This window comes from Sideroxydans sp. CL21, from assembly GCF_902459525.1.
Lineage (GTDB): Bacteria > Pseudomonadota > Gammaproteobacteria > Burkholderiales > Gallionellaceae > Sideroxyarcus.
This window is the reverse complement of the sequence record NZ_LR699166.1, coordinates 287,501-402,843: the sequence shown is the minus strand read 5'-3', so window position 1 is coordinate 402,843 and position 115,343 is coordinate 287,501. Positions and strand designations below refer to the sequence as shown.

The following is a 115,343-nucleotide window of genomic DNA, read 5'->3' as shown; positions in this document are numbered from 1 at the left end:
TGGCAATGACTACCGATTGATAAGTTGTACTACCTTTGCTCTTGAGGGCTACGAACGGTTCGATCTCGCTGCGCTGGCGTGCCAGCACATAGGAGAGAGGTCCGAAATAGGCTAGATCGATACGGCCATGACGCATCGCTTCGATCATCGAAGAGTAGTCGGTAGTTACGATGAGTTCTATCTTTTTTCCCAGAGTAACCTCGAGGTAGTCCTTGAGTGGCTGGTTGTTCTTGATGATAGTGCTGGCATTTTCATCCGGTAGCAGTGCCACCTTGAGCGTATCGGGGTCCAGGTCCGGTGCCGCTTGAACGCCGATGGCAATGGCAAACAGGAAAAGCAGTGTCATCAGTTTCTTCAGTAGTTTCATGGCTTACTCCTTATCAATGGCTAGGTCAAAATGGGGGGACATCAGGGGTGTAGAAGTGACCACTTCCCGGACGTTGCCCGGAGCCTGGTCGTAGATCGTTTGCAGCAATACGTCGGTTAATTCTTCGGGCGCGCCGTCAAACACGATGCGGCCATGCGCCAGAGCAACAACCCGGTCCGCATATTCCCGCGCCAGATCCACTTGGTGCAGGCTGACCACAGTCGTGATGCCATCTTCGCGGCAGATACTCTTGAGCTGGGTCAACACGCGCCGCGAAGTCGATGGATCAAGACTGGCCACCGGTTCATCTGCCAGCATCAGGCGGGGCTTCTGTGCCAGTGCACGGGCGATACCGACGCGCTGCAATTGGCCTCCACTTAGTCGGTCCACTCGTTCAGTAGACTTGTGCAGCAATCCGACACGATCCAGACACTCCAGCGCGATTTGCTGCTCCGCACGCGGGAGCGGAAACAGTGTTCGCCATGTTGAGTGAAAGCCGATGCGACCCAGTAGAACATTGGCGAGTGCCGTCTGGCGGCCGATCAACTGGTGCTGCTGGAATATCATGCCAGTGCGGCTGCGATGCAGCCTGAGTTTGGCGTTTGTGTCGATGCAACCAATATCCTCTGCCTGAAGCGAACCTGTCGTTGGTGTGTTGAGCAGATTGAGACAACGCAATAGGCTGGACTTCCCGGCTCCGGAAGCACCCAGCAACACATTGAATTCCCCGCGTCTGAAACGCAGCGTAGTCGGGTGCAGCGCTACCACCTCTTTGGGGTATTTGACTGAAACATTCGTGAGTTCTATCACTACCACCCCTTTTATCCATGCCGATTCAAAACTCTAATCAAACACTGTAGGCAATCAATAATTTCTAAACAGGAGGCAGGGTAGTTTTCGAAGATGACAATGTGATGTCAGCGAGATGAATGTTTTTTGAATTAACTATATGTCCACATTTGAGTGAGGCGTTAACTATTGATCTGCATGGAGGAAGTAAGAAGAATAGTCTGGATGAACAAAAAATATACATCGCAAATGTCTCAAGCGAGTATGGGATCACAACCTAACCAGATTGAAGCGTCAGTTGATGGATGACGGCAATGGGTCGAGAAGAGAAGGTCAGCTTTGAAAATGGACTGCCCGATAGCAGCCGCTCGTCACAGACGGCAATGGGTTAGGAAGAGTCCTTCGCCAGCCATCAAAACACTGCCTGGCAACGACCGCTTCTGTACGTATTCCGTTGAAAAACTCACCGTAGTGTTCGATTGTAGATGGTAAGATTCTTACTGTTGAATGAGCGGAGAACCTTGATATGATGGGCTTTCAGACAGACAACCAAGAACGGCTTTTCTACTCTTTCAACCTTGAAGACCAAGTTCCCCAGAATCATCTCCTACGCGGCATCAATCAGTATCTCGATTTAAGCGAACTCCGCAAACATCTCTCTGAGCACTACAGCAATACAGGCAGGCCCTCTATTGACCCTGAGTTAATTATTCGTATGCTGATCATCGGCTACAGCTTTGGTATTCGGTCCGAGCGTCGCCTGTGCGAAGAAGTCCATTTGAATCTTGCCTACCGCTGGTTCTGTCGTTTGGGGCTAGAAGATAAGGTTCCGGATCATTCCTCTTTCTCCAAGAACCGGCATGGACGGTTTCGTGAGAGTGATGCATTCCGTCATTTGTTTGAGAGCGTGCTGCAACGTTGTATGTCCGAAGGACTGGTTCGCGGTGAAGGTTTTGCTACCGATGCCAGTATCATTAAAGCGGATGCACAGCGTCAGCGCGGCCTATCAGGCGATCAAGCAATTGACTGGTGCAAACGCGAGGAAGCAACCCGCCCGGTACGCGAGTACCTGACGGCACTCGAAGAAACAAACGATACGCCAGCACCATCGAAGTACGTATCACTCACTGATCCATCTGCAACCTGGACTGGCGCAGCAGGTGGTCCAGCCTTCTTTGCATACTCGACTAACTACCTGATTGATCTGGACGCAGGCATCATCGTGGATGTCGAAGCCTCTACAGTGAGTCGGAACGCTGAAGTTGAAGCCACGAAGACGATGATTGATCGTGTCGAGGAGAAGTTCGACCTAAAGCCAGCGCGACTGGTTGGCGACACCAACTATGGAACGGCACCTATACTTGGGTGGCTGGTTGATGAGAAACATATCGCTCCGCACGTTCCCGTGTGGGACAAGTCTGAACGTGATGACGGGAGCTTCGGCCGTTCTGCCTTTACCTTTGATGCCGAGAACAATTGCTATGTCTGCCCGGCAGGTAAGTTTCTGAAGACTGCATGGCGAAGTAAAAAGAAGGATCCATTTCGTTATCGTGCCAGCCAACATGACTGCCAATCCTGCCCGTTCAAACCGCAGTGCTGCCCCAATGTGAAAAATCGTAAAATTGATCGCAGTCCACAAGAACCCGCTCGCGATGTCGCAAGAGCGATTGGTAAAACGGATGCATTCCAGGAATCGAGCAGACAACGGAAGAAAGTTGAGATGCTATTTGCTCACCTGAAACGCATACTCAGATTGGACAAGCTTAGGCTAAGGGGATTCAGTGGCGCACAGGATGAGTTTCTATTGGCGGCGACTGCTCAAAATCTGCGACGAATGGCGAAATGGCTTACCCCTGTAGCATCGGAAGTTAATGCAGTACCGGCTTAATAGCAGATAGAGGCAGTTGAACCACTGAAATCTGATGCGACACTCTGCCAAAAAGACAAAACTGAACTGAAAATTAATTTAGCCAAGTGGCAGATCAAAATTAAAAACGAGTTTTTCAACGGAATAGTACGGATAACGGACATCCACTGGCCTGCGCAGGCTGCCTTTTCAGCAATCCACCAGAGTCCGCAAAGGCAGAACACCAGGCACTACCCGAGTTGTGCGAAACTACATGGAAGGGCACGACGCGGAACTTCATGTTAACCAAATCAATTTCGGGAAGCGGGAGTTCAAGATGCAAATAGTTGCGATTCCGTTTCCAGTTTTGTCTGGAACTGCTGATCCAGTAAAACTCGGAAAGCAAGTGGCGCCTTTATACAATTTTCACCGGCTGGTTTGAAGCAAAGGTTGGCTGGTTTGCGATCATTACGGGTGGTGGTATTCACTAGAATACATAATCGCACTCGATGCGACCGGTCATCTCTGTTGGCGCATGGCCGTCACGAGTTAACGAAGACCACCACACCTAGAAGAAGTATTGCCGGCTGCGGTCGTATCTCCAAAATACTGCGAGGGAAACTCCAAACGAGGAGATCAGCGCGATGATTGGCGAGCGAGTATCCGATGCCAAGTATCCCGTTCGACGCAGGTCGATATCAACGAACTGCGCGATTGGCACATCTAAGCCGAATTCGTGCACAAGTAATGTGAGCTTCAAGTTGAAAGTGCAATTTGGGTAAACCAAGCAAGAGGCAAATACGCAAAAAAAAAGGGCTCGAAACTTACCCTTGACGTAACTACACCGGCCGCATAATAGTCGAAAAAAAGAGGTGTCGACCATTCGGCTTGCCTCCCCTTGTCGAAAGCCAATCGCGGACGAAAAAACGCATTTCAGCGAAAGTCTGAACAAGCAATAAGGGCGAAGTTGCCATGACGAGAAATGCTATTGTGGAAAGAAATGCTACCTGCCGGATGATGGGCCATCGGCTTGGGCAACACCCCTTGGATGCACAATTTCCCGTTGAAATGAACACTCCCCCAATGGCGAAAGCCTTACTCTAATTGTGGCAACATAAGTTGCTATAATTAGGAGGGAGAAGACAATTTAAAACATTGGGTGTATGGTTAATCAACGGAAATCGAGAATTAGCCAAGGGGTAAAAATGCGTCCAGATGAGAAAGAAATGTTTGCCGAGCCGGTAAAAAGAATCCATGCGGCAATAACAGCCGAGTGGAAGATGTCCGCGCAAATTTCCGACTCCACCCGGCTAAATTACCAGAACGCGATGGTTCAGCTCAACAAGCAAAGAGAGAAAGCAATAATCAATGGCGTGACGTTTGTCCTCGACTATGCGAATAAAAATACCCGCGCCGTATTCGCATCTGCGATTCGGCGGGATGCGATGCAGCGACTACTCCAAGTTCCCGATGTGGATTCAATTGAGGGTGCAACGAAACTACTGAGTGACGTGCAGGTCGACCTGTTGCAGGTTGAAGCGATGATTGCTCGTCACAAAATCACGCCAAAGTCGAAAAAATCATCATTGAGTGAATGGACAATTAATCTCGCTGCATTAGAAAAAATACGCCCCCGTTGGCGTGATGAGTTGCAACTGAAAATGGCTAAATCAAAATACGCAGCATTGTTAGCGATTCAGCGTGCCAGTGGTTGCCGAACGGAAGAATTGGTGCGAGGTGTGACTGTCACTAAAGCCGGTGAAGGAGAATATCTGATCACGATTGATACGGCAAAACAAAGGGTCGCAAATGGGGACAATCGCGTTCGCGTCATCAAGTCTTTTGACAAGAGACTTGAACCATTTATTGGTCTGGTTAAGTTGGAAGTAAATACTAAAGAAACCGACCCGCCCGAGGTTCGAGCCAACGCAATAAAGCTGGCTAAAAACAACTATAAGCAAACGATAATGAATGTGTCCAAACGTTCATTTGGAATGGCAATATCACCTAAAGCGTTTCGGGCCAGCATGGCGTCAGATCTGCGGGCTGGTGGTGCCACAACAATCGGCGTGGCGGAGGTTCTGGGACATGGTTCAACCGATTGTGCAAACAAATATTCACGCGGACTGAACGTGCGCGGCAAAGGGCGATCTGCCCCAGTTGTACTTGAAACCGCACGGGTGAAGGTTCAGTCGAAACCCATTTCTGCGTCGCTCGCAGATTCAAAAAAACGGGCCCTTGTTCCTAGCGGGAAGTAGCGTAAAACTACTGAGTCATTTTACTGCGGATGTCAGCTGATTAGGAGACGTAGAATCGGCGCTAGCCAGAATGAGTTGAAGGTCGCTGACGCGTGAAAATCGTGAGTTCGAAAAACTCAGTACGGACATTCCGGCAACCTGAACTTACAATTATTACAGGAAATCGTCAGCGTCCGCAAAGGCCCAGAATGCGACGGGCAGAAAATCCGAAAAAAACCGACATTGTCAATTTTATTAAATTGGTATTTGTTCAACTTGCGTCAACATCCGCTTACTGTTTTTTCGAAATATTACTATCAAGCCAACGCGGCCTGTTATGCCGTGATCCAACCAATAGCAGCATTTACGCGACAAATGGATAAAGCCAGCCTTGAACCGAATACGTGGCGACGAAGCAAAACATTTTATCCAATTTTGGCATGTATAATCTCGGTTCTTAAAGGAATCATCAAACTTCATGGAATCTGAATTGCGCAAGCGCCAATCCGCCCAACAAGCGCGGGAAGATTCCAGGATCGACATCGACTGGCAACACCAGATTCGCAGCTACTTGCTCGACCAATCGCGCATCAAAGATTTGTGCACCAACTTCGAAGTCGGCAACACACGGGCCGTGTTGGATGGCGACATGGCTGATTTTATTTTGGCCAGATTGAAGCAAGGAATTTAGTCATGTCTGAGCGTGAAGAAAATTCGCTGAATGAATTTTTCGCGCCTGGCATTGAGCCTCAAGATGTTCAACAACTATTCCCCTTGCTCAACGCGCGCACGTTTATCGACGCGCTCATCGCCATGTTTCGTGGCGGTAACGATGAGGTATTGGTACGCCTGATGGTACTTCGAGAGATTGGTCTGCGCGCCGATACGCCAGAATGGTCGCCTCAGGAACTGAACTCCCACTTTTCCTTTATCACTCAGTCTAAGTTCAGTACCGTTCTGAATCGCCTACGCGAGCATGAACTACTGCTTTGGGATGCAGAACGGCGCCTCTATCAGCTTTCTACCGCTGGACGCATGGTGTTGTCTGCGCTCTCCAGTCTGCTGAATTTCAGCACCGAACAAGACGGTGAATTAGGCTTTTTTGCCGCACAAATTGCAGCAGGATCCTCAGTTGGCAAACTCTCGTCTGAAGCCTTGTCGCATCTGCTGGCGCGGTTGGCAGAGCTTGAAGGAGAGTTCTCGCAGGCTGTAACTTCAGGTTCCGAATTTCGCCTGCGTGCCGCTCAAAGTAAGCTGGAATCCGTCCAGAAATGGATGGACAAATCCAACGAAGTGATGCGGAATCTTTCTGCCGATGGTCTCGACGAAACAACTTGGCGGCTTGCGCAGCAGATTGGTCAGCGCCAGTCAAAGTTGATGCGTATGTCTTCAGTATTTCAGCGCGAATTAGCGGCCATTGCGCGCCAGCAAGTTCATTTATCGCAAGGAGGATTAACTTCATCTGAACTTGCCGCTTGGCTTAAACAACGAGATGTCGACGAACTGAATGAACTGGCGGCTGAACAATTAGCCTGCACACCGGAAGAGACTTTTATTCTTCCGGACGTGATGCTTGACAATACTGAGGACTTCATCGCACGCGAACAGCCAAACCGCCACATTTCGACCATGCCGGTACCCGCCGAGGTCGAGTATGTTAATGACCTACCGTATGAACCGCCTCCGCAATTATCGGAACTTACCCGGCTGCTCAATGGGTTGGATGCTTCATTATCCGTATCGGATGCCGTGGTCGGCGGCAGTTTTAGCTCAGCCTCGTACCGTCTCTCGCTGCTGACTTTCCTCGGAGAACAAAACGTCGAACCCGAACTGGCTCCGCTCGCGGAGTTACCGGTAACACTAAGATGGCATGAACACAACGAATTGCACACGATCAACCGCGATGAAGTCGCTTTCATCAGCAACGGAGAACTCCTGCCGAAGGAAACGCAAACATGAACCATGATTCCGCGGCGCGCCTGATTGCCCGCCTTCTGGCCTTGCGCTATCTGCCGCGCGAAGATGCAGAAATACGTCGTTTGCTGATCGATAGCAGTTTCCGCGATGAAGTGGAACAGCGCCTTGCCGGCAGCGGCCTGCGCCTATTGGCTCACCCCTTTGCCGCACACGTCAGCATCGCACTCACTCGCGAGTGCGAAAGTTCCGTATTTGAGCAAAATGACGCGTGGCAGGCCAGCAACATCGGATTGGCCAAGGATGCAGTAGCACTGCTGGTGATCCTATGGGCGCTTATTATCCTGCCCAAGCGCGAACGCCAGTTGGCTGGTGAGGCCGCGCAGCAGGAAACGCAGAGCGAACTGTTTGAGAACGTTAAACTCACGCCTCTAGCCCATGAAGCATCTCGCGGTATTCCGCAAAATGTATTGCTGGAGGACTATGGCAAATTGTTGGGCGGTAAAACGCGTATCAGTTTTAGTTTGCCGCAGTTAGCACGTCTCGGTTTCATTGAACTTAAAAACAAAGTTATTCATGAAGGTCCGCTGCTCGACCTTGCTTTTGACTACGCCGAAATGGCACCTCGCATTCTCAACGGCGCGCTGGCCGATTTGCTGAAACAGCGCGGTTTATTGAGCGAAACGACTGATCAGGAGGCGCACTGATGTTTCGCCTGCTTGAACTGGAAACCGTACACTGGGATTACTGGCGCAATTTCAAACTTCCGCTGAATGCGCCCATCATCACCATCTCCGGCCCCAACGGATCGGGCAAAACTACCCTACTTGATGCCTTGCGTACTCTGCTCGCGTTAGAGTGTTCCAAGAAACGCGATTACAAGCGCTATGTGCGGCGCAATGGCGAAGATTTCTGCTGGCTGCGCGGTGTGATCGACAACCAGCGCCCTCCCGGTAGTAGCAAGCGCCCATTTGGCTTGCCCTACCAACGGGATCGCATCACGCTGGCCTGTCGCATCGACAAGAAAGGCGGTGACTGGAATCGAAAATACTGGATCGCAGACGGCGAAGTGAACCTACAGGAGATCGAGAAAGCCGGCGAGGAATTTGGTGTACGTGACTACCAGCGCATACTCCACAGTGCCGGGCTGTCGCCCGCCATCGCACGGGTACTTTCGCTGGAACAGGGGCAGACCGACAAGTTGTGCGAACTGTCGGCCAAAGAGCTATTGAACTTGGTGTTCGATGTATTTGGCGACAAGGAAGTGCTTGAGCGCTATCAGGAAGCGCGCCACTATCAGGAACAAACGGCACGCGAACTCGATGCCGTACAGAACCAGTTGGAGGCTTTGGGCAACAGCCTGGAAAAACATGAACAGAAAGTAAATCGTTATCGCGAATGGCAAGGACTCAATCAGGAGAAAATTGAGTTATTTTCGGAAAAGCGCCCGCGTCTGGATTACTACCTGCTGAAACGCGAGGCCGAAAATGCTGGACGCACGTTGCAAGCCCAGCGGCGCGAATGGCGAGCTAAACGCGCAGAACTTCAGAAGAAACAACTTGAATTACAAGTTGAGCAGCAAGCGCTTGAAGCTGCGCAATTGCGCAGGCAAGCGGCACAGGAAAGCGAACAGAATCAGCAACGCGCATTGAACGAACTAAATCGCGAACTGGGCAACTGGGAAGCCATCGTCAAGCAGCACGAGCGCCTCTTACATCAGGCCGATACTGCTGGGGGACAGACAGCCGACGCGCGTGCGCTCGAACGACTGGAAGGGGAGCGGGCCAACTTGCTGGTGCGCATCGCCGAGCTTACCCGACAGCAAAGCCAACTCGACGAGATTCTAGAAAATCTCGCTGCAGGACGCCGCTCCGACCCTGCCGACGTAGTGGCGTTCCGTCAGGCGTTAAATCAGGCTGGTATTGCTTACGATCTACTCAGCGATGTCATTGAGATTGCAGATGCGTCATGGCAAGCTGCGGTGGAAGCCGTGTTAGCTCCATTTGCACACCTTGTATTGCTGGCGAAAAGCAAGGATGCAGAGCATGCGATGACACTGGGCGAGAAGCTTCGCTATCGCCATTTCATCGTGCCCGAGAGCATACAACCAGGTCTGCCGCCGCAAGGTTCATTGCTGGAAGTTGTTCGTTTTACCAAGCCTGTACCGGAATGGTTGCTACGGACTCTGGAAAGAACTCGCCGCGTCGAGGATGCCACCGCAGGAGCAAAGTTGTCGCGTGGCGAAGACTGGATCACACGTCAAGGTTATTTGCGCGAACGGCGCGGAGGACGTTACGCTGCACCAGAGCAGGCGCGTTTTGGCAAAGCTCGCCTCGAAGTATTGCGTCAGCAACGATCCGAACTAGAGAAAGCCCTTGAGCCGTTGTACGAACAGCGCAATGGCCTGACTGATCACATCCGGAACCTGCAAGCACAATTGGCAGGAGAGGATGCAGTCGCACAACTGGCGAAACGTGCTGCCGAGTTTGCCGAGGCTCGTCAGGAATACGATTCACTCGTGTTACGCCGACGCGATAATGGTGTATATCAGGCACAGCAAGAACGCGAACAATCCGACGAAGCCGTCAAAACGGCGCACGATTCATTGCAGAATATGAAATTCAGTCTGCAAACGCTACAGAATGAAATTACAGCCAAGACAAATCGTGGCGGGCGTGAAGATCAAATCAAACGCCTGCAAGCGATACGCCATAACCGGAAGCATTTTCCTCCAAGCTGGTGTGACGACGCGGAAAATCAAATGATCTTCGACAAATATCGGGACACCACCAATATTGATCTGCGCATTGAAGAAATCGAACGGCGTTTCAACAACGAATCCTGGGAAACGGATGCCACCGTAGTCGCGCTGCGTGACAAAATCAAAGCTGACTATCAGCTGATGAAAAACGATCTTGAACATCGCCGCCACGACAACGAGACGGCACGTAGCCAGACAGATGCTGCGCGAGAGCAATACATCAATGTGTTGCGACACACTGTCACGCGCTATGTTAAGAACATTCGCACACTTGGCGAACTCGCCGGAATTAAAATTGAACACGAACCGGTATTACTCGGCAATGACGATCTCGCACTGGCGCAAGCCGGGTTGGCAGTGCGCTTCGATTTCGACGAGAAGGGCTTCATGGGCATGAACGACGGAGACGCCTCCGGCGGTCAACAGGTAATGAAATCGCTTATTCTGTTGGTTGGGCTGATGATGGAAGAATCTCATCCAGGCGGTTTCGTGTTTATCGACGAACCGTTCGCCCATCTCGACATTGTCAATATCGAGCGGGTATCCACCTTTCTCAAGGCTACGCGAGCACAATACCTGCTCACCACGCCCGTTACACACAACGTCAGCATTTATGACCCGTCAATGCTTACACTAGTGACATTCAAAAAGCGCCCCAATGAATCCTGGGCTCCGGGCGTCAAGGTACTGGTCCGCGATACCCATGCCTGAGGACATCCGTATTGAATCCTTGGATCAGCGCAAAGTCTGCCAGCGACGGAAGCGTTATTGCGAGCATCTGCCGCAACAGCTTGGAGCGATACCCGGAGAGTGGCGCGAACTGCTGACCCGCTGGGTACGCCGAGGCGGCAACAGTCGCTGGGAAACGTTGCGTAATGATGCTGGCGTGACGGGCATTCAAATGGCTCAGTCGCTGCTGGATTGGCTACTGCAAGAAGGCTGGGCCGTTGTGGTGGAACAACGCCAGCTTGGCGACTGGTGGCCACTCTCATTGGAATTGCGCAATCTGTCTCAACTGCGGAGCGCACTTGGCATCAGTGACAAGGAGCAAGAATTACAGCGGTGGCATGCGGCGCGTGAAGAACTGAAAAGCTGCTGTAATGAGAACCTTGCCTCAGCCCTGCTAGCGCTGGATGATCTTCCCGTACACCGCGCTTTAGCACGCTACGATCTGATCGCGGCCTTACAGCGCTGGGAGAATATGCAGAAAAGCGGTACACGTCGCGACTTTGCCTTGGCCGCGCGAGACGACACCAAAGGTGTTAGCGGAGCCGAATGGAACTGGCTGGAGCAAACACTAGATTTAGCCGAGTTCCGCATTGAGCGCCATACGCCGTTACTACTGCTCTCCGCCTCGCTTACATTGACGCTACCGCACGGTCAACTCGACCTGTCCTGTTATTCCGACTTTGCCGCAATAACTCCCGCAACACTGCAAAACATCTCCGCAGCCTCAGGTTCAATCAGGCGCTGGCAACTGGTGGAGAACCGCACGAGTTTCGAGCGTGTCGCACGTCAGCGGGAAAATGACATAGGAGTAATCTGGTTACCGGGTTTTCCACCAAGCTGGTGGTGTACTTCGGTGGGCCATCTGCTCGACCTTGTGCCCGCACCTGCGCAGTTTGCTTGCGACCCCGACCCAGCGGGCATTGCCATTGCTCTCAAAGCCGCTGAACTGTGGAAGGAACGCAATCTTACTTGGCAACCATGGAAAATGTCGGGAACCGATCTCGCGGGTTTGCATGTGCGTAAACGCTTGTCCGATGCAGATAGGATTCAGATTAAAACTCTTCAGCAAGAGTCTATGCTTCCCCCTCCTTTTTTAGAGCTGATTGAGTGGATGCTCGAACATGGCGAGAAGGGTGAACAAGAAGGGTATCTTTGAAAGAACTTAGTTACCTAGGTCCAGACTGGAGTGACTGTCCACATTTTCTGACCGTCGCATTCTCGGCCAATGCTGCCGGTGGCATCCAGACTGTCCTATGACCGGTATGTGGTAAAGCTGCCATACAAGTTTCGTCAGCTTTGAAAAATCGACCGATCACTTCGTGCCATTTCCAGACGGTCACCCACAACTCGGGGCGTGTCCGGTTTTCGGCCAATGAAACGCTGGCGATTTTCTGAAAAGGCCCTCGGTTGAGCCTGCTGGTAGGTCTGCTATTCAATATTATGAAATCACACTTCTTCCCAAAATAACGAACAGCAAGTAATGCTTGCGAGATACTTTCATTAGCAGGCTTCCTTTAGTTCCAAGACGAGCCTTGTCCGAAGGTGTGAACTTTCGGCGTTAGGGAGCCATTTCATTTCCGGCATTAAGGAGCCAGTAGATTGTCGGCATAAAGGCGCCACTTTATTTCCGGCGTAATGGCGCCACAGGATTTCCGGCGTTAAGGCGCCACTTTGAACCCTGATCAGGGGCTCGAACTTTCATTAAGCAACTAGACTTCCGGCATTTTGCCGGGAGAGGTTGTGACTAAACGGAGGTTCGAGATGTATCAGTACCGAAATGTTTTGGTGCGCATGCGCCAAGGCGATTCTGATCGGGATATTGCCCGGTCCAAAACGATGGGACGCAAAAAACTCGCACAGGTTCGCGAGATCGCCAGCGAACGTGGCTGGCTTGCCCCCGAGTTTCCTTTGCCCGATGACGGAGTGCTGTCCACGCTGTTTGAGCGCAGGGAGGCATTGCCTGTCAGCTGTATTTCAACGCTGGAACCCTGGCGTGATCAGATCACCAAGTGGCATGCGGCCGGTATTCAGGGCACCACCATCCACGCCACGCTGGTGCGCAATCACGGTTTTACCGGCAGTTATTCCTCGATGTATCGCTTTCTGGGGCAACTCGTTTCCCTGCAGCAGCCGGATGTTCCGCTACGCCTGACGTTCAAGCCTGGCGAAGCGGTTCAGGTTGATTTCGGTGCTGGTCCGCTCATCACCGATGTGTACACCGGCGAGATCTTCAAGACCTGGTTCTTCGTGATGACCTTGTGCTGGTCGCGTCACCAGTATGCCGAGTTTGTCCGCGACCAGACCGTGGCGACATGGCTGGGCTGCCATCGGCGTGCGTTTGAGTCGTTCTCGGGCGTACCCTCACGCGTCATCATCGACAATGCCAAGTGCGCCATCACCAAAGCCTGCGTCTATGAGCCGGATGTGCAACGGGCGTATGCCGAATGTGCGGAAGGATATGCGTTCAAAATCGATCCTTGTCCTCCACGGGATCCACAAAAAAAAGGAATCGTTGAGGCAGGCGTCAAATATATCAAGGGCAGTTTCCTGCCGCTGCGCGAATTCCGCGATCTGGATGACGCCAACCGCCAGTTGCAGGCGTGGGTGATGAACGAGGCGGGCAACCGCATTCACGGCACGACCCGCGAAGCCCCTCTCAAACGCTTCGCCGAGGTGGAGAAAAGCCTGCTCAATGCTTTGCCCAGCGTTCCACCTGAGTTGGCCAGCTGGGCCAAGGTCAAAGTCCACCGTGACGCGCACGTCCAATACGAGACCAACCACTATTCGGTGCCGTTCCGGCTGATCGGATGCGACCTGTGGTTGAAGGCGACCGGCACCATGGTGACGCTGTACCGCGAACACGAAGCGGTTGCCAGCCATGTGCGACTGACGGGGAAAGGGCTGCGCGACACCGTGACCGACCATATGCCGCCCGAAGCGCAGGCGTGGCAAATGCAGGACACACAGTGGTGTTTGAAATCGGCCTTGCAGATTGGTCCGGCCTGCCATGCCATGGTGCATGCCATGTTCGGCGACCATGTCTTGATCAAGATGCGTGCTGTACAGGGCGTGCTGCGGCTCAAACAGAAATACGGCGCAGCCAGATTGGAAGCGGCCTGCCAGCGCGCCAACCATTACGGCACGCCGGGCTACAAGGTGGTCAAGATCATTCTTGAGAAGGGACTGGATCAGCTCGCGCCGCTGGCAGCCTTCGACGCACTGGCCACCACATACACCCAAGGCGGCCGATTCTGCCGCGATACCCAAACCATTCTTCAATGAGGACTACCATCATGCATCCAATTCCCGAACTGACACCCCTGCTCAAACAACTGCGCCTGTCCGGCATTCTGGACTCACTCGAGGCCCGCAACCGCGAAGCCATCGACCGCAAGCTGGCCTACACCGATTTCCTCAGCTTGCTGATTCATGACGAAGTCGCCCGGCGGGAGCAAAAGAAACTGGATATGCGACTACGACGTGCAAGCTTCCGTAACCAAAAAACACTGGAAGGATTCGATTTCGACCGACTTCCCAATCTGAACCGCTCGGCAGTCCATGATCTGGCGACTTGCCGTTTCATTGAAGAGAAAGTCGCCGTATTGATTGTGGGTCCGTGCGGCACCGGCAAAAGTCACCTGGCGCAGTCGCTGGGTCATGCGGCTGCACGCCAGGGCTATGACGTGCTGTTCATCACGCAAACCCAGCTCCTGAGCAGCTTGCGCGCAGCTCAGGCGACTGGCAATTATGCGCGGCGATTTAAATCCCTGGTCAAAGTGCCCCTGCTGATCATTGACGATTTCGGACTCAAACCCTTGCGTTCGCCTGAAGATGAAGACTTCCATGACTTGATCGCCGAACGCTACGAGCGTGCCGCCACCATTCTGACCAGCAATCTCGACTTTGATGAATGGGGTGAAGCATTCGCCGCAAATAAAATGATCGGCGCAGCGACGCTGGACCGATTGCGCCACGGTGCGTATCGCGTGGTGCTGGATGGAGAGAGTTACCGCGACCCGAAGCCAATGCCGGAAAGGTCAAAAACGCCGACAGGGAAAGGAGGCAAACCTACTCAAGCCTGAAACAGCTACACCAGCAGCAAAACAGAGTGAAAATGCGATTGCAAAAACAGCTCATTTCACGCATTCTTTACCCCCAGTTTGAGCCCCTGATTTGGCACTTCAAAGTGGCGCCATTACGGCGGAAATCAGTGGCGCCTTAATGCCGAAAAGTGACAGAAGGAGACTATAACAGAGCAGTTGGCTCCTCTTTTTTAGCGTTTCGTCGCATATCGCTTCCCTGTTCCAAAGCTGCTGCTTATGGTGCCGCTCTGCAATTGGCCGATTGCTGCTTACACACAAACTCGCCGAAGTAGTTTCTTCTATTGGGAACTCGACAGGGGAGCGGCGTGGGAGAGACTGTTACCTAAATATTGGAGTGATTCAATTGGCGTATATCAAGATGGCTTTTGATTGGCGCAAATAGTGAAAGGTGGTTGATTCATGAAAATCGTTAAATGCATAATTAGTTGCTCATTTTTATTATTTCAAACATCTATATGTTTCGCAGGAGACTCAGTCAACCTATCTGTTGCTCCTGATCCGGCAACAGGTTGTAATCAATTTAGAATTGATGTCGCCCTGACTGAACATAGCACTTTAGGCGTAATGCCAGCGCACTGTACAGATCGACCTTCTCGTCCATCTCGTTTTTTTGGAGGGGACATGAAAATGAATAGCCAAGTGACGAATAAGTTTAATCGGATTCTTATCCCATGGAGATATTCTCCGTATGGTGTATTTAGCAATGGATTCTTTGTGGAGGCGTTAATTGGAGTGGAAAAAAGTGAATTAAAGTCGGCATCTGGATCTAGTGCAAATGTCACTTTCATTGATACCGGCGTTTGGCTAGGTTACCAATGGATTTGGCATACTGGATTGAATATTGCCGCCGTCGCTGGGATTAATCATTTGACACAAAATAGTATCGACAAAAACATTTCTCCCGCAGAGAGTAGCAATGTTAGCGATTATCTAAATCAACAAACTAGTACAAATACTCATGTGGGAGGCGGAGTCTTTTTGGGATGGGCTTTCTGAGGGAGCTAAAAGAATTTGCTGTTTAAGGATTATGGTAGTGTCGACTTATCATTGAAGGAACATTATGGGTACGCATCGTGGGTTGTTTTTGGTTGCCTCGGCAGCGGCTTTTTTGATCACTGGTTGTACGGCGATACCGCAGCAACATGCTGTGAAGGAAGTCCATATCTGTGACACTGAGGATTGCAATTCGACAATTCACAAGTACACCGCTGGCCAGTTACTCACCGGATTCCAAAAGCTCCTTAAGGCGAATGAGGACAAACAGGTGAAAATTTGCGAGTCGGACCCTAAGACCCACGCTTGCAAAAGCGTTGGAATATGTCAGTTTGTTTTAGGAGGACTTATTCCCGGTAGTGGCTGTGCGGAACATATTGTATTTAGTGAGACCGCGATCGGCAACCAAACAGGGAAAATTAGTTTGAAGGCGAACATGCCACTTACTTTTCTTTGGACACCAGTGTCTTGTGAGACTACGACCGTGATACTTTCGGTTCACACTCCTGATGAAATTTACATGGATTTCAAGCCACGGTACTGTAACTGGATGATGGTGGGCAATATGAGCGCTACTTTCAACTTCGCGGTGGAGTCCTTAGATCTGGGCCGCGGGCAGATTGGTGGATACTGGAGTCACGCGGTAACGGGAAGTGGTAACGGTAGAGGTTCGGGTTACGCAGTACTAAGTTTTCCAAAAACTATGCCTGATGGCGATAACTGGCTGGTTGAACGACCAGAGCTTCCGGTACCGCGATCCAAATTGTCTGGTACGCAGGTCGAAAAGGAATCCGCGCCGTTAGCTCGCTCCGTCACAGAAGTACGAAGCAATTAACAGAAGGGGATTCTTGTTATGTACATGATCAGTCGCGCGATCTCCACATTCATTGATTCGGACAGATCTCCGGCGAAGGCTGCGCAAGAAGCAGGCAGCAGTCTCGGAGCGCAAGTGCCGACGTGGGTTTGGCTAATGCTTGGCATCGTGTTGACCGGGCTTGCGGGTAATCGCTGGAATATTGCCCTGCTCGGCTGGGTCGCTCCTGTTCCTTTTCTGGTCGCCGTGCAGCGGCTATACGGCTGGCGCGGAGCTGTGCTTCTATTCCTGACATTGAATGTGGCGTGTGCGCTGCAAGTGCTCAAAATTATTACTGCGCCGTTGTCCGCTCCCATGGCGCTCATGTTCAGCATCCCAGCGGCGGTATCCTTGTGGCTTCTGCTAATGATGTGGGTCTGGATATGCCGGCGCTTGGGTAAAGTCTGGGGCTTGTACAGTTACGTTGCGCTCATGACAATCGGTGACTGGTTCGCCTTTGCGTTTAGCTATTCTGGAGCATGGCCAACGTCGGCGAATTCGCAGCTCGACAATTTGCCATTGTTACAACTGGCATCGCTAGGCGGGCTTTCACTGATTGGTGCATTGATGGCGTTGGTGGCCGGCAACATTTTTCTGGTAGTCGATTCGCCGACACCTAAAGCGTATTGGAGCCATTACGCCTTTATGTCAGTCGTTTTGATTGCCGCGCTTGGATGGGGCTCCGTTCGCTTGGACAATCTGGATCTTGGTCCGACTATCCGGGTGGGCGGAGTCATCACTCATCTAGGTCTCGGCCAAGGCACGCCGAGCTCTGAGAGACTCTCAGCCAACACCGACGATTTGTTCGCACGGAGCGAGGTTGCGGCGCTACGCGGAGCACAGATCGTTGCATGGAATGAAGTGGCTACTTTGGTCAAGCCAGATGGGGAAGCCAAACTGATAGAGCGCGGTAAGGAACTTGCACGCCACAGTGGAATTGATTTCGTCATGGCATACGGCGTTCTGCTGCAAGAGTCACCGCTACTCATCGACGACAAATATGAATGGTTCGGTCCTGACGGTGAAATTGTTGAGGTATACCGAAAACATCACCCGGTGCCTACCGAGCCTACATTGAAGGGGGATGCGCCGATCCGTGTACTGCAACGCCCCTGGGGCCGCGCTGCGGGAGCGATCTGCTACGACTATGATTTTCCTGCCCTTGCGCGCGCACATGCGCAAGGTGGCGCGGGCGTGGTGATGGTTCCTGGAGGTGATTGGCGCGGCATCGATCCCTACCATACCCTTATGGTTCGTGCGCGCGCCATTGAAGGGGGCATGGCGGTGGTGCGCGTAGTTCGCGATGGCACGTCCATGATGTTTGATCAGTATGGCAGGGTACGTGCCAGCCTGGGAGCCTGGGAGGGCAATGAGGGTATCCTGATCGGCACGGTGCCCACACAGCACGTCAAGACGCTTTACACTTTTTTGGGAGACTGGCCCGCAGTGGTTGCCTCCGGATTTCTGTTGGTTGCTTTGGCGGCTATAGCGCGCCGCCGCTCGTGAATAACTGTCCTTTTCAGTGTCATGATTCGAGGGCTGCGGTGCATTAAGATTGGGGTGCACAATGAATTTGAATATTGCCGAGCCGTGAATACCCGCAGATAATTGCTCGATGAAAAATGCTCTGATCTACTTGGCCTCCATTTTCACATTCAACACCGCGATTGCCGGGGTGCTGAGTATGTACCTTGGGCCATTCTGGTTCGAGTTCATCTATTCGCAATGCATTGGACTATCAGTCCTATCAAGTATCGCCTTGACCATTTTTGTCGTGCGGCCCGGCCTTATGCGCTGGGTAGCGCTATGCATCACGATGCCGGCTGCGGTTGCGCTCGGCATGACACTGTCATTTGCGACCAGCGGTGTCGGCAGCTGGCACAACCAGAACGCATGGAACACCATGGTAATAGGCTTATTCTTCGGGCTTATTGGCGCAATCACGCTGCTGCTCGGGGAGCGAATCGGATTCGAGATCGAACAGCGCAAGCACTTCAAAGCGGAAAGTGAGAAGCGTGAGATCGAGGCTCATCTTAAGTTGCTTCAGGCACAGATAGAACCGCACTTCCTGTTCAATACTCTGGCGAATGTTAGCAGTCTGATCGATAGCGATCCAACAGTCGCCAAGAAATTGCTTGAGCGCCTTAACGAATGGCTGCGAGTTGCATTGGCCCGGGCCAGGAGCGATGTCGCAACCTTGGGCGACGAGCTGGACATGCTAGAAAACTATCTGCAAATACTAAAAGTCCGCTTCGGTGACCGCCTGATATGGAGAATAGACGTGACTGAAGATGCCCGAGAGACGGCCTTTCCACCGATGCTGCTACAGCCGTTGGTGGAAAATGCCGTGCGTCACGGGATCGAACCCAAGATTGGTGGCGGTGAAATTGGCATCCATGCGCGGATTCAAGACGCTTCGTTGCATATTAAAGTTAGCGATACCGGTGTGGGCTTTACAAACAACCATGCAAGTGGGGCGGGCCTGTCAAACGTCAGCGCGAGGCTGGAAGCGCTGTTTGGTGATGCCGGTAAGCTGAGGCTGGAAACCAGAAGTGGATACGGGGTGACCGCAACCCTGGAGTTTCCCGCATGAAAGCCGTTATAGCAGACGACGAACCACACCTTGCAGAGGACCTACGTCGCCGATTGGCATCCCTATGGCCAGACTTGCAGATCGTCGCCGTGGTGCATGACGGCGTTGCCGCTGCCGAGATCCTGAAAGAATCCAAACCCGACATGGCGTTTCTCGACATTCGAATGCCAGGACAGAGCGGCTTGGATGTTGCGCGCTCGGCAAATTCGAATTGCAGACTAGTATTTGTCACGGCGTTTGATGACCATGCCGTGCAAGCCTTCGAGCATGCTGCGGTTGACTATCTATTGAAACCAGTCTCAGATGAGCGGCTGGCTCGCTGTGTCGATCGCCTGAAGCAACGTAGCGAGATTGAACCTGACGCTGTGCTGGCTCGGTTGCAACACCTATTGGCGACGCCAACCAAATCAGAATATTTGCGTTGGCTGCGGATACAGGTGGGGCAAACGGTCCGTATGGTCCCCTTGGAAGAGGTGTGCTATTTCCAGTCTGCCGACAAATACACGAGTGTCCTGACACGCGATGCCGAGCTTTTACTGCGTACGCCGCTCAAGGAGTTGCTGGTACAGCTGGACACAGATCAATTTTGGCAGGTTCACCGCGGCACAGTGGTGAACGCACGCCAAGTCGTCCTTGCTCATCATGATTTGACGGGTAAGGTTAAACTTAGCTTGCGTGACAGACCGGAAAAGGTAGCGGTTAGCAGAAGTTATGCGCACCTGTTTAGGCAGATGTGACCCATTCAAGGACCTGCTCAAAGTTGGTCTCGTAACAATAGCGCTGAATTTTAGATGCTCAAGCGGCCGCTTCCTGGCGAGCATTATGGCAACATTGAGTACTGCTGCGTGCCAGTAGGAGACATTCGTTCCTGCCCGTACTATTATGCATATGAGGAACAAAAATTTCGATGGGCTTAAATGAATCAATTGGTTATCGAAAATATGCTTTCCACACTAATTTCAATAGTACAGACCGGTGGGTCTGGTGAATAACTGTTATGTTTTCAGGAGCCACCGTTGAACGCAGCCGAATTTTTTAAGTGGTTTACACCGATAATTGTTGGCCTGATATCGGCTTATGTTGCTTCATCGCTTGCGCTGAAAAAGTTTAAGAAAGAGAAGGTTTGGGATGAGCGAAGGGCCGCCTATAAAGAAGTCATCGAATCAATAGAAGAAATTATTCACTGGTCAGAACAGTTGCGCGCATCACACTGCTGCGAGCCCACCATTGGCCGTGAAGGTGACGTGGATGCTTCGCTGAGAAATTTAGCAAAATACAGTGCGACAGGTGCTCTGATTTTTTCAGAGAGCTTTCATGACATATTGAAAGACGCCAACGGTAGAATCCACAGGATTATGTTCCAAATCGACGATGAGAGTAAGCCGGACTTAAACTCTGAAAAAGAAATGGCTGAATGGCGCTTTGTGCACGCAAGTGAAATGAGGAAGGTACTGGAGGAATGCCTGCCAAAACTAATTTCTGTTGCAAAGAGCGAGCAGCCTTGAAGCATAACCAGGCAGTCAACGGGACTGTTTTTCCGCGCCGCCTTTGGCTCCGCTCAAAAGCGGCCCGTTAGCTTGGCGTTATGCTTGCCCATCGCTCATCTCAACACTTGGAGACTCCTAATGACTGCTCATTCTGATCCTGTACACGTCATTGACTTTCGGAACACCTCAAATTGCACAAGGATCGAGTACGCAAAGCCTGGCGAAGAGCTCAACATCCTCGTGCGATCGGAACGACCTACTGATTCCCCATCCATTCGAGCCAAGGGTAAGCGAAGTGAAGATGGTTCGACATTTGAGGTTACCGTGGCAACGGAACACGGAATCGAATCCCACTCGTGGACTTGGGCGTTCCTTCAGGATGCTTTGCGAGTACACCGAGGAACTCCCGGGTAAACCGTAGTGAAAAGCATGCATTGCCCTACGCTCAAGTTCGCTCCCTTCGGTCGCTGGGACGCGCCTGCGGCGCGTCCCTCAATTTGAACGTTATATATTCTGAGATCACCTATGGATTTCTCCAAAGCATTTAAACAGATATGGTGGTTGATTCTTATCGTCACTATCGGGGTGTTCTTGCATGATCGCTATTCATTATTGATTGATGGAAAGGCGGTAGCCAGCAGGGGGCGGTGATGAGTGATGATTATCTATACTTCAAGTTTAAGCCAGTCAACAAGTACCTGATTGAGTCACTGGTCAAGCCGAGCTTATATTTTCCAACACCAGACAAAGTAAATGACCCGTTCGACTGCCGCTTGGACATACGCAAGAGCTTCCAACGTGCCGCAGAAGTAGCTACAGGAATGCGTCGAAACAGTCTTCTGGCAGCTTTGAATTCCGGGATCCTACTGGAAATGTTTTCAGGGCAGTTCCACGAAATCGGAGTCTGCTCATTCTCTTTGTTGGAAGGAAGCTTTGACGAGCCGCTACTGTGGTCGCATTATGCCGATTCGCACAAGGGGGTGTGCTTGCTGTACCGATTTCCTGAGGCTTTCCTTGACGACCCGAAGAAAATAATCGGAGTGGATAGGGTGCAATATGGAACAAATGTCTTGACAGACTGGCTGGTGAACTCTGACGTTCAGCCGAGTGAAGGTGATGACTTTGTAACTGGACTGATAAGAACATACCTTACTTCCAAGAACAAGCCTTGGGAATATGAAAAGGAGGCTCGAATCATTCGGCCTACACATGGTGCATTGGACATCCCTCATGGATTCCTTGAGCAGGTTTGCTTTGGCTTGCAGACACCTAAAGAGGATATAGACCTTGTTACAAAGCTTGCAAGGGAACACAGCGGATGTAAGAGGTTTGTCAGAGCAGTTCCCGGCGATACTGATTTTGGCATTACCGTAATGGAATTGTAGGTGCATGATGGTCACAACAAATGAGCCAAGAAATCACCACTACGTTCAAGCTGCTTATCTACGAGGCTTTGCTGACCAAAGTGGCGTTCTTCACGTCTATCTCAAGAGCCATAATCGTTGGTTCAGGAATATACCTAAAAATATTATGTGGAAGGACGGTTACTATCGTCAAGGTTGGCTGCCCGAGGGAGAGGACAAGAATATCCTCGAAAAATCCTTTGGGTCTAGCATTGAGCCAAAAGGGTTGAGTGCTCTCCAAAAGCTGATTGATTCACCGGATGCACTCGATAGCGGTGATATGGAGGACATCATCGCCTACATTGACCTGCAAAGATTGCGGGTTCCTCGACAAGCGGATTTGCTGAATTCCTATTCAAAGAAAACCTTCACGAGCGAAGAGCTTATTGCATCTGGACTTGAGGATGAAAACTATTTTCGTCTCGACTTCTTGAAGTGGATGCACGGCCAGTCTAGCCCATACCTGTCTAGAATGAGGTGGCACCTAATCAGAGTGGACGAGGGGTCATCCTTCATCACCAGTGACTCTCCGATTACTCTCATTAATCAAGGCTTCAAGCCTCCCGCTGAACCGGGCCTTGGTCTATATGGGACAATCGTGCTCTTTCCAATTAACAAGTATTATCTCCTATATCTTGGTCATCCAGAATTCGCACGTAAGGAGAAAGGCGCGACTGAAAGGCTTCCAGATGATCTAGAGATGCAGGATACATGCGTTCAGATTCGACGTGGCACATGGCCCAAAGAGATGGTTGAGGCTGCAAATTGCATAATCTGCGACCTCTCACACAACGCAGTTGTGGCAGACAGCAAAGAGGTGCTGGAAGCCGCAGTATTCAACTCGAAGGCTTGATACAAATATGAAATTTCGGCGCGAATCTCTCATCAAGTTCTATGATGAACCAAAGTCATGGACACCTGAGATTATCGGACGTGGTTCGCATGTATCGGCTATAACGGGTCTCATTGGCGAAGACCTCATCATTGCGTTGCTTCGCCATTACTGGAAAGCCCAAAACATTGACAGCAATATCTGCAGCTATCAATGCAACCAAGGCAAGAAAAAAGGCAAAAGGCTTGATGCGTGGCTATTTAGCAATTCGACTCTTTTTCAGGTTGAGGTCAAGAACTGGTCTGGGCATTCTTTAAGCGGGTACAACCTTGCCTCAAATGCGCTCGCTAATGAGCTCAAAGCTTTCGCTACGAAGCGATGGAAACACTACTTCGAAGAAACTGCCGGGTTGCCCTTGGAAATTGCGAAAGTATTAATTCCGATGTTAAAGCCAGAAGAGTATTCCTCCAAAGAAGTAAAGAAACTAATTTGCTTCTGGGCGTACATTGTCGATGAAGAAGGCGAACCATATAGCGTAAAACAACTTGATGGCGATGAGATACACGTGTTTTCAGCCTCAGCATACCTGCGAAGCCTTAGGGATGAAGTAATTGAATTAGAAATGCCGAGAGCAAAGGCAAGGCTTTCGCTATTAGAGGCGCTTTTCGCAGAATGACCACGCCTAACCGTTAGTCAAGAGAGTCTGCTTTGGGGAGTCTCGACTGACTGGAACGGGTCGGTAGTGCTACTTGGCTAACGACCGCTATACGGCGAGCTGTTTAACTGAATCGCCACTGTTGGCTTTAGGGCGGTGAGTATGGAGTGGTGAAAGGCTGGTCGGTGCCATCAACAGACGGTCACGCACAACTCGGGGAGTGCCCGGTTTTCGGCCTTATCGGGACTGTGACAGTTTGCTAAAAAGGCGATCGGCTCAGCCTGCGGAAAGGTCCGCTTTCAAAATTTACAAACTACCACTTTTAACGGCGGTCTCAACCGGTCATTCGCTTTCGCGGATATGCGAGGAGGACCTCCTGGCGGCAATACAATAGTTAGCGATTTATATCCAAATTTTGTCTCATTTTTCGACCACCGACAGGAACGAGGCCATTATTCTGATAAAAACTTATTGTCCGATCAAACTCAGGCAGTGGTGGTGTACATAATTCGATACACGACCAAGCACGCTTTTGTCCATAACTTCGAACCTGCTCTATCAGCACTGCCCCGACACCTGAAGAGCGAAACTCAGGAATAACATAAAACTCCTGTATTACTCCAATCTTTCCGCCGGCATATAGAGCGTAAGTCTCAGCGATTGTCGAAACAGCAACGGGGATATTATCTGCCCAGCCAATAATAGCCGCATAGTGGCCTGCCGATAACAATTCTTCACACCTCTGAACTGTACTTTCCAAATCAATATCGAAATGTTTTGCATTAGTACGCTCACAGATTTCCTGTGTAAGCTGGACGACCATTGAACCGATAATTTTTGCTTTGTCAGGCGTTGCTTGCGTAAATTCTAATTTCATTCGAGTTCTCACTGGAGATGGCTAACGCTTGAAATATCCGGCCGCTGAAGCGCACAGCACGGAGATAACCCAACTGCGCAGCTATAGGGCTGGGTGATAGATGGGTTATGTCGTATGGGCTCACCCCTCGGGGAAGAACACGAAGATTACGCAGCCCTGCTCTGACTGAGGAATGTGCGCTGAGCCAACAGGATTATGAATGAAAGTACCTGCCGGATAATCGTGGACACCGTCGTTAAACACGCCAGATACCACGTAGACTTCTTCAGGGCCAGGAGAGTGGGTATCGAGCGTCGTGAACTTGGATCCCGGGTCGATTTCGAGAATTTGGGCTTTGGCGCCGTTCGTGCCCTGCCAGAGGATGCGCTTACGAATCCCCGGCAAGATTTCCTTCGCGGGAAGGTTTTGCCAATTCGCCGAAACTACGCCTTCAAGGTCAATTACCATCGCTCTCCTTTGACTAATGCAACATAACGACTCTAAAATCTAATTATAAGGAAACACAATATTTTATGTTGGTTCTATGTTGCTACGCGCTACCTAACTATTTCAACTTGAAGCTTTTACGAAGCCCACCAAATCAATTAAGTTTTTCCCTACTGAATCAGGGACAGAGCCAAGCTTTTTTTCGGGCATATTAAGACGATTGACCCAGAAAGTGGGGTAGCCGAATGACTTTGCGCCAGACGCATCCCATCCAGCAAAAGCAACGAAGAGAATTTCCTCACGTTTCAGATTAAACGCATCTATCGCCATCTGGTAAGCACGCGGATCAGGTTTATATGTTTTTATCTTGTCGGTACTAAGCACATGCTCAAAGACGCCCTCAAATTGGGAGTTCTTGATACCAGCGTCGAGTATCTTCGTTGTTGCGTTGGACAGGATCGCTAGTCGGACACCGTCATTTTTTAGTGACTGAAGGGCTGGGGTGACATCTGGCCACGCCTTGAGCGCAAGATATGAACCCATCAGCTGTTTTCGTTTATCTGGTGTCAGATCAATCTTCAATATTTCGCATGAATATTCTAAAGCTTCTTCCGTTGCCTGCCAGAAATCAGCATAGTGGCCGGATAAGGCATGTAACCACTGGTACTCGAATTGCCTAGTACGCCATGCGTTGCTGAGTTCAGTGCCCCTACCCGGAAAGAGCTGCTCCGCAAGTACAAAGACCGGTCGTGGATCAAAAATCGGAAAGGCATCGAAAGCAATAGCTTTGATTTTTGAGTTTGTGGTGGCATGAGCTAAAGATGTTGAAGCCATAAGCCCTGTTACAACACCTGCGGTTACCAATCCGAGAAATTCACGACGATCTAATAACATGACGACCCCTTTCTGTAAGTTATTTGAAGGAAACTATTTTGTTCTGCTACATTATTGTGAGTTAAGCGCTTAGATGCTATTCATGTGTTGCGCATTTATCGACCTGGCCAAATGAACTCTATTCGGATACCACTAGGCTCATAACACATCATGTGTCGCGTAGGCCCGTTTCCCATCATCTCCGGTGAAAACTCGATTTTTACGCCACCCTTTACTAGTCGGTTATAAACGCCGCTTAAGTCACATTCATTTTCAACCTGAAATGCAACATGGTGCAGTCCGACATTTTTATCTTTATCGAATTGGATTGACGGTTCTTCTTTGGTTGCCCACAGAGTAACCATCATCTTGCCATCGCTGACATAGATGGCCGGATAGTCCTCATTTCTGCGTACTATTTTCCAGCCTAGCAAGGAAACAAAAAAATCTGCACTTTCTTCCAGTCTTGAAACTGTTAGACCGATGTGATGCGCCCCTTTGGTGATTGGTCTGAAATAGTCTTTGCGCAACAGTTCCATCTTCAGGAAATCAGTCAGCTTATTGTTGATAAGCATTTGGCATTCACCACAGTGGGAGAAATTTAGCCGCTGGTACAACCCAATCGCTCTCGGGTTGTTTTTGCGAACGATGAGATGAACACGTTGCAGTCCGATTTCATCGAACCCTATCGACAAAGTCCTGGCGATGATGGTTCGGCCCAATCCCTGACCAGTTTTGTCCTCACGCAAAGCAACGCGAAATTCAGCCTCGCCTTGTGCGGTCGGGGAAAGGATAGTGAATGCGATCAATTCACCTGACTGCTCTGCGACATAAATCTGTGTATTCGGCTGGTCACGGAACTCACCGAGCCAGCCATCTTGCCGCAACGCATAGTCCAGATCGGCAAACTCCGCTGGATAGGCCGGCCAGTTTTCGATGGTGATCTCATCTTGCTCCGCGAAAGCACGCAATTGAATCTTGTCATTCGCTTTGAATTGATTCATACAGCTACTGCCAGGCCGCGAGCGCGGCGGTTAGACCGGTAGATCGAATCCCGTTCCGGCTTGGTACCCTGTTGCAACATCTCGACCCATTCGGCAGTTGACATGACCGCCGCAAAGCGCGATTGCAGCACCACGCTCATCACCCGATGTATTTCCTCCGCCGTTGCCCGACCGGCACGATTCTCATACGGCACCGAACCGGAGGCATCGCTTATGAATTCCACCTCGAAACCACTATGGAAGGCATGCAGCATGGTCGATAGATCGCAGTTGTGGGTCATGTAGCCGATCACCGTGACGGTATCGATGGTGTGCTGGCGTAGCCATGCTTCCAGGTTAGTCCCCGCAAAAGCACTGGGGAGTTTCTTAGAAACATAATGGTCATAAGGACGCGAAGCAACGATCTCATGCAACGCTACTCCTGCAGAGCCTTCGGCCATGAATGGAGCATTGGGGGGCAGGGTATTCTGCACGACCACCACCGGCATCGCAGCAGCGCGAGCCGCATCCATTACTGTCTCGATATTGCGCAATGAATCTTGCACCTCGGGAAATTCAATCGGCAGCTCTCCGCCAGCGTAATCATTCTGGACATCGATAACAATCAAAGCACGGCGTGGCATAGCGGTCTCCTTACGGGTTGATCAAAACGAAGTGGGCGAAGTATTTCCGGCTTTGCCTTTTGACATAAGTGGCCTGAATGCCATTTTCAGATACAATCGGGCCATTATGAAAAAACCTGCAAGAAATTCGGATTCGTACGCTGTCATCGCTTTCAATGGCATCAGTCCATTTCACTTGTCAGTGCCGTGCATCATTTTTCGCCCTGACGCCAATAACAGTAAGGTGCCCGATTTTAAGCTTAAGGTGTGCGCGGCTGATCACTCTCCCATACAGACCAACGCCGGTTACGCGATCCATGCCACACACAGTTTCGCAGCTCTCAAAGACGCAGGAACGGTCATCGTACCGAGCTGGCACGACACCGCTGAGTTACCGCCAAAAGCGTTGATCGATGCGTTGCGCAAAGCTCATCAGCACGGCGCCAAAATCGTCAGCTTTTGTCTCGGCTCATTTGTGCTGGCTGCGGCAGGACTGCTGGACGGTCGCAAGGCAACCACCCATTGGAAATGTGCGGCTGAATTGGCAGAGCGTTATCCGCTCATCGATGTAAAGCCTGATGTTTTGTATGTGGATGAGGGGGACATCGTTACTTCTGCCGGATGTGCCACAGCCATAGACTGCTGTCTGCATTTGCTGCGTACGGAGCACGGCGCCGAAGTCGCAAATCACATTGCACGACGCATGGTCGTTTCCCCATTTCGGCAGGGAGGGCAGGCTCAATTCATCGAACAACCCATATTCAGCTCGGTTACGCCGGATCGTCTTTCTCTACTGATGGATTGGATGTCGCAAAATCTGGATGCTGCGCATACCTTGGACGATCTAGCAGAACGGGCATTGATGAGCCGCCGAACTTTTACGCGCCGGTTTCGCCAGATGACAGGAACAACCGTTGGGGAATGGTTGCTGAACCAGCGTTTGGCCTTTTCGCAACGCATGCTTGAAACGACCGACACGTCAATCGAGATAATTGCAGAAACGGCTGGGTTTGCTTCGCCAGCGATATTCCGCCGTTGTTTCGGGCAAGCATTCAGCATTAAACCTTCAGCCTATCGCAAAGAGTTTCGCGGCGCGTAGAGAAGTACTTGGGGGAGATAACGTCCTCTATCGGAAAAAATTCCGAATAATCATTCCTCGGCGAACTATGGTGGATTGCTGAAAAGGCTATCTGTTCAGGCCACAGGGATGTCCACACCCGATAGCGGACTTAATGCTTACGTGAATTCAAGATGGTTGTGGACCTTCATATCCTTCAAGGATAACAAGATCCATAGCAGCCGCATCTAGGCGAAGTTTTATGGCCTCTTGATATTCAGGAGAGTGCCAACAATCGACTGCGGCTTTGTACGAAGGAAATTCGACTATAGTATTGCGAGACCGAGTATTACCTTCTGGATTCTCGAAATTACCCGCTCTCGCCAAGAATTTTGCTCCGTATTTCTTTAGCGCTGAACCGTTGGCTTCTGCATAAGCTTTAAATCGTTCAGGCTTAGTTACATCTACACGAATTACCCAATATCCCTTTGTCATAGATTTCCCATGTAGATTTAATTGATATTCACTTCCGGGGAGCTCAGATTACGAATGTATGTCTCTAACGTATAGCAGACATGGATCAATGAGGGGATACACTCAACCAGGTAAAGCATTCACAATTCCAAGTCACTCAATCCAGGATGATCTTCTGGGCGGCGACCAAGAGGCCAGAAATATTTGCGCTCTGACTCCTTGATTGCAAGATCATTGATGCTGGCGTAGCGACGCATCATGAAACCTTGGTCGTTGAATTCCCAGTTTTCGTTGCCATAGGCACGAAACCACTGACCGGTGTTGTCGTGATACTCATAGGCAAATCGTACGGCGATTCGATTACCGGAACAGGCCCACAACTCTTTGATTAAACGATAGTCCAGTTCCTTCGCCCACTTGCGCACGAGAAACTGACGAACTTGTTCGCGTCCGACAGGAAATTCTGCACGATTACGCCAGCGTGTGTCGTCAGTGTAGACAAGCACAACACGATCCGGATCGCGGGTGTTCCAGGCATCTTCGGCCAAACGTACTTTTTGGGCGGCGGTTTCTTGTGTAAATGGTGGGAGGGGTGGCTTGGCTTCCATAATTAGCTCCGCAGTAATTGTTATGTAGACAAGTCTGTCCACATCGACAAGTCTATACATTGTAGACAGACTTGTCTACAATCAACTCATGCAAGCTATCAATATCCCTAATTTACAGATTCCCAGCGCTCGTGAACGCATCCTGCTGACGGCGCACGATCTCTTCTATCGAGAAGGAATCCGTGCGACCGGAATTGACCGTGTCATTGCAGAATCAGGTGTCGCAAAAGTCACCTTCTATCGCCATTTTCCGAGCAAAAATATCCTCATTCTTGAGTTCTTGGAGTATCGACACTTGTGCTGGATGGCATGGTTCATCGATGCACTGCAACGTTACGGTGGTGGAATTAAGGCGCTCTCTCCTGCCTTGGCCGAGTGGTTTACTGATCAGAGCTTTCGCGGTTGCGCCTTCATCAACAGCGTTGGGGAGTTGGGCACGATCCTACCTGAAGTCGCAGAGATCACGCGACGTCATAAGGAAGAAATGACAAATGTCATTGCAAATTTACTGCCAAATTCTCGGCACCGAAAGCAGGATGCGCAGGCTTTGGCCTTAGCGGTAGACGGAGCAATTATCCGAGCGCAGTACGATCAGACGCCGGATGCAGCTCTGTCGGCGTTGGAAGTAATCCAGAAGTCACTCCTGACCATCAAGAAATGACATGGACGAGGTAGATCAGCGTCCTCCCCCATCCTTCAGAGCCGTCATTCAGGTGTGTCTTCCAATCAGGCTACGCGACGATAGGCACTCGGATTATCTGACCGGGTTATGATATCGGTATTCCTGTGTCTCTCCACCATATCCGTATGACGTTGCACGTACATCTTCGACATAGATGTAACTCACTTCATGAAGGTCGCCAAGCAACCTACTGAATGCATCGAACGACTCGCGTATATATTGTCACTTTTCGGCATTAAGGCGCCACTGATTTCCGCCGTAATGGCGCCACTTTGAAGTGCCAAATCAGGGGCTCAAACTGGGGGTAAAGAATGCGTGAAATGAGCTGTTTTTGCAATCGCATTTTCACTCTGTTTTGCTGCTGGTGTAGCTGTTTCAGGCTTGAGTAGGTTTGCCTCCTTTCCCTGTCGGCGTTTTTGACCTTTCCGGCATTGGCTTCGGGTCGCGGTAACTCTCTCCATCCAGCACCACGCGATACGCACCGTGGCGCAATCGGTCCAGCGTCGCTGCGCCGATCATTTTATTTGCGGCGAATGCTTCACCCCATTCATCAAAGTCGAGATTGCTGGTCAGAATGGTGGCGGCACGCTCGTAGCGTTCGGCGATCAAGTCATGGAAGTCTTCATCTTCAGGCGAACGCAAGGGTTTGAGTCCGAAATCGTCAATGATCAGCAGGGGCACTTTGACCAGGGATTTAAATCGCCGCGCATAATTGCCAGTCGCCTGAGCTGCGCGCAAGCTGCTCAGGAGCTGGGTTTGCGTGATGAACAGCACGTCATAGCCCTGGCGTGCAGCCGCATGACCCAGCGACTGCGCCAGGTGACTTTTGCCGGTGCCGCACGGACCCACAATCAATACGGCGACTTTCTCTTCAATGAAACGGCAAGTCGCCAGATCATGGACTGCCGAGCGGTTCAGATTGGGAAGTCGGTCGAAATCGAATCCTTCCAGTGTTTTTTGGTTACGGAAGCTTGCACGTCGTAGTCGCATATCCAGTTTCTTTTGCTCCCGCCGGGCGACTTCGTCATGAATCAGCAAGCTGAGGAAATCGGTGTAGGCCAGCTTGCGGTCGATGGCTTCGCGGTTGCGGGCCTCGAGTGAGTCCAGAATGCCGGACAGGCGCAGTTGTTTGAGCAGGGGTGTCAGTTCGGGAATTGGATGCATGATGGTAGTCCTCATTGAAGAATGGTTTGGGTATCGCGGCAGAATCGGCCGCCTTGGGTGTATGTGGTGGCCAGTGCGTCGAAGGCTGCCAGCGGCGCGAGCTGATCCAGTCCCTTCTCAAGAATGATCTTGACCACCTTGTAGCCCGGCGTGCCGTAATGGTTGGCGCGCTGGCAGGCCGCTTCCAATCTGGCTGCGCCGTATTTCTGTTTGAGCCGCAGCACGCCCTGTACAGCACGCATCTTGATCAAGACATGGTCGCCGAACATGGCATGCACCATGGCATGGCAGGCCGGACCAATCTGCAAGGCCGATTTCAAACACCACTGTGTGTCCTGCATTTGCCACGCCTGCGCTTCGGGCGGCATATGGTCGGTCACGGTGTCGCGCAGCCCTTTCCCCGTCAGTCGCACATGGCTGGCAACCGCTTCGTGTTCGCGGTACAGCGTCACCATGGTGCCGGTCGCCTTCAACCACAGGTCGCATCCGATCAGCCGGAACGGCACCGAATAGTGGTTGGTCTCGTATTGGACGTGCGCGTCACGGTGGACTTTGACCTTGGCCCAGCTGGCCAACTCAGGTGGAACGCTGGGCAAAGCATTGAGCAGGCTTTTCTCCACCTCGGCGAAGCGTTTGAGAGGGGCTTCGCGGGTCGTGCCGTGAATGCGGTTGCCCGCCTCGTTCATCACCCACGCCTGCAACTGGCGGTTGGCGTCATCCAGATCGCGGAATTCGCGCAGCGGCAGGAAACTGCCCTTGATATATTTGACGCCTGCCTCAACGATTCCTTTTTTTTGTGGATCCCGTGGAGGACAAGGATCGATTTTGAACGCATATCCTTCCGCACATTCGGCATACGCCCGTTGCACATCCGGCTCATAGACGCAGGCTTTGGTGATGGCGCACTTGGCATTGTCGATGATGACGCGTGAGGGTACGCCCGAGAACGACTCAAACGCACGCCGATGGCAGCCCAGCCATGTCGCCACGGTCTGGTCGCGGACAAACTCGGCATACTGGTGACGCGACCAGCACAAGGTCATCACGAAGAACCAGGTCTTGAAGATCTCGCCGGTGTACACATCGGTGATGAGCGGACCAGCACCGAAATCAACCTGAACCGCTTCGCCAGGCTTGAACGTCAGGCGTAGCGGAACATCCGGCTGCTGCAGGGAAACGAGTTGCCCCAGAAAGCGATACATCGAGGAATAACTGCCGGTAAAACCGTGATTGCGCACCAGCGTGGCGTGGATGGTGGTGCCCTGAATACCGGCCGCATGCCACTTGGTGATCTGATCACGCCAGGGTTCCAGCGTTGAAATACAGCTGACAGGCAATGCCTCCCTGCGCTCAAACAGCGTGGACAGCACTCCGTCATCGGGCAAAGGAAACTCGGGGGCAAGCCAGCCACGTTCGCTGGCGATCTCGCGAACCTGTGCGAGTTTTTTGCGTCCCATCGTTTTGGACCGGGCAATATCCCGATCAGAATCGCCTTGGCGCATGCGCACCAAAACATTTCGGTACTGATACATCTCGAACCTCCGTTTAGTCACAACCTCTCCCGGCAAAATGCCGGAAGTCTAGTTGCTTAATGAAAGTTCGAGCCCCTGATCAGGGTTCAAAGTGGCGCCTTAACGCCGGAAATCCTGTGGCGCCATTACGCCGGAAATAAAGTGGCGCCTTTATGCCGACAATCTACTGGCTCCTTAATGCCGGAAATGAAATGGCTCCCTAACGCCGAAAGTTCACATATATTGAGCCTTTTCCGCTTTGGTATTGGTCTCGTCAGTGATCTTGATATCGAAATAGATGCTATGTTTGCCTAGTTCAGACAGCGACTTTCCACCAATAATCCAGTCATCCGGGTCGACGTATTCAATAGCGATGGATGTAACTTCCGGCTTTTTGTGCAAGATCCGCGCCGTTAATTCCGACAGGATGCCGGAGATGGACTGGGTAAGATCCGTTGTTTTCTTCGCACTGACTTTGACGTTCAGGATAGGCATATTATTTCCTTTCTAGTTAATTAGCTATGCAACCATATGGGCCGAAAAAGGCGGGAAAACCAAACAAATCGATTTCCTTCATGGATTGTCTTCGGTTCCTCACTGACCAGGAGGGCTGACCCGGATGGCATACCTTGTATGAGAGTCAGTCCATTGCTGAGGATGCGTAGCCGTTCTCCCTTGGCTAACAAGAAGTCATCTGCCAGTCCTTCGACTGTGAGCCAGATTCTGCCTTCTGTACATTCCAGATGGACATCGCGCGCGCCTCTAAAAGCGATCTTCCTTCCTTCTGCTAGCTCAATCACCACATTTCCTACTGCAATCTGCATGATTTTTACTCCTGTAGTTAGCTATGCAACCATATGCAGCAAAAAAATACTCACTTAAGGGCGGAGCGCACATCCCGAATCTTGGTTACTGTGTCAGCAAAAACGTCCGGTCCCAACAATTTCTTAAGCCGCTTACTGACTTGAACGCTCGCTTCATTCAGTGACGCATGCATGGCGATTGCAGGTGCCGTTGGATAGATGGCCTGTTCACGCCCGTCACGTTCGGTGCTTCGGCGTTCGATCAATCCCTTTTCCTTAAGACCGTCCAGTGCCCGGGTCGCTGTCGGCCTGGAAATTGTCATTGCATCGGCAAATTCGCATTGCGTTAAACCAGGCCGATCCAATACAGCTCGGAGCAAAAATGCCTGAGGTGGCGTCAAGTCGAAAGGTTTAAACGCCTGGGCCCACTCACTTTCGAGCTGGCGGGCTAGTGACGCAGTATTAAAGTACAGGCAATGATCAAACATGGAGGCAATGTATATCATAGTAATTAGCAATGCAACTATTATCACTAGCATGCTGTGGTCTAGATACAGGTCTATATATTCTTTGTAGTTGCCGGGTCTATCGATTTAAAGCAGTATGCCGGACTGACTCCGGGCGTGAAGCGGACAATGCAGAGAACATCTATCAATAGAATTCCAATGAGGTCATCTCGCGAATGCTCAGCTGACTGACAACTCAGTAGCCAAATTTGAAGCGCTGGCTGGTTACGTCTATTGAAGGACAGAGAGAACTGAATATCAAAAATGGACCGAAAGCTTAGAGTAGTCATTGATAAAACAACTTGGCCTGGACCCGGCGTACGTCCACTGTTCCCCAAATCTTTCACGAGTGGTCAAAGCTCTTACGACTTGAATATACCGGCGATGTTGATGATGATCGGATACTTAACAACTCCGACGTCGTCAACGGGCGTCTCGTTGAGCGAATTTTGGGCATGGGTAAGATATCTTGCTGCTATTTCGCATGAGGATAATTTGAGCCTCACCCATAGTTTTGCGGAACTCGATGCCCATCAAAAAACCATTCTAAGTGACGACTTTGGCATGGGTGTGCCTGTCCTTTGGTTATGCGGAAAGCTCTCGCTGGAGCATATTGTCGATGGAAGGTACTTCATGCAAAAGATTGCGGCCTCAGTTGGCGCAACTCAACGGCGAACCGCGAAACGCGGACCGAACAAGACGCCCGATTTCGTGGCACGAGATACGGCAGGACGGTGGCACGTTATCGAATGCAAAGGTACTCAATCGGGTTCGGAGTTTGGCGAGAAGCAGCTTGGCATTAAGGGGCCACCGCCCACGGGTGGGGTTGCTCAAAAATGCGCGATCAGCTTCCCACCCGGCCATACTGGGCAACGATTAGTATGTGGCCTGAGCATTGACGTTGAAGGCGGAACAGGAAGCGTTCTCAAGATCGTCGATCCCGAGCCGGAGGATCCATTTGAAATTAGTGCCAATCAACTTATGTACGCTGACGATGCAATCAATCGCGGAGTAATGTCCAAAGCTCTCCGAATGGCGGGTTTTGAAGTGACTGCCGAGACAGTTGCTTCTCCGTTCGGACGCCGACCTGATGAGAAGCGTGAAACATCGCGTAGGGCAGAGAGTGCACGCAAACAAATGGTGGAGGAGCGGGACAAGAGATCACGGAGCGAACTTCGCGACGACGTCGAACACAGTAATTTGTTCGACGGAAAGTTCCGAGGCCGGGAGATCGCGATTGAACTTCCACGTGGGATCATGGTGAACGGAAGTCCAGTTAAGATGGTCATCATTAGACAAGGAGTCAACCGCGACGCATTGGAGGAACTTGAGCGAAGGCCGACCATTGAGGAACTTGCCGACGAAGAACACGCGTCGTGGACACGGCTTATTGGTAGGAGTGTGGTGGAGTCAGACGGACCATTTGCGACAATGCGCGTCGGCGAGGTCTTCCGCTCTGAAATCATTCTGAAGAGTCACGATGGATAGCAGCTTGACCCGGTAGCTGCTAGCGGATCGCATCACGTTGGAATCCTTGTCAACCGGTTCAGTTAGCAGAGCTTTTGCAAAGCTACTGTAGTCTGTCGAAACTTCCGGTAAGCGAACACTCGAAGCTCACCGAATCAGATTACCTGCGACCGTCCGCAATGGCTGAGAAGTGTGCCTTCATTGAAATTCTCTTGACGGTCCGCAAGGGGTCGGTTGCCGACTGATGAGGACGGTAGTAATTTTCAATCTCGACTGACCGCTTCGCACACACATACCAGTCATAGGTCAGTCTGAACGCCACCGGCAGCAATGGCCGAGGAGGAGACGGTCGGGGTGCCCAGCCCGAGCTTCCGCTTAGGTTGACTGCCTACACACCGACTCAACTAAAGCAAGCGTCTGCAGTTTAGATTACACCCGACAGTGGCCATCACAACTCGTAGTGTACAAAACGCCATTCTGCAATCGGGTTTTAAATCGATTCTTGGATGCTACAGCCCAATTGAAAAATAATATGGGCGTTAAACGGGGTTTTGCGAGTGTTGAAGCTTTAAAGACAAACTGATTTTGATTCTTTTCCTATAATTGGTGCTCTTGGAAGAGATTCAAACGTGTACCCCGTTATGTAGCTAATCGAAACTAGGTTAACGTAACTTACTACTTCCTGTAGCTCCCTATTAAACAGTGCTGGTGTTGTAAGGTGCTGATTATATTAAATGCAGGTCAAATGCTCTCACCCCGACGGTGTTGGTTTTCGGAACATTCATGCTTCGACAAGCTCAGCACGAACGGCTCTAAAATCAGCGGGCTTCGCCCATCCTTCGATACGGCTGCGCCTACTCAGGACGAACGGTCACTGAGACTCACCACGGACAACCTTATTCAACATCGCCCTCACCGGCGTAGGAATCGCCGCCCTCAGTGCCTCCTCCACATCCAGCCAAACTCTCCCCACCTGCTCCACCCGCAACGGCTTGCGTGCAAGCTGAACCTTCAACGGCGTGATATGCAGCCTGAAATGCGTAAAGGTATGCGTGAACTCTTCCAACTTCTCTCCTTCACTCGCCTCCATGCCATTGCGCAAGAACCAATTTCTCGCCGTATCCTCGTCATCAAACTGCGGAGGACACCAGAGCCCGCCCCAGATGCCGCTGCCCGGACGTTTCTCCAGCAGGATATCGTTGCCGTGCGTCAGCAACAGGAAGACCGCATGCCGCTCCGGCACTGCTTTGCGCGGACGCGGTGAAGGAAGTTCGGCTATGCGCTCGGTCCGCAACGCGACGCAATCCGCCTGCACCGGACACAACACACATTTGGGTTTGCTAAGTGTACAAATGGTGGCCCCCATATCCATCAGGGCTTGGGTATAGGTGGCGACTTCGCCTTCCGGCAGCAGCGCTTCAGCCTGTTGCCACAACTTCTCTTCCACTTTCTTCTCGCCCGCCCAACCCTCGATACCACAATAGCGCGCCAGCACGCGCTTGACGTTGCCATCGAGGATCGCACGGCGTTGGTGCCAGGCCAGCGCGCACACGGCGGCGGCAGTCGAGCGCCCGATGCCGGGCAGTTCGACGATCTGCTCGAACTCGCGCGGAAATTCTCCGCCATGTTGGTCCACGATGATCTGTGCGGCTTTATGCAGGTTGCGTCCGCGGGCGTAGTAGCCGAGACCGCTCCAGTGGGCGAGCACCTCGTCTTCTGTCGCTGCCGCGAGTGCGGCGATGTCGGGGAAGGATGCAACGAAGCGCTGGTAATAAGGGATGACGGTAGCGACCTGGGTCTGTTGCAGCATGATCTCGGACAGCCAGACGCGGTAGGCATCCTGCGCCTGCCAGGGCAGGTTGTGGCGGCCGTGGGTGCGTTGCCAAGCGATGAGGCGTGAGGCGAAGGTATTCAAGCTCGGTGCTCAGTGATGATCAAAGGTAGAGCCCGGACAGCGTAAAAATTCCCGGATGACCTGCCTCGCAAGGGGCGTCGGACGGCAATCTGCAGGGCATGCCGTCGCTGGCGACGCCAACAGGGGACTTGCAACGCGTCATCCCGAAGATGACCGTGTTTATTGGCTTGCAGATAGACGGCATGATTACTTGAACAGGTCCTTCAAACTATTTTTCAATTCTTCCCTGGCCCTGGCTTTCAGTTCTTCTTTTTTCTCGTCGAGTTTTTGTTTGGCGACATCGGCGAGCAGCGCGCTGTAATCAACCTTGTATTTGAGGTCGTCGAAGGTGCCGCTGATGTTCACCGGCAAGGTGGCGGTCTTGCCCTGTTCCGTCTTGGCGAAAATGGCCTTGGCGTTGTAATCCATGTTGCCGTGCCCGATGTCAATATCGCCCTTGCCGGTCACGCGCAACACGGTGGATTTCACCGCAAGGTCGTCGTTGTGCGCAACACCGTTGTGCACCTTGAAGCTGGCCTTGAATTCGCTGAATGGCGTCTTCTCGCTCTTGTCCACGCCCAGCGTCTGAATATTGGATTCCTTGCCCAGGTTCTGCACGCCCTGTACGAGTTTTTCCAGGTTGACGCCCTTGATCGTCCCGTTCGCCAGATCCACCGAGGCTTTTCCGTTCAGCGCTTTCTTCAGGCCGCCGATGGTGTTGCCTTGCGCGGTGAGGTCAAGCACGATGTTGCCACGTCCTTCGGCCAGGTCCAGATTGGCCGTATCCTTCAGCAGCGGTGCGATGTCGATGCCGGTGAATTTTTCATTGAGGGCAAAGCTGTTGGTCTCTGCGTTCACCGATGCCCTGCCGTCGATATTGCCCTGATACAGCCTGGCGGAAAGCGGTGCGATATTGACCATGCCGTTCTTCGCTTTCACATCCACGCGCAGTTGCGCGACCTTGATGTTGGCCACCTTGAGCGAACCGATGCGCAGGCTGCCTTCCAGATTCAGCGTCTTCAATGCGGAAAGATCGAACGGTTGCTCCGGAGCTGCTGTTGATATGCCCGTGCCTTGCCCTGCTGCCGAGCCTTGTGCCTTGCTTTGTTCCGCGTTCGCCGCGGTCTTTTTCGGCATATAGGGATCGGCATCGAATTGGTCGACCTCCAGATCGTAACGTATCATCGGCACGCTGAAATTATTGACCGCCAGCTTGGCCTTGATCTGGCTTTGCAACAGCCCGCCTGCCAATTTTCCCTGAATGCTTTGTCTGCCAAGGTCTGCCTGGATACTGCCTTTCAATTCGCTGCTGATGCTCTTGCCGGGCAATTTGTCGCCGGTGGCGTTAAGCGCCAGTCTCAGGTCTGACAGGTTGAATTGCTGCCCATCCAGGCTGCCGGCAACCGGAGAGGTGAGTTTCAGCTTGAAAGCCTGCTCTGCCTGTTTCACATCGACGTCCAGCGCCATCGAGCTTACCTTGAAGGAGCTTGCATTGCCTTCTATGCCGGGTAGCGCCAGCGTCGCGATGATATTGCCGAGCGCCCCGTCCAGCTTGGCGTTCAGGGCAATGCCGTCAGCTGTGAATTTATCCCTGGTCAGGTTCAGGTCCGGTGCATCCAGCCTGGCCTCGAATTTATTCTTTTCCTTCATCCCACTCGCGCTGAGCGCGAATTGTTTCATCGAAAATGCCTGTGTTGTCGGCTGTACACTGGCATCGCCGCTGGCTTTCACGACCAAGTCCGTAAAATCCAGTGCATTGCCGTTTGCCTGCAAATCCAACCCCTGCACCTGGAACAGGTTTTTTTCCAGATCAAACGTGAGCGTCGTCTTGATCTGCGCTGCGATATCCAACTTGGGCTTGCCGGACTGGATATGCGCGGCAAAATCGACTTTGCTGGGTACACCGTTGGCAACGCGCCCGGTCTTGAGGCTCAAGTCCTGCACGCTGTAGCTCGTACCGGCAGCCTCATCGCGATAGCTCAGTTCGGTTTTGTCCAGTTGCACGGATGCGATGTCGAACATCATGGGTGCGCTGGCCTCGGGGGCTGGGACAGGCGCGGGAATGGGCGCAGGCGCAGGTGCTGCCTCTTTGCCCATCAGATCGTCGAGGTTGGTCTTGCCGTTCTTGTATTTGACGAATTGCGCTTTGACGCCGCTCACCGCGACCTCGTCCACCACGAGTTGCCTGACGAGCAAGGGCAGCAGTTTGAGCGAGACACTGGCATTGTCGACGGAGACGAACTCCTGTTCACTCTGGAATTCCGAAAGCGACACTTTGCTCAGGCTGACGCCGATGCTGGGAAAAAAGTGCAGCTTGATGTCGCCGTCCAGTTTGAGGGTGCGCTGCTTGCTTTCTTTTACCGCCTGGATGATCCTGGGTTTGTATGCGTTGGGATCAAAGGTCAGCGCAATGTATGCAACAACGGCCGCAACCAGCGCCGTCACTGCCAAAACCGACCACAGACCATATTTCAGATATTTGTTCATATCTTCACCTGCCGGGAAATATTGTACGGATTATAAACAAGAGCGCCGCCCTCGGAAGGGTCGGTTATACCGCTGCTTCAGAATGGCAAGCGTCTTTATGCTGAACGACGGAAGCGCCAAATGTCGCCGAGTTGCGGTCGAAGTCGGAATTGCCAACAAGCAAGAAGGGAGCTTGCATCACCCGACCCGAAGTAGCGCCTGACAGGAAGCAGGTGACTCAAGCCTCGGGCAAGGCGATCTTGTTGTCGGTGCTGTATTGGTAGTCTTTGAAGATATGTTCGGCGGAAAGGATCTGGTAGCTGCCGTCCGCATTTTTGCGCGAGGTGTCCTTGAGGCGGTAGGTGTAATGCCCGCAGGTCCAGCACTTGAAGTTGCGCATGTGGGTGCACAGGCAGGTCTTGTCGAAGACCTGAATCTTCTTGGCATCCGGATGCAGTGCCACTTCGCGGTTGTAGGCGTCGATATAGTCGCAGTGCCCGTTGGCATCCAGCAGATAGCCGTAGGATTCGCAACCGGGACGGATGCCAGAGCCGATGGACGGGCTGTTTTTCAGCATGCGCATCGGGTAGCCGGTGGGCGAAGTGGTATTGACTTCGATGTCGCTCTCGCTGGCCTTGAAATATTCCTGCTGCACATCTTCCGGCAGGCCGCATTCCTTCGACACGGTAAAGCGTGTCGCAACTTGTACCGCGGCAGCACCTTCCTCAAGGAAACTCACCGCATTGCTGCCGGTAAAAATTCCGCCTGCGGGGATCACCGGAATGTCGAGCTTTTCGTCACGCAGGTATTGATGGACCTCATTGGTGATTGTGCGCAGGTCGTACTTCATCCAGTCGTCCAACCCGAACCCAAGGTGGCCTCCGGCCAGGGGACCTTCCACCACAATGTAGTCGGGCAAGCGGTTGGTGCGTGCGTTCTTGCGCAGGAACAATTGCAGCGCACGCAGCGAGGAAACGATGATGCCGAGTTTTGCATCGCGAAAACGCGGGTGGTCTTCCATCAGTGCAAACGAACCCAGATGCAGCCCGGCTGCCAGGGTGATCCCGTCGATTCCGGCAGACAGCGCACCCTGCAGACGCACCCGCAGTGTCTCTTTGGGGGCGTTCATGGTGAGCTTTTCCATGCAGTTGATAAAGATCATGCCGGTGCCGCGCTTGGCTTCCATGGTCTTGCTCACGTGCAGGCGGGTTGATTCGGCAATGTGGCCCAGATCGAACTTGATATCCGTTTTGTCGGAGTTGTCGATGTTGTACTTGTATTGCAGGAGCTTGGTCTTGACGAAGTCGGTTTCGTAACGGCGATCCGAGACGGTAGGCAGCATGGCATCGGAAATATGGCCCACACCACCCAGACGGGCAGCCTCCAGTGCCAGCACCGCGGTGGAGATATCCACGCCCATACCCCCGACCATGATCGGGACCAGCTCTCGTTTGCCGAACTTCAGGCGGAAATCATCAACTTGTTTCATTATTTCTCTCGCTCCTAAACGAGGCTCATTTTACCCCAAAGTATCAAGCCGCCCCCGCAAAAGTGCCTGCGGCGGCGCCTCACTGACGTTAGCCAGTGCTACCTAGATGACTTTGGAATAGCGCGTGTGTTCTTGTTTTGTGCGCAGATATTTGTCAAAAACCATGCAAATATTGCGGATCAACATACGCCCTTTGGGGGTGACGGTGATCCATTGCGGCGAGAGCTTGAGCAGCCCTTCTTTTTCGTATTCGGCGAGTTCTTTCAGTTCGGTGGCAAAGTATTGGTCGAAATCGATCAGGTAGGAGATGCTGAACGACTCCTTCGATAGCTCGAAATGGCACATCAGCGCCTGGATAATTGCGCGTCGCACCAGATCGTCGGCATTCAGCTCCATGCCGCGCATGATGGGCAGGATGTTGTTGTCGAGCGCATCGTAGTAAGGTTCCAGCTCGCGGAAGTTCTGGCTGTAGGTCGGGCCGACCTTGCCGATGGAGCTGACGCCGACAGCGATCAGGTCGCAGTCCGAATGTGTCGAATAACCCTGGAAATTGCGGTGCAGGCGCCCCTGGCGCTGCGCCACGGCCAGTTCATCATCGGGCTTGGCGAAGTGATCCATGCCGATGTAGACGTAGCCCGCATCGGTAAGGGTATTCACCGCCAGTTTCAGAATATCCAGCTTGGTTTGCGGTGAAGGCAGATCTTCTTCATGGATGCGCCGCTGCGGCATGAACAACTTGGGCATGTGCGCATAGTTGTAGATGGAAAGACGGTCCGGATCGGCCGCGATAACTTTATCCAGCGTGGTTTTAATTCCTTCCAGAGTCTGCTTGGGCAGTCCGTAGATAAGGTCGATACTGACCGACTTGAAGCCGTTGGCGCGCGCGGCTCGGATCACTTGCAGCGTCTCTGCTTCGCTCTGGATGCGATTCACCGCTTTCTGCACTTCGGGATCGAAATCCTGCACACCGATGCTGATGCGGTTGAAACCCAGTTCGCCGAGCAGGGCGACCGTCGCATCGCTGACTTTGCGCGGGTCGATCTCAATGGAATATTCGCCGTCTTCCACCAGCTGGAAATTCTTTCGGATGGCACCCATCACCGTGCGCAATTCGTCGTCGCTCAGGAAGGTTGGCGTCCCGCCCCCGAAGTGCAGTTGCTCGACGCGGCGGTCATTGCCCAGCAGAGCGGCCTGCATCTCGATTTCCTTGACGAGGTAGCGCACGTATTGGTCCGCTTTGCTGAAATCCTTGGTCACCACCTTGTTGCAGGCACAGTAAAAGCACAGGGTGTTGCAGAACGGAATGTGGACATACAGCGACAGCGGCCGGCTGATGCCACCAACTTCGCGTTTACCCACCCATTGAGCGTACAATTCGGCATTGAACGCCTCAACGAACCGGTCCGCCGTGGGATAGGAGGTGTAACGCGGGCCGTTCTTGTCCAGGCGGCGTATGAGGTCCAGATCGACTTCCAACTGGGGACTTATTTCTTTATTGGCGAGCATGAGGTATTCGACAAATTATTCGGATTCCGGAATGTGCCAGCATACCGCAAAATACGTTTGATATAGGTCAAAAACCATGTCATATTTCTACTCTCTAAAGCGCAATACCCCTATATAAACAAGTGCAAAACGCCGTTTCAAATTCAGCATTACGCATCGCCTGCTCAAGCTGCAACCTGCGTGAACTGTGCCTTCCTGTCAGCCTGGAGGGCGCGGAGATGCAGCAGCTCGACGCGCTGACCAGCCTGAAACGCACCTTCCGTCGCGGCGAATACCTTTACCGTTGCGGGGAACATTTTCAATCCCTGTTTGCTATCCGCACCGGCTTCTTCAAAACCCAGGTGCTGCATGAAGACGGGCGCGAGCAAGTGACCGGATTCCAGATGCCCGGGGAAATCATCGGGCTGGATGCGATCAGCTCGGATGTGCATACCTGCGATGCTGTGGCGCTGGAAGACAGCGAGATCTGCGAAATTCCGTTTGACCGGCTGGAGACGCTTAGCCGCGAGCTGCCCAGTCTGCAGCGCCATCTGCACAAGATCATGAGCCGCGAGATCGTGCGCGACCAGGGCATCATGATGCTGCTGGGTTCGATGCGCGCCGAGGAACGTCTGGCCGCCTTTTTGCTAAATCTCTCGCAGCGTTTCAGTGCGCGCGGCTATTCGCCGACTTCCTTTTATCTGCGCATGACGCGGCAGGAAATCGGCAGCTATCTCGGTTTGAAGCTGGAAACGGTCAGCCGCACATTCTCGCACTTTCAGGAAAACGGCCTGCTCAATGTGAGGGTGCGCGAAGTCGAGATCATGGACTTGCTCCGCCTGCGCAGTTTCGTCAGCCATACCTGATGCGTCATTATTGCCGCGTTCTATAAATCCACCAAAACTGGTATCCTGCGCTGTTAATGGCGGACTTCAGTTTTTTGACAATTCGAGGGAGAGCAACATGCACCAGCATTTCACCATATCGCCCGAAGAAATGGTCCGTGCCAAGTGGCCGCACGAGATTTTTCTGATCAATCTGGTTTTCAACCATATTCTGGTGTTCGCATCCACTTTCGGCGTGTTCAGCACCTTTCCGCTGATGGTATTGATCGTACCGATCACTTCCTTCGTGATTACCGGCTACATCGTCATCAAGGCAAAACAGATTGCCAAGAGCGATGAAACCTGGTTCGTCAAGTCGCACTGGATCATTGCCGACAAGCGTAACAGCCATTTCATGAAGCTCCTGACTATCACCTGCGCGGTCATCGGCATCGGCCTTTTTCTCTCGAAAATGATGGGATGGTCGAAGATCACGACCATTGCCCTGCTGGGCGGAGTCGGCATGTTGCCGTTCATGGTTTCGCTGCTGGTGCTGATTGTGCTGGGCAATGATTCGATGTATCAGGCCCGCCACGGCAAATTGCCCAAACGCTTTGTCGAACAAAATCCGGATCAGTCAAATTCCGTCACTTCCGTTTAACCCGAACCAGGCCCGCCATGTCAGCTGAAAGCAAGATCTATTGGGGAGTCGGCATCGCGTCCGTACTTTTTATCGCAGGTTCCTTGCTAATTCCGGGAGAACCCAAGCGCAGTGATGACCTGCCATGGCACATCGAGCACCCGACGCGGGATTCGGTGCGCGTCTTCGGCTTGACTCTCGGTGAATCCGTTGCCAATGAGGCTGAGCTCAGGTTCAAGGAAGAGGCCATACCGAGTCTGTTCAAATCGCCCGATGGCAAGCTGATCGCCGAAGTGTTCTTCGAACAGGTCAATCTGGCCGGACTGCCCTCCAAGGTCGTGTTGACCATAGACGTTCCCGAAAAAGAATTGCAGGATATGTATGAACGCGGCTTGCGCATGGCGACAACCGGGAGCGGCAAAAAAATCACCCTGACCCCGGAAGACATTGCGCATTTGCGTACTTGGCCGATAAGCAGCCTGACTTACCTGCCCAGCCTGCGCGTGGATGAGGCGGTATTCCTCAAACGCTTCGGACAACCTGCGCAACGCGTCCAGGAAACCAAGAGTGGCCTGATTCACTGGCTATATCCGCAGGACGGCCTGGATATCACACTGGGTAACGGTGAGAAGCCTCTGTTGCAGTATGTCCCTCCCAGGAATTTTGATTTGCTGGTTCGACCCTTGATGGCGAACGGGGAAATCCTGAAATAATTCCGGCGTGAACGCCTACTTCTTGTCGGCGTTCGTTTCCTTGGGCTTGTCTGAGCGCAGCATATCGTCATCGTCATCCAGCAGGATACGATTGGCGTTGCCTTCCATATCCTCGTATTGCCCTTTCTTTACCGCCCACACCAGCACAATAACGAGCAACACACCGAAGAACATCATGCCGGGTATCAAACTGTAGATCACATCCATAAATTCACCTCAATGCCTGTTGAATAGTGTGCGTATGCGCGCTGCATTGCCGATCACGATCAGCGAGCTTATCGGCATGCTGATGGCGGCCACCAGCGGGTTTACTCTCGCCATCATCGCCAGCGGCACCATGATGGCGTTATACACGAAAGATAGCCCGATATTCTGCTTGATGGTAAGCAGGGTGCGCCGCGACAACTGTGTGGCCTGTCTGACCTTGTCCAATTCGTTGTACATCAGCACGATGTCTGCGCTCTCCACCGAAACATCGGTGCCGGAACCAAGTGCAATGCCGACATCGGCCCGAATCAGTGCCGGAGCGTCGTTAATACCGTCGCCCACCATGGCCACCACCGCACCACTCTGTTGCAAACGACGGATCACCTGATCCTTGTCTTGCGGCAACACTTCTGCGATGACTTCCATGCCGCCAAGCTGGCGCGCAACGGCCTCGGCAACCGGCCTGCGGTCTCCGGTCAGCAGCATCAGCGTGATGCCTGCCGCACGGAGTTCGCTTATCATCTGTTGCGCGTCGCCGCGCAGCTTGTCGGCCAGTGCGATGATCGCCACATGCTTGCCTTCACGCGCCATGTAAACACAACTCATTGCCTGTGTTTCCAGTTCGTGCGCCCCGGTCTGCAATTCCTCATCCAGCTCTATGCCGTGCCGTATCAACCATTCTGCGCTGCCAAGCAGCACAGAATGTCCGGCGACTCTGGCCTCAACGCCCAGCCCCGCCGTTGCCTGAAATGCGTCCGCTCCAAGATCGCGAAACATCAGTTGCCTTAACTCTGTTTCTTCAACGATGGCCTTGGCGACACTATGTTCGCTGTAACGCTCCACTGCAGCGGCAAACTGTAACAATTCCTGTTCGTTGCAGCCTGCCGCGACTTGTACCTGTGCCACACTCATTTTGCCTTCGGTCAAGGTGCCGGTCTTGTCGAACACGAAGTGCGTGACCTTGGACAAAGTCTCGAGCACCAGACCATTTTTGACCAGAATACCGTGCTTGGCTCCCAGACCCGAGGCCACGGCAATGGACATCGGCGTGGCCATGCCCAGCGCGCAGGGACAGGTGATAATAAGCACCGAGGTCGCGGCCATCAGGGCGATCTCGAAATCGTGGCTGTTCCAGATGAAGAAGGTGATCGTTGCGCAGATGAGCGTGACCAGCACAAACCACGGTACGATGGCGTCGGCAAGGCGTTGTATGGGCGCTTTCGAGGACTGCGCTTCTTCGACCAGTCTGATGATCCTGGACAAGGTTGTGTCCCGCAATTGCGCACGCACTTCCACCAGCAGCGCTCCATTTGTGTTTGCCGTGCCCGCAAAAACCTGGGACCCTGCTGTTTTGCTTACCGGAACGGATTCACCGCTCAGCATGGCCTCGTCCACTGCGCTACGACCTTCAAGCACTACACCATCCACCGGCACTTTATAGCCCGGTTTGATGAGCACGTGATCTCCCAGTTTCACGCCGCGTATCGGTGTCATCTGTTCCTCGCCGTCACGCATTACAATGGCGACGCGCGGCTGCAATTCCATCAGGCGTTTGGTGGCTGAAACCGCCTGGTGCCTGAACATCCCTTCCAGATAGCGCCCGATCAGAATCACAAAAATCAGATTGGTAACGGTGTCGAAATACACCTCACCGATGGTGCTGTGCGTTACGGTCACATACAACGAGTAGGCATAAGTCACGCTCAGGCCTATGGCAATAGGCATGTCCATCGTAAGATGACCGCCGCGCAAGCCGCCCAATGCGCCGCGGTAAAATGGATATCCAGAATACAGCAAAGTCGGTGTGGCTAGCGCCAGTCCGACCCAGTGGAAAAATTGCCTGAACTCGTCGTGGTCCGCACCGCTATACAGCGCAATGGATATCCAAAGCATGTTCATCATGGCAAAGCCGGCGAAGAACAGGCGGTAGAGCATGGCCCGGTTTGATTTCTGGATTACGCCTTCTGCGCTTTCCGGATCGTAGGGTACGGCGGCATAGCCGATCTTTGCCAGCGCGCGAATCAGGTCGGATAATTTGCTGCGCGAGTTGTCCCAGCGCAGGTGCAGTCGCTTCGCCGCCAGATTGACGTCGGCCGACTGCACTCCGGGCGTGCGCTGCAATCCGCGCTCGATGAGCCACACGCAGGCGGCGCAATGTATACCCTCTACCAATAGATGTATGTCTCGGATATCGCCCGAGGAAGTGGCGAATTCCTGCTGTACTTCGTCAAAGTCGTAAATCTCGATGTCTTTGGGAAGTTCGGGGGGAGGTGCGAGTAACACGCCTTCCGGCGTGCGCTGATAGTAACCCTGCAATCCGGCTTCATAGATCGCGCTGCACACCGACTGGCAGCCGAAGCAGCAGAAATCCCGCTCTGCATCATCCAGTCGTGCATGGAAGGCCGCCTCAAGCGGGATGGGCAGTCCGCAGTGAAAGCAGCCGCCTGCGTCGGAATGGCTACGCGGCGTCATGCAGTTTTACTGACAACTACGACGCCGCAGCGACCATGAACTTGTCTGTCGCCACGTTAAAGATATCCTCACCGCGCTGTATACGGATATGCAACTCCCAATACCCCTTGAGTGGAAAACTGATGTACCCCTGGTAGCGGCCGGGAGCAACTTCCTTGAATGTGGTAGAAAAGTCCTTGCTGGCATCGGATGCCCGATAGGCGACCACTTCCAGAATGCCACTTACCGGCTGGTCCGCTCTGTCCGTCACTCCAATCTCATAGGCAGTCGGCGTACCCATCACAACGGATACCGGCTTTTTGACCTCCGTCTGCCAGGATAAGGCATGTTGTGCCCTAAGTTCGCTCAACTCCTCCTCGTTCGATTTGCGATCCTTGGTCTGGTAATCGCGATCGACCAGTGTTGATCGAGTCCCTTTGGTAGCGTACCAGACGAAGGTTGCATTCACTGCCAGCACCACCGTGATCAACGCTAACATGCCCCATACCCAGGGATTGCGCAAACCGGTTTTATTGTTTTGTGAAATCATTTCATCGCTCCTTTAATTTTTTGGGCCGTTGAATTTGCTGTTGTATTCAGCGGAAACCGTCGGATCTTCGACCCCTTCCACCCTGAATTCAATCGGAGTTATCTCTTCCTTGACGCTTGCCCCCGGCGCTTTGACGAAGATGGTGAAAGAAGTTCCGCGGCCATGATGGGTCAACAGCGGCTCCTCGGCCCCGATAATAACCTGTCCGGCTACACCACCCTCTGCCGCCACCCTCACATGAATATCTTTATCCGTCTTGTTAACCACCTTGAATTCGTACTTGTTCTGGATCGAACCGTCGCTCATCGTTACAAACAGCGGCTGACGATCTGGAATCACTCGCAAGGTCATTGCCCCCAGATGCGTCAATCCGTACACGATGCCGGAAAGAGCAACAAGAATGATACCAACATAGACCAGCGTTCGGGGATGCTGGTACAGCTTATGCGTTGGCTTACCCGATAGTTCATCCAGCGAGGCATAGCGAATCAGGCCACGCGGCTTGCCGATCTTGTCCATGATTGCATCGCAAGCATCCAGGCACAGTCCGCATGTGATGCAGCCCAACTGGCTTCCATGGCGGATGTCTACACCGGTAGGGCAGACCTGCACACACTGGAAGCAGTCGATACAGTCGCCTTGCGGCGCAACACTTTCTCCGCCGCGGCGCAGTTTTCCGCGCGGCTCACCGCGCTTTACATCATATGCGGGCATGATGGTCTGCGAATCGCTCATGACGCCCTGTATGCGCGCGTACGGGCAGAGCCAGAAGCAGGCCTGCTCGCGCAAAAACCCGGCAAGGATATAGGTACCAAAAAAGAACATGGTAAGCACAACCCAACCCACCTTGGGCAAATTCAGGTGGATCAGGTTACTCCAGTAGTCACGTGCATCAACAAACCAGACGGAGAAACTGATACCAGTGAGCAAAGCGATCAGCATCCAGAGTGCATGTTTAAGCACTCTTTTCTTGATCTTATCCAAACTCCAAGGTGCGTCGTCCAGTTTTCGACGTGCGGATGGGTTGCCATCAATCTTGTCCTCCAACCATGTGAACCAGTCGGTCCATGCCGTCTGAAAGCAGAAATAACCGCACCACACGCGCGAGGCCACTGATGTCACTGCGAATAGTGTCATCGCCGCCATTAACAATACCAGTGACAACATCCAGATATCTTGTGGCAGTACCGTCAGGCTGAAAAAGTGAAATTGGCGATTCTGGATATCGAACAGGATGGCCTGCTTGCCATTCCAGCGCAGGTAAGGCCCCAAGAAAAAAGGGAGCCACAAAGCCAGTTGCGTATAGTTTTTTACGGTTCGAAAAAATCCCGGCATGCGCTTGGCATGAATCGTTTTTTCTCCCAGATTGGCATTCCATGATTCGAACTCGTGATAGATGGTCGTAACGGCGCCCATCTCCTTGTTTTCTATTTCATTATTCACACTACTCTCCTAGAAATTTTTTCGTCAATTTATGAATTGACTGCGATCAAGATATTTCCGAATCGGCTCGTATATTTCAACAAATTGATTCGCAAACACCTTGGTCAATGAGAAAAAGGGAGGAGAGTATCGCTCTCCTCCCTTTTTCAATTACCGATAGCCTATTTATTATCCTTGCTCTTCATCGCGTTACGGAATGCCAAATAAAGTAGCCAAACTGCTGTAAGGGCGGAGCCTGCAACAGCAATGATCACTGCCCAGAAAACTGCATCATGATTCATCTCAATTTACTCCTTTATTAGTAAGCGTCTGCACGGGCTAGCCCGTGCAGACCGAGACAGACTTATTTAGCTAATGGGGCGTCGGCCTGACCGCCACCAAATTTGTACACATACACAGCCAACTTCTTAATTTCGGCATCACTCAATTTGCCAGCCGCTTTGAAGGATGGCATCACTGCAATGCGAGCATCAGGACCGGCATTCACACCATACGCAACTGTCTTCTTGATGCCTTCCAATGACCCGTCAAAGCGCCATACCTTGTCTGTCAAGTTAGCTGAGCCCATAGCCTGTATGCCCTTGGCATCAGCACCGTGACACGCTGTACAGTCACTTTCCATGAACACCTTCTTGCCAGCTGCAACTGCTGAGTCGGCATCTGCTTTGTCCTTGCCTTCTTCGCTCATTGCCTTGACATACTGGGCCACGTCGTCGATCTGCTGATCGGACAACACGCCCTTGTGAGGAGTCATTACCCCTTGGCGGCCTCCAACAATGGATGTGTGGATGTCATCGATCTTGCCGCCGTACAGCCAGTCATCATCACGCAGAATGGGAGCAAACAAGCCTTGCTTGTCTACCGTACCCACACCGTTAGTACCATGACAGGCTGCACAGTTATCGCCGAACAGCACCTTGCCGGAACGGGTCACGTATTCGGTCAATTCGCTATCAGCCAATATTGCGGCAGGCGTCATGTCCTTAAGCTTGGTTTCATACTTGCCGCGCACATCGTCAACCACGCTTTTATCCGCTTCCATCTCGTTAATCGCGGTCCATCCACCGATTCCCTTGAAAAAACCATGTGCGTTGGAAATAGGAACGGACGGATAGAACAGGCAGTACACCACACACCAAATTGCACTGGCTGTCAGGCCCAGCATCCACCACTTCGGAGGTTGATTGGTAAAGTCCCCCAGATCGTCGTCCCAAACGTGACCGGTTGTCGGCACGCCGCTTGCATCGTGTTTATCACTCATCTTTTTTCTCCCATATTGATAGGGTCTTCGTCATCCAGCGCCATACTGCGCTGGGACTCAAACGTGGCCTTGTTAGCCGGACGGAACACCATGACATATACCGCCACCATTCCAAACGCAGCAACCAGGACAAAAAAGACGCCCAGCCAATCGTTTGTGGTCATGGCAGCGACATCCATGCCAAGATATCCCATTAGCTTAGTCACGATAGTTAACACCCTCTTCGAACTTGACGTGGTTGCCCAATCCCTGCAGGAAAGCAATCAGGGCATCCATGTCGGTCTTGCCTTCCAACTGCGCAGCAGCGCCGTCAATATAGGCAGGTGTGTAAATAGACTTGGGTACCGGATTGAACGGCATGATGGTCATGACCTTCATCGCTTGCACGGTCTCCGTCACATTCACAGGCATCTTTTCCAACCAGAAAAAGTTCGGCATGACGGATTCCGGCACCACTTCGCGCGGATAGCTCAGGTGACGGCGGTGCCATTCATCCGAGTACTTGCCGCCGACACGAGCTAAATCAGGACCGGTACGTTTGGAACCCCATTGGAAGGTGTGGTCGTACATTGACTCTTCCGCGATTGAATAGTGACCGTAGCGGTCCTTTTCGTCGCGGAATGGACGTATCTGTTGTGAGTGACACAGATAGCAACCTTCACGAATATAAACAGCGCGTCCAGCCAACTCCAGAGGCTTGTAGGGACGAACACCGTCGCCGGGCTGCCAGTCTTCCAGAGTCTTGTGGGCGGATGTTGCGGGATTCCAGACGATTTTATCCATCGGAACAACGTTACCCTCTTTATCCTTGTGGGCCGTGCCGTTGAAAGTACCGTTCCCACCGCTCATCGCGGTATTGGGAAGATAAAATAACGGGACGATTTCCACAATACCGCCGACCGCCACAGCGATCGCAATCATCACAAACATCAGAACTGTGTGACGCTCAATATTGTCCTGAAATTTGGTCGAATAGATTTTGTCGTGATCAGACATGTCTCACTCCTTATGCTTTAGCGGGAACGGCGCCGGATGAGCGCAAAGCGCTCGCCTGACGCACGGTCATCACGATGTTGAACAGGGCAATCCAACTACCAATGTTGAAGATCAGGCCACCTGCTGCACGCATCGCGTAATACGGATGCATCGCAGAGACAGACTCAACAAAGGTATAGGTCAATGTGCCGTACTCATCGTAATCGCGCCACATCAGACCCTGCATGATGCCAGAGACCCACATCGCAACGACATACACCACAGTACCGATGGTCGCCAGCCAGAAGTGGACGTTCACCAGACTGTCGGAGTACATCTTTTCTACACCCCACAGTTTCTTCACCATGTGGTACATCGCGCCGTAAGCAACCATTGCCATCCAGCCCAAAGCACCGGAGTGTACGTGACCAACGGTCCAGTCTGTGTAGTGAGACAGCGCGTTAACGGTCTTGATGGACATGACCGGACCTTCGAACGTTGACATCGCGTAGAACGCAAGGGAAACAACCAGGAATCGCAAAATATAGTCGGTACGCAACTTATCCCAAGCACCGGACAAGGTCATCATGCCGTTCATCGCCCCCCCCAGGACGGGATGATCATTGCCAGAGAGACGGCGGCACCCAAAGAGCCGGTCCAGTCAGGCAATGCGGTGTATTGCAAGTGGTGCGCGCCCAGCCACACGTATCCAAAGGTCAGTGCCCAGAAGTGCAACACAGACAAGCGATAGGAGAACACTGGACGACCCGACTGCTTGGGAACGAAATAATACATGATGCCGAGGAAGCCGCCGGTCAGGTAGAAACCCACAGCATTGTGGCCCCACCACCATTGCACCATGGCATCCTGCACGCCGGAGAAAATTGAATAGGAATTCGTCAAGCTGACAGGAATAGCCAAGCTGTTGACCACATGCAGATAGGTGATCATCACAATCATGGCCATGGTGAACCAGTTGGAGACATAAATATGCGAAGTCTTGCGGATCGCCACGGTCATGATATGGTTCAGACCGAAGGACAACCACACGACCGCAATCATGATATCCACGATCCATGGCAATTCAGCGTATTCCTTGCCTTCCGACCACCCCATCGGCAGACTGATCACAGCACACACAATGATCAGGTTCCAGCCCCAGAAGGTGAACCATGCTAGGCCGTTGCTCCACAATTTTGTGGCTCCGGTTCTTTGCACCATGTAGAAGCCGGTTGCCATCAACACGCAACCACCGAATGCGAAAATAACCGCATTGGTGTGTAGCGGACGCAAGCGTCCAAACGTGATGTATGGGATATCAAAGTTCAAAAACGGGAACGCCAATTCCGATGCGATATACACACCGACTAACGTCCCAACGACTGCATAAATGGCAGCCGCGATGGTGAACCATCGGACGACTTCCATATCGTACTTTACTGGTGTCGCTTGCGTAGCTTCCACAGTAGTCTCCTCCTCGAGCAAGTTAACAATAAATGCGCAGAACACACCTTTTAGCCGCGATGTGTCTTGCGCACCTTTCCCTTACAGCATACTTACGGCTTTCATAAACTTTCTAATTAACAGCGGTATAGCCACCGGCAACGATCCAAATCAAAAGTCAGCTTTGAATCAAAATTACCCGAGTGGTTTCATCGGGTTAGCGCTCCAAATGCAGACCAGTCGGCATCCTCTCAGTTAAAACCGCCTGCGTCAAGCTTGCGTTAAATATGCATCAAACATCTGTTAATTTATGTACAGCCATTCCGAATTTTTCAAAAAATGAAACCGGCAAAATTTTAAGCCGATGAATCCAAGAAAACTGATCGGGGAGAAATTGTTATAGCCTTGCTTCGGCAACTTACATAAATGTACGTAGTTATGCGTATATTTCAGCCTTGTAAAAAATGTAGTTTCGAATCGTCTCAGCCCATCTGGATCAATAAATTAGGAAGGGCTGCGAAGTTTAGTGCCGCTCGGTACCAGCTAAGAAGACATTAGCGCCACAAAGGAATCCCTGCTGCGGTTACTGAAACATGGATTCGATACCTTTTCCTCTGCTATGGTGGATACAGTGCGTCCATTTACATCCAGCCCCGGATAAACCAGCGTTTCCGGCGGCATCGTAAACAGTCGAGTCGTCACACTGTCGAACAGGCTTCCCGGATCTTCGCAAGGCATATTGGTGTTGCCACAATTTCCAATGAGCAAGGTATCACCGGAAAACAACCTGTCCCTCCAACGGTAGCACACGCTACTTCGCGTGTTACCGGGGGTACCAATGACATGCACGACCTCATCACCGAACGTCATGTGTGCGCCATGAGCCACTTGCAAATCAGCTTCCAAGTGTTTGCAGCCCGAACCGGCGACAATGATTCCACCAGTTCGGTTACGCAGCGAGACTGCGCTCTGGCCTGTAGTCGAATGCGCACGGGTCAGCAAAATTAAATGTAAATCCAGTCCAGAATCGCCAATCAGCGCGAGCAGCACATCCTGGCTTTCTGCAACCGGATCCACGACTATGCAGACCGGATTGTTGCGATCACCCAGGATATAACTGTAAGCACCGGTTGGAGCATTTCTGATTTGCCGGAACACCACGATTGGATTCTTTACCTTTAAAAGCAGACAGGTAATCTCCAACGCAAGATTCGAGCCACAGCACCAGAAAACAAGGCTCATAAAATACAATGGGTTGCAAAAATTACTTCGCTGTCATCGCTTGCATAGTAGTGTCAGCACTGCCATCATAGCAGTGTTTGTCACTCAAGTGGAATTGCCGCATTATGAAATCTCCTCTACTCCCCGAACTTGTATCCTTCATAGAAACACTCCCGGAGCCACATATTCTGTGCGATCGCCAATACAGGGTACTGGCAGCAAACAATGCCTACCGGCGCAGCTTCGGCGTAAACCAGGTTTATGCGGGTCGCACCTGTTTCGATATTTCCCATCATTTCAGCGTCCCCTGCGATCAGGCAGGCGAAACCTGCCCGCTTCAGCAAAGCCTCCGTTCAGGGCAACGGGAACGTGTACTTCACCTGCACCAAACTCCGCAGGGAGAGGCTTATGTCAACATCGAGTTATCGCCCATACGCGACGCCAAGGGCGATATCGCTTACTTCATCGAGAAAATGGAGCCCCTTGCCGTTGCCCGTGGACTTTCCGATGCACAGGGACTGGTCGGGCGAGCGCCAGCCTTTCAACACATGCTGGAAATGGTTGCGCGAGTTGCGCCTTCGGAGGCCACCGTGCTGCTCCTGGGAGAGTCAGGCACCGGCAAGGAACTCGTAGCCAGGGCGATACACGACGCAAGCCGCAGGGCTGGCAAACCTTTCGTTGCACTTGATTGCTCGGGGCTGACCGAAACGTTGTTCGAAAGCGAACTGTTCGGTCACGAACGCGGTGCATTTACAGGCGCCAACACCAGAAGCGTAGGGTTGATCGAGGCTGCCAGCGGCGGAACACTGTTCCTCGATGAAGTGGGTGACATTCCTCTGGTCATGCAAGTCAAGCTCTTGCGCCTGCTTGAAACCGGCACATATCGGCGCGTTGGCTCTGCCGAACCTCACAAAGCAGATATCCGTCTGGTTTCGGCGACACACCGCAACCTGCGCGAAATGGTGACCAGCAGCAGTTTTCGGCAAGATCTTTACTTCCGGCTCAATACATTTCCGGTTGAACTGCCTGCCTTGCGCGAACGATCCTCCGATATTCCCCTGCTGGCGATGTCTCTTTTGTCACGCGTTGCGGCCGACCGAAATCTGGTAATTTCCGAGGAGGCCATTGATTTGTTGCTCCACTACGACTACCCCGGCAATGTGCGCGAATTGCGGAATATCATCGAGCGCGCCAGCCTGTTATGCGATGGCGAAGCCATACAGCCAATACATTTGCCCGAGGAAGTGCGCTCCGGTCACGCGTTGCGTGCAAACAATACCGGCAAATACGCAAGTCTGGAAGAACTGGAACGCCAGACCTTGGAGACTCGGCTCGCACATCATCGCGGCAGCCGCAAAAAACTGGCGGCTGAACTCGGTATCAGCGAAAGAACGCTATACCGGAAACTGAAGCGACTTGGAGAGTAGTCCACTCTGCCATGATGGCGGATATCCCTGCCACCATGGCAGAATTATCTGGCTTATTTCCATCGCACGCATGCGACATTTCGCCGCAAGCAGATCTGAAAACAGCAACGAACTTAGGCTGTTAGATTTTTTCTGACAAACGTGGCACACGCCTTGCATTGCAGAGCGCATGGAAGCGGCGTAGCCTTTGCTGCCAGAAACAGTCCGAGGGCACTCCTCTCGCAAACAGTACTTGCCCGCTGCTTCGACGCCCGTCGCTTCCTCCCAACTAACAGTCAGGAGAATCTCATGCGTATAGCAGTTACCAGCCAGAATTACCGCACCGTCACTGGCCACGCCGGACGTGCGCGTCGCTTCATTGTCTTCGAAGCCAACGGACAGGAACCTTCCCGCGAAGTTGAACGACTCGATTTTGATGCCGACATGGCGATCCATGGCTTCGATCATCGCGCCGCACACCCCCTCGACAGCATGAATGTGCTGATCACCGGCGGTGCCGGAGCAGGCTTTATCCAGCACCTGGCTGCACGCGGCGTGCTGGTGGTCGCTACTGAAGAAAGCGATCCCGGCATGGCAGTGGAGGCATTCCTCGCAGGTCGAGTGAAACCAGCCAGCGAAGGTTGCAACCACGACCATGGCGATCCGGACGGCGATGAGCACGTTCACGCAAGCGGACAAGGTCACACATGCAACTGCCACGGCTGAAACGCAACACCGGTGGCGCGAGAAAGACGCTACGCCGCGAGATCGCCGTTGCTCTGGCGATCAAATTCCTGGTGCTCTACGGTCTCTGGTATGCCTTCTTCAGCCATCCGTCGATACACGGCATGACCGAGGGTATGAATCCGGACCGCGTTGCCGCCGCCCTGATCGCGCCGCTGCCAGCAAACACAACTGAACCTCACGAGGAGAGTCACAAATGATTACCCAAGAAGTCGTCGACCTGTCGCGGCTGCAATTCGCCGCCACGGCCTTCTACCATTTCCTGTTCGTCCCCCTGACGCTCGGCCTTTCGTTCCTGCTGGCCATCATGGAGACGGTGTACGTCATGACCGGCAAGGAGATCTACCGGGACATGACCAAATTCTGGGGCAAGCTGTTCGGCATCAATTTCGCACTCGGCGTCACCACCGGCATCACCATGGAATTCCAGTTCGGCACCAACTGGGCCTATTACTCGCACTACGTCGGCGACATCTTCGGCGCGCCGCTGGCCATCGAAGGCCTGATGGCATTCTTCCTCGAATCCACTTTCATCGGCCTCTTCTTCTTCGGCTGGAACAAGCTTTCCAAACGCAGGCACCTGCTGATCACCTATCTCACGGCGATCGGCTCCAACCTGTCGGCGGTATGGATCCTCATCGCTAACGGCTGGATGCAGAACCCGGTCGGCTCGCAATTCAGCTACGTGACCATGCGCATGGAAATGACGTCGTTCAAGGAACTGGTGTTCAACCCGGCAGCGCAGGCCAAATTCGTGCACACCGTGTCGGCCGGTTACGTCACCGGCTCCATGTTCGTGCTTGGCATCAGCGCCTGGTACATGCTGAAAGGCAGGGATATCGAATTCGCCAAGCGCTCGTTCCGCATCGCGGCCGCGTTCGGCTTTGCATCGGCCATGTCCGTGATCGTGTTGGGCGACGAATCCGGCTATGCCGTCACCGAACACCAGCAGACTAAACTAGCTGCGCTGGAAGGCATGTGGAAGACCGAGCCAGCCCCGGCGTCCTTTACGCTGTTTGCAATTCCAGACGATGAGAAACGCGAGAACAGGGCCGAGATCAAGATCCCCTACGCCCTCGGCCTGATCGCCACCCGCTCCGCGAACACACAGATTCCCGGCATAGACCAGCTCGAAGCACGCGCCGTCGAGCGCATCCAGAGCGGCACCATCGCCGTCAAGGCGCTCGAACAGTTGCGCGCCAAGACCGCCGACGATGCGACTAAAGCGCGCTTCGAAGAACACAAGGCCGATTTGGGCTACGGATTGCTGCTGAAGAAATACACCGCCGATGTCTCTCTGGCGACGCCGGAAATGATCGCGCAGGCAGCGCGCAACTCCATCCCCAGGGTCGCTCCCATGTTCTGGACCTTCCGCATCATGGTGGCACTGGGTTTCTCCTTCTTTGCCCTGTTTGCGTTGTCGTTCTGGTATTCGGCCAAGAACACCTTCCAGCAAAAACGCTGGTTGCTGCGCTGGGCCTTGTGGTTCATCCCACTGCCCTGGATCGCCTCTGAGATGGGCTGGTTCGTGGCGGAATATGGCCGCCAGCCGTGGACCATCTTCGGCATCCTGCCGACCAATCTTTCCACTTCGACCATTTCGGTCAACAGCCTGTACGGTTCGCTTGCCGGCTTCATGTTTTTCTATACCGGCCTGCTGGTGGTGGAGCTGTACCTGATGTTCAAGTACGCACGCCTCGGCCCATCCAGCCTGGGCACCGGCCGTTATGCGGGAGAAGCTGCGCCCGCCCTTAAATCCGCACAGTGAGGAAAACATCATGCTCGATTATGAAACCCTGAAAATCATCTGGTGGCTGCTGGTCGGCGTGCTGCTGCTCGGCTTTGCAGTCATGGACGGCCACGACATGGGCGTGGGCACGCTGCTGCCTTTCGTCGGCAAAAGCGACGTGGAACGCCGCGTCGTCATCAACACCGTCGGCCCGCATTGGGACGGCAACCAGGTCTGGTTCATCACTGCCGGCGGCGCCATATTCGCCGCCTGGCCGCTCGTCTATGCGACTGCCTTCTCGGGCTTCTACTGGGCCATGCTGATAGTCTTGTGGGCGCTGTTCTTCCGTCCCGTCGGCTTCGACTACCGTTCCAAGGTGGCCGATCCGCGCTGGCGTAGCGCCTGGGACTGGGGCCTGTTCGTCGGCGGCAGCGTACCCGCGCTGATCTTCGGTGTCGCGTTCGGCAACCTGCTGCAAGGCGTCCCCTTTCACTTCGAAGACAACCTGATGCCGGTCTACACAGGCACGTTCTGGGGGCTGCTCAATCCGTTCGCCCTGTTGGCTGGCGTCGTAAGCCTGTCCATGCTCACTTTCCACGGCGCGAACTATCTGATGATACGCACCGAGGGTGATGTTTACGCACGCGCCAGAAAAGCTTCGCTGATCTTTGGCACCGTGATGCTGGCTGCCTTCACCATTGCCGGTATCTGGGTTGCTTCGGATATGCCGGGCTATGTCATCACCTCGGTGGTTGATCCCGGCGCATTGCCCAACCCGCTGGACAAGACAGTCGAAATTCAGACGGGCGCATGGCTGGACAATTTTGCAAGGCATCCTGCACTCTGGGCAGTACCGGGCGCTGCCTTCGTCGGCGGCCTGCTGGCCCTGCTGTTTGCCTGGGCGAAAAAGCCGGTGCTGGCCTTCATCGCCAGCGGTGTCGCTGAACTTGGCGTCATCGGCACTGCCGGTGTCGCCATGTTTCCCTTCATCATGCCTTCGTCCAGCGATCCGCGCTCCAGCCTGACGGTATGGGACAGCGTCTCCAGCCACCTGACCCTGGAAGTGATGTTCTGGGCCGCGCTGATCTTCACACCCATCGTCATCACATACACCGGTTGGGCATACAAGATGATGGCGGGCAAGGTCACCAACGCCTACATCGAGACTAACGATCATTCCGCTTATTAAATTCAAGGAGATTCGCATGTGGTATTTCACCTGGATGTTGGGCCTTGCAATGGCCATACTGTTCGCCGTAGTCAACGCGCTCTGGCACGAGTTTCACGAATGAAAGCAGACTGTCTGCGCCCTCTGTGGCTCGCTGGCTTGCTGCTGGCGGGCCCGTTAATGGCTGAAGACCAACGCCAACTGGCCACCCTGCCGCCGCCAGCGCAGGAGACGCTACGACAAGAGATGCTCGCCAATCTGGTGGCGCTTAACGAGATTCTCGGACTGGTCGCAACAGACAAGTTCAAGGAAGCCGGTGCAGTCGCCGAACAACAACTCGGTCTTTCCGTCCAAGGCCGGAACAGGGACAAGCCTTTCGATGCACGCCCGGGGCCGCATATGCCACAAGCCATGCGTGCGCTGGGCATGGAAGGCCACCGCGCCGCCAGCGAATTTGCCAAGGCGGCACAGGCGGGAGAACGCGACCGCGCACTGGCTCTGTTGCCCAACCTGACCAGTGCTTGCGTAAGCTGCCATGCTTCCTGGCGTATCCGCTGAGCATAACTGGGACCTGTCATCATCGCGCCTGCTTCATTGGGCGATGTGTTCTTTCGAACAGTACTATCTACGTGAATTTCGCTGATCGAGCATGCGCGCAAGGAATAATGGAGCGTCACATCTGAATGGGAATCGGGTTTCTTGACGAGGCCATGCGAATGGAGCGGGTGAAGGGGATCGAACCCTCGTATGCAGCTTGGGAAGCTGCCGTTCTACCATTGAACTACACCCGCGATACTTGATGATTTTACGCAGGTTACAGACAATACTCAAATCAACAGTGTCCTTACAGTGTGAAACAGTGCGGACTCCACCGTGGAGAATACTGTTCAAGGGTTGAGTTTGTGTGAGTTGCGAAAAACAGTTGCCTGTTTTTCCAATTCCGCCAGTAACGTTTCCATATCTGCTAATGCAAAGAGCTCAGCAGCTACACGGATTTCTATCTCGACCGAAAAATCAAGCAACCTGGCAAGCTCATCATCTGGATAACTAGATTCGATTCCGACTTCTGTGATTCTTCTGATGACTTGAGATGCACCACCATGTGTGAGCTGGTTAAATTGTGGCGAGTTTGTTTCCTTGTTAACCTTAAGCCATGCTCCTCCTGTTTCCGGAGCATTACCAATTTTCTTAATCATCTGTTCTAATTTAGGGCAGGTCCCTTTCATGAAGTTCTGCAATTCGGTGTCTGTTGCGAAATTCAATAGCCAAAGGCCATGAGCATACGCTTCAAGCTGTACCCTTATGAGAGCAAAGGCTGAACCGTAAAGCAGTTTGTCAATTAACGTGATGATTGCATCGTGGTGTTCTTGTGCAAGATGGAGGGCAGCAGCACCGATGCGTATGCGTTCAGAATTTGGCAAAATGAGTTCATTGGTTTGCTCATGAATCCACACGCGGAGTTCCTTCGACCTCAGAAGACTAGCTTCGACTAACAACTTGCTTCCTCGGTATCCACCTATCACTCCCTAAATACTGCGGTAACTCCATGCAATTTCTTTGAACGTTTATATTTCTAAATTACCCTCAATATATCGATATTAGTGACAAATATTTTGCCAACGACCGTTTACTTGCAAGTATTCGCACTTTGAAGTTCCAATAGGTGGAAGTTCTAAGGATGGCAATGGCTTTAGTTCCGTTGAAGGTAAAGGTTGGATTAGTGGTAATTTTGTTGAAGGAATGTCTAGTGTGTTATCGCAAATGTCTTTAACTCGACAGTTATTTCCATAGTTATCGCAGACATTAGAACTTCTGCATTGAGCAAATACTGTTATTGAATATGATGAGGAAAGAAGCATTGCAATCAGTAAATACTTTTTCATTTGAACCTCACATTGATACCGGAGTATTGAAATTTAATTGGATATGAAATTTGGCAACCTCACAACCGAATGTTTTTTTATTGCTTTGGAATGCTCTTAGTGGATTACTTTTTCCAAGGTCTCCAACCTGTATTTAATTTAACCAAATAATCAAATCGCGGGCGGTCATATTTGTCTAAAACATTATCCAAAATGCACATATAAATTATACTAAATTGTTCTTTGCTCATTTTTTGTTCATACATTTTCTGCATTCTTATGTAGTTGCACTTTGATATTGCGACTTCTTCTACATCTGGGGGGTACTCGCCAATATCTTCTAAATCTTTGCTGTTAAGCCAATATACATCATTTGACGGGTGTGTCATCATCGTGTCAATCAAATGTTCGGAGACACCCTCTTCTTCCAAATATGACTTAACCTTATGCATCAGTAGTATTTGGTTATGTTCGGATTCAATGTTTCCTGATGGGTCTTTAAAATATGGGCGATGTATTCCTACACCCCCGTAGTATCTATCACGCTTTTCCTGAGGCAATAAAGTTCCATCATCATTTGTAATATTTTGAGCATTGCGTTCTATGCCCGCAAGGTATACAAAAAAGCAGGAACTCGCACACACTTTGCCCTTCGATACAAAGACATGAAGGCGCGTTCCTTTGATAAGAGAAACCAATTTCATGGCCTCATTAATATCGCCTCCATTTGAACTAACCCACAAAGAATTTGGAATAAGTTCTGTCTTTACCATCTCTATTAATGTAGCGGCAAAACGTTCAGCATCGCCTTTTCTAATTTCACCTTCCAAATAAATTTTATGGCCATCTGAAAATACATCAGCCGCTTTCGCTGTTATGCAAAATGCGACCAGAAGTATTAATAAAACGAATTGGAATATACGCATTGTTTTTCCCTAAGAAACCTGACCATCAATGGGTGTCCGCTCCACCCGATAGCAGTTATCCAGAAATTGGATCGTGCCAGACAAATTCGGTATCCACAACATGAAAGAATGTATAGACCGTCACCACAATCACTGCAATCGCCCCGAAATTCGTACCACCGTAGAAACAAACTCAACCCTTGAACAGTATTCTCCACGGTGGAGTCCGCACTGTTTCACACTGTAAGGACACTGTTGATTTGAGTATTGTCTGTAACCTGCGTAAAATCATCGAGTATCGCGGGTGTAGTTCAATGGTAGAACGGCAGCTTCCCAAGCTGCATACGAGGGTTCGATCCCTACATCAACTTCATTGCATCTTAAAATTGAGCGCCAAATTAAAAGTGATCACCGTCAGCATCAATGGCGAACCGCGCCAGTTTCCAGAGAACACAACCGTTGCCGCCCTCATTGATGAGATGGGGCTTACCGGCAAACGCATCGCGCTGGAGCGCAATGGCGAGATCGTGCCGCGTAGCACCTTCGCCACCCGGCAGTTGGCGGCGAGTGACAAACTCGAGATCGTCGTCGCCGTTGGCGGTGGATAAACAACGGCTGAATTGGCACTGTCTGACGATTTGCTCAGACTGTCATGCAGAGCTAAGCAATCATCTGGAAAACATAAATGAACGATAAATTAGTCATCGCCGGTAAAAATTATTCTTCCCGCTTGCTGGTCGGCACCGGCAAATACAAGGACTTTGCCGAGACCAAAGCGGCAATCGAAGCCAGCGGTGCTGAGATCATCACGATCGCAATACGCCGCAGCAACATCGGCCAGAATCCGAACGAACCCAGCCTGCTGGAGATCTTGCCGCCGTCGAAATACACTCTGCTGCCCAACACTGCAGGCTGCTACACCGCCGACGATGCGGTGCGCACCCTGCGCCTGGCGCGCGAACTGCTGGACGGGCACAGTCTGGTCAAGCTCGAAGTGCTGGGCGACCCGCAATCGCTGTACCCGAATGTGATCGAAACCATCGCCGCGGCAAAGACGCTGGTGGCGGAAGGTTTTCAGGTGATGGTTTACACCTCGGACGACCCCATCGTAGCCAAGCAACTGGAAGACATCGGCTGCGTCGCCATCATGCCGCTGGCCTCGCTGATCGGCTCCGGCATGGGCATTCTCAACCCGTGGAACCTGCAGCTCGTCATGGAGCGCGTAAAGGTGCCGGTGATCGTGGATGCGGGCGTGGGCACGGCTTCCGATGCCGCCATCGCGATGGAACTGGGTTGCCACGGTGTATTGATGAACACCGCCATCGCCGGAGCGAAAGACCCCGTGCTGATGGCCTCGGCCATGAAAAAGGGCGTGGAAGCAGGACGCGAGGCATTCCTCGCCGGACGCATGCCTAAGAAGCTGTATAGCGCCAGCCCGAGTTCGCCAACGGCGGGCATCATCTCTTCGACACGCAGCTAACCCTTTATCCGCAGATTTTGCAAATTCACGCAGATTAGAATTCATGAAATCTGTGAAATTTGCAAAATCTGCGGACGGCCTTTTTCCCCATGACTGACCATACTGATCTTAAAAATCGCCACATCCGCAGCTATGTACTGCGTCAGGGCCGCGTTTCCGTCGCGCAACAGCGCGCCATTGACAACCTGCAGCCGCGTTACGGAATCCCTTACGTTGCTCGTCCGCTCGACCTCGTACAAACCTTCCGTCGCACTGCTCCGGTCATTTTGGAGATCGGCTTCGGCATGGGCGACAGTACGGCGACCATCGCACAGGCGCATCCCGAGAACGACTATCTGGCGTTGGAAGTACATACTCCCGGCGTGGGCAACCTGCTCAAACTGATCGATGCCGGGCAACTCAGGAATATCCGCATCATGCAGCACGATGCAGTGGAAGTGCTGCGCGACATGATTGGCGACGATACTTTGGACGGCGTCCATATCTTCTTCCCCGACCCCTGGCACAAGGCGCGCCACAACAAACGCCGCCTGATCCAGTCTCCGTTCATCGCACAACTGGTCAGGAAGCTCAAGCCCGGCGGCTATATCCACGTCGCCACCGACTGGCAGGATTACGCCGAGCAGGTGCTGGCAGTATTGAGCGCCGAGCCGTTGCTGCAAAATACCGCGTCAGATTACGCCCCGCGCCCTTCATATCGGCCCCTCACCAAGTTTGAATTGCGCGGACTCAAACTGGGACATGGCGTTTGGGACCTTGTTTTCCGCAAAAAACCCATTAATAGCCATTAGGTCTATACTGTTAAAAATGCGTTAAATTGCTTCATTGCTTCAGTGACGATTTCGTTGCGCCGTTAATTGTCTTTTTATAATTTCAATTCAAGGAGCTGACATGAAAAACCTCATTGCACTAACCTGCTTGTTGCTTGCCTCTTTCGCTACTCCGTCCTTTGCACATGAATCGACCAACGATTGCGATAAACAAGCCGCCACGATCACGGACACAGCCAAACGCGCAGAATTCATGAAGTCCTGTTTGAAAAAAGTAGATGAAGAAAAATCCTACGAGCAAGACCTGCATGACAAAAGACAGCATTGCGATACCAATGCCGAAAACATGAAGCTTGAAGGCAAGAAAAAAGAAGAATATTTGAATCACTGCTATAAGGAAAACGACTTTGACAAGTCAAATCCGCATCCGAAGATGTAATTCAGCACCATCCCCTTGTTTTCAGACAAGGGGAGGGTACGGATACCCCAAAGTGGCCTTGGAGAACAAATGTAAATTTTGTGTAAAATTTATGTAAATTTTACGTTAATTCCATTAGAATAACATTTGTAGTTGTAGTGTTAATTTTCTTTCTACAAATCTCTCTCTAAGGAGTCAACATGAAATACTTCATCGCACTAATGAGTTTGTTGCTTGTCACAATTGCATCTCCCGCTTTTGCACATCAAGGCAACGATTGCGCAAACACAGCCGCTAAGTTCACCAATTTCAAAGAACGCCAAGCTTACACAACATCTTGTTTGAAAAAGGTGGCTACCCGCCAGAACTCCGAGTTAATCGGACAAAGGGAAAAAGAAGCAACTTGCAATCAAAATGCAAAGAACCTGAAGTTCGATGGCAATATGAAAGCTGCCTATTTGCGGCACTGTTATCAAGAGAACGACTTCAATCCCAATGAAATACCCGATCCAAGGGGCAGGGGAATTTAATTCAATTTCTTTCCCGCAGAAATACCTGCAGCAAGTCGTTCAAAAACCGTCGCCCCGATTCTGTCGGGGCGATTTTTTTGTGGTCCTGGAATAACAATCCCCGCCGCTCTGCCTCGGCCAGCTCATGGCGTATCGAGAACAACGGCAGACTGGTGCGTTCGGTGAACAGGGCAATGTCGAACCCTTCGTTCAGACGCAGCGCATTCATCATGAACTCGAATGCGATATCGTTATGCGACACCTCATGCGCTTCCTGCACCGGCTGGCCGCTTGCTACCGCCTCCATGTAGGCTTGCGGCTGCTTGTAACGCGCCTGGCGCAATATCTTGTCGTGGAAACTCAGCTTGCTGTGGGCACCCGCACCGATGCCCAGATAATCGCCAAACTGCCAGTAGTTCAGGTTGTGCCGCGAGCGTCGTCCGGGCTGCGCGAACGCCGAAGTCTCATAGTGTTCGTAACCGTGTGCGGCAAGCAGCGCTTCGATGGATTGCTGCATGTCGCTGCTCGCATCGTCGTCCGGCAACGGTGGCGGATGGTGCGCGAAAAGTGTGTTCGGTTCCAGCGTCAGGTGATAGCAGGACAGATGTTGCGGCTTGAATTGCAGCGCGGCCTGCACGTCCTGCAATGCCTGTTCTTGAGTCTGGTTCGGCAGCGCATACATCAGGTCGAGGTTGATGTTGTCGAAATGCTGCTGCGCAATCCCGATCGCGCGTCTGGCTTCATCGGCGGAATGGATGCGACCCAGCGCCTGCAGATGGGCGTCGTTGAAGCTCTGGATACCAAGCGACAGCCGGTTCACACCCGCCTCGAGGAACGCGGCAAACTTGTCCGCCTCCACCGTGCCGGGATTGGCTTCCAGCGTGATCTCGGCGTTGATATCGAGCGGCAGCAACATGCGTACCTGGCGCAGAATCTCCGTCACGCTTTCCCCGCTCAGCAGACTGGGCGTGCCGCCGCCGAAGAACACGGTATATACCTTGCGCCCCCAAATCAGCGGCAGTGCCATTTCCAGGTCGCGCACCAGCGCCGCGACATATTCACGCTCCGGCATTCGGCCGCGCGCCTCGTGCGAATTGAAATCGCAATACGGGCATTTGCGCACGCACCAAGGAATGTGGATATACAGCGACAGCGGCGGCAGCGCCCTGAAATTTACCGGCTGCGATTTGATGCCGAACGGTTGCAGCGGCTGCTCGCTCATGCGCGCGGGAAGCGCTGCATCAGCACCTGCAGCGCCTTGGCGCGATGGCTGATCTGCGCCTTCTCGTCGTGCGTCAGTTCCGCCGCCGTCTTGCCGAACTGCGGCAGCCAGAACATCGGATCGTAGCCGAAGCCGCCCTCACCGCGCTCCTCATGGAATATTTCGCCCTGCCATTCGCCTTCGGCGATCAGCGGTTGCGGATCGTCGGCATGGCGCACCAGCACTAGCACGCAGTAATAATGCGCGCGGCGGTCGGCCACGCCCTGCATCTCGCGCAGCAGTTTCTCGTTGTTGCGCACATCGGATTGCCGCCTCGCCAGTTCGCGCAAAGCTTCAGGGGTCAGTGATGAGGCGTCTTTGCGACTGCTCCCGCAGGCGGCTGGCTCCGCCAGTAACGTGTCGCAGTCGCGCTTGTCTCCCGCATAGCGCGCGGAGATCACGCCGGGTGCTCCGCCCAGCGCTTCGACGCAGATGCCGGAATCGTCAGCCAGTGCCGGCAGGCCGCTTTCACGGCTGACGTGGCGCGCCTTCGCCAGCGCGTTTTCGACGAACGTACAGTGCGGCTCTTCGGCTTCGGAGATGCCGAGTTGCGCCTGCGTCAACACTTCGATGCCGAGCGGAGCCAGCATGTGTTGGAATTCGCGCAACTTGCCGGGATTGTTCGATGCGATGACCAGTTTTTTCATTGCCTAATATCCAATACCATGCTGCCCGCTAGCCAAATGACGACGGCAATCTTCAGGCGGGGGGCCCCTGAATCGCCGATTGACGGGCATCTCCACGGGGAATGCCCGCAGATCGCCTTGCGACGGCTCTCGCAAGGCGCATGCATTCCCTTCACGTCAGCCTTGCAACGCTTTTTGCTGCATCTCGACCAGCTGACCGATGCCGTGTTTCGCCAGTTCCAGCAGCGTATCCATCTCCTCGCGCGAGAAGGGATGACCTTCCGCCGTGCCCTGCACTTCGACAAAGTGGCCGCTGCCCAGCATCACCACGTTCATGTCGGTGTCGCAGGCCGAGTCTTCGACATAGTCGAGGTCAAGCACCGGGGTGCCCTGGTAGATACCGACCGAAATGGCCGCAATGAAATCCTTCAGCGGTGTTTCTTTGACCAGGCCTTTGCTCATCAGGCCGCTCACCGCGTCGTGCAGCGCGACGAACGCGCCCGAGATGCTGGCGGTACGCGTGCCGCCGTCGGCCTGGATCACGTCGCAGTCGATCTGTATGGTGCGTTCACCGAGCTTTTTCAGATCCACGACGGCGCGCAGGCTGCGTCCGATCAAGCGCTGGATCTCCTGCGTGCGCCCGGATTGCTTGCCCTTCGCGGCTTCGCGCTGCATGCGCTCGCCGGTGGAACGCGGCAGCATGCCGTATTCCGCCGTCACCCAGCCTTCGCCGCTGCCCTTCTTGTGCGGCGGCACGCGCTCTTCGACGCTGGCGGTGCAAATGACCTTGGTGTCGCCGCACTCGATGAGTACAGAGCCTTCGGCATGTTTGGTGTAATGGCGGGTGATGCGGATAGCACGCAGCTGATCCGGCTTACGCTGGCTGGGACGCATGACTGGGACCTCGAAAAATTAGGGAACAGCGCGGATTATAACGGACTTGCTCAGAAGTTCCCCGGCAAGTCCCGTTCGTTCAGCATGATGCATACGGGCACGTCGGTGGCATGCTCCTCCTCGCCATCGCCCAAACGTGCCACTACCGCGGTGGTATTGTCGGCACGCGCGCCTTCGCGGTACACCGCCGAAACTACCAGCTCGTCCAGCCTTTCCGACAACGTTTGAACCGACGAGAGTTGCACCATTTCCTCGTCGGTCAACGGGCTCCAGAAGCCGTCGCTGCACAACAGCAGGGTGTCGCCGGGCTCTGTCGCAGTCGGCTTGGAGACATCGACATAGAACATGTCTTCCACCCCGCCCAGGCAGTTGGTGATCTTGTTGCGGTCGGGATGCGTCTTCATCTCAGCAGCGCTGATGATGCCCCAGTCCGCCCACTGCTGTACCACGGAATGATCGTGCGTCACACTCGTCACCGCATTGTCGCGCAAGAGATAGAAACGCGAATCGCCCGCATGCGCCCACCAGATCTGCCCATCCTGCACCAGCGCGGCAACACAGGTGGTGCCGGGATTGCCGTCGAGCTTTTCGGCGCGGACGTAGTCGAATATGGCGTCGTGACCGGCGCGCATGGTGGCGCGCAGGAACACTTCCGGCTCCTTTACGCGCGGCTGCTCAAGGCGGGCGAATGCGCGCATGAAGGAATGGACGGCGATCTGCGCGGCGATTTCGCCATGCAGATGCCCGCCCATGCCGTCTGCCAGCACCAGCAACAGCGCTTCATTGGTATAGGCATATCCCACACGGTCCTGGTTGTACTTGCGACCGCCGATGTGGTTGGCCTGGTGAACAGCGAACTTCATCTTCTCCCTGTGTTTTTGTGCACCCAATGTTCTTTGGGAGTCTGTGACTAGGTGCAATCGTAATATAATGCGCGCCGTTCAGCCCGTGTTTTTTCCACTTCGCCGGAGACTTCAATGATTTACAGCATGACCGGTTTTGCCTCCGTCGCCGCCGAACTGGATTCCGGTTCGCTTTCCCTTGAGTTGCGCTCGGTCAACCACCGCTATCTCGACCTGCAATTGCGCATGCCGGACGAGTTGCGCGCACAGGAACCCGTTTTGCGCGAGTCCATCGCGGCGCAAATGAGCCGCGGCAAGGTGGAATGCCGCATCAACCTCGCCGTGCGCCAGTCCGCACAGGAGCCGGCCCGCCTGAATCAGGTCATGGTGCAGCAACTATCGGTGTGGAGCAGCCAAATCCGCGAAAGACTACCGGATGCGCATGAACTTTCCGTGAATGATGTGCTGCGCTGGAACGGAGTGCTGGAAAGCCCAGCCCTCTCGGCCGAAACCCTGCACGCAGCGCTGCAAACATTGCTACTGAAAGCGTTGAAAGAATTCGCTGCCGCGCGGCAACGCGAAGGAGAGAAACTGAAAACCTTCCTGCTGGAACGCGTATCCCAGATCGAGGCCCTGCGCGCAGCCGTCGCCCCGCGCGTTCCCGCCGCCATCGTTGCTTATGAGTCCAGGTTGCGCGCGCGCCTGCTCGAAGCGCTGGGCAGCGAGGACGACGAACGCGTGCGGCAGGAGATCACGCTCTACGCCAGCAAGATCGATGTCGACGAAGAACTCTCGCGCCTGCAGACCCACCTCGCCGAGGTGCAGCGCGTGCTGGAAAAAGGCGGTGCGGTCGGCAAACGCCTGGATTTCCTGATGCAGGAACTGCACCGGGAAGCCAACACGCTCGGCTCGAAATCCGTGGATGCGGAAGTATCGCGCAGCGCGATGGAGATCAAGATCCTGATTGAGCAGATGCGCGAACAGGTACAGAACATCGAATAACGGAACAGGAGAACAGCATGTCCGGCAATCTTTTCATCGTCAGCGCACCCTCGGGGGCGGGCAAGACCAGCCTGGTCAGCGCCTTGCTCAAAAGCAACAGGCATATCGCCCTGTCGGTCTCCTACACCACGCGCGCGCCGCGCACCGGCGAAATCGATGGCAAGGACTACCACTTCGTGAGCCGCGAACGGTTCCTGGAGATGGCGCAGCATGGCGACTTTCTGGAAAGTGCCGAGGTTTACGGCAATCTGTACGGCACGTCGCAATCGTGGATAGAGAAAGAACTTGCCTCGGAACGAGACATTCTGCTGGAGATTGACTGGCAGGGCGCGGAACAGGTGCGCAGACTGATGCCCCATGTCATCTCCATCTTCATTCTGCCGCCATCCCTGTCCGCCCTGGAGACCCGCCTGCAGGGCCGCGGACAGGACAGTGCCGAAGTGATCGCCCGCCGCATGCAGGCGGCGCGGGACGACATCTCGCATGTCGCCGAGTTCGACTATGTTATTATCAACGACAAGCTGGACGAGGCCTTGAAACAACTCGATGCAGTGGTCATCGCTTCCGGGCTGCACCGCGACAGTCAACTCACTCGTCACGCAACACTCATCAATCAATTGCACAAATAGGAGCACACCATGGCACGCATCACCGTCGAAGACTGCATGAAGTACATCCCCAACCGTTTCGAGCTGACACTGGCTGCCGCCTATCGCGCGCGCCAACTGGCGAACGGCGCCGGTTACCTGGTGGAGAACAGCAAGGACAAAGCCACTGTTGTCGCCCTGCGCGAGATCAGTGAAGGCAAGGTCGGGATCGAGATACTGAATCGCGGCATGGCCTGATCGCACGCCGCCGGGTTTTCTTCCGGCGGCTTCTTTGTCACATGACTCATGCCACAGACAGATGCTGAAATTCTTCTCCAAGAGGTCTCTGCCTACCTGAAGCCTAAGGATGTGGCGCAGATCGAGTCTGCGCTCGCCTTCAGCCGTGATGCACACCAGGGCCAGTTGCGCCAGTCGGGCGACCCCTACGTCACCCATCCCATCGCCGTCGCGCGTATCCTGACGCCGCTGCATCTGGACGCGCAGGCCATCACCGCGGCCTTGCTGCACGACGTGGCGGAAGACACCAACATCAGCATCGAACAGATCGCCGAGCAGTTCGGCAAGCCCGTGGCCGAACTGGTCGACGGCCTGAGCAAACTGGACAAACTCAAGTTCGACACGGTGGCGGATGCCCAGGCGGAAAATTTCCGCAAGATGCTGATGGCAATGGCGCGCGATGTGCGAGTCATCCTCATCAAGCTCGCCGATCGTCTGCACAATATGCGTACGCTGGGTGCTGTTTCCAAAGAGAAAAGCATGCGTATCGCGCGCGAGACGATGGATATCTATGCGCCCATTGCGAACCGTCTGGGCCTGAATAATTTGTACCAGGAGCTGGAAGACCTCAGTTTCAAATATCTGTACCCGAACCGCTATGCGGTGCTGTCGAAAGCCCTCAAGGTGGCGCGCGGCAACCGGCGCGAGGTGGTCAGCAAGATACTGGAAGCGATCCGCCAGCGCCTGGACGAGAACCATATCAAGGCCGAGGTGCGCGGGCGCGAGAAGCATCTGTACGGTATCTACCAGAAGATGCAATCCAAATCTCTGGCCTTCGCGCAGGTGCTGGACATCTACGGCTTCCGGGTCCTGGTCGAGGATATCCCTTCGTGCTATCTCGCGCTCGGCGTGCTGCATAGCCTGTACAAGCCCTTCCCCGGAAGGTTCAAGGACTACATCGCCATCCCCAAGGGGAACGGCTATCAATCGCTGCATACCGCGCTATTCGGCCCGTTCGGCACGCCCATCGAGGTACAGATACGCACGCACGAGATGAACAAGCTGGCCGAAAGCGGCGTGGCTTCGCACTGGCTGTACAAATCTTCTGAAGCGCAAATCAACGACCTGCACCAGAAGACCCACCAGTGGCTGCAAAGCCTGCTGGAAAGCCTCGCACAGAGCGGCGATTCGGTCGAGTTCCTGGAACACCTGAAGGTCGACCTGTTCCCGGACGAGGTGTATGTGTTCTCTCCCAAAGGCAAGATCTACGCGCTGCCGCGGGGCGCGACCGCGGTCGATTTCGCCTATAGCGTGCACACCGACATCGGCAACCGCTGTGTTGCGGCCAAGGTGAATTCCGAGCTCGTTCCGCTGCGCACCGAGTTGCGCAACGGCGACCGCGTCGAGATCGTCACCGCCACACTCGCGCACCCGAACCCGGCCTGGCTGAGTTATGTCGTTACCAGCAAGGCGCGCGGCGAGATACGTCACGCATTAAAGACCATGCACCTCGGCGAATCGGCCAAGCTCGGCGAACGCCTGCTCGGCCAGGCGCTCAATTCGCTCGGACTCAAGCTGCAAGACATCGATGATGTGTGCTGGGAACGCGTGCTGAAAGAAAGCAGCGCCAAATCAAGACAGGAAATATTTGCCGATATCGGTCTGGGACGCCGCCTGAACATGGTCATCGCGCGCCAACTGGCGAGGATGAACGAAGGTGAGGGAAATCGGGTGGAAGTCGGTTCCGGCAGCGGCATCATCACTCTGCTTGGCAACGAAGGCATGGCGGTTCAATACGCCAAGTGTTGCCGCCCCATTCCCGGCGACCCCATCATTGGCGTCATCAAGAGCGGACAGGGGCTCATCGTGCACACCCACGACTGCCCGACCTTGCGCAAGGGACGCAGCGGCAGCGAGGAATGGATGGATGTCGTATGGGACAAGAACATCAACAAACTGTTCGAGGTCAGCATCAAGCTCATCGTCGCCAACCAGCGCGGCGTGCTGGCCAAGGTCGCCGCCGCCATCGCCGATGCCGAATCCAACATCGAGAACGTCCACTTCACCAACGAGGGCGAATACACGGCGCTCTACTTCACCCTGCAGGTGAACAGCCGCCAGCATCTTGCCAGCGTCATGCGCGGCCTGCGCAGGATCCAGGAAGTGATACGCATCACCCGGGAGAAGAGTATCCCGGCATAAATTCTGCCAGGAGAGATATAATGAAAAATACCCTGAAGCCCGGGCTCAAATACGAGCACAAGTTCCTCGTACCGTCCTCAAAAACTGTTCCGGCGCTTTATCCGGAAGCGGAAGAGTTCCTCGCGATGCCGGAAGTGTTCGCTACCGGCTTCATGGTCGGCTTTCTGGAATGGGCCTGCATCAAATGTCTCAATCCCCATATCGACTGGCCGGTCGAGCAGACTGTCGGCACACACATCAATGTCAGCCACCAGGCGGCCACTCCGCCGGGCCTCGAAGTGACGGCGACCGTTGAATTGATCGAAGTGGACGGCAGGCGACTCGTGTTCCAGGTCGAGGCTCACGACGGCGTGGAGGTGATCTCCAAAGGCCGACATGAACGCTTCATCATCAACAGGGAAAAATTCGATGCCAAGCTCGGGGAAAAGCGGAAACCCTGCGGCGCATGACGTGCCCGACCACCATCGCATGAAGGACAGCTCATTTTGAAACGCATTTTGGTAGTTGATGATTCACCCAGCGTTCGATACGTCATTAAAACGATGATTTACGATCTGGGTGCTTATGAGGTGACCGATGTCCCGAACGGAGAGACTGCACTCAGGAAATTGAAACTGCTGCGCTACGATCTGGTTATTTCCGACTGGAATATGCCCCGGATGTCCGGCATCCAGCTTTTGGCTGAGATGCGAAAAGATGATGCGCTCAAGCACATCCCCGTCATCATGGTGACGGCGGAAGCAACCAGGGACAACGTTGAAACAGCCGCAGCCCTCGGCATCAACGGCTACATCACAAAACCATTCACCCCTGCCAAACTGGATTCATTGCTGAAAACCTTGCTATGACGGCTCTTGTAGGTTGGCACTTGCGCTGTACTTGCCAGCCCTCATATCCCCGAATGCCGGCATTCTGTTTGTTCTGTTGAGAAGTTAGAGGCAGTAACACAACTGAAATACGAAGCCTCGCGGTTCATCAATTGCTTTTTTACATTGTGACAATCATTTTTCATTGACGATCCCTGGCTACACCAGGAAGGCGATAGCCTCACACCTCCCGCTATATATGTATTCCTGCGTATATATTTAGCCAGCGCTCTGCTGTAGTTTTGCATACATCCGTGTTCTGTATCCCCGAACAGTTTCGGTCGCGACAAAACAGCGTCGCAGGTGGGATGCAGCATTGTCATTGAACCGATAGTCGTGAAATTTCAAAAATATGCGCATACTGATTATTGAAGACAATTGCGACCTCGCCTCCAACATGTTCGATTTCCTGGAGGCCAGGGGGCATATCCCGGATGCTGCCGGAGATGGCATTACCGGATTGCATCTGGCAATGGTCAACCAATACGATGCGGTCGTGCTTGACCTGATGTTGCCGGGAATGGACGGCATAACGCTATGCCGCAAGTTGCGCGAAGAAGGCGGCAAGACCACGCCGATATTGATGATCACGGGACGCGACTCGCTGGACGACAAGATCGCCGGACTTGAGGCAGGCGCGGACGATTACCTGATCAAGCCCGCAGAATTGCGCGAAGTGGAATTACGTTTGCGAGTATTGCATCGGCGGTCCGGCGAATATATTCAAAAACAGAAAACCATGGTGGTGGAAGACCTCAGTCTCGATCCATTCACTTGTTCCGTACGCCGCGGCGACAAGACTATCGATCTGCCGCCGATCTCCTACAGAATATTGGAGATGCTGATGGCTCGCTCTCCCCATGTAGTCAATCGCGACGACATCCAGCATATTGTTTGGGGAGAAGGCCGTCCGGACAGCGATTCGCTCCGGGCGCATATGCATTTGCTTCGAGACCTTATCGACAAACCGTTCCAGCAGAAATTGCTGCATACGCTGCGCGGTTTTGGTTATCAATTAGCCAGTCAGGATATGCATAGTAAATACCATGGGGCGAATTTGTCCTAAGATTGGCCGATTGAAATAATTTGCGTATCGCATAGCTTCAGTTGCATTTGCTACTGGAGCATCCTGCCCAACCAAAACCCGTCATGGGTTAACGATTGATTCGACACGACGCTCCAGATGCGTTCATATATCCACAAAAGAATTATTTCAGTCCCGCAATAAATTCAGAAAGACTTTTTATTTCTGCGTCAGTGGCGCCCATTCCCTTGGGCAGCATTTTGCCCATCTTCCAGCCGAATTCGCCTCCCTTGGTGATGTTTGCTGCTATTTTGCTTGCCGCATTTGCATCACCTTTGTACTTCTTGGCGACGTCATTCCACGCCGGACCAACCACTTTTTTATCTATGGCGTGACAGGCTCCGCATTTGGCCTTGCCCACTGCCGGCATGTCCGTTGCCATTGCGGAACCTGCAACCATTAGCGCTGCTGCAACTGTCATGTTTATGAATATTTGTTTCATTACTACCTCCTCTGAGTTTAACCACACAATTTACTTCCCTTGCTGCTTTCCAGTACCCAATGCCCTGAGTGTACATCATGCTTTCTTTACCGAGAGTACCGCGAAAATTTTGTTGCGGATGTCATCCACGCTGCCGACCCCCTGGATATTGACGCACTTTGGCGCAGAGGTATCGCCAGACCCGGCCCAGCCGGTATAGTAAGCAACCAGTGGTTTTGTCTGGCTGTGATAAACATCAAGACGTTTTCGGACGGTTTCTTCGGCATCGTCCGGACGCTGTACCAATTCTTCACTGGTTATATCGTCTTTGCCCGCAACCTTGGGTGGATTGAATACAATGTGATAGGTTCTGCCCGAGGCGGGATGCACACGGCGACCGCTCATGCGCTGGATGATTTCACTGTCGGCGACATCGATCTCGATCACGAAATCAATTTGCACACCCGCCTGTTTCATTGCCTCAGCCTGCGGAATTGTGCGGGGAAAACCGTCGAGCAAATAGCCATTGGCACAGTCCTTGTCCTTGATGCGTTCCTTCACCAGGTTGATGATGATATCGTCCGATACCAAGCCGCCCGCATCCATGATTTTTTTCGCCGCATGGCCCAGCGGAGTGCCCGCCTTGACTGCGGCACGCAACATATCCCCGGTTGAAATTTGCGGGATACCGAACTTTTCATGGATAAAATTGGCTTGAGTCCCTTTGCCGGCACCGGGAGCACCAAGAAGAATAAGTTTCATAGATTTACCTCGCGTGAGTAAATGATCAAATTGTATTGCTCAACGATGAGCCGCAATTTTCAATACAAGACACGACAGCTGATGCAAAGCGGACAGACCGTCTCGCCATTAGGCGCAATCTTTCACAACACGTCTATAACCACAAATAGCCGGGGGTTGTAACACTGATTGGCAGCAGTTCGAATTTTAAGATAACACTTAAGAAGCAGAATATCAGGTCGTCAACGCATCAATAATGAAACATCGAACAAGGTGCGTTCGCGACAATGCTTGCGTCATCCGACGCCGGCAATGAATCCGGATGGACGACTTCAGCTTGACCGATGTGCTCATCAAGCACGTCAGCCATCCACCGCAAGGTATGTATTCCTGCGTATATATTTAAACAGAACGCTGCTGTAGCTTAGCGCCTGTCATTTATTAGATTCAAAGAACTTCAATCATGCGTGAAATGAAATTGCCCGGCGTTATGAACAACGCCGCCGTCAGAACTTTTTCTCATTTTTACGATGATGGAAATTGTTTTGAGGAAATTGCATTACGGCATGGGGAAATCATTATCTATTTTGAAGTTCAATGCTCGATGTTCAACTTGATAGTTAAGCAGTCTCGGAGGCAGTTATGCCAAAACATATAGTACGGTTGCTCGTTTTGATTGCGGTTGTTGCAATTGTTGCTTTCTCGGCAAAAAAGTTTCTTGTACCGGGTTCGTTTTATCAGTACGGACATTATCGCGGCAATGCAGTAGCGGAGATTGCTGCCAAAGTTCCAAAGCTGCAGGGGTCGGCTTCGTGCCAGTCATGTCACAAGGAGGCATATGCCGTATGGACTGGGGGCATCCACCGCAAAGCAACCAAAGATGGCGCCATTCAAGGCGTTGTCATCAAGAATGGCGTCAATTGTGAAGTTTGTCACACCGGCCCCGCAGGCAACCACCCATCCAAAGAAGCGATGCCGCTTTCTATCGAGGACAGGGTAACCACGATCACCCATAAGCATATCGATCATCCGGCAGATGTACCGGGCAGGAACCTGATGCTGTCTCCGAACGATATGCGCAACCTGTGTCTCAACTGCCACGACAAGCTGGAGGCGCGCCCTACAATGCAGCGCCAAATTGCGGTTGAAAATCATGGCGGCGCAGAGCCCTGCACCAGTTGCCACAATCCGCATTCCCCCAGAATCAATTTTGCAGATTTGCCCAGACCGCCTGTTGATCCAATAACAGGCAAGGCTCTTCCCGTGATCGCGGTAAAGGCGGGGAACGCGGCTGCAGGCAAGTCTGTGGCTGCAGCCTGTGCAGCATGCCATGGCAACTCCGGGATGAGCATTAATCCGGCATGGCCAAACCTGGCAGGTCAACATGCCGATTATTTATACAACTCACTTCAGGGATTCAAATCGGGCACACGCAAAAACGACACGATGAGCGGCATGGCGGCGGGTCTGAGCGATGCGGATATGCGGAATGTAGCTGCCTACTTTTCAAAATCAAGCTGCGGCGTCACCGGTGCAGACAAGGCGAAGGCGGAACTCGGCAAAGCCAAGGCGGCAGAGGCGGGATGTGCGGCCTGCCACAATGCCGGAGGTCTGCGCGGCACAGGTCCGGCGGGAATCAGCGCCAGTCAGGCATGGCCGAATCTGGCCGGTCAAAATGCCGCATATCTGACCGTGGCACTGAATTCATTCAAGGACGACAGTCGAAATCACGCAGTCATGTCGAGTGTGGCCAAAGCATTGTCTGACTCGGATATAGACAACCTGTCGGCTTATTTTGCCACTGTGAGTTGCAAATGAACAAATTACCGAGCGAGGAAAAAGTGACTACTCATCATACAAAATTGGAAGAGGAGGCCGGTACCTTGTCGCGCCGGGATTTTTTGGGATTCCTGGGCAAGGGCGCGGCTTGCGCAGGCGCATTCATCGGCGCGGGTGCAGCCATTGGTGCGGTAGAAGCGGAGACCGGCAAGCACGCGTTCCAACAGAATGACGCACAGTATGAGGAGGCGGTAAACAACCCGCCAAAAATTCCTGAATACAACTGGAACGACCACCAATGGGCGATGGGCGTTGATACCACGCGCTGTATTGGCTGCTTGCGTTGCATGGAAGCATGCAAAATGGAAAACAGTGTGCAGATGGACGCGAATCATCATCGAACCTGGGTTGAGCGCTATGTCTATCTGGAAGGTTCGAATACGGCATTGGTAGACAGTCAGACCGATCCGAAAAATATTGAAAATGCCGGTTCGGAAACGAAATTCCGGTTTGACGACCGCTACAGGAATGTCAAGGTCGACAAGGCGTTTTTCGTGGCCAAGCTTTGCAACCAGTGTGAGCATCCGTCGTGCGTACAGGTATGCCCGACCGGCGCCACCTTTAAATCCAAGGACGGCCCGGTGCTGATAGACACGACCTACTGCATCGGATGCCAGTATTGCGTGCAGGCATGTCCCTATGGCGCCCGGAGTTTCAATGAATCCAGGGGTACTGCCGAGAAATGCAATTGGTGCTACCACCGTATCACCAAGGGGCTTAACCCGGCATGCGTCGAGGTATGCCCGACGGGTTCACGTATTTTCGGCGACCGCAACGACCCGGAAAGCGCGGTCAGTGTTTTTATCCGCAACAACCACGTGCAAGTGCTGAAGCCGGAAATGGGTAACGCACCCAACGTGTTTTACAAGGGAACAGACAAGGAGGTGGTTTGATGGAACACGTATTCGAGCACGTCACTCCGTATGTCGGATACGTTTATCCAAACGAAACCGATTTTGCGTGGAGCCAACTCATCGTAATTTACCCCTACATCACCGGGCTGGTCGCGGGTGCGTTTGTAATTTCCAGTCTTCACCATGTGTTTAACATTAAGAGTTTCGCTCCGATCTCCAGGTTCGCACTGCTGACCGCGTTGTGCTTTATGTTCTTTGCGCCGACTCCCCTGCTGTTTCACCTGGGGCAGCCTACCCGTGCGTTCAACGCGGTAATAACGCCGCACTGGACTTCCGCGATGGCGGCGTTCGGCTATGTTGCCGGGTTTTACCTGTGTCTTTTGCTGCTGGAAACCTGGTTCGCCTTCCGTGCCGATATCGTCGCAATGTCCAAGAGCAAAACCGGCATTATGCGCAAAGTTTACGGTTGGCTGACTTTGGGATCGGATGATGTATCACCGCGCTCACTGGCTATCGATCATAAATTCGCCCGCATCCTGTCGATGATAGGCATACCCAGCGCATGCGGGCTGCACGGGTACGTTGGATTCGTGTTCGGCTCGCTGAAAACGCGCGAATGGTGGTCATCCGATCTGATGCCGGTCATTTTCCTGTTGTCGGCAGTGGGTTCGGGAGTCGGGCTGTTGATCGTGCTGTATGTGATCGTGTCCAAGGTCCGCAAAACAGAGATTGCCGACGATACCATGCGGGGGTTGTTGTACGTCCTGTTTACTGCCATCACCGTCGTGATGGTGATTGAAGGCCTGGAATTGCTGGAAATATTCTACAAGGCCCGCGAAGGTGTCGAAACCGTACGACAGCTGATCATGGGGCCGATTTGGGCCGGCATGGCGATTCAATGGGCAATGTCTCTGTTCGTTCTGGCAGTCACTTCTGCATTGCTTGTCTTTGATGTGCATGGAAAGCGTTTGGTTACCTGGCTCTTCCTGAGCGGGTTATCCATCATGATTGGCGTGCTGGCGATGCGCTGGAACGTGGTGATAGGCGGACAGGAATTGTCCAAGACCATGAAAGGGTTGCTGACCTTCTACCCGGAAGTGTTCGGTCGGGAAAGTTTGTTCGTCGTTGGAATCATTTCAATTTGTCCTTATGTCATGTTGTGGCTGGTAACGAAATTGTTGCCGCCCTGGGAGAAAAACAAAACCGTCGTTGAACAGGCATCAGGTATTTCTTTGAACAAGCGGCATTCTGTTGTGTGACATGTAACGCGTAACTCGTAGCTTTGTTTGTTTTTTATTTATAAATATTCACTTTGTGAGGTGCTATATGAAAAACGATATATTTTTAGCTAGCCTGGCCCTTGTTGCATCGCTTCTGGTTATTGCATTCCCGGTGCAGGCACAAGAAGAAGTGGGCTTCAAGGCCGATATACATCCAATACTTCATGACTACTGTTTGAGCTGCCACCAACCCGGAGGCAAAGGTTACGAGGCAAGCGGGCTAGACATGACCACATACAAGAGCCTGATGAAGGGTACCAAGTTCGGGTCGGTTATCAAACCGGGCGACAGCTTTACCAGTGTCCTGATTCAGCTTGTCGAAGGGCGTGCCCATGCTTCCATCAAGATGCCTTTGGGAATGGATGGCGGCCTCTCCAAGAAGAACATCAATTTGCTCAAAAAATGGGTGGATCAAGGTGCAAAGGACAATTGATAGCCTGAAATATTTATTGAAGTGCAATTCAGTGATTGGCGGGTTGTTTTTGTAAATAAGCAAGCTTTGCAGTTTTTTGATAAGGCCTGTCCGCGACAACTTTAACAATGGTCTCGCGGATTGGTTTTTCAGGCGACCGCGCAAATCTGGTTAGGCTGTGTCTCAAACATTGTCAATGTATCGATTGTTCATTGAGACACAAATGTGATATTCAAATTAACGGAGAGATAGAGATTATGAAATCAATTATCGTAAACATGACAGTGGCAGCAGGACTCATGGTTGCCGGAACCGCAATGGCGACCGACATGCCTGATCTGGCCAAAAAAAATAGCTGCACCGCTTGTCATGCAATTGACAAAAAATTGCTCGGTCCGGCTTTTATGGATATTTCCAAAAAATACAAAGGTGCAAAGACTTACTCATTCAAAGGCAAGGAATATCCTTTGGTTGAAGGCCTGATGATGAAGGTATCTCAAGGCGGTTCAGGCAACTGGGGTTCTATGGCAATGGCGCCTACCGACCCGTCAGGCCAGAAACAAGGTGAAATTAAAGAATTGGTCGAATTTGTACTTGGCTTGGCCAAGTAAGTTAGGACGCGCTTTATTCGGCCGACCACTGCCGACAGAGCGTCCTTGTGTGTCGTCGGGCCACAGGTGGAAATCGCTGATAAATCCGCAGTTGTGGTTCGTCATTCGCTGGCGGATCGGGTTGTTGGGCTCGGCGCGACATGCGGGATGCGCGGAGATCTGGAGTTCGCCCATCCTGCTATTGATCGATATTGCAACTTGACTTGCTTTTGGGTGTGTTCCAGGCACCGTTCAATTTCAAGCTGATCGAACTGGGTCCCTGCTTTGGATCTCAGCCGGATGCTGATCTTCCCGTTTAGTTGCTCGACTTGAAGAGATTCGAGTTTTCGATACTCCTGCGTGGGACAGGAACAGCGACCATCCTGGCATTCCTGAATTGCTTCTAAAAGCTGTTTTTCTTTGCCCTCCACTCCGGCAATCCTGACTTCCAATCCGTCCGGCTGCTTTGAGATATTGTATTTCACGATGCCTCCGTTAAATCAGTTCAAAATTTAAAACACAATCATCGCGACAAGACCGCCAACAATTCCTGAAAGTGCAACGCCGGTGGCGATCACGAGACGGGTTCGCACACTGAAGACGCGACCGAGCATGACCAGCGAAGGCAGGCTGACGGCAGGCAGCGTCATGATGAGCGCTCCGGCAGGTCCCGCGCCCATGCCCAACGCAAACATCGCCTGCACAATGGGCACCTCTCCCGCCGTTGGGATGACAAACAGCGTACCGGCGAGTGCCATCGCAACGATCCAGCCGATGCCATCATGCGCACCCAGCACCGGGAAAAGCCAGGCCCTGGCGGCACCCAGCAAAAGGACAAGAACGAGATACTCGGGCAAGAGTCTGATCGCAAGCGTCATGAATTCCCGCGACCAACGAGCCAACAGGCTGAGTTTTGAAGACTCGGCTTCAGGAGTCAAATCCTGATCGAGGGTAACGACTTCGTCTGGCCCGGCATAACGCTCTGCCAGATAAGCCACCCCAAGCACCATCGCAATGCCGAACACAATCCTGAAGAGAGTCCACCCCCATCCCAGCACGAATCCCATGAACACCAGAGTTGCCGGATTCAGCACCGGGTTCGATATCCACCAGGACACCACACTGCCGACCGACGCGCGGCTTTGCCGCATACCGGCGGCCACGGGTGCTGCGCAACAGGTGCACATCATGCTGGGAATGGCGAAAAGGCTGCCCAAAGCGACGCTTCTGAAACCCAGGCGTCCAAGCACCGCACTTACCCAGCGACTCGGCAACAGCACCTTAATGCCGGAACCCAGAACGAGCCCCAGAACAAGTGCCTGCCAGATTGCCTTGCCATAAGCCATGGCGTAATCCGCTGCGGCATTCCAGGATGCGGGCGGGGCATAGGAGGATTTCCCAGAAAGAATCGAATCGCCTATGGCGTGATGGCTCTGGGCAAAGAATGCCTTGGCATAATAAGGAAGCCATTTCACATAGGCGAACCCGGCTATGGCAACGAAGGCAAAAATCATTACACCGGCAAGAGGGGGCAGGGATTTTTCTTTCAATCTGGTGTGCAAAGTAAAATTTCTTTCTTTAAGGGAATATCGGAAATAAGCCCGGCCAATTGCCGCATTCAGGGTTTGCGTATTCCGTCGAATCTGATCACTCAGTCCGGCAACGTGATCTCTCAGTCTGATTATTCTGCGCAGTTGACAGCTGTGAGTGCATTGCCGACGTATTGCGGTGAGGCTAACACCCGGCCCAGGATTCCGCAATCGACCCGCACCCGACCTTTGAGGTGGAGAATCTGAACGACCGCTTTACACTTAGCCGTCATTTGATTTTCACAAATTATCGAGGCGGCCATGTTACCCAGTCCCACAAAGTCTTCCATTGGCACCATCTGGGGATTTCTCGAAAAAAGAAATATAGGAAGCCACCAGCCCCGATAATCGATGAGCTTAAGAGAATTAGCAGGATGATTATGGGTGGAAAATAATTTGATGGCCTAAATATAATAGACACAATCAACAGAGTAACTTATGGCCATTAGTTCAAGAAGAAAGCCAGACAGAAAAGCTTTTCGCATCTTTAGTAAGTCAGGCTGATTATTAGCGATCACGCCCCAAAGAAGTAAATACAAAAATGTTGCAAATGCCACAAATAGAATCGGGGCCAGAAAAAATATGAATATCTCGATTAGAAATCCTGCCAAGCCGCCTATCATATTGACTGTATCCGTTCCTAATTGGAAGTACATCTCGAATGACCGTTTCTGGCTGATTTGCGTCTGTCATGTATTACTTATGCCAGTGTCGGCAATGCGCTCAACTTCAGTCACTCAACTTTCATTTAGTTTCTGAAATAATGCGTGCGGAGATTTCAGCCGCCTTGCCGGTATATTTAAAACAACGTTGTTGCCCCAAACGATTATCGCGAAACGTTGCTTGTCCTTCCGGAGTATTTAGGTCACAACCTAGCAGAACGTGACAGTCACGAGCTCCGAATTCCTTTTCAAATTCCTTAATAAGGCGCTGAGTAGCGTCATATGACGGCTTTACCGAGTCATCTGCTTTTGATCGACCAAGAGCAAGGAACACCCATAATCGCGCCAGTGAGAGCGCCACAAGTTCCGCTGGTGCGTGCCATGCCGCTGCAAAAAGCAGTCGCCATTTTTGGCAACAATTCAGAATTCACGCCCTGAGCTTTGGCAAGTGCAAGCAAAACACTTTCTGCGCAATATAAACCAGAGCTGAATGATTCCTCTGCGGATTCTCGGACATTAGCAACGAATTGTGATTCCATGTTGGCTCCTATGTACTACATCTCTGTGACTTTATAGATCCGCTTAGCATGTCTTTTATTGGCCGCATTCTGCCCCATGTTTATCATTCCAGCCAATGACCGTTGCTCACCCATTAGCGGACTGTCTTATTGTGTTCCAGGTTGGCACGAACCTCAGTAATCAGCACTGAAATAAATAAGGGAAGTATCAACGAGACTGCGCTACAGTGAACAAGAAACATAGCAATCCGATCCTTTGTTGGAACGAAGTTTCCCAATATAGAAGGCTGCTTCAGATTGATGCCTGTGTACCAAACGTAAGCTAAAGTAAATATCAATGCTCCAACTATAAGCGAATAGTCGGATGTCTTTCCTTGCGTTTCCAATCTAGCCGCTCTTCTTTGCAAGTAGGCCGCATAGCCTTGGTAATTGATGTGCGTGAACCACAACATAAAATTGATTGAAAAAGCAATAGGACTCAACGTCCAAAATACAAACATGGAATTCTTGAAGCTCGCTTCATTCACGTAATGCTGCACGAAATTTGGAAGATTCTGGATGTATGAAATTGCATTAATCCCGAATCCTTCCCATATTGATTCTGGCACAAATACGATACTGGCTTGTATTAAGCAAACAAATGATACGTACCGAGGGAACCCAGATTTCACGCCAAGATTAAATAGCCATTCCATCTACAATTCCTAAATTATTGCAAAATTGGAGGACACCCGCGACCGTCCGGTTCTTGGCCGTGATTTGCCGAATTCTCCTCGCAATTTTGACTGGCGGCAATGTTGCAGGGAGCGGACATTGCTTATCCCAATTCGAAGCTCCGCTGATGGCACCCAGCGGTAATTCACGTTGCCATTCTGCCTGCCGCGAAGCAGCCACGATGGCTGTTGGCGAAACTGGGCCTGTCATCTTGACTAGATCGCTACCCATTCTACGGCTGCATTTATGCCAAAAACCAGCCGACCGTAATTTCCGGTGCTCATGATCGGCGGATTGAGTGATCAGATCAAACCCGAATCGCTGATCACGTCCTACCGAATCAGGTGATCACGAGTGGCCGGAATACTCAGGGTTGAAGTTTCAAATATCTATTCAAGTGAGTTCTGGGCAGCTGGCTCTTGAATTTCACTCTCGTCATTCAATGCAACACCGGAAACTTTCAGCTGCATGGCTGTTTTCACCAGCCACATCAGTTTTTTTGCAGCTATGGCGTATTGCAAACCCTCCGGACGCACGTTTGAAATGCAATTGCGGTCTGCGTCGCTACAATTTACATTAGGCGAATAAGTCAGATAAATGCCCAAACTATCAGGCGAACTCAATCCCGGGCGTTCGCCGATCAGCATGGCAACCATGCGCGCTCCCATAATTTCTCCAACCTCATCCGCCAGTGCAACCCGCGCCTGTTCAACAATTGCGACAGGCCCCACAGTCCATGATTCCGGGATGCATTTCTGCAACTCCGACATCAGTGGCACCGCATGGCGTTGAATAGCCAGCGATGACAAGCCATCGCCAATCACTATCATGAAGTCGATACCGCCCGGCCGTTCGCACGCCTGCAGATGCCGCTTGCTTTCATCGTTCAGTCTGCGGCCCAAATCCGGTCTCAGCAAATAGGTGTGACGATTCTGCGCCTTGCTATGCAATTGCATGGTTGAAAATCCAAGTGACCGGATACCCGCATCCATGGCATCCGTATCAAGCGCCAGATGGACGGCATCACGGGCCATCGCGTGAGACAAACCGAAGTCCAGCACCGCTTTGGTAGGAAGGCTGCTGCCCGCTCTCCCCAAAGCAATGCGAGCTCCGGTGAATCGCTTCAATTCCTGCCACGGATCGTCTGCAGGCAATTGGTTCATGAGGCCGACAACAGATTCTTTGGCATGCTTTTCAACATCCTGTTGGCTTGAGTTACCGGCTGGACCTGCCCTTTGCTGTCCATGATATTCATTGATTTCAGCCAATTTTCATACTCCGGCGCGACTTTCAAACCGAGCAGTTTGCGCAGATAAAGTATGTCATGGAAAGAAGTCGTTTGATAGTTCAGCATGATGTCGTCCGCACCCGGGATGCCCATGATGAAAGTCACCCCCGCATTGGCGAGCAAGGTCATCAATGTATCCATATCATCCTGGTCTGCCTCGGCGTGGTTGGTGTAGCACACATCGCAACCCAGCGGCACTCCCAGCAGTTTGCCGCAAAAGTGATCCTCCAATCCTGCGCGAATTATCTGTTTCCCGTCGTATAAATATTCCGGACCGATAAAGCCCACCACGGTGTTGGTCAGCAACGGGGAAAAATGACGGGCAACCGCATAGGCACGGGCTTCACAAGTTTGCTGATCAACTCCAAAATTGGCACTGGCAGAAAGTACGGAGCCTTGACCGGTTTCAAAATACATCACGTTATTACCCACTGTGCCACGGTTAAGCGAGAGTGCCGCTTGTCGTGCCTCACTCAAAATAGCCAGATTGATACCGAAACTCTTGTTGGCTTTTTCTGTGCCGGCAATGGATTGAAAGACCAGGTCCACCGGCGCACCCTTTTCAATGAGCTTAATCTGGTTGGTGACATGAGTCAGGATGCAGGACTGCGTAGGAATGCCATACTGGTTGATTACCTCATCTACCAGGCAATACAGATTCATGAGCGTTGGAATGCTATCGGAAGCCGGATTGATCCCGATTACTGCATCGCCTGCGCCATACAGAAGCCCGTCCAGCATGGAGGCAGCGATGCCCTGCAGATCATCAGTGGGATGGTTGGGTTGCAGGCGCGACGACAGATGGCCCGGCAAACCGATCGTGTCCCGAAATGCCGTGACTACCCCGCACTTTTTGGCAACCAGTATCAAATCCTGATTGCGCATAAGCTTGCTAACGGCTGCCGCCATTTCCGGAGTGGTGCCAGATGCTATCCGTTTTAATGTGACCGGATCCGCCGTGTCTGAAAGCAACCAGTTGCGAAAATCACCCACGGTGAGATGACTTATTTCCGCAAAAGCCTGCTGATCATGGCTATCAATGATCAGCCGGGACACCTCATCGGCCTCATAGGGAATGAGCAACTCTTCGAGAAAGTGCTTGAGTGGTATTTCTGCCAAACACATTCTGGCAGCCATACGCTCGGCATAAGTTTCCGCAGCCACCCCTCCCAGGTAGTCTCCCGAACGCGCCGGAGTGGCTTTGGCCATGACTTCTTTGAGCGAACTGAAAAGGTAGGTCGTTGCACCCACACAGTGCCGATACACCATGCTATCTCCAAGAAAGAAGTCCTGTTTGATGCAATTTGGAATTGCGGCTGGCAATTGCCCGAACCGGAGGAAACCAGCAAACGACTTATTGGCCGCATCACTCGCCATGAACTCATAGTCAGCGAGCTTCTGTTCCCGGTTGGGAACGCAGTCATTTATACACACTCAATTCCACAAAGGCAAAAAATCAGGCACCGGGAAAATATTCTGCTTTATCAGCCCGGCGTTTGTTCATCCAGCTGTCCGCCAAACCGTTGCAGCAATTCCAGCATTGCAGCCGCTTTATCCAGCGTTTCCTGATACTCCGCCTCGCACCCGGAATCGGCCACGATGCCGCCTCCCGCCCAGCAGCGAATCTCATTGTCCGAATACACCAATGTTCGAATGACGATGTTGGTGTCCATGTTGCCGTCGCATCCGACATAGCCGATGGTTCCGCAATACACCCCGCGCCGGTGCGGCTCGAGTTGTTCGATGATCTCCATTGCGCGTTGTTTCGGTGCTCCCGTTATTGAGCCCCCGGGAAAACAGCCACTCAACACATCGAGTGCATCGTTCCCTTTTTTCAATTTGCCTTCCACGGTGCTGACCAGGTGATGCACGTTGGCAAAACTCTCCACTTCGAACAGTTTCGGTACGCGTATGGAACCTGTTTCGCAGCTTATGCCAAGGTCGTTGCGCAGAAGATCCACGATCATCAGGTTTTCCGCACGATCCTTGGGATGGCAATACAGCTCTTCTGCCAGTCGGGCATCTTCAACCTTATCGGCATTGCGTGCCCGTGTGCCTTTGATCGGCTTGGTTTCCACCCTACCCTGTTGCACCTGCAGAAAGCGTTCCGGGGAAGCGCATAAAATCCGGGCTTGCGGCCAATCCAGAAACGCGGAATACGGCGCGGGACTTAATTTCCGCAGCTCAAGATATGCAGCGTAGGCATCCCCCGATGCCTGCGCCGAATAGCGTTGTGCAAGATTGACCTGGTAGCAATCGCCCTCATGCAGATATTTCTGCACCGCATTGAACGCGTTTCGATAAGTAGTCTGCGTAAAGTTGGAAGCGATTTTTCCATCTACCCTGAAAGAAGATTTCTCTTCCTTTGCGTTGAAAAAAGCAGCCCCTTGAATCCGCTCCATAATCTGCGGCAATATTTTTGCAGTTTCTGCGTATCGCTGTCGCGACACCAACCGCGCATTCAGTTCGAAGTGATCGAGAATAATCGCCCAGTCGTATATGCCGACCGCCATCTCCGGCAAATGCTCGCCGTCTTGAGCGATCTCCGGAATGACGTGATAACGGCGTGCGAGGTCGTAACTCCAGTATCCCAATACACCCCCGGCAAAAGGAATGTCCGGCACAGGTGTTATCGGCTCTCCCAGCAGTTCACGTATCAGCAGGAAAACATCCTTTTCCGAACGGCGCACACCGGAAGCATCGCGTATCTCTGTCCGCGCGCCTGTCGTTACAAGGGTGGCAACAGGCTGCGCGACGAGGATGTCAAAGCGCCCGCTTCCGCCGCTGTCCAGCCATGCAGCCCATGGCAGATCGCGAATCGCCGCAAAGTAGGCGTCGGCATCGGTTTGATAAGGGAGCGGGGAGCTATACAGCATCAATGATAAAATCGTGTACGGACCAATAAGGAAAACTTCACATGACCACCATCGTCGCTGTCAAAAAGAACGGATACGTCGCCATCGCGGCAGATACCCTGACCACCTTCGGCAACACCCGTCTGCACGCCTCGCACGACGCCTCGCACGACAAGATACTGCGCATCGGCGACAGCTATGTCGGCGTGTGCGGCAGCGCCGCGCACCATCTGGTATTGTCCAGCCTGCTCGCCAAGACACCAGACGTACAGCTTAACAGCAAGGCCGCGATTTTCGAAACGTTCCGCAAGCTGCATCCGATCCTCAAGGAAGAATGTTTCCTGAACCCCAAGGAAGACGAGGAAGATCCCTACGAGTCGAGCCAGATCACCGCGCTGATCGCCAACTCCCACGGCATCTTCGCCATCTATTCGATGCGCGAAGTGTTCGAATACACCCAGTACTGGGCAATCGGCTCCGGCAATGAATTTTCGCTCGGCGCCATGCACCAGGCCTACGCGCGCTGCGACGACGCGGCGGAAATCGCCCAGGCCGGTGTGGATGCCGGAATCGCGTTCGACAAGAACAGTGCTGCTCCGGTCACCTTGTACAAGGTGAAGCTGGACTGAGTTCCCGCTGCAAAATGATGAAATAATTGCCAAACTCGAATATCTCTTCGTTCACTTTTTCTGCTGCAATTCAAACTTGTTCGCAACCAACTACAACATCGTTCCAGCTTCAATGTTGTCTGCGTACTTGTAATACACAATAGTGAGCGGCTGGCTCGCGGTGATATCTCACACTGCGACGCGGACTGCCTTGCAGAACACCGGTCGAAATGACTCCATTCGTATCTCGATCTATCCTATTTTTTGCTTGGGGTTGCCGTTGTCGGACGAAAACCTGATGTTTGCTGCGCCAAGGGGTGGGAGCATACGTTTTATCTGCGAAGCGGGTTGAGCGGATTATGAGTTATTCAAGAGTGGCAAAAGCGCATGACATGCTTGTTCCCTTCAACTCAAACTCCTTTCCAGCTCAGCTAGCCACCCCTGTTAGAGAAGCAGTCGTTGGCGCAAACTTCGATAAACAGGCAGAATCCGGAGACATTCACGATTCCCTTCCAATCTTGGACGATTGAGAAGGTTTCATGATGGCATTTTGCTTGTGATAATCTTGTTTGCAGTTAAAACAATTATGGTATATGCAACGAATAGATAATCTTGGTCTTTTTTGGCTTCACCCCCAGTATCGAAATGCCATGCTCAATATGGCAAAGATATTACTGGTTCTTGTATTCATCCAACTGTTGGCCTGGATGTTACCAGCCTGGCCCCATTCTAAAGACATCCCGTATTACCTTCCTCTGCATACCCTTTTAGAGACCGTATCCATCATAGTGTCCATCATGGTATTTGCAGTCGGCTGGAATTCGAAAGGCAGGCTACTTTCCGGGAATATTATATTGCTTGCCTGTGCGTTCTTTTCTGTGGGTGTACTCGATTTTTCTCACACAATGTCCTACGGCAGCATGCCCGATTTCTTCTCTCCGAACGATCAGCAAAAACACCTGAACTTTTGGTTGTCAGCAAGAATCCTGGCTGCTACCGCTCTGCTCGTTGTATCCATCAGAGAATGGAAACCGCTACATTCGAAGGCATCCGGCTACTTGATTTTCAGCTCATTATTAATTTTGACATTGATCATAAATTGGGCCGTGGTTTATCACCAAACTTGGTTTCCTGACACATTCATTCTGGGGCAAGGACTGACGCCATTCAAAAAAAACGTTGAATACATCGTTATTTTGACCAACCTGGCCACCGCCGCAATCCTGTATTCCAAGATGCGAAGGCCACAGACATTCAAAGTGGTTCTGATGTTCGGTGCAGTGTGTACCTTGGCGATGAGCGAGTTCTTCTTCACGCTCTATACCACAATGACCGGTGGCTACAACGTGCTGGGGCATATTTACAAGGTAATCGCTTACTTGTTCATATACCGCGCTGTCGTTGTCGAGGTCATCGAAGAGCCATATAACTTGCTGGAACTGGCTAAAAATAAATTCAGTTACATTTTTGATTCAGTCAACGATGGTATCGAGCTGCTATCAATGGATGGCCGCATTGTTGATGCCAATCGGCTGGATTATGAGCGCTTGGGTTACACAAGAGAAGAAGTCATAGGTAAGCCCCTTGTTCAATTTAGCAGTTCCAAATATGGCCCAAAAATACCGTATAGAATTGAACAGATAGCAAAAACAGGTCTTGCCACTTTTGAATCTGCACGAGTTCGCAAAGATGGTTCGGTCATCCCCGTTGAAATCAATGCCCGTCTCGTCGAATTGGATGCGCAGCAAGTATTTCTGTGCATCTGCCGCGACATAACAGATCGCAAGCATGCGGATGCTGACTTGAGAAAATACAAAGCGGTACTGGAAACCACGCATGATGGTTTCCTGATAGTTGACTCAATGGGATTTTTGCTTGAAGCCAATAAAGCATATTCCGACATCAGCGGATATGCATTGGATGAGCTAAAAGGCATGAATATCGCTCAACTTGAAGCCGGGAAACAAGCAGGCAACGAAGTTAAAAAGTATATCGCTACAGCCGCTGCACAAGGTTACGATATATTTGAGACACAGCACCGCCATAAGAATGGACATGCAATTAGTATTGAGGTGTCCATTTCTTTAATTCCGGAATCGAACCAGTTTGTTGCATTCTGCCGCGACATCACTTCACGCAAAAAAGCAGAAGAAAATATTCAGCTCCTCGCATTCTACGATCAGCTTACTCACCTACCCAATCGTCGTCTTTTGTTGGACCGGCTACAGCAAGCATTGGCTGCAAGTGCGCGAAGCGAAAAGAAAGGCGCACTCATCTTTATAGACTTGGATAATTTCAAGTCTCTCAACGATACTCTTGGGCACAATGTTGGAGATCTGCTTTTGCAGAAAGTCGCCGAACGTTTGACCACTTGCGTCCGCGATGGCGATACCGTTGCCCGATTGGGAGGGGATGAGTTCGTTGTGATGCTTGAAGACTTAAGCGAAATGGAGTTTGAAGCCGCAACGAAAACGGAAATTGTCGTCCATAAGATCCTTTTTACTCTAAACCGACTATATCAATTCGACACCCACGCATACCACAATACTCCCAGTATCGGTGCCACCCTGTTTGGAAAACACACGGACGGAGTGGAAGAAGTTTTAAAGCAAGCCGACATAGCCATGTATCAGGCAAAGGCTGCCGGTCGCAACACCTTTCGTTTCTTTGATGTGGAAATGCAGCAGGCAATCAGCGATCAGGTTAAATTGGAAGCCGAGTTGCAACAAGCGCTTAAACTGAAACAGTTTCAATTGCATTACCAGATTCAAGTGGATGAATTGTATCGCCCTGTCGGCGCCGAGGCATTGATTCGCTGGATACACCCTGAACGGGGTTTGATATCTCCCGGAGAATTCATCCCGCTGGCTGAAAAAACGCTTCAGATATTGCCCATCGGACAATGGGTACTCGATTCCGCCTGTGCCCAGCTCAAGGTTTGGCAACAGGACGAACTCACCCGACACCTGACATTGTCCATCAATGTAAGTGCCAAACAATTTCAAAGACCTAACTTCGTGGAACTGGTACAAGATGCGGTGGAAAGTCATGCCATCAATCCGAATCTGCTCAAACTGGAACCGACGGAAAGTATCCTGCTTGAGAATATTCAAGATACCGTAACAACCATGAATGCCCTGAAAGCGATTGGCATCCACTTCGCTTTGGACGACTTCGGCACTGGATTCTCGTCGTTGCAATATCTCAAACGTTTGCCGCTTAATCAGCTTAAGATCGATCAGTCATTCGTTAGAGATCTAGTGTCGGATAATAGCGATCAGGCAATCGTGCGCACCATCATCGCCATGGCGCATAGTCTGAATCTTGAGGTCATTGCCGAAGGCGTTGAAACGGTAGCTCAGCGGCAATTGCTACTGGCAAATGGGTGCAAGCTTTACCAAGGGTATCTGTTTGGGAAACCAGTGCCGATTGGGCAATTTGAATCTTTACTCGATCAGTCATTGAGGCCAGCACCAACCAACTATGAAATTTAGCAAAGATCGACGTCCGCTTTTGCGGAGCGTGGAATGTCGCAAAAGGTTCTGCCAATTGCCACCATCCGCATTCGGGCATTCCTATCTCCAATTACTTGGACGCTAGGCGGCAAAAAGACTGCAACAATCTGGCAGCCAGTTTCAGATAAAGTGTGAGCTTCTACACATCATCATTTATCCCGGCGTTTCCAGTCCTGCTCCCAATAATGTTTTGTCTGCACCTGCAATTGCTTAAACCGATTCCTCATGCATAATGCATTTTTCCAACCGTAAACGGTCGCATGTTCTCGCGCTTCAAACACCCCTACCTGCTGCTCATACTGACCACCCTCTTCTGGTCCGGCAATATGGTGATAGGCCGCGCCATCCGCGGCGACGTGCCGCCGCTTTCGCTGGCCTTCTGGCGCTGGACCATTGCGCTGGCGTTCACCCTGCCGCTGGCGTTGCCCCATCTGCGTAGCCAATGGCCGCAGCTCAAGCGGGGCTGGAAAGCCATTCTCGTTCTCGGCTTGCTCGGGGTCGGCAGTTACAACACACTGGCCTACATCGCCCTGCAATACACGACGGCGACCAACGCCGTACTGCTCAATTCCTTTATCCCGGTCGTCACCATCGCGTTGTCCTGGGCCTTCCTGAAGAAGCAGCTGCATGGTGTCGAATGGTTCGGCGTCCTGCTCTCGCTGTCCGGCGTGGTGACCATCGTCTCCCATGGCCATCTGGCCACGCTGACCGGACTGTCGCTGAATATCGGTGACCTGTGGATGCTCGTGGCGGTACTCACCTGGGCGCTCTATACCATCGGCCTGCATTGGCGCCCGAGCGGCGTTCATCCGATGCTGATGCTCGCCGCCTTCACTGTTGTCGGCCTGCTCGCCCTTGCGCCGGCCTATGCGTGGGAAATGATCCAGGGCAGGACGATCAAACTCAACGCCGGCTCGCTGGCAGGCATTGCCTATACCGGATTGTTCCCCGGCTTCCTCGGCTACGTCTTTTACAACCGGGCGGTCGGCGAGGTCGGCGCCAGCAAGGCCAGCCTGTTCATCCACCTGATGCCGGTCTTCGGCACCATTCTCTCGGCGGTTTTCCTGAACGAGATCCCGCAGACCTATCACTACGTCGGCATCGTGCTGATCTTCTCGGGTATATACCTGACCACTGCAGCGCTGCCGCAATTGAAGCGACAGTGATCGACCTGTCATTGCGCTTGACGGTCGGCCTGTAGTGACTGGTGGTCTAGCGCCTGGATATTGACGAACGAGTCGTTGTCGGCCACATATTGCTTGCGGAATATCGAGTCGCCGATCCTGCCCATTAGTGTATTGTCCGGCTCCCAAAGAACCTGAAACACGGCCAGGGAATCCTGCACGCCGTGAAATGCGGCGCGGGTTACGGGGCGTACCTTGTCCGCAAACCCGGAGGGCAAGGCATCGACGACTGTCTGAGTCGTCAGGATCTGGCGCGCCCTCGTGATCGCCGCCACACGGGCGGCAACGTTCACGGTATCCCCGAACACATCGTTTGCCTTGTGGATGACTTCCCCGTAATGGAAGCCGATACGTACATGAATCGGTTGTTCGCCGCCCGGGCGCCTCGCATCGATCGCAAAATGCATGGCACAGGCGGCCTGGGTCGCAACGGCAACACTGGGAAATGTGCACATGATTTCGTCGCCAATGGTCTTGATCAGAGTGCCTTTATGGGTGGCGACTTCCTGTATCAGGATGTTCAGTGTGCGCGTGATCACATTCAGGGCCGTTTCATTTCCCAGCTTGTCGTACAGGGCGGTGCTTCCGCAAATGTCGGCAAACAGGACGACAGTCTTCTTCTGTTTATTCGGGAACGCAGCCTGATTCTGCACGGCAAGATTTTGCCTGGATGCGTAATGAATGATCTTCGCAATACGCGGTTTATTGTGCAGTAAAGCAAACTCGATAGGCGTTTGTCCGGCTTTGTTCCTTACCCGAGGTTTGGCGCCATAAAAGAGCAGCAAAAGCACGATATCGGCATAGCCCTTTTCTATCGCAAGATAGATCGGAACGCGGCCATCCTGACTGAAATTTATTTCAACATCGGCAAGCAGCAGTTGGTGCAGCGCAGCTACATCTCCCTTGAGAATGGCCGTGATGACATCATTTCTGGAATCAATGGTGTCATGCCGGTAGCAGACCACATCTTCCCGATAATCCGCATTGCGGTTGAGCGCACGCGCATGGTACGACTTGTAAAGCAGGGCGATGACGACGAGTACGCCCGATGCCACGATCATCGCGAGCCGGCTGATGCCCAGTTGCGCGGCAAGCTGGTCCGGCAGGTTGGCGCCGATGGCCAATACCGATACCGTGATGAACAGCATCAACTTCAGATAACGGAACAGTGCGATAAAGACTGTCACCGCCAATGTGGCCAGCAACAGGTTCCGGTCAACCAGATGCCCGATCGCGCTCTCTGGCAGATTGGCCGTGAATGCCATCAAGGACACGACCAGGAGTATCACGACTTCCCTGTTTTTTATATGAATTTGCATTCTTCCCTCCCGTTAACGGATTCGTTATCGGCTTGCGGGGACGGCAAATATATCGGTGTTCACGAGGAAGTAACGGATGCCACTGAAGACCTGTCGTGGCAACCGGCAATCCCGCTGTCGTAGAACCATGACGGTTCCTTAGACCGGTAACTTTGCGTCCCTATCTTTCAATAGGTTTGCTTTTGCTTGATTCAGGCTGCTTTATATCAAACTTTTAAGAAAAATTCCCCTGCATCCTTATGCTTATCGACAATTTGGCAACCGACTTTAACGATTTACCGGTTCGGCAATCGATCCGGAAGCCCCGAAAGGGCTCCTGCCCGCACCGTCGTCCGGCCAAGCCCAAGCGGCATCCGGGTTTGACGCAAGTGTGAGCTTGATACCTCAAGACCACTTGCGCCAGATCAACAGGGGCAAGCGGATAATGAATCCCACAAATAGCCTTATATGCATTCCGGTCAGTAGCACATTGTCGCGCAGGTAATTGAAGTGCGACACTCCGCCTTCGTCCGCCCGCAGGTATTTGACGGGCGCCGGAATATTGACCGGTCGCGCACCGCACCAGCACAGCCGCACCGCGGCCTCGGGATCGAAATCGAAGTGGCGCATCCAGTAACTCTCTTCCATCACGCCCATCAGCAAATGGGCCGGGTAGACGCGAAACCCGTACAACGAATCGCCTATGCCCTGCCACAGCGTTTCCAGGTTCGCCCACCAGTTGGATATCTTGCGCCCCCCCACGCGCAATGCGGGAGCGCTGGCATCGAAAACCGGCACGCCCAGCACCAGCGCATTGGCATCCGCCATGGATGCGGCCATGAATTCCGGTATCTTCTCCGCAGGATGCTGCCCGTCAGAATCCATGGTCAGCACATGCGTGTATCCCATGCGCGTCGCCTCGCGCAAGCCTTGCAGCACCGCCGCGCCTTTGCCGTGATTCTCTTTCATCACCAGCACACGCAAACCGGGATCGCTCCCGGCCATGCGAAGCAACTCGACTTCGCTGCCGTCCGTGCTGCCGTCGACCACCACCCAGACCGGCGACCATTGTTCCCGCGCCGAACGTACCGTGGGATACAACGCAGGCCCGGTGTTGTAGCTGGGGATAAGGACAAGATGCGAGGTTGAGGTGATGCTCATGCGTGCTTTCCGAGTTTTTGTTCCCGCATTTCGCGGCGGTAATAATCTTCCAGATCGTTAACGAATTTCTTTACATCCCCCGTCGCCTCGAAGCGTTCGCCTAGACGCACACGATACACCAGCGGGAAATCCGGCTTCTTCCATAACGGCCAGTGCTTTCCCAAAAAAGGGCTGCTGGCTTCGATGAACGCGGTCTGGATCGGCACACCTGCTTTTTTCGCGACCAGACCAAACCCGCCCTTGAACGGGTTGACCGGATCCGTCACGGTGCGCGTTCCTTCCGGAAAGATCAGCAGCTGGCTGCCTTCGCGCGTGGCAATCGCCGCACGGCGTATCAGGTTGCCGGTGGAATCGTTGCGAATATAGCCTGCCATGCGGGCGCCGCCCCCGAGCATCGGATTATCCAGCAGGTTCGCCTTCAACACGCACACCATGCGCGGCAGGCGGGAACCGATGAGCACGACGTCGATCAGTGCCGGATGATTGGTGGTGATGATGAGCGGCTCGCCGCGCAAGCTATCCAGCGCCGTCAGGTCGCACTTCACCAGACCGCTGGTACGCACCACAGACAAGTAGATACGGAACGCGACCATGATGGCGTATTGCCCGACACGTTCCCCCGTGCGCCGCGGCATCAGATGGCGCAGTATGCCGGCGGGCAGACTCCACGCCAGGCAGAGCAGCGCAAAGAACAGCAGCCCCCCGTACAGCACGAAGTATTCGTACAGGGATTTCAATTGTTGCCGGACCCACATCACCTTGTCGCTTCCCTGAATCTTTTTTTGTTCTGCCCCAAGCGTAGCACAGGGTCATGTTGTTTTCATGACTGGCGTCGTATCAGTCGTTATGCACTTCGACCATCTTGTCCGATTTGTCGAGCGTCCATGTGACCGCGAAACCGACAGTGAAATACTGCCTGGTCTTGACCAGCGGGCTTTCTGCAAAGACCGCGCCGTTCAGGTTGTCCCATTTCATGAAGCCGCCCATCCAGCGCCCGTCCTGCCGGCGCTTGTTAAAGGCGAAGATGCATTGCGTGCCGGCATACCCGCCGCCGACCGCGTAAGCCGGACGCGCCGCAGTCGCGTACTGCGGGGCGACGTTGTAAAAATACTGGTTGTAGCGCTGATCGGAAAAAACCAGGCCGCCCACCAGACCGATGTTCCAGCCGCTGTGGTCGACATCGAGAAAGTCAGCATCCAGTTGCGGCTGGAACAGCCAGCCCACAGGCTGGACATGTTTGAAATCGGAAGCGACAGCCCCGCGCACAGGCATGCGCATATCGAAGTTGCTCTTTCTGTCTTCGGAATAATAAAGGTGGACATTGAGCGAGGGGCCAACCTCCAGCGTCGGGTCCAGATCGGGCATTCCTTGTCGCGCGATGGCGCCCTTGGCAGGTACGGAACCGTTCACGCTGATATCCATCTCCACCCTGTCGCGCTTGAAAATCAGCCCCCGCACCCGTTCGCGGTTGATTTGGACGGTATCGCCGCGATAGACGAAATACGGAATGGGAAGCAGGTAGGAACGGCGTTCGTTCGATCCCCGATACATCGGGAAATCGATCGCGGCAAAACCCGCGCCCGCTTCCCACTGGGGTTTGAGTTCGGTCTGCGCACTGGCAACGGAAAGGCAAAGCAGGGACGACACAACGGATGTGGACAGAGCCAGTTTCTTCATGTGCTCAAAACCCGTGCGCTACGACGCATCGTTGAAGTAGGCTCCCTCAATCTCCACCAGCAGATCGGATCGGCAGATGTTGGAATGAAGATAGACGGCCCTGCATGCCGTGCCGAACTCGGCCTGCACTTTCTCTCGCACCATGGGCAAGTCTTCGATATGGCGCAGGTAGACCTTGAGCAGCATGCGGCCCTGCGCGGGGTCGTAGTGCGGTGCCTGCTGCAACAGGGTGCGGATATTCAGCAGCGTTTCGGCAACCTGTTTTTCCGTATCGCCCTGGTGCAAGGTCTCATAGCCGACGATGCTGGCGGTGCCGGAGATGAAGAAGCAGTACTGCCCGCCCAGCGACGCCGACATGGCGCGCACGAAGATCGGGCTGCTCGGGCCGAACGTCTGCGGATAGTGATAGGCGCTGACCTGGCGCGGATTCTCCACCGCCTTGCCGGGCAACCTGGATGCCATGAAATAGATCACCAGCGAACCGCTGTTGCTGCCCAGCGCGCTGGCCGCGGGGACATCCTCTTCGCCTATGCTGCGCCCGTTGGCGACGAATGAAGCATGCCTGCCGACATTGAAACCGCGATAGCGCTCCAGGCCGTTCTCGTCATCGTTAATATGCGGGAAGTAATGCCAGACGCGCAACAGATTGCGATAGCCGAAATGATCGATGAATCCGAAGATCTGCATGTACGCCTGCGCGGCCAGCTTTTCCAGTGTATCCCCGGCATGCTGTTCCAGCGACACACTGCCGAACAGCACTTTGTCGTCGCTGCTGCCGCGCATGCCCTGATACTCGCATGCCGCCACCGGCGCATCGCTGGACCAGACTTCGAAGCTGCTGTCCTTTCCGCCCAGCACCGGGATGTCGATCCACAGCGGCGCACTTGCCGTCTCCGGCAGGGCGATCGCGCGGCCGAAGCTGATCACGCTCAATACATGGCCGCTGTGATTGTCCAGATAGATGCCAACCTCGCTGGCATCGAGATAGGCCAGTCCGAATTGATTGCCAGTACTTTGCATTAGCCTGTCACACCCATCTCGACGACACGAATGGAGCGCTTGCGCTTGCGCCAGGCAGCGATGCTGGCCTTCAGGTTGGACAGGGTCAGTCCGTAATACATCACCTTGAACATGAACAACCAGAATCCGTAGCGTTTCGTGCCATAAATATCTCCGATCAATACCGAAATCAGCGCCTTTTTGATCCTGCTCTCGGCCCCCTGATACATGAGCAGATCGCGCATCGCCGGCGTGGTGATGCGATAGATGAACCATGAAAACACTTTCGGCCCGTGCATCATCGCCTTGTCGAACTCCTTCAATGCATGTGCAGCTTCCCGTGGCTTGTCAAGACAGGTCTCCACCGCATCGGCACCGACGAAAGAACTGTTCATCGCCAGAAACACACCGGAAGAAAACACGGGATCGATAAAGGCAAAAGCATCGCCCAACAGAATGTAGTTCTCACCCGAAGAACGCTCCGACAAATAGGAAAAATTGCCCGTCGCCGTGACCGGCGAGACCAGTTTGGCATCCTTCAGGCGCTCGGCCAATGCCGGGCATAAAGCGATGGTATCCAGCAGGAACTGGGAGGTATCGGTCTTGCGCGTCTTCATATAGTAAGGCCAGCAAGTCGCGCCAATACTGGTATTGCCGTCGGCCAGGGGAATGAACCAGAACCAGCCGTGATCGAACCAGAACAGGCTGATGTTGCCCTCCACTTCGCCCTCCAGACGCTTCGTCCCTGAGAAGTGGCCGAAGATCGCCGCGCTGTTGTGTTTTTTGTTGCGGTGTTTCATGCCGAAATGATTGGCTAGGAAGGTCTCGCGTCCGGAGGCATCCACCACAAATCTGGCACGAATTCGTTGCGCCTGCCCGTCTTTGTTCACGGCGTTCACCAGTGTTTCTTCACCCGGACGAAACTTGATGTCCGTCACCTTGCATTCTTGGATAACTCGCGCGCCCTTGTCTGCCGCATTCATGAACAGGATCTCGTCGAATTCGTCGCGGCGCACTTGGTAAGCGCTGGGCCAGGTGTTGTCCCAGGCATCGTTGAAGTCGATCATCACCGGCGCACCATGCCATGGGGAGACGAACTCTGCCCCAAGCTTCACCATGCCGATGCGTTTGATTTTCTCGGTCACGCCGAGTTGGTCGAACATCGGCATACTCATTGGCAACAGCGATTCGCCAATATGGAAGCGCGGATGTTTGGATTTTTCCAGCATCAGCACGTCACGCCCGCGCTGCGCCAATAACGTTGCGATAGTAGAGCCGGCCGGACCGCCTCCAATCACCAGCACTTCACACGAATTCTCTTGCTCAACCATGAACGATTCCTTGTCTTGCCCTGCGTGCAGGCCTATTCGGCCTTGTTGACCTCGATGCGGGTCAGCACCTGATCTCCGCCGGAATTGAACGTCAACACACCCTCGTGCTTGTACGAGTACTGGATGATCCAGCGGTCCGGGCCGAAATAAAACGGGATGGACGCTTTGCCGGTCGGGTGCGTCGATTGTTTGGTCGACGGGCCGATCAATTTCTCGACCTGGTTCAGGGTCATGCCAATCTTCAGTTTGGCGAACTTGCTGTCGGTAGCGGGCTTGCCTACGATCTCGCCTTCTACGGGCGCCTCTTTCTTGACGACCTCTTTCTTCGCCGCCTCTTTCCTGGTGCTTTCCTTCGCGGGAGCAGGTTTGCTGACCGGTGGAATCTTTTCAGGCGTTTCCGTTTTCGCCGGCTGGCTTGCGCATCCGCCCGCCAGCGCAACGGTAAATAAGGCGAGAATCAGATATGCATGTTTCATGTCATTCTCCCTGTTTAACCGCGCTGGTCGGCGTTACCAAGCTGCAAAAATCAATTTGCATCTTAACCGACCCCCATGCACCGGGCAACCGGCGATGGTGCAGTCATGCATCGCGTCCGACAATCAGGATGGCAGAAAAGATCAGGCTCAGCACCGCACCGGCTGCCACCGTGGAACCAATGGCATTCAGCACCGGCGATTGCGAAAACGACAGCAGGCCGAAGCCGAGCACGGTCGACGCATTGGCGAACAGCAGTGAGGTGACAGTGCGTTCGCGATCCTGTGCGGAAGTGCAGCGCTGATCAAAGAACAACGCATAATTGGAACCGACCGCCACCGCCAGCAGCAATCCGATCAGATGGAATATGGAGAGCGTGTGCCCGCTGAGTATCAGCCCGGCAGTCACCAGGACGACCGCAGCCACCAGCGGCAGCGATACTTCCACTACCCGGCGCACCGAACGCAGACTGACTATCAGCAGGACAACGATGGCCAGCGCACCCAGCATGGCGTTCTTTGCAGCCTCATGCCGGTAGTCGCGGAACATCTGTTCAGATTCCGTTTTCATGTCGAGCAACACAAAAGAAATATCAGACATGCGACGAATGCCTTGCTCTATCCCTTGCACATCCTTCACGCCGCGCAAGGGCAACATCAGCGACCATTTCCCGTCGCGCTGTGCCAGGAAGGTGTCGAGTTGCAAGCCGAGATTGCTGCCTTGAAAGGCAGCACGATCAAGCAAGGGTTGTTGCTTTGCGGCTTCAATCTCCCGCGCGAACGGCACAAAGGTCGAGCTGCGGAACGGCAGATCGTGCAACGCCTTGTCCAGATTGGATTGAGCCGTGGCTGCATCGGGCAAGGCTGCCTGGCGTGCCAGTTGCAGTGCATGGCTGGGAAGCAAAGGCGCATCAAACCCATCCAGCAGGCCCTGCGCCACCAGCTTGTGCATTGCGCCCGCGACCGTTTCACCCTGCCGCAATACGCTTTCCTGATCGCTGCCGTTCAGTACCAGCATGTAGCGTACATCCGGCGCGCCCATGTCATGGCGCAGTTGCTCGTCCAGTGCCAGCGATTCTTTCTTCACCGGGCTCATGCTGGCCAGGCTGTCATTCCACAATTCATCGCGTTTGGCCGCAAGAAATACCACCGCAATCGCAATAACGGCAAACAACATGATGCGCGCACGCGGTGCCTGCCGCACTACTGACATCAAAGCGTTGCTGAAGCCTGTGGATGCGCGCACGGAAAAACCCTGCGGCAGCAGATGCGGCAGTACCCAGCGCGTGGTACTCACCGCCACGACCAGCCCGGCGATGGAGAACAGTCCGAGTTGTGCCAACCCGGTAAAACCGGAGAACAACATGGCGCTGAAACCGCAAATGGAAGTCAGTACGCCCAGCCGCAATGTGGGCCAGATCCGGCGCAAGGTGCTTTCCGGCGCTTCGTTATGCTCAATCTGGGTAAACAGGTAGATGCCGTAATCCACTCCCTCGCCGATGAGCGTGACGCCGAAACCCAGCGTGATACCGTGCACGCTGCCGAAGCCCAGGCTTACCGCCGCCACCCCCGCCAGCGCGCCGCTCGCTACCGGGAGCAGCCCGAGTACCAGCACGCGCGGAGAACGGTAGAGCAACAGCAGCATGCTCGCAACCAGCACCGTCGCGATCAGCGAAAGCCTCCAGGCATCGTCGCGGATGGAAGCGCGCGACTGCACCGAAAACACGCCCGGGCCGGTCATGCGCACCTGCGCCGATGCGGCCGCCGGCAGCGCCTTGCGCGCGTCCTCGAACGCGCCCCGGATCGCCAGCACGGCACGCTCCTGCGCATCGATGTCGTTGCCCGCTCCTTTGGTATTCGCCAGCAGCATGGCGCGCGCGCCGTCGCGCGAGAACCAGACACCATCCTGCATGGCCGGATGCGTTTCACCCTGCAGTTGCTCCAGAAGGTGGATCATCTCGCCGCTGGGGTCCTTCGCCAGCGCACGCTGCGCCATACCGCTCATCGGTGTGCCCAACAGATCCAGGTAACCTGAAAGGCTCTCTTTCAATCCGGCGGCCGCAAAACGTTGTGGAGTGACTGCGTCGCTAAGTAGGTAACGGTTGCGCCACAGCAGGTCGAAGTCCTTTTCCATACCGGTTTGTTCGCCATTGTTCACGGCGACCAGTGTCGGCGAGGTACGCAAAATTGCCGCCATGCTTTTGCTGATCTGCGCCAGCACCGGCGCCGGCGCACCCTCCACGCCGACCAGGATCAGGCGCGACACCACTCCGTCGCGCAGCTGATCGACCATGATCTTTTGCGTGGGCGTCGGATTGCGCGGCATAAAAGCCGACATGTCGGCAGTAAATTGGGAGCGACTGATGACGAGCACGCAGGCAGCAATGAACAGCGACCAGACTATTACCGCGAGATGGCTGCGCAATTTCATTGCGCTTCGTCGACAACTGTCATGCTGGAATAATCGCCGTTGGACTCACGCATCTCGATGCCGGCGACACGGTTGCCGTGACCCGTGATAACGATCTCGCGCACCATTTCACGCGTTTTTTGCTCTATGGGCAGCAACCGCATGCGCCATTTCGTTTCATCGCCATCCAGCGCGATGGTGTAAAAGCGTTCCAGTGTGGCCTGATCCCCCGCCAGTGTGGAACGGATGCTTTCGACGAACGCCCATACCGCCGGATACTCCTGCAATACCAGTGTGCGCTTGATGTTATGCGCCTTGCTGTCGATCGTAAGCACGCCCTGGTCGAGCACGAGATCTTCTGCTTTGGGAACAAGCGTGTGCTTTTCCAGATGACCCGGAGCCTGGAACTTCAGGGTGCCGGATGATTCCAGTGGCCGGTTCAATACGCTGAGGTATTTACGCTCGGTGAATTTCCCTTGCGAGGTCGGTCTTTGCGCAAGACCTTGCATCAGTTGCGGCAAATCCCACCCGACCACCGGCGGAGCCTGACGATTTTCCGCATGCACCGGGACAGATGCAAGACAAAGCAGCAAAATCAGAAAGCGCATCATGATTTCCAGAAGTCGTAGAAATTGAACCAATTGTAGGGTGCGTTGCGGCAATAGTGCTCGATGCGCTCGACATATCGATGCTGCGCCCGGCGGATCAGCTCACTGCGCGGTGCCCCCTGAGCGTTGCTCATATCCACCAGACCCTCGAAGTACAGATCATAACGGTTCCCCCCGCGATACACGCCGACCATGAGCAACACCGGGCTCTTCAGCATATACGCCATGCGCAGGGGTCCGCCGGGAAACTTGGCAGGGGTACCCAGAAAATCACAGGTCACGCTGGCTTCATCATGCTCCAACCCCCTGTCGGCGAGGATTCCGATGAATTCACCGTGCTGTAGTGCCTGTTGCACCTTGAGCATGGAATCCACTTTGCCCAGTCCGATTATCTTTTGGTCCTGGTCGGGATTGATCGCTTTCAGTACCGAGTTCAGTTTGCGCGCGTTCTCTTCATACATTACGACATTGACTGGGGGCCCCTTGATTTCGTCGGCAAAGGCGCGCGTGATCTCGAAACTGCCCAGATGCGCACCCAGCAGGATGCAGCCCTGCTTACCGGCTATCATTGCCTGTGCCGCTGCGTCCAAATGCGCGTGCACGTCGAACTTGTCGTAACGGTCGTTGAGCAGAAACACCCGATCCAGTACGGTTGAAGCAAAAGTGTGGATATGCCTGAAACCATCGCCCGCATGGGGTTCGCGTCCCAGGACTTTGCGCAGATATTTCTTCGATGCCTCTCGCGCTTCACCCGCGAACAGGAAGAAGTAGAGGCAGATCGGGTACAGGAACAAGCGCGCGACGCGGCGCCCCAGCGTGAGCGCAATCCACACGATGAAGCGTATGGCCAGCGTATTGCTGCGTTCCGGCTTCTCCATCCATCCGGATGGGGGCTTGCCTTCGATTTTATCAGGCGTTTGCAACGACGCCTCCCGTCAAGACCCTGATTCCGGCGACGTCGCATTGAAACTCTATCGCTCCCCGCGCCGAAACGTCATACTCGATTGCGACAGTATCGCCCGGTCGCACCGGATGCAGGAACTTCGCTGCATTGATGTTGCATGAAACGAATCGCGCCCCCTCCGCCTGCTCGATGCAGCGCAGTACTTCCGCCAGCAGCAGCGCACCGGGTATGATCGGATTGCCGGGGAAATGTCCGGCTGCGGTCGGATGGACTGCGGCAAAATGCAGGGACAGCTTGTTCATCTCTTCGCGCTGGCTTCGATCAATTGCATGAGGGCTTCGCGAGTTATTTTTCCGGTTGAATTTCGCGGCAGCGCATCGACGAAATACAGGGGGCGCGGCAGGAAGACCGCATCCACGCTCTTGCGCAAAGCGTTGAGAATGTCTTCAGTGCGCATCCCGGGTGCGACCACCAGAGCCAGCGGGCGTTTGACCGCCCCGTCACTGTCGTCCGGCATGAAGAATACGCCGTCCTGCACTCCCGGTATCGCGTTCAGATGGTGATTGAGGCTGGCCAGCGACGTGCGCTTGCCCGCGATGTTCACCATATCTGCCGTGCGCCCGTGCAGTGTGAACGTGCCGTCGGCGTTGCGGTCAATCACATCGCTCAATGTCGCTTCGATCTCTACATGCCCGCCGTACACATGGCTTCCCTGCTCATCCTGCCTCAGCTCGACGCCTGCCAGCAAATGCCAGGCCATGCCCTGCGTCGTGCGGCGGCTGGCAATCTGGCCCGCCTCGGTGCAGCCGTAGATCTCGTATAGCGGCGCGGCAAAACGCGCTTCGGTCTCGTTCGCCAGCTGCAGTGCAAGAGGCGCGGTGGCGCACAGCACGAACTCGACTGCAGGAAGCTTCACCGCGTCGGACAGCAAGCTGCGCAGATGGACGGGCGTGGTGATCAGGCAGCGCGGTCGCGGCAGCGCGGCCAGTTGCTCGCGTATGTCTGCCGGATAGAACGGCCTTTCGGCGACCAGCGCCAGGCCGTTTTGCACAGCCAACAGCATGGACGATTCCAGGCCGTACATGTGCTGGGCGGGAACAGTACCCAATACCGCCATGCCCGAGTTCGGCGTGATGCCGAGACTCGCCGCTTCCGCGACGGCACTTTTGCACAGGCTGCCCCACGATTTGGGGTGTGCGACCGGCTGCCCAGTGGTACCCGAGGTGAACACCAATGCCGCGCACTGTTCTTCCGGAATGACCGGGATGGTTCGCTCCGCAACATACTGATCCGGCAAGTCCGGATAGCGCATGGTCTCGACGCCATTGAAGTCGGCTTCGCCGTCGGCCAGGCAATACATGTCGGGATAACGCTGGCTCAGTCGCTCGACGAAACTGGAGGTGTAGTTCGGCGGTAACAGGCTGGTCTGCCCGCGCAGCAATGCTGCCGAAAAGCCGACCATGAAGCGATAGCGGTCGCTACACAGATTCAGTATATGACTTCTGTCCGGAAGTTCTTCCACCAGTCTCGCTACATCTTGGAGGAATCGCGGAACACCGACAGGTTGCCCCGCACAGTAGGCGAACACGCTGTTGGCGTCGTTGCAACGGATAAGCGGGATTGCTGCCATGAGTGATTGAAACCTCAGCGTCCGCTATCCGCTTTTCCGGGTGCCGCAAAATTCTTGGTGTACACCTCGATCACCTTCAGGATGGAAGTTTTGGGGTGATCGGGGAAGCGCAGCGTCCGATAGGCTTTTTCTCCGACGAACATCGCGATCAGCAGCGGCAGATTCAATACATTGATGAAGAACGACCACGCGGCAATCGGTGCGTAGATATACAGCAGCAGCGAAATGATCACTTGAAGGGCGAAGAAAATGCACCAGGCGATGGTGACATTGCGCGTGTAATCGGCGACTCCGGGATCCAGTTTCCCGTTGATATGACGCGATATCTGCGAGATCAGCGGCTCGCTTCCACGCAGCAGGGTGCGGCCGAACAACCAGAGCAGAAACAGATTGAGGCTGGCGCTCGACAATCCGTTCACCGCCAGCAGTCCGATACGTCCGTAATTTCCGGTCGCGATGAAATAAATCCCCGCGGCGAATACCGCCACCACCAGTGGCCACCATATTTTCCCGACCATGCGTAATGCCACCCATGCCGCTCCTGCCAGCATAGGTGCGAAAACGCACATCAGCTGCCACATTCCAACTTCTTCCTTAAGGATGAAAGTGTGCAGCAATATGGGGTAACCGATAAACACCAGCACGAGAAAAAACTTGCCAAAACGTGCCATGTCACTTCACCTGAAGATGCACAACCGTCATGGATGCGCGAATTTCGAATTGTCGGTTTGAGGAATACACAATGATGTTAAGAGTTCACATTCTTGCACTGATTATTCATTTTTGCGCCGCACGAGACAACTTTTGCTTTCGGCACCGCCATTCTACCCCGAAACAGGTCCCTTTGCCCTGAACGCTGGGCGCCATGCCCGTGCTATTCACGCGCAACATGGTGAAAATTCGGTTAGCATTCACCCATAATCATCCTGCGTGCAAGCCCTGAATATGACCAGAGTCAACGAGCCGCCCGGCTCCATCGTCCACGCGCCGCACCCCCCGCTTGCCGAATACTACGACTGCGAAGCAGACCGCCGTAACTGGGTCGGCGAACAGTTCGACAAAACGGCTTCCGATTACGACCGCATCGAAAACATCCTGGGGCTCGGTACCGGCTCATCCTACCGCCGCAAGATGCTGGCTTTCGCCGGATTGCAGCCCGGCATGCGCGTACTGGATGTCGGCATGGGCACCGGCCTGGTGGCGAAACAGGCAGCGCAACTTGTCGGCGACCCGACCATGATCACCGGCGTCGATCCCAGTCCCGGCATGATCCGCAGCGCCAGATTGCCGAACGGCGTCACGGTGGTCGAAGGCCGAGCGGAGCAAATTCCGTTGGCCAATGCGACTTACGATTTTCTCAGCATGGGTTATGCGCTTCGCCATGTGTCGGACATGTCCGTCGCATTCTCGGAGTTCCACCGGGTACTGAAGCCGGGCGGCAAGGTTTGCATCCTCGAGATTACTCCGCCAAAAGGGAAAGTGAGTACTGCATTGCTCAGGGTTTATTGCAGATACATCGTTCCTGCACTGGCCAAACTTGTCGCCAAGGACAAGGGCACTTCGCAATTATGGCGCTATTACTGGGATACCATCGAAGCCTGCGCTGTACCGGAAAAGGTCTTGAACACCCTGGCGAACGCGGGGTTCGTGAATGTGCGACGCAATATCGATATCGGGATATTCTCGACCTATCTGGCGGACAAACCTCTGTAAATCTATGCGCGGCGCTGCTGAATGTGCCGGTTCAGGCTGCGCAGCGAACTGAATATCCTGTTGTTGTCGGCATCGTCCGATTTGAGCTGCACGCCGTACGTTTTGGAGATCGCCAGCGACAGTTCAAGTATATCGATGGAGTCCAGCCCCAGGCCGTCGCCATACAGCGGCGCCTCCGGTTCGATTTCGTCTGCCGTGATTTCCAGATTCAACGAAGTCACGATGAGTTGTGCCAACTCTTTTTCCTGCGCACTTGCTGCCATGATGTTCCCTGTCGTTTATCCAAGCGCGCGCATTTTACCCCATTCACCACACGGGCTCTAAGTCATTGCGCCGTTGATGGAGATGATCTGACCCGAGATGTAAGCTGCCTTGTCGGACGCGATGAACGCCACCAGATCGGCCACTTCCTCCGGCTTGCCTGCGCGCCCGACTGGGACCAGACGTTTGATGGCATCCTTGTCGAACACATGCTTGGTCATCGCGGATTCGATGATGCCCGGTGCAATGGCATTCACGGTGATTCCGCGGCTGGCGACTTCAAGCGCCAGCGATTTTGTCGCACCGTGCAATCCGGCCTTGGCGGCGGCGTAGTTGGTCTGCCCGCGATTGCCAACAATAGCGGCAACGGACGAGATGTTGATGATGCGCCCCCAGCGTTTCCCTATCATCGGCAGCAGCAAGGGTTGCGTCACGTTGAAAAAGCCGTTCAGCGAAACATCGATCACCCGCCCCCATTGTTGCGCATTCATGCCCGGCATCACCGCATCGTCATGGATGCCGGCGTTGTTCACCAGGATCTGGATCGCGCCTTCCGCCAGTACCGTTTGCAGAGCGTTCTGGGTCTGTTCGGCATTTGCCACATCGAAGGCGATCGCCTGGGCGCTACCCCCTGTATCCTTGATCTCGGCGACAATTTCTTCCGCCTTCTGCAGTGAATTGTTGGCGTGCACATAGACGTGGTACCCAAGCGATGCCAGCTTGCGGCATATCTCGGTGCCGATGTTGCCGCTGCCGCCGGTCACCAGTGCGCGCTTCATTCCGCCACCTTGTCTGCGTTCAGCACCACCGTTGCGCGTCCGCTCATGATCTTTTCCTTTCCTGCCTGAATGTCGAACCGGTAGATGACACGCGTTTCGTCTCCCATCATTTTTTCCGCTTCGATGATGAGGTCGTCGCCCAGGTTATCCAGACGCATCGTGTGACAAGCGACATCGCGCAGTGCCACCAGATAGCCCGTCCGCGGTTTCCGGTCGAACCCCGCATCCCATGCCCCATGCACTGCCATTGCCTGCGCCGCGTATTCGATGCCGCACAACGCAGGCAGCATGTCGCCGGAACGCATCGGGTTGGCTGCATCGCGGTGCGTGCCACTGATGCAGCGGATGAGTTGTGCGTCGCATTCCAGCACACCGTCGAGCAGGCACATGTTGCCGGCATGTGGAATGACGCCGACAATCGCGGCTTTGTCCGCTAGCATGGCGTCACGCGAAGGCTGAGGTGGTTGTCGTCGAAGTAAGCGATGTCGATTCGCGCGGCGTTGTTGCAGGCCATGGCAGCCAGCAGCGGCAGTCCGCGTGCGGCAGGAACACCGCTACGCAGCGCTTCCAACCCTGCGTCTTGCATCGTGGTTTCTTCGACTTTGCCTGACGCAAAATCCAACTCGATTGCGGCGATAGATTTTTCGGTTTGTCGGGGCGACAATATCAATGCCATCCCGAATGCCGCAGTGATGGGCCGCACGGCATGCAGCGGCTCGGGGAAAGGATGGTCGTACGCGATCAACACCACGACCGCATCATCCACCGTCACTTGTGCGGCCGATTCCAGCAAACCCGCCGCAAAACTCGCATCGTGTGCGCACAGACTGGTGGATGGCTCATGTGTGTCTGCCGCGACACACCAGTACCCTGCCGCTGCGTTGTGCACGGAATTATGGAACCGTGTCGGCGACACTTCGCGCGGTGCAGTCGCGAGAATGGCGTTGATGGCATGCGCGTTGTCGTTATCGCCTCCTGACGAAGTGAATACCGTAGCCGCCATCCTCGGATCCCTTCCGGAATGCAGGAACGCCTCTTGTCCAACGGCCAGTGCCAGTTTGATGGGAACGCCCGCGCGACGGCGTTCCGCGGCAGGCAGCATATCGCTTGTGCGCAGGTTCGTCGGTGCGGCAACATAGGTCGCGTTGCCTGCCAACACAGTGCGGCCGACTGACCAGCCATCCAGGCCCGGGCCGAGCAAGCCGACCCCTTCAATGAATATCCGCATCATGGCTGTTTTCCCAGCACCAGACTGCAATTGCTACCGCCGAATCCGAAGGAATTGCTCAGCACCCGCTGGATTTTCTGTTCGCGGTTCTCGATCTGATAATTGATCGTGATGGCGGGATCGAGTTGCTGCGTGTTCACGCTTCCCGGCAAAAAATCGTGCTCGATCGCCAGCATGCCAATGATCGCTTCAGTGACCCCGGCAGCGCCCAACTGATGACCTGTCCATCCCTTGGTGGAACTGCATGGCACGCCAGTGCCGAACACATCGGCGACTGCCTTGCCTTCACTGGCGTCGTTGGATTTGGTCGCAGTGCCGTGCAGATTGATATAGTCGATGTCGCTGACTTGCAATCCCGCGGATGCGAGCGCCCTCTGCATCGCCAGCTTCGCCCCCAACCCCTCCGGATGCGGTGTGGACATGTGGTATGCGTCGGAACTTTCACCTACGCCCAACAGCCGCATCGCGTTCGACGAGTTATCGACCGTTGCGCGCTCAAGCAGGACGAAGCCCGCGCCTTCTCCGACCGAAATGCCGTCACGCTCCGCATCGTAAGGCCGGCATGGAAAACGCGAGACCAGTCCCAATGAATTGAAACCGTAAAGCGTGCTCAGGCACAAACTGTCGACTCCTCCTACTACGGCTGCATCGCATACACCCGCCGTCATCATGCGTGCCGCGTTGGCGAACACCTTGGCGCTCGAAGAACACGCCGAAGACACCACGAAGGAAGGCCCGCTCAAGCCCAGATAGCGTGAAACGAAGCGCGCCAGTGAGTAGGTGTTCTGCGTTTCTGCATAATGAAAATCAGCAGGCAGTGCACCGTTATCCAGGCGACGGTAGGCCAATTCGGTGTGCAGAATTCCGGAAGTGCTGGTGCCTAGAAACACGCCGATACGGCCTGCAGTGTATTTGTTCTTGGCCATTTCGATCATGTCGGCGAATCCGTCCTGCTCCAGACACAATTGGGCAAGACGATTGTTGCGGCAATCATAGGCCGTCAGATCGCTGCGCATGTGGCAAGCATCCAATTCTGTAACCTTGGCGATATAAGTCTCCAGATCGACGTCCTCGAACGCACATGGAATCAATCCGGAACGGCGCAGGCGCAAAGCATCCAGGGTTGCCGACAGCCCAAGCCCCAGGCTATTCGCAAGTGTGAAATGACTGATGACTAAGGGTTGCAAATTGGAAAACCACTAATTTATTTTTAGAATGCACGAACTATGCTGCAACAATTTTAGCACATGCCAATGGCGCAGCCCGCTCGTGAGCGGGCGTATTACGCATTTATACGAGACAACTTGTCACTGCGATCGTTATCCGTCCCACAAAGCAAAAAGCCCAACACAAGGTTGGGCTTTTTACTTTGTAAGGAGTCTGACGATGACCTACTTTCACATGCGGACGCACACTATCATTGGCGCGAAGTCGTTTCACTGTCCTGTTCGAGATGGGAAGGAGTGGGGCCAACTTGCTATGGTCGTCAGACATAACTGTTATCAATCGCTGAAACGGGTTTAGCGTTCCAGCGCCTGATGTAATTTTGGAAGAAGTAAAGATGTGTTCTGATTGTTGCGAAACTCACACTACTTGCAACTGAACCTAATGTTATAGGATCAAGCCGCACGGGCAATTAGTATCGGTTAGCTTAACGCATTACTGCGCTTCCACACCCGACCTATCAACGTGGTAGTCTTCCACGACCCTTCAGGGAGATCGAATCTCCAGGGAAGTCTCATCTTGAGGCGAGTTTCCCGCTTAGATGCTTTCAGCGGTTATCTCTTCCGTATATAGCTACCCGGCTATGCCACTGGCGTGACAACCGGTACACCAGAGATACGTCCACTCCGGTCCTCTCGTACTAGGAGCAGGTCCCCTCAAACTTCCAGCGCCCAAGGCAGATAGGGACCAAACTGTCTCACGACGTTTTAAACCCAGCTCACGTACCACTTTAAATGGCGAACAGCCATACCCTTGGGACCGGCTACAGCCCCAGGATGTGATGAGCCGACATCGAGGTGCCAAACTCCCCCGTCGATATGAACTCTTGGGAGGAATCAGCCTGTTATCCCCAGAGTACCTTTTATCCGTTGAGCGATGGCCCTTCCATACAGAACCACCGGATCACTATGACCTGCTTTCGCACCTGCTCGACTTGTCAGTCTCGCAGTTAAGCATCCTTTTGCCATTGCACTATCAGTACGATGTCCGACCGTACCTAGGATACCTTCGTACTCCTCCGTTACACTTTGGGAGGAGACCGCCCCAGTCAAACTGCCTACCATGCAATGTCCCCAATCCGGATTACGGATCTAGGTTAGAACCTCGAACACACCAGGCTGGTATTTCAACGTCGGCTCCACGATGTCTGGCGACACCGCTTCAAAGCCTCCCAGCTATCCTACACAGGTCTATTCAAAATCCAATGCAAAGCTACAGTAAAGGTTCATGGGGTCTTTCCGTCTAGCCTCGGGTAGATTGCATCTTCACAAACATTTCAACTTCGCTGAGTCCCGGGTGGAGACAGTGTGGCCATCGTTACGCCATTCGTGCAGGTCGGAACTTACCCGACAAGGAATTTCGCTACCTTAGGACCGTTATAGTTACGGCCGCCGTTTACTGGGACTTCAATCAAGAGCTTGCACCCCATCATTTAATCTTCCAGCACCGGGCAGGCGTCACACTCTATACGTCCACTTTCGTGTTTGCAGAGTGCTGTGTTTTTATTAAACAGTCGCAGCCACCATTTCACTGCAACCCCATCGAGCTTCGAGAGCAAGTCTCTACACTCTATCGGGGCGCACCTTTTCCCGAAGTTACGGTGCTAATTTGCCGAGTTCCTTCACCCGAGTTCTCTCAAGCGCCTTAGAATTCTCATCCTGCCCACCTGTGTCGGTTTGCGGTACGGTCTCAATACAACTGAAGCTTAGTGGCTTTTCTTGGAAGCTTGGTATCAGCAACTTCGCGCCCGAAGGCACTCGTCATCACGCCTCAGAATTGACCTCCCGGATTTGCCTAAGAGATCTCCCTACACGCTTAAACCAGGACATCCAACACCTGGCTTGCTTAACCTTCTCCGTCCCCACATCGCATTGCATTGAGGTACAGGAATATTAACCTGTTTCCCATCGACTACGCATTTCTGCCTCGCCTTAGGGGCCGACTCACCCTGCGCCGATGAACGTTGCGCAGGAAACCTTGGGCTTTCGGCGAGGGAGCCTTTCACTCCCTTTATCGCTACTCATGTCAGCATTCGCACTTCTGATACCTCCAGCATCCGTTACCAGACACCTTCGCAGGCCTACAGAACGCTCTCCTACCATATCAGTACTCCTTTTAGAACACGCTCAATGTTGTCGCTCGAACCACGCATGTGGTGAGTGCGACAAACCTTCAATTGAGGTGAGGGATGCCTGCTCCCTGTTTTATCAGAGAGCGTTTTGCAACGCGCCACACTGCGTGTGGCGCATTGCGAAACTTCGCATGTCCTAAAAGGAGTACTGATATCCGCGATTTCGGTGCATAGTTTGAGCCCCGTTACATCTTCCGCGCAGGACGACTCGATCAGTGAGCTATTACGCTTTCTTTAAATGATGGCTGCTTCTAAGCCAACATCCTGACTGTTTTAGCCTTCCCACTTCGTTTTCCACTTAACTATGTCTTGGGGACCTTAATCGGCGGTCTGGGTTGTTTCCCTTTCGACACCGGACGTTAGCACCCGGTGTCTGTCTCCCACGCTCGCACTTCTCGGTATTCGGAGTTTGCAATGGTTTGGTAATCAGCAATAGACCCCTAGCCATGACAGTGCTCTACCCCCGAGAGTGATACGTGAGGCACTACCTAAATAGTTTTCGGAGAGAACCAGCTATTTCCAAGTTTGTTTAGCCTTTCACCCCTATCCACAGCTCATCCCCTAGTTTTTCAACACTAGTGGGTTCGGACCTCCAGTGAGTGTTACCCCACCTTCATCCTGGCCATGGATAGATCACTTGGTTTCGGGTCTACGCCCAGCAACTATCGCCCTTATCAGACTCGGTTTCCCTACGCCTCCCCTATTCGGTTAAGCTCGCTACTGAACGTAAGTCGCTGACCCATTATACAAAAGGTACGCAGTCACGGAACAAGTCCGCTCCCACTGTTTGTATGCATACGATTTCAGGATCTATTTCACTCCCCTTCCGGGGTTCTTTTCGCCTTTCCCTCACGGTACTGGTTCACTATCGGTCGATTACGAGTATTTAGCCTTGGAGGATGGTCCCCCCATGTTCAGACAGAGTTTCTCGTGCTCCGCCCTACTTGTTCCAAACCTAGTTCCACTCCTGAATTTTCGCGTACGGGACTATCACCCACTATGGCCAGACTTTCCAGACTGTTCCACTAATTCAGAAGCTAAAGTTTGCAGGCTGCTCCGCGTTCGCTCGCCACTACTAGCGGAATCTCGGTTGATTTATTTTCCTCCGGGTACTTAGATGTTTCAGTTCTCCGGGTTCGCTCTACCTGACCTATGTATTCAGTCAGGAGTGACCCT

The 115,343-nt window shown here is 53.3% G+C and carries 111 protein-coding genes, 2 tRNA genes, 2 rRNA genes, 2 pseudogenes and 1 riboswitch (2 of these 118 running past the window's edge); of the genes and pseudogenes, 53 read left to right on the top strand and 64 right to left on the bottom strand.

Features of this window, described 5'->3' with window-relative positions; genetic code table 11:
• Together phnD and phnC are read right to left on the bottom strand one after the other, a co-directional pair.
• Positions 1–367, bottom strand: partial view of a phosphate/phosphite/phosphonate ABC transporter substrate-binding protein gene (gene phnD / locus QOY30_RS01980; protein WP_502958676.1) — the start only. The gene continues 497 nt to the left of window position 1, outside the view; the window shows 367 of its 864 coding nt (coding positions 1–367); the start codon lies at positions 365–367; its stop codon lies beyond the left edge, outside the window.
• A 3-nt stretch (positions 368–370) separates the two neighbouring features.
• The gene (gene phnC, locus QOY30_RS01975) at positions 371–1,177 is read right to left on the bottom strand and encodes a phosphonate ABC transporter ATP-binding protein (protein WP_283742962.1); all 807 of its coding nucleotides are present in this window, start codon (positions 1,175–1,177) and stop codon (positions 371–373) included.
• Between the two features lie 505 nt (positions 1,178–1,682).
• Here phnC and QOY30_RS01970 point away from each other — a divergent pair.
• From QOY30_RS01970 to QOY30_RS01885, 18 genes and pseudogenes are all read left to right on the top strand, one after another.
• Entirely contained in the window at positions 1,683–3,044 is a 1,362-nt protein-coding gene (locus tag QOY30_RS01970) for a transposase (RefSeq protein ID WP_283742961.1), read from the top strand.
• A gap of 1,163 nt (positions 3,045–4,207) precedes the next feature.
• Entirely contained in the window at positions 4,208–5,260 is a 1,053-nt protein-coding gene (locus QOY30_RS01965) for a site-specific integrase (RefSeq protein ID WP_283742960.1), read from the top strand.
• A gap of 460 nt (positions 5,261–5,720) precedes the next feature.
• Positions 5,721–5,930, top strand: a pseudogene (gene prfB / locus QOY30_RS01960) (peptide chain release factor 2); the annotation flags it as partial.
• 2 nt (positions 5,931–5,932) lie between these two features.
• Positions 5,933–7,198: a hypothetical protein gene (locus QOY30_RS01955; RefSeq protein ID WP_283742959.1), complete on the top strand. Its 1,266-nt coding sequence runs from the start codon at positions 5,933–5,935 to the stop codon at positions 7,196–7,198.
• Positions 7,195–7,860, top strand: a complete 666-nt coding sequence (locus QOY30_RS01950; protein WP_283742958.1) for a hypothetical protein — start codon at positions 7,195–7,197, stop codon at positions 7,858–7,860. The genes QOY30_RS01955 and QOY30_RS01950 overlap by 4 nt, the downstream gene beginning before the upstream one ends.
• A complete protein-coding gene (locus QOY30_RS01945) occupies positions 7,860–10,625 on the top strand; it encodes an AAA family ATPase (protein WP_283742957.1) in 2,766 nt (921 codons plus the stop codon). Before QOY30_RS01950 ends, QOY30_RS01945 begins: the two co-directional genes overlap by 1 nt.
• Entirely contained in the window at positions 10,618–11,799 is a 1,182-nt protein-coding gene (locus QOY30_RS01940; RefSeq protein WP_283742956.1) for a toprim domain-containing protein, read from the top strand. Before QOY30_RS01945 ends, QOY30_RS01940 begins: the two co-directional genes overlap by 8 nt.
• Positions 11,800–12,404: 605 nt before the next feature.
• The gene (istA, locus tag QOY30_RS01935) at positions 12,405–13,925 is read left to right on the top strand and encodes an IS21 family transposase (RefSeq protein ID WP_283742935.1); all 1,521 of its coding nucleotides are present in this window, start codon (positions 12,405–12,407) and stop codon (positions 13,923–13,925) included.
• Between the two features lie 11 nt (positions 13,926–13,936).
• Positions 13,937–14,725 carry an IS21-like element helper ATPase IstB gene (gene istB, locus QOY30_RS01930; RefSeq protein WP_283742936.1) on the top strand — a complete coding sequence of 263 codons (789 nt, stop codon included), beginning with the start codon at positions 13,937–13,939 and terminating at the stop codon, positions 14,723–14,725.
• A gap of 420 nt (positions 14,726–15,145) precedes the next feature.
• Entirely contained in the window at positions 15,146–15,742 is a 597-nt protein-coding gene (locus tag QOY30_RS01925) for a hypothetical protein (protein ID WP_283742955.1), read from the top strand.
• A 64-nt stretch (positions 15,743–15,806) separates the two neighbouring features.
• Positions 15,807–16,574 (top strand): hypothetical protein, encoded by a 768-nt coding sequence (locus tag QOY30_RS01920; RefSeq protein ID WP_283742954.1) that lies wholly within the window; start codon positions 15,807–15,809, stop codon positions 16,572–16,574.
• An 18-nt stretch (positions 16,575–16,592) separates the two neighbouring features.
• Positions 16,593–18,098, top strand: coding sequence for a nitrilase-related carbon-nitrogen hydrolase (locus QOY30_RS01915; protein WP_283742953.1), 1,506 nt, complete (start codon positions 16,593–16,595; stop codon positions 18,096–18,098).
• Positions 18,099–18,207: 109 nt separating this feature from the next.
• Entirely contained in the window at positions 18,208–19,185 is a 978-nt protein-coding gene (locus tag QOY30_RS01910; RefSeq protein WP_283742952.1) for a sensor histidine kinase, read from the top strand.
• Positions 19,182–19,922 (top strand): LytR/AlgR family response regulator transcription factor, encoded by a 741-nt coding sequence (locus QOY30_RS01905; RefSeq protein WP_283742951.1) that lies wholly within the window; start codon positions 19,182–19,184, stop codon positions 19,920–19,922. The genes QOY30_RS01910 and QOY30_RS01905 overlap by 4 nt, the downstream gene beginning before the upstream one ends.
• Positions 19,923–20,201: 279 nt before the next feature.
• The gene (locus tag QOY30_RS01900; RefSeq protein WP_283742950.1) at positions 20,202–20,690 is read left to right on the top strand and encodes a hypothetical protein; all 489 of its coding nucleotides are present in this window, start codon (positions 20,202–20,204) and stop codon (positions 20,688–20,690) included.
• A 632-nt stretch (positions 20,691–21,322) separates the two neighbouring features.
• Positions 21,323–22,057, top strand: a complete 735-nt coding sequence (locus QOY30_RS01895; RefSeq protein WP_283742949.1) for a DUF2971 domain-containing protein — start codon at positions 21,323–21,325, stop codon at positions 22,055–22,057.
• A 4-nt stretch (positions 22,058–22,061) separates the two neighbouring features.
• The gene (locus tag QOY30_RS01890; RefSeq protein WP_283742948.1) at positions 22,062–22,928 is read left to right on the top strand and encodes a DUF4238 domain-containing protein; all 867 of its coding nucleotides are present in this window, start codon (positions 22,062–22,064) and stop codon (positions 22,926–22,928) included.
• A 7-nt stretch (positions 22,929–22,935) separates the two neighbouring features.
• Positions 22,936–23,583 (top strand): hypothetical protein, encoded by a 648-nt coding sequence (locus tag QOY30_RS01885; RefSeq protein ID WP_283742947.1) that lies wholly within the window; start codon positions 22,936–22,938, stop codon positions 23,581–23,583.
• A 373-nt stretch (positions 23,584–23,956) separates the two neighbouring features.
• On the opposite strand, the gene QOY30_RS01880 is transcribed toward QOY30_RS01885, so the two are convergent.
• From QOY30_RS01880 to QOY30_RS01860, 5 genes are all read right to left on the bottom strand, one after another.
• Positions 23,957–24,439, bottom strand: a complete 483-nt coding sequence (locus tag QOY30_RS01880; RefSeq protein ID WP_283742946.1) for a GNAT family N-acetyltransferase — start codon at positions 24,437–24,439, stop codon at positions 23,957–23,959.
• A gap of 120 nt (positions 24,440–24,559) precedes the next feature.
• Positions 24,560–24,886: a cupin domain-containing protein gene (locus QOY30_RS01875; RefSeq protein ID WP_283742945.1), complete on the bottom strand. Its 327-nt coding sequence runs from the start codon at positions 24,884–24,886 to the stop codon at positions 24,560–24,562.
• A gap of 102 nt (positions 24,887–24,988) precedes the next feature.
• Positions 24,989–25,759 carry a haloacid dehalogenase type II gene (locus tag QOY30_RS01870; protein ID WP_283742943.1) on the bottom strand — a complete coding sequence of 257 codons (771 nt, stop codon included), beginning with the start codon at positions 25,757–25,759 and terminating at the stop codon, positions 24,989–24,991.
• Positions 25,760–25,854: 95 nt separating this feature from the next.
• Positions 25,855–26,742 carry a GNAT family N-acetyltransferase gene (locus tag QOY30_RS01865; RefSeq protein ID WP_283742942.1) on the bottom strand — a complete coding sequence of 296 codons (888 nt, stop codon included), beginning with the start codon at positions 26,740–26,742 and terminating at the stop codon, positions 25,855–25,857.
• Positions 26,739–27,365, bottom strand: coding sequence for a cysteine hydrolase family protein (locus tag QOY30_RS01860; protein WP_283742941.1), 627 nt, complete (start codon positions 27,363–27,365; stop codon positions 26,739–26,741). The genes QOY30_RS01865 and QOY30_RS01860 overlap by 4 nt, the downstream gene beginning before the upstream one ends.
• A 106-nt stretch (positions 27,366–27,471) precedes the next feature.
• Between QOY30_RS01860 and QOY30_RS01855 the strand changes: the two genes are divergently transcribed.
• Positions 27,472–28,443: a helix-turn-helix domain-containing protein gene (locus QOY30_RS01855; protein WP_283742940.1), complete on the top strand. Its 972-nt coding sequence runs from the start codon at positions 27,472–27,474 to the stop codon at positions 28,441–28,443.
• 147 nt (positions 28,444–28,590) lie between these two features.
• Here QOY30_RS01855 and QOY30_RS01850 read toward each other — a convergent pair whose 3' ends face one another.
• Together QOY30_RS01850 and QOY30_RS01845 are read right to left on the bottom strand one after the other, a co-directional pair.
• Complete coding sequence (locus QOY30_RS01850) at positions 28,591–28,896, bottom strand: DUF1330 domain-containing protein (protein ID WP_283742939.1); 306 nt, start codon at positions 28,894–28,896, stop codon at positions 28,591–28,593.
• 119 nt (positions 28,897–29,015) lie between these two features.
• Positions 29,016–29,483 carry a nuclear transport factor 2 family protein gene (locus tag QOY30_RS01845; RefSeq protein WP_283742938.1) on the bottom strand — a complete coding sequence of 156 codons (468 nt, stop codon included), beginning with the start codon at positions 29,481–29,483 and terminating at the stop codon, positions 29,016–29,018.
• A gap of 88 nt (positions 29,484–29,571) precedes the next feature.
• On the opposite strand from QOY30_RS01845, the gene QOY30_RS01840 reads away from it, so the two are divergent.
• The gene (locus QOY30_RS01840) at positions 29,572–30,144 is read left to right on the top strand and encodes a TetR/AcrR family transcriptional regulator (protein ID WP_283742937.1); all 573 of its coding nucleotides are present in this window, start codon (positions 29,572–29,574) and stop codon (positions 30,142–30,144) included.
• 396 nt (positions 30,145–30,540) lie between these two features.
• On the opposite strand, the gene istB (QOY30_RS01835) is transcribed toward QOY30_RS01840, so the two are convergent.
• The 5 genes from istB (QOY30_RS01835) to QOY30_RS01815 all read right to left on the bottom strand — a co-directional run bounded on the left by istB (QOY30_RS01835) (position 30,541) and on the right by QOY30_RS01815 (position 34,149).
• Complete coding sequence (gene istB / locus QOY30_RS01835; RefSeq protein ID WP_283742936.1) at positions 30,541–31,329, bottom strand: IS21-like element helper ATPase IstB; 789 nt, start codon at positions 31,327–31,329, stop codon at positions 30,541–30,543.
• A gap of 11 nt (positions 31,330–31,340) precedes the next feature.
• On the bottom strand, positions 31,341–32,861 hold the full coding sequence (gene istA, locus QOY30_RS01830) for an IS21 family transposase (protein WP_283742935.1): 1,521 nt from the start codon (positions 32,859–32,861) through the stop codon (positions 31,341–31,343).
• Positions 32,862–33,074: 213 nt separating this feature from the next.
• Positions 33,075–33,335, bottom strand: a complete 261-nt coding sequence (locus tag QOY30_RS01825; RefSeq protein ID WP_283742934.1) for a tautomerase family protein — start codon at positions 33,333–33,335, stop codon at positions 33,075–33,077.
• A gap of 20 nt (positions 33,336–33,355) precedes the next feature.
• The gene (locus QOY30_RS01820; protein ID WP_283742933.1) at positions 33,356–33,664 is read right to left on the bottom strand and encodes a DUF2917 domain-containing protein; all 309 of its coding nucleotides are present in this window, start codon (positions 33,662–33,664) and stop codon (positions 33,356–33,358) included.
• Between the two features lie 50 nt (positions 33,665–33,714).
• Positions 33,715–34,149, bottom strand: a complete 435-nt coding sequence (locus QOY30_RS01815) for a MarR family winged helix-turn-helix transcriptional regulator (RefSeq protein WP_283742932.1) — start codon at positions 34,147–34,149, stop codon at positions 33,715–33,717.
• A gap of 390 nt (positions 34,150–34,539) precedes the next feature.
• Here QOY30_RS01815 and QOY30_RS01810 point away from each other — a divergent pair, with 390 nt between their 5' ends.
• Complete coding sequence (locus QOY30_RS01810; RefSeq protein WP_283742931.1) at positions 34,540–35,637, top strand: hypothetical protein; 1,098 nt, start codon at positions 34,540–34,542, stop codon at positions 35,635–35,637.
• Between the two features lie 850 nt (positions 35,638–36,487).
• Here the strand turns inward: QOY30_RS01810 and mutY are convergent.
• The 4 genes from mutY to hemN all read right to left on the bottom strand — a co-directional run bounded on the left by mutY (position 36,488) and on the right by hemN (position 42,971).
• A complete protein-coding gene (mutY, locus tag QOY30_RS01805; protein WP_283742930.1) occupies positions 36,488–37,531 on the bottom strand; it encodes an A/G-specific adenine glycosylase in 1,044 nt (347 codons plus the stop codon).
• Between the two features lie 186 nt (positions 37,532–37,717).
• The gene (locus tag QOY30_RS01800) at positions 37,718–39,997 is read right to left on the bottom strand and encodes an AsmA family protein (protein WP_283742929.1); all 2,280 of its coding nucleotides are present in this window, start codon (positions 39,995–39,997) and stop codon (positions 37,718–37,720) included.
• Between the two features lie 217 nt (positions 39,998–40,214).
• Positions 40,215–41,465: a nitronate monooxygenase gene (locus QOY30_RS01795; RefSeq protein WP_283742928.1), complete on the bottom strand. Its 1,251-nt coding sequence runs from the start codon at positions 41,463–41,465 to the stop codon at positions 40,215–40,217.
• Between the two features lie 102 nt (positions 41,466–41,567).
• Positions 41,568–42,971, bottom strand: coding sequence for an oxygen-independent coproporphyrinogen III oxidase (hemN, locus tag QOY30_RS01790; RefSeq protein ID WP_283742927.1), 1,404 nt, complete (start codon positions 42,969–42,971; stop codon positions 41,568–41,570).
• Between the two features lie 122 nt (positions 42,972–43,093).
• Between hemN and fnr the strand changes: the two genes are divergently transcribed.
• From fnr to QOY30_RS01775, 3 genes are all read left to right on the top strand, one after another.
• Entirely contained in the window at positions 43,094–43,816 is a 723-nt protein-coding gene (gene fnr, locus QOY30_RS01785; protein ID WP_283742926.1) for a fumarate/nitrate reduction transcriptional regulator Fnr, read from the top strand.
• A gap of 97 nt (positions 43,817–43,913) precedes the next feature.
• A complete protein-coding gene (locus QOY30_RS01780) occupies positions 43,914–44,435 on the top strand; it encodes a hypothetical protein (RefSeq protein ID WP_283742925.1) in 522 nt (173 codons plus the stop codon).
• Between the two features lie 17 nt (positions 44,436–44,452).
• Positions 44,453–45,127 (top strand): hypothetical protein, encoded by a 675-nt coding sequence (locus QOY30_RS01775; RefSeq protein WP_283742923.1) that lies wholly within the window; start codon positions 44,453–44,455, stop codon positions 45,125–45,127.
• A gap of 15 nt (positions 45,128–45,142) precedes the next feature.
• On the opposite strand, the gene ccoS is transcribed toward QOY30_RS01775, so the two are convergent.
• The 9 genes and pseudogenes from ccoS to QOY30_RS01730 all read right to left on the bottom strand — a co-directional run bounded on the left by ccoS (position 45,143) and on the right by QOY30_RS01730 (position 54,699).
• Positions 45,143–45,334, bottom strand: a complete 192-nt coding sequence (ccoS, locus tag QOY30_RS01770; RefSeq protein ID WP_283742922.1) for a cbb3-type cytochrome oxidase assembly protein CcoS — start codon at positions 45,332–45,334, stop codon at positions 45,143–45,145.
• Between the two features lie 9 nt (positions 45,335–45,343).
• Positions 45,344–47,806 (bottom strand): heavy metal translocating P-type ATPase, encoded by a 2,463-nt coding sequence (locus QOY30_RS01765; RefSeq protein ID WP_283742921.1) that lies wholly within the window; start codon positions 47,804–47,806, stop codon positions 45,344–45,346.
• A 16-nt stretch (positions 47,807–47,822) separates the two neighbouring features.
• On the bottom strand, positions 47,823–48,335 hold the full coding sequence (locus QOY30_RS01760; RefSeq protein WP_283742920.1) for a FixH family protein: 513 nt from the start codon (positions 48,333–48,335) through the stop codon (positions 47,823–47,825).
• A 12-nt stretch (positions 48,336–48,347) separates the two neighbouring features.
• Positions 48,348–49,778, bottom strand: a complete 1,431-nt coding sequence (gene ccoG / locus QOY30_RS01755) for a cytochrome c oxidase accessory protein CcoG (RefSeq protein WP_283742919.1) — start codon at positions 49,776–49,778, stop codon at positions 48,348–48,350.
• 343 nt (positions 49,779–50,121) lie between these two features.
• Positions 50,122–51,039, bottom strand: coding sequence for a cytochrome-c oxidase, cbb3-type subunit III (gene ccoP, locus QOY30_RS01750; RefSeq protein WP_283742918.1), 918 nt, complete (start codon positions 51,037–51,039; stop codon positions 50,122–50,124).
• Positions 51,036–51,245 carry a cbb3-type cytochrome c oxidase subunit 3 gene (locus QOY30_RS01745; RefSeq protein ID WP_283742917.1) on the bottom strand — a complete coding sequence of 70 codons (210 nt, stop codon included), beginning with the start codon at positions 51,243–51,245 and terminating at the stop codon, positions 51,036–51,038. The genes ccoP and QOY30_RS01745 overlap by 4 nt, the downstream gene beginning before the upstream one ends.
• Entirely contained in the window at positions 51,238–52,035 is a 798-nt protein-coding gene (gene ccoO / locus QOY30_RS01740) for a cytochrome-c oxidase, cbb3-type subunit II (RefSeq protein WP_283742916.1), read from the bottom strand. The genes QOY30_RS01745 and ccoO overlap by 8 nt, the downstream gene beginning before the upstream one ends.
• A gap of 10 nt (positions 52,036–52,045) precedes the next feature.
• Positions 52,046–53,442: pseudogene (gene ccoN, locus QOY30_RS01735) on the bottom strand (cytochrome-c oxidase, cbb3-type subunit I).
• A gap of 558 nt (positions 53,443–54,000) precedes the next feature.
• Positions 54,001–54,699, bottom strand: coding sequence for an MBL fold metallo-hydrolase (locus QOY30_RS01730; protein WP_283742914.1), 699 nt, complete (start codon positions 54,697–54,699; stop codon positions 54,001–54,003).
• Between the two features lie 104 nt (positions 54,700–54,803).
• Here QOY30_RS01730 and QOY30_RS01725 point away from each other — a divergent pair, with 104 nt between their 5' ends.
• From QOY30_RS01725 to QOY30_RS01695, 7 genes are all read left to right on the top strand, one after another.
• Positions 54,804–56,105: a sigma-54 interaction domain-containing protein gene (locus tag QOY30_RS01725; protein WP_283742913.1), complete on the top strand. Its 1,302-nt coding sequence runs from the start codon at positions 54,804–54,806 to the stop codon at positions 56,103–56,105.
• 288 nt (positions 56,106–56,393) lie between these two features.
• The gene (locus QOY30_RS01720) at positions 56,394–56,810 is read left to right on the top strand and encodes a NifB/NifX family molybdenum-iron cluster-binding protein (protein WP_283742912.1); all 417 of its coding nucleotides are present in this window, start codon (positions 56,394–56,396) and stop codon (positions 56,808–56,810) included.
• Positions 56,792–57,028: a cytochrome oxidase putative small subunit CydP gene (cydP, locus tag QOY30_RS01715; protein ID WP_283742911.1), complete on the top strand. Its 237-nt coding sequence runs from the start codon at positions 56,792–56,794 to the stop codon at positions 57,026–57,028. Before QOY30_RS01720 ends, cydP begins: the two co-directional genes overlap by 19 nt.
• Positions 57,025–58,596, top strand: a complete 1,572-nt coding sequence (locus tag QOY30_RS01710; RefSeq protein ID WP_283742910.1) for a cytochrome ubiquinol oxidase subunit I — start codon at positions 57,025–57,027, stop codon at positions 58,594–58,596. Before cydP ends, QOY30_RS01710 begins: the two co-directional genes overlap by 4 nt.
• Positions 58,597–58,606: 10 nt before the next feature.
• Positions 58,607–59,746, top strand: a complete 1,140-nt coding sequence (cydB, locus tag QOY30_RS01705; protein ID WP_283742909.1) for a cytochrome d ubiquinol oxidase subunit II — start codon at positions 58,607–58,609, stop codon at positions 59,744–59,746.
• Positions 59,747–59,762: 16 nt separating this feature from the next.
• Complete coding sequence (cydX, locus tag QOY30_RS01700; protein ID WP_283746006.1) at positions 59,763–59,849, top strand: cytochrome bd-I oxidase subunit CydX; 87 nt, start codon at positions 59,763–59,765, stop codon at positions 59,847–59,849.
• Positions 59,846–60,283, top strand: coding sequence for a hypothetical protein (locus tag QOY30_RS01695; protein ID WP_283742908.1), 438 nt, complete (start codon positions 59,846–59,848; stop codon positions 60,281–60,283). The genes cydX and QOY30_RS01695 overlap by 4 nt, the downstream gene beginning before the upstream one ends.
• 159 nt (positions 60,284–60,442) lie before the next feature.
• Here the strand turns inward: QOY30_RS01695 and QOY30_RS01690 are convergent.
• The 3 genes from QOY30_RS01690 to QOY30_RS01680 all read right to left on the bottom strand — a co-directional run bounded on the left by QOY30_RS01690 (position 60,443) and on the right by QOY30_RS01680 (position 62,513).
• Positions 60,443–60,516: transfer RNA gene (locus QOY30_RS01690), tRNA-Gly, on the bottom strand.
• A 96-nt stretch (positions 60,517–60,612) separates the two neighbouring features.
• On the bottom strand, positions 60,613–61,179 hold the full coding sequence (locus QOY30_RS01685) for a DUF6988 family protein (RefSeq protein WP_283742907.1): 567 nt from the start codon (positions 61,177–61,179) through the stop codon (positions 60,613–60,615).
• A gap of 533 nt (positions 61,180–61,712) precedes the next feature.
• A complete protein-coding gene (locus QOY30_RS01680) occupies positions 61,713–62,513 on the bottom strand; it encodes a hypothetical protein (RefSeq protein ID WP_283742906.1) in 801 nt (266 codons plus the stop codon).
• A gap of 282 nt (positions 62,514–62,795) precedes the next feature.
• On the opposite strand from QOY30_RS01680, the gene QOY30_RS01675 reads away from it, so the two are divergent.
• The 6 genes from QOY30_RS01675 (at position 62,796) to QOY30_RS01650 (ending at position 65,690) form a co-directional block, all read left to right on the top strand.
• Positions 62,796–62,859: transfer RNA gene (locus QOY30_RS01675), tRNA-Gly, on the top strand.
• 37 nt (positions 62,860–62,896) lie between these two features.
• Positions 62,897–63,100, top strand: coding sequence for a sulfur carrier protein ThiS (gene thiS / locus QOY30_RS01670; protein ID WP_283746005.1), 204 nt, complete (start codon positions 62,897–62,899; stop codon positions 63,098–63,100).
• Positions 63,101–63,177: 77 nt separating this feature from the next.
• Positions 63,178–63,972 carry a thiazole synthase gene (locus QOY30_RS01665; protein WP_283742905.1) on the top strand — a complete coding sequence of 265 codons (795 nt, stop codon included), beginning with the start codon at positions 63,178–63,180 and terminating at the stop codon, positions 63,970–63,972.
• A gap of 89 nt (positions 63,973–64,061) precedes the next feature.
• Entirely contained in the window at positions 64,062–64,763 is a 702-nt protein-coding gene (gene trmB, locus QOY30_RS01660) for a tRNA (guanosine(46)-N7)-methyltransferase TrmB (RefSeq protein WP_283742904.1), read from the top strand.
• A 100-nt stretch (positions 64,764–64,863) separates the two neighbouring features.
• Positions 64,864–65,181, top strand: a complete 318-nt coding sequence (locus QOY30_RS01655) for a hypothetical protein (protein ID WP_283742903.1) — start codon at positions 64,864–64,866, stop codon at positions 65,179–65,181.
• 179 nt (positions 65,182–65,360) lie between these two features.
• Positions 65,361–65,690, top strand: coding sequence for a hypothetical protein (locus tag QOY30_RS01650; protein ID WP_283742901.1), 330 nt, complete (start codon positions 65,361–65,363; stop codon positions 65,688–65,690).
• 1 nt (position 65,691) lies between these two features.
• Here QOY30_RS01650 and hemW read toward each other — a convergent pair whose 3' ends face one another.
• The 4 genes from hemW to QOY30_RS01630 all read right to left on the bottom strand — a co-directional run bounded on the left by hemW (position 65,692) and on the right by QOY30_RS01630 (position 69,340).
• Positions 65,692–66,891 (bottom strand): radical SAM family heme chaperone HemW, encoded by a 1,200-nt coding sequence (hemW, locus tag QOY30_RS01645; RefSeq protein WP_283742900.1) that lies wholly within the window; start codon positions 66,889–66,891, stop codon positions 65,692–65,694.
• Positions 66,888–67,577, bottom strand: coding sequence for an RdgB/HAM1 family non-canonical purine NTP pyrophosphatase (gene rdgB, locus QOY30_RS01640; RefSeq protein ID WP_283742899.1), 690 nt, complete (start codon positions 67,575–67,577; stop codon positions 66,888–66,890). The genes hemW and rdgB overlap by 4 nt, the downstream gene beginning before the upstream one ends.
• 156 nt (positions 67,578–67,733) lie before the next feature.
• Positions 67,734–68,450 (bottom strand): ribonuclease PH, encoded by a 717-nt coding sequence (gene rph / locus QOY30_RS01635; protein WP_283742898.1) that lies wholly within the window; start codon positions 68,448–68,450, stop codon positions 67,734–67,736.
• A 50-nt stretch (positions 68,451–68,500) separates the two neighbouring features.
• Positions 68,501–69,340 carry a PP2C family protein-serine/threonine phosphatase gene (locus QOY30_RS01630; RefSeq protein ID WP_283742897.1) on the bottom strand — a complete coding sequence of 280 codons (840 nt, stop codon included), beginning with the start codon at positions 69,338–69,340 and terminating at the stop codon, positions 68,501–68,503.
• Positions 69,341–69,427: 87 nt separating this feature from the next.
• Between QOY30_RS01630 and QOY30_RS01625 the strand changes: the two genes are divergently transcribed.
• From QOY30_RS01625 to QOY30_RS01595, 7 genes are all read left to right on the top strand, one after another.
• Entirely contained in the window at positions 69,428–70,294 is an 867-nt protein-coding gene (locus tag QOY30_RS01625; protein ID WP_283742896.1) for a YicC/YloC family endoribonuclease, read from the top strand.
• Positions 70,295–70,311: 17 nt separating this feature from the next.
• Entirely contained in the window at positions 70,312–70,923 is a 612-nt protein-coding gene (gene gmk / locus QOY30_RS01620) for a guanylate kinase (protein ID WP_283742895.1), read from the top strand.
• Positions 70,924–70,932: 9 nt separating this feature from the next.
• Positions 70,933–71,139 (top strand): DNA-directed RNA polymerase subunit omega, encoded by a 207-nt coding sequence (rpoZ, locus tag QOY30_RS01615; protein WP_283742894.1) that lies wholly within the window; start codon positions 70,933–70,935, stop codon positions 71,137–71,139.
• 48 nt (positions 71,140–71,187) lie between these two features.
• A complete protein-coding gene (locus QOY30_RS01610; protein ID WP_283742893.1) occupies positions 71,188–73,320 on the top strand; it encodes a RelA/SpoT family protein in 2,133 nt (710 codons plus the stop codon).
• 20 nt (positions 73,321–73,340) lie between these two features.
• On the top strand, positions 73,341–73,769 hold the full coding sequence (locus QOY30_RS01605) for a thioesterase family protein (RefSeq protein WP_283742892.1): 429 nt from the start codon (positions 73,341–73,343) through the stop codon (positions 73,767–73,769).
• A 36-nt stretch (positions 73,770–73,805) separates the two neighbouring features.
• Positions 73,806–74,168 carry a response regulator gene (locus QOY30_RS01600; RefSeq protein WP_283742891.1) on the top strand — a complete coding sequence of 121 codons (363 nt, stop codon included), beginning with the start codon at positions 73,806–73,808 and terminating at the stop codon, positions 74,166–74,168.
• Between the two features lie 370 nt (positions 74,169–74,538).
• A complete protein-coding gene (locus tag QOY30_RS01595) occupies positions 74,539–75,252 on the top strand; it encodes a response regulator transcription factor (protein WP_283742890.1) in 714 nt (237 codons plus the stop codon).
• A gap of 142 nt (positions 75,253–75,394) precedes the next feature.
• On the opposite strand, the gene QOY30_RS01590 is transcribed toward QOY30_RS01595, so the two are convergent.
• Both QOY30_RS01590 and adk read right to left on the bottom strand, forming a co-directional pair.
• Positions 75,395–75,712, bottom strand: a complete 318-nt coding sequence (locus tag QOY30_RS01590) for a c-type cytochrome (RefSeq protein WP_283742889.1) — start codon at positions 75,710–75,712, stop codon at positions 75,395–75,397.
• Between the two features lie 75 nt (positions 75,713–75,787).
• Positions 75,788–76,453 carry an adenylate kinase gene (gene adk / locus QOY30_RS01585; RefSeq protein ID WP_283742888.1) on the bottom strand — a complete coding sequence of 222 codons (666 nt, stop codon included), beginning with the start codon at positions 76,451–76,453 and terminating at the stop codon, positions 75,788–75,790.
• A gap of 621 nt (positions 76,454–77,074) precedes the next feature.
• Here adk and QOY30_RS01580 point away from each other — a divergent pair.
• The 5 genes from QOY30_RS01580 to QOY30_RS01560 all read left to right on the top strand — a co-directional run bounded on the left by QOY30_RS01580 (position 77,075) and on the right by QOY30_RS01560 (position 81,428).
• Positions 77,075–78,250 (top strand): c-type cytochrome, encoded by a 1,176-nt coding sequence (locus QOY30_RS01580; RefSeq protein ID WP_283742887.1) that lies wholly within the window; start codon positions 77,075–77,077, stop codon positions 78,248–78,250.
• Positions 78,247–79,164, top strand: coding sequence for a 4Fe-4S dicluster domain-containing protein (locus QOY30_RS01575; protein ID WP_283742886.1), 918 nt, complete (start codon positions 78,247–78,249; stop codon positions 79,162–79,164). Before QOY30_RS01580 ends, QOY30_RS01575 begins: the two co-directional genes overlap by 4 nt.
• The gene (gene nrfD, locus QOY30_RS01570) at positions 79,164–80,384 is read left to right on the top strand and encodes an NrfD/PsrC family molybdoenzyme membrane anchor subunit (protein ID WP_283742885.1); all 1,221 of its coding nucleotides are present in this window, start codon (positions 79,164–79,166) and stop codon (positions 80,382–80,384) included. Before QOY30_RS01575 ends, nrfD begins: the two co-directional genes overlap by 1 nt.
• Before the next feature lie 67 nt (positions 80,385–80,451).
• Positions 80,452–80,838 carry a c-type cytochrome domain-containing protein gene (locus QOY30_RS01565; RefSeq protein ID WP_283742884.1) on the top strand — a complete coding sequence of 129 codons (387 nt, stop codon included), beginning with the start codon at positions 80,452–80,454 and terminating at the stop codon, positions 80,836–80,838.
• 236 nt (positions 80,839–81,074) lie between these two features.
• On the top strand, positions 81,075–81,428 hold the full coding sequence (locus QOY30_RS01560; protein WP_283742883.1) for a c-type cytochrome: 354 nt from the start codon (positions 81,075–81,077) through the stop codon (positions 81,426–81,428).
• Between the two features lie 101 nt (positions 81,429–81,529).
• Here QOY30_RS01560 and QOY30_RS01555 read toward each other — a convergent pair whose 3' ends face one another.
• From QOY30_RS01555 to pabB, 8 genes are all read right to left on the bottom strand, one after another.
• Positions 81,530–81,892: a hypothetical protein gene (locus tag QOY30_RS01555; protein WP_283742882.1), complete on the bottom strand. Its 363-nt coding sequence runs from the start codon at positions 81,890–81,892 to the stop codon at positions 81,530–81,532.
• Between the two features lie 27 nt (positions 81,893–81,919).
• Positions 81,920–82,957, bottom strand: coding sequence for a permease (locus tag QOY30_RS01550; protein WP_283742881.1), 1,038 nt, complete (start codon positions 82,955–82,957; stop codon positions 81,920–81,922).
• Between the two features lie 783 nt (positions 82,958–83,740).
• Positions 83,741–83,992, bottom strand: coding sequence for a C-GCAxxG-C-C family protein (locus tag QOY30_RS18060; RefSeq protein ID WP_502958701.1), 252 nt, complete (start codon positions 83,990–83,992; stop codon positions 83,741–83,743).
• Positions 83,958–84,197, bottom strand: a complete 240-nt coding sequence (locus QOY30_RS01545) for a C-GCAxxG-C-C family protein (RefSeq protein WP_283742880.1) — start codon at positions 84,195–84,197, stop codon at positions 83,958–83,960. Before QOY30_RS01545 ends, QOY30_RS18060 begins: the two co-directional genes overlap by 35 nt.
• 113 nt (positions 84,198–84,310) lie before the next feature.
• Complete coding sequence (locus QOY30_RS01540) at positions 84,311–84,871, bottom strand: hypothetical protein (protein WP_283742879.1); 561 nt, start codon at positions 84,869–84,871, stop codon at positions 84,311–84,313.
• Between the two features lie 408 nt (positions 84,872–85,279).
• A complete protein-coding gene (gene eutC / locus QOY30_RS01535) occupies positions 85,280–86,158 on the bottom strand; it encodes an ethanolamine ammonia-lyase subunit EutC (RefSeq protein ID WP_349496671.1) in 879 nt (292 codons plus the stop codon).
• Positions 86,050–87,447 (bottom strand): ethanolamine ammonia-lyase subunit EutB, encoded by a 1,398-nt coding sequence (locus QOY30_RS01530; protein WP_283742878.1) that lies wholly within the window; start codon positions 87,445–87,447, stop codon positions 86,050–86,052. The genes eutC and QOY30_RS01530 overlap by 109 nt, the downstream gene beginning before the upstream one ends.
• A gap of 215 nt (positions 87,448–87,662) precedes the next feature.
• The gene (pabB, locus tag QOY30_RS01525) at positions 87,663–89,054 is read right to left on the bottom strand and encodes an aminodeoxychorismate synthase component I (protein ID WP_283742877.1); all 1,392 of its coding nucleotides are present in this window, start codon (positions 89,052–89,054) and stop codon (positions 87,663–87,665) included.
• Positions 89,055–89,095: 41 nt separating this feature from the next.
• Here pabB and QOY30_RS01520 point away from each other — a divergent pair, with 41 nt between their 5' ends.
• The 3 genes from QOY30_RS01520 to QOY30_RS01510 all read left to right on the top strand — a co-directional run bounded on the left by QOY30_RS01520 (position 89,096) and on the right by QOY30_RS01510 (position 94,322).
• Complete coding sequence (locus QOY30_RS01520; protein ID WP_283742876.1) at positions 89,096–89,662, top strand: Ntn hydrolase family protein; 567 nt, start codon at positions 89,096–89,098, stop codon at positions 89,660–89,662.
• Positions 89,663–90,291: 629 nt separating this feature from the next.
• Entirely contained in the window at positions 90,292–93,135 is a 2,844-nt protein-coding gene (locus tag QOY30_RS01515) for an EAL domain-containing protein (protein ID WP_283742875.1), read from the top strand.
• A gap of 281 nt (positions 93,136–93,416) precedes the next feature.
• Positions 93,417–94,322, top strand: a complete 906-nt coding sequence (locus QOY30_RS01510; RefSeq protein WP_283742874.1) for a DMT family transporter — start codon at positions 93,417–93,419, stop codon at positions 94,320–94,322.
• 8 nt (positions 94,323–94,330) lie between these two features.
• On the opposite strand, the gene QOY30_RS01505 is transcribed toward QOY30_RS01510, so the two are convergent.
• From QOY30_RS01505 to QOY30_RS01445, 13 genes are all read right to left on the bottom strand, one after another.
• Complete coding sequence (locus tag QOY30_RS01505) at positions 94,331–95,659, bottom strand: adenylate/guanylate cyclase domain-containing protein (RefSeq protein WP_283742873.1); 1,329 nt, start codon at positions 95,657–95,659, stop codon at positions 94,331–94,333.
• Positions 95,660–95,760: 101 nt separating this feature from the next.
• Positions 95,761–95,850, bottom strand: a riboswitch (cyclic di-GMP riboswitch).
• Positions 95,851–96,043: 193 nt separating this feature from the next.
• A complete protein-coding gene (locus tag QOY30_RS01500; protein ID WP_283742872.1) occupies positions 96,044–96,799 on the bottom strand; it encodes a glycosyltransferase family 2 protein in 756 nt (251 codons plus the stop codon).
• Positions 96,796–97,554 (bottom strand): lysophospholipid acyltransferase family protein, encoded by a 759-nt coding sequence (locus QOY30_RS01495; RefSeq protein ID WP_283746003.1) that lies wholly within the window; start codon positions 97,552–97,554, stop codon positions 96,796–96,798. Before QOY30_RS01495 ends, QOY30_RS01500 begins: the two co-directional genes overlap by 4 nt.
• 82 nt (positions 97,555–97,636) lie before the next feature.
• Complete coding sequence (locus QOY30_RS01490; protein ID WP_283742871.1) at positions 97,637–98,476, bottom strand: MipA/OmpV family protein; 840 nt, start codon at positions 98,474–98,476, stop codon at positions 97,637–97,639.
• Between the two features lie 18 nt (positions 98,477–98,494).
• Positions 98,495–99,496, bottom strand: coding sequence for a chorismate transformation FkbO/Hyg5 family protein (locus tag QOY30_RS01485; RefSeq protein WP_283742870.1), 1,002 nt, complete (start codon positions 99,494–99,496; stop codon positions 98,495–98,497).
• A complete protein-coding gene (locus QOY30_RS01480; RefSeq protein WP_283742869.1) occupies positions 99,496–100,806 on the bottom strand; it encodes an NAD(P)/FAD-dependent oxidoreductase in 1,311 nt (436 codons plus the stop codon). Before QOY30_RS01480 ends, QOY30_RS01485 begins: the two co-directional genes overlap by 1 nt.
• A 32-nt stretch (positions 100,807–100,838) precedes the next feature.
• Positions 100,839–101,282, bottom strand: coding sequence for a hypothetical protein (locus QOY30_RS01475; RefSeq protein WP_283742868.1), 444 nt, complete (start codon positions 101,280–101,282; stop codon positions 100,839–100,841).
• Positions 101,283–101,385: 103 nt separating this feature from the next.
• Positions 101,386–103,710 (bottom strand): MMPL family transporter, encoded by a 2,325-nt coding sequence (locus QOY30_RS01470; RefSeq protein WP_283742867.1) that lies wholly within the window; start codon positions 103,708–103,710, stop codon positions 101,386–101,388.
• Positions 103,707–104,300 carry a LolA-related protein gene (locus tag QOY30_RS01465; RefSeq protein WP_283742866.1) on the bottom strand — a complete coding sequence of 198 codons (594 nt, stop codon included), beginning with the start codon at positions 104,298–104,300 and terminating at the stop codon, positions 103,707–103,709. Before QOY30_RS01465 ends, QOY30_RS01470 begins: the two co-directional genes overlap by 4 nt.
• Entirely contained in the window at positions 104,297–105,220 is a 924-nt protein-coding gene (locus QOY30_RS01460; RefSeq protein WP_283742865.1) for a lysophospholipid acyltransferase family protein, read from the bottom strand. The genes QOY30_RS01465 and QOY30_RS01460 overlap by 4 nt, the downstream gene beginning before the upstream one ends.
• Positions 105,207–105,503: an ApeI family dehydratase gene (locus tag QOY30_RS01455; RefSeq protein ID WP_283742864.1), complete on the bottom strand. Its 297-nt coding sequence runs from the start codon at positions 105,501–105,503 to the stop codon at positions 105,207–105,209. The genes QOY30_RS01460 and QOY30_RS01455 overlap by 14 nt, the downstream gene beginning before the upstream one ends.
• Complete coding sequence (locus tag QOY30_RS01450; RefSeq protein ID WP_283742863.1) at positions 105,500–106,831, bottom strand: AMP-binding protein; 1,332 nt, start codon at positions 106,829–106,831, stop codon at positions 105,500–105,502. Before QOY30_RS01450 ends, QOY30_RS01455 begins: the two co-directional genes overlap by 4 nt.
• 14 nt (positions 106,832–106,845) lie before the next feature.
• Positions 106,846–107,502, bottom strand: a complete 657-nt coding sequence (locus QOY30_RS01445; RefSeq protein ID WP_283742862.1) for a COG4648 family protein — start codon at positions 107,500–107,502, stop codon at positions 106,846–106,848.
• 274 nt (positions 107,503–107,776) lie between these two features.
• On the opposite strand from QOY30_RS01445, the gene QOY30_RS01440 reads away from it, so the two are divergent.
• Positions 107,777–108,544, top strand: a complete 768-nt coding sequence (locus QOY30_RS01440) for a class I SAM-dependent methyltransferase (protein WP_283742861.1) — start codon at positions 107,777–107,779, stop codon at positions 108,542–108,544.
• Positions 108,545–108,546: 2 nt separating this feature from the next.
• Here QOY30_RS01440 and QOY30_RS01435 read toward each other — a convergent pair whose 3' ends face one another.
• The 7 genes from QOY30_RS01435 to QOY30_RS01405 form a co-directional block, all read right to left on the bottom strand.
• Positions 108,547–108,807: a phosphopantetheine-binding protein gene (locus QOY30_RS01435; RefSeq protein ID WP_283742860.1), complete on the bottom strand. Its 261-nt coding sequence runs from the start codon at positions 108,805–108,807 to the stop codon at positions 108,547–108,549.
• A gap of 57 nt (positions 108,808–108,864) precedes the next feature.
• Complete coding sequence (gene fabG / locus QOY30_RS01430; RefSeq protein WP_283742859.1) at positions 108,865–109,584, bottom strand: 3-oxoacyl-ACP reductase FabG; 720 nt, start codon at positions 109,582–109,584, stop codon at positions 108,865–108,867.
• On the bottom strand, positions 109,581–110,024 hold the full coding sequence (locus QOY30_RS01425) for a hotdog family protein (protein ID WP_283742858.1): 444 nt from the start codon (positions 110,022–110,024) through the stop codon (positions 109,581–109,583). Before QOY30_RS01425 ends, fabG begins: the two co-directional genes overlap by 4 nt.
• Positions 110,018–110,815: a beta-ketoacyl synthase chain length factor gene (locus tag QOY30_RS01420; RefSeq protein WP_283742857.1), complete on the bottom strand. Its 798-nt coding sequence runs from the start codon at positions 110,813–110,815 to the stop codon at positions 110,018–110,020. Before QOY30_RS01420 ends, QOY30_RS01425 begins: the two co-directional genes overlap by 7 nt.
• A complete protein-coding gene (locus QOY30_RS01415; RefSeq protein WP_283742856.1) occupies positions 110,812–111,999 on the bottom strand; it encodes a beta-ketoacyl-[acyl-carrier-protein] synthase family protein in 1,188 nt (395 codons plus the stop codon). Before QOY30_RS01415 ends, QOY30_RS01420 begins: the two co-directional genes overlap by 4 nt.
• A gap of 191 nt (positions 112,000–112,190) precedes the next feature.
• Positions 112,191–112,303, bottom strand: a 5S ribosomal RNA gene (rrf, locus tag QOY30_RS01410).
• Positions 112,304–112,427: 124 nt separating this feature from the next.
• Positions 112,428–115,343, bottom strand: a 23S ribosomal RNA gene (locus QOY30_RS01405); it runs 138 nt beyond the window's last position.

Excerpts from the sequence above, each read along its gene's own strand:
- QOY30_RS01970 (WP_283742961.1), top strand. The coding sequence starts at position 1,683 with ATGATGGGCTTTCAGACAGACAACCAAGAACGGCTTTTCTACTCTTTC.
- QOY30_RS01965 (WP_283742960.1), top strand. The coding sequence starts at position 4,208 with ATGCGTCCAGATGAGAAAGAAATGTTTGCCGAGCCGGTAAAAAGAATC.
- QOY30_RS01955 (WP_283742959.1), top strand. The coding sequence starts at position 5,933 with ATGTCTGAGCGTGAAGAAAATTCGCTGAATGAATTTTTCGCGCCTGGC.
- QOY30_RS01950 (WP_283742958.1), top strand. The coding sequence starts at position 7,195 with ATGAACCATGATTCCGCGGCGCGCCTGATTGCCCGCCTTCTGGCCTTG.
- QOY30_RS01945 (WP_283742957.1), top strand. The coding sequence starts at position 7,860 with ATGTTTCGCCTGCTTGAACTGGAAACCGTACACTGGGATTACTGGCGC.
- QOY30_RS01940 (WP_283742956.1), top strand. The coding sequence starts at position 10,618 with ATGCCTGAGGACATCCGTATTGAATCCTTGGATCAGCGCAAAGTCTGC.
- istA (WP_283742935.1), top strand. The coding sequence starts at position 12,405 with ATGTATCAGTACCGAAATGTTTTGGTGCGCATGCGCCAAGGCGATTCT.
- istB (WP_283742936.1), top strand. The coding sequence starts at position 13,937 with ATGCATCCAATTCCCGAACTGACACCCCTGCTCAAACAACTGCGCCTG.
- QOY30_RS01925 (WP_283742955.1), top strand. The coding sequence starts at position 15,146 with ATGAAAATCGTTAAATGCATAATTAGTTGCTCATTTTTATTATTTCAA.
- QOY30_RS01920 (WP_283742954.1), top strand. The coding sequence starts at position 15,807 with ATGGGTACGCATCGTGGGTTGTTTTTGGTTGCCTCGGCAGCGGCTTTT.
- QOY30_RS01915 (WP_283742953.1), top strand. The coding sequence starts at position 16,593 with ATGTACATGATCAGTCGCGCGATCTCCACATTCATTGATTCGGACAGA.
- QOY30_RS01910 (WP_283742952.1), top strand. The coding sequence starts at position 18,208 with ATGAAAAATGCTCTGATCTACTTGGCCTCCATTTTCACATTCAACACC.
- QOY30_RS01905 (WP_283742951.1), top strand. The coding sequence starts at position 19,182 with ATGAAAGCCGTTATAGCAGACGACGAACCACACCTTGCAGAGGACCTA.
- QOY30_RS01895 (WP_283742949.1), top strand. The coding sequence starts at position 21,323 with ATGAGTGATGATTATCTATACTTCAAGTTTAAGCCAGTCAACAAGTAC.
- QOY30_RS01890 (WP_283742948.1), top strand. The coding sequence starts at position 22,062 with ATGATGGTCACAACAAATGAGCCAAGAAATCACCACTACGTTCAAGCT.
- QOY30_RS01885 (WP_283742947.1), top strand. The coding sequence starts at position 22,936 with ATGAAATTTCGGCGCGAATCTCTCATCAAGTTCTATGATGAACCAAAG.
- QOY30_RS01880 (WP_283742946.1), bottom strand. The coding sequence starts at position 24,439 with ATGAAATTAGAATTTACGCAAGCAACGCCTGACAAAGCAAAAATTATC.
- QOY30_RS01875 (WP_283742945.1), bottom strand. The coding sequence starts at position 24,886 with ATGGTAATTGACCTTGAAGGCGTAGTTTCGGCGAATTGGCAAAACCTT.
- QOY30_RS01870 (WP_283742943.1), bottom strand. The coding sequence starts at position 25,759 with ATGTTATTAGATCGTCGTGAATTTCTCGGATTGGTAACCGCAGGTGTT.
- QOY30_RS01865 (WP_283742942.1), bottom strand. The coding sequence starts at position 26,742 with ATGAATCAATTCAAAGCGAATGACAAGATTCAATTGCGTGCTTTCGCG.
- QOY30_RS01860 (WP_283742941.1), bottom strand. The coding sequence starts at position 27,365 with ATGCCACGCCGTGCTTTGATTGTTATCGATGTCCAGAATGATTACGCT.
- QOY30_RS01855 (WP_283742940.1), top strand. The coding sequence starts at position 27,472 with ATGAAAAAACCTGCAAGAAATTCGGATTCGTACGCTGTCATCGCTTTC.
- QOY30_RS01850 (WP_283742939.1), bottom strand. The coding sequence starts at position 28,896 with ATGACAAAGGGATATTGGGTAATTCGTGTAGATGTAACTAAGCCTGAA.
- QOY30_RS01845 (WP_283742938.1), bottom strand. The coding sequence starts at position 29,483 with ATGGAAGCCAAGCCACCCCTCCCACCATTTACACAAGAAACCGCCGCC.
- QOY30_RS01840 (WP_283742937.1), top strand. The coding sequence starts at position 29,572 with ATGCAAGCTATCAATATCCCTAATTTACAGATTCCCAGCGCTCGTGAA.
- istB (WP_283742936.1), bottom strand. The coding sequence starts at position 31,329 with ATGCATCCAATTCCCGAACTGACACCCCTGCTCAAACAACTGCGCCTG.
- istA (WP_283742935.1), bottom strand. The coding sequence starts at position 32,861 with ATGTATCAGTACCGAAATGTTTTGGTGCGCATGCGCCAAGGCGATTCT.
- QOY30_RS01825 (WP_283742934.1), bottom strand. The coding sequence starts at position 33,335 with ATGCCTATCCTGAACGTCAAAGTCAGTGCGAAGAAAACAACGGATCTT.
- QOY30_RS01820 (WP_283742933.1), bottom strand. The coding sequence starts at position 33,664 with ATGCAGATTGCAGTAGGAAATGTGGTGATTGAGCTAGCAGAAGGAAGG.
- QOY30_RS01815 (WP_283742932.1), bottom strand. The coding sequence starts at position 34,149 with ATGATATACATTGCCTCCATGTTTGATCATTGCCTGTACTTTAATACT.
- QOY30_RS01810 (WP_283742931.1), top strand. The coding sequence starts at position 34,540 with ATGATGATCGGATACTTAACAACTCCGACGTCGTCAACGGGCGTCTCG.
- QOY30_RS01800 (WP_283742929.1), bottom strand. The coding sequence starts at position 39,997 with ATGAACAAATATCTGAAATATGGTCTGTGGTCGGTTTTGGCAGTGACG.
- QOY30_RS01795 (WP_283742928.1), bottom strand. The coding sequence starts at position 41,465 with ATGAAACAAGTTGATGATTTCCGCCTGAAGTTCGGCAAACGAGAGCTG.
- hemN (WP_283742927.1), bottom strand. The coding sequence starts at position 42,971 with ATGCTCGCCAATAAAGAAATAAGTCCCCAGTTGGAAGTCGATCTGGAC.
- QOY30_RS01780 (WP_283742925.1), top strand. The coding sequence starts at position 43,914 with ATGCACCAGCATTTCACCATATCGCCCGAAGAAATGGTCCGTGCCAAG.
- QOY30_RS01775 (WP_283742923.1), top strand. The coding sequence starts at position 44,453 with ATGTCAGCTGAAAGCAAGATCTATTGGGGAGTCGGCATCGCGTCCGTA.
- ccoS (WP_283742922.1), bottom strand. The coding sequence starts at position 45,334 with ATGGATGTGATCTACAGTTTGATACCCGGCATGATGTTCTTCGGTGTG.
- QOY30_RS01765 (WP_283742921.1), bottom strand. The coding sequence starts at position 47,806 with ATGACGCCGCGTAGCCATTCCGACGCAGGCGGCTGCTTTCACTGCGGA.
- QOY30_RS01760 (WP_283742920.1), bottom strand. The coding sequence starts at position 48,335 with ATGATTTCACAAAACAATAAAACCGGTTTGCGCAATCCCTGGGTATGG.
- ccoP (WP_283742918.1), bottom strand. The coding sequence starts at position 51,039 with ATGAGTGATAAACACGATGCAAGCGGCGTGCCGACAACCGGTCACGTT.
- ccoO (WP_283742916.1), bottom strand. The coding sequence starts at position 52,035 with ATGTCTGATCACGACAAAATCTATTCGACCAAATTTCAGGACAATATT.
- QOY30_RS01730 (WP_283742914.1), bottom strand. The coding sequence starts at position 54,699 with ATGAGCCTTGTTTTCTGGTGCTGTGGCTCGAATCTTGCGTTGGAGATT.
- QOY30_RS01725 (WP_283742913.1), top strand. The coding sequence starts at position 54,804 with ATGAAATCTCCTCTACTCCCCGAACTTGTATCCTTCATAGAAACACTC.
- QOY30_RS01720 (WP_283742912.1), top strand. The coding sequence starts at position 56,394 with ATGCGTATAGCAGTTACCAGCCAGAATTACCGCACCGTCACTGGCCAC.
- cydP (WP_283742911.1), top strand. The coding sequence starts at position 56,792 with ATGCAACTGCCACGGCTGAAACGCAACACCGGTGGCGCGAGAAAGACG.
- QOY30_RS01710 (WP_283742910.1), top strand. The coding sequence starts at position 57,025 with ATGATTACCCAAGAAGTCGTCGACCTGTCGCGGCTGCAATTCGCCGCC.
- cydB (WP_283742909.1), top strand. The coding sequence starts at position 58,607 with ATGCTCGATTATGAAACCCTGAAAATCATCTGGTGGCTGCTGGTCGGC.
- cydX (WP_283746006.1), top strand. The coding sequence starts at position 59,763 with ATGTGGTATTTCACCTGGATGTTGGGCCTTGCAATGGCCATACTGTTC.
- QOY30_RS01695 (WP_283742908.1), top strand. The coding sequence starts at position 59,846 with ATGAAAGCAGACTGTCTGCGCCCTCTGTGGCTCGCTGGCTTGCTGCTG.
- QOY30_RS01680 (WP_283742906.1), bottom strand. The coding sequence starts at position 62,513 with ATGCGTATATTCCAATTCGTTTTATTAATACTTCTGGTCGCATTTTGC.
- QOY30_RS01665 (WP_283742905.1), top strand. The coding sequence starts at position 63,178 with ATGAACGATAAATTAGTCATCGCCGGTAAAAATTATTCTTCCCGCTTG.
- trmB (WP_283742904.1), top strand. The coding sequence starts at position 64,062 with ATGACTGACCATACTGATCTTAAAAATCGCCACATCCGCAGCTATGTA.
- QOY30_RS01655 (WP_283742903.1), top strand. The coding sequence starts at position 64,864 with ATGAAAAACCTCATTGCACTAACCTGCTTGTTGCTTGCCTCTTTCGCT.
- QOY30_RS01650 (WP_283742901.1), top strand. The coding sequence starts at position 65,361 with ATGAAATACTTCATCGCACTAATGAGTTTGTTGCTTGTCACAATTGCA.
- hemW (WP_283742900.1), bottom strand. The coding sequence starts at position 66,891 with ATGAGCGAGCAGCCGCTGCAACCGTTCGGCATCAAATCGCAGCCGGTA.
- rdgB (WP_283742899.1), bottom strand. The coding sequence starts at position 67,577 with ATGAAAAAACTGGTCATCGCATCGAACAATCCCGGCAAGTTGCGCGAA.
- rph (WP_283742898.1), bottom strand. The coding sequence starts at position 68,450 with ATGCGTCCCAGCCAGCGTAAGCCGGATCAGCTGCGTGCTATCCGCATC.
- QOY30_RS01625 (WP_283742896.1), top strand. The coding sequence starts at position 69,428 with ATGATTTACAGCATGACCGGTTTTGCCTCCGTCGCCGCCGAACTGGAT.
- gmk (WP_283742895.1), top strand. The coding sequence starts at position 70,312 with ATGTCCGGCAATCTTTTCATCGTCAGCGCACCCTCGGGGGCGGGCAAG.
- rpoZ (WP_283742894.1), top strand. The coding sequence starts at position 70,933 with ATGGCACGCATCACCGTCGAAGACTGCATGAAGTACATCCCCAACCGT.
- QOY30_RS01610 (WP_283742893.1), top strand. The coding sequence starts at position 71,188 with ATGCCACAGACAGATGCTGAAATTCTTCTCCAAGAGGTCTCTGCCTAC.
- QOY30_RS01605 (WP_283742892.1), top strand. The coding sequence starts at position 73,341 with ATGAAAAATACCCTGAAGCCCGGGCTCAAATACGAGCACAAGTTCCTC.
- QOY30_RS01595 (WP_283742890.1), top strand. The coding sequence starts at position 74,539 with ATGCGCATACTGATTATTGAAGACAATTGCGACCTCGCCTCCAACATG.
- QOY30_RS01590 (WP_283742889.1), bottom strand. The coding sequence starts at position 75,712 with ATGAAACAAATATTCATAAACATGACAGTTGCAGCAGCGCTAATGGTT.
- adk (WP_283742888.1), bottom strand. The coding sequence starts at position 76,453 with ATGAAACTTATTCTTCTTGGTGCTCCCGGTGCCGGCAAAGGGACTCAA.
- QOY30_RS01580 (WP_283742887.1), top strand. The coding sequence starts at position 77,075 with ATGCCAAAACATATAGTACGGTTGCTCGTTTTGATTGCGGTTGTTGCA.
- QOY30_RS01575 (WP_283742886.1), top strand. The coding sequence starts at position 78,247 with ATGAACAAATTACCGAGCGAGGAAAAAGTGACTACTCATCATACAAAA.
- nrfD (WP_283742885.1), top strand. The coding sequence starts at position 79,164 with ATGGAACACGTATTCGAGCACGTCACTCCGTATGTCGGATACGTTTAT.
- QOY30_RS01565 (WP_283742884.1), top strand. The coding sequence starts at position 80,452 with ATGAAAAACGATATATTTTTAGCTAGCCTGGCCCTTGTTGCATCGCTT.
- QOY30_RS01560 (WP_283742883.1), top strand. The coding sequence starts at position 81,075 with ATGAAATCAATTATCGTAAACATGACAGTGGCAGCAGGACTCATGGTT.
- QOY30_RS01545 (WP_283742880.1), bottom strand. The coding sequence starts at position 84,197 with ATGGAATCACAATTCGTTGCTAATGTCCGAGAATCCGCAGAGGAATCA.
- QOY30_RS01540 (WP_283742879.1), bottom strand. The coding sequence starts at position 84,871 with ATGGAATGGCTATTTAATCTTGGCGTGAAATCTGGGTTCCCTCGGTAC.
- QOY30_RS01530 (WP_283742878.1), bottom strand. The coding sequence starts at position 87,447 with ATGGTGTATCGGCACTGTGTGGGTGCAACGACCTACCTTTTCAGTTCG.
- pabB (WP_283742877.1), bottom strand. The coding sequence starts at position 89,054 with ATGCTGTATAGCTCCCCGCTCCCTTATCAAACCGATGCCGACGCCTAC.
- QOY30_RS01520 (WP_283742876.1), top strand. The coding sequence starts at position 89,096 with ATGACCACCATCGTCGCTGTCAAAAAGAACGGATACGTCGCCATCGCG.
- QOY30_RS01515 (WP_283742875.1), top strand. The coding sequence starts at position 90,292 with ATGCTCAATATGGCAAAGATATTACTGGTTCTTGTATTCATCCAACTG.
- QOY30_RS01510 (WP_283742874.1), top strand. The coding sequence starts at position 93,417 with ATGTTCTCGCGCTTCAAACACCCCTACCTGCTGCTCATACTGACCACC.
- QOY30_RS01505 (WP_283742873.1), bottom strand. The coding sequence starts at position 95,659 with ATGCAAATTCATATAAAAAACAGGGAAGTCGTGATACTCCTGGTCGTG.
- QOY30_RS01500 (WP_283742872.1), bottom strand. The coding sequence starts at position 96,799 with ATGAGCATCACCTCAACCTCGCATCTTGTCCTTATCCCCAGCTACAAC.
- QOY30_RS01495 (WP_283746003.1), bottom strand. The coding sequence starts at position 97,554 with ATGTGGGTCCGGCAACAATTGAAATCCCTGTACGAATACTTCGTGCTG.
- QOY30_RS01490 (WP_283742871.1), bottom strand. The coding sequence starts at position 98,476 with ATGAAGAAACTGGCTCTGTCCACATCCGTTGTGTCGTCCCTGCTTTGC.
- QOY30_RS01485 (WP_283742870.1), bottom strand. The coding sequence starts at position 99,496 with ATGCAAAGTACTGGCAATCAATTCGGACTGGCCTATCTCGATGCCAGC.
- QOY30_RS01480 (WP_283742869.1), bottom strand. The coding sequence starts at position 100,806 with ATGGTTGAGCAAGAGAATTCGTGTGAAGTGCTGGTGATTGGAGGCGGT.
- QOY30_RS01475 (WP_283742868.1), bottom strand. The coding sequence starts at position 101,282 with ATGAAACATGCATATCTGATTCTCGCCTTATTTACCGTTGCGCTGGCG.
- QOY30_RS01470 (WP_283742867.1), bottom strand. The coding sequence starts at position 103,710 with ATGAAATTGCGCAGCCATCTCGCGGTAATAGTCTGGTCGCTGTTCATT.
- QOY30_RS01465 (WP_283742866.1), bottom strand. The coding sequence starts at position 104,300 with ATGATGCGCTTTCTGATTTTGCTGCTTTGTCTTGCATCTGTCCCGGTG.
- QOY30_RS01455 (WP_283742864.1), bottom strand. The coding sequence starts at position 105,503 with ATGAACAAGCTGTCCCTGCATTTTGCCGCAGTCCATCCGACCGCAGCC.
- QOY30_RS01450 (WP_283742863.1), bottom strand. The coding sequence starts at position 106,831 with ATGGCAGCAATCCCGCTTATCCGTTGCAACGACGCCAACAGCGTGTTC.
- QOY30_RS01445 (WP_283742862.1), bottom strand. The coding sequence starts at position 107,502 with ATGGCACGTTTTGGCAAGTTTTTTCTCGTGCTGGTGTTTATCGGTTAC.
- QOY30_RS01440 (WP_283742861.1), top strand. The coding sequence starts at position 107,777 with ATGACCAGAGTCAACGAGCCGCCCGGCTCCATCGTCCACGCGCCGCAC.
- QOY30_RS01435 (WP_283742860.1), bottom strand. The coding sequence starts at position 108,807 with ATGGCAGCAAGTGCGCAGGAAAAAGAGTTGGCACAACTCATCGTGACT.
- fabG (WP_283742859.1), bottom strand. The coding sequence starts at position 109,584 with ATGAAGCGCGCACTGGTGACCGGCGGCAGCGGCAACATCGGCACCGAG.
- QOY30_RS01425 (WP_283742858.1), bottom strand. The coding sequence starts at position 110,024 with ATGCTAGCGGACAAAGCCGCGATTGTCGGCGTCATTCCACATGCCGGC.
- QOY30_RS01420 (WP_283742857.1), bottom strand. The coding sequence starts at position 110,815 with ATGATGCGGATATTCATTGAAGGGGTCGGCTTGCTCGGCCCGGGCCTG.